At 44.1% G+C, this 115,343-nt stretch carries 86 protein-coding genes (1 of these 86 cut by a window edge); 39 read left to right on the top strand and 47 right to left on the bottom strand.

Annotated elements, in window-relative coordinates; all coding sequences use genetic code 11:
- The 8 genes from ABQ275_RS26065 to ABQ275_RS26030 all read right to left on the bottom strand — a co-directional run.
- Positions 1–2,863, bottom strand: the 5' portion of a protein-coding gene (locus ABQ275_RS26065; RefSeq protein ID WP_349316086.1) for a TonB-dependent receptor. The gene continues 290 nt to the left of window position 1, outside the view; only the first 2,863 of its 3,153 coding nucleotides appear in the window; it begins with the start codon at positions 2,861–2,863; its stop codon lies beyond the left edge, outside the window.
- A 384-nt stretch (positions 2,864–3,247) separates the two neighbouring features.
- Positions 3,248–4,846 (bottom strand): family 20 glycosylhydrolase, encoded by a 1,599-nt coding sequence (locus ABQ275_RS26060; protein ID WP_349316085.1) that lies wholly within the window; start codon positions 4,844–4,846, stop codon positions 3,248–3,250.
- 145 nt (positions 4,847–4,991) lie between these two features.
- Positions 4,992–6,704 (bottom strand): RagB/SusD family nutrient uptake outer membrane protein, encoded by a 1,713-nt coding sequence (locus ABQ275_RS26055; RefSeq protein WP_349316084.1) that lies wholly within the window; start codon positions 6,702–6,704, stop codon positions 4,992–4,994.
- A gap of 53 nt (positions 6,705–6,757) precedes the next feature.
- Positions 6,758–9,814 carry a SusC/RagA family TonB-linked outer membrane protein gene (locus ABQ275_RS26050; protein ID WP_349316083.1) on the bottom strand — a complete coding sequence of 1,019 codons (3,057 nt, stop codon included), beginning with the start codon at positions 9,812–9,814 and terminating at the stop codon, positions 6,758–6,760.
- A gap of 317 nt (positions 9,815–10,131) precedes the next feature.
- Complete coding sequence (locus ABQ275_RS26045; protein WP_349316082.1) at positions 10,132–11,367, bottom strand: MFS transporter; 1,236 nt, start codon at positions 11,365–11,367, stop codon at positions 10,132–10,134.
- Positions 11,368–11,456: 89 nt separating this feature from the next.
- Positions 11,457–12,632, bottom strand: coding sequence for a mandelate racemase/muconate lactonizing enzyme family protein (locus tag ABQ275_RS26040; RefSeq protein WP_349316081.1), 1,176 nt, complete (start codon positions 12,630–12,632; stop codon positions 11,457–11,459).
- Positions 12,633–12,707: 75 nt separating this feature from the next.
- On the bottom strand, positions 12,708–13,460 hold the full coding sequence (locus tag ABQ275_RS26035; protein ID WP_349316080.1) for an SDR family oxidoreductase: 753 nt from the start codon (positions 13,458–13,460) through the stop codon (positions 12,708–12,710).
- A gap of 24 nt (positions 13,461–13,484) precedes the next feature.
- Positions 13,485–16,922 carry a hypothetical protein gene (locus ABQ275_RS26030; RefSeq protein WP_349316079.1) on the bottom strand — a complete coding sequence of 1,146 codons (3,438 nt, stop codon included), beginning with the start codon at positions 16,920–16,922 and terminating at the stop codon, positions 13,485–13,487.
- Positions 16,923–17,417: 495 nt separating this feature from the next.
- Here ABQ275_RS26030 and ABQ275_RS26025 point away from each other — a divergent pair, with 495 nt between their 5' ends.
- Entirely contained in the window at positions 17,418–18,293 is an 876-nt protein-coding gene (locus ABQ275_RS26025) for an AraC family transcriptional regulator (RefSeq protein ID WP_349316078.1), read from the top strand.
- Positions 18,294–18,448: 155 nt separating this feature from the next.
- Here the strand turns inward: ABQ275_RS26025 and ABQ275_RS26020 are convergent, their stop codons facing one another.
- From ABQ275_RS26020 to ABQ275_RS25995, 6 genes are all read right to left on the bottom strand, one after another.
- Positions 18,449–19,330 carry a metallophosphoesterase gene (locus tag ABQ275_RS26020; protein ID WP_349316077.1) on the bottom strand — a complete coding sequence of 294 codons (882 nt, stop codon included), beginning with the start codon at positions 19,328–19,330 and terminating at the stop codon, positions 18,449–18,451.
- 122 nt (positions 19,331–19,452) lie between these two features.
- A complete protein-coding gene (locus tag ABQ275_RS26015) occupies positions 19,453–20,919 on the bottom strand; it encodes a RagB/SusD family nutrient uptake outer membrane protein (RefSeq protein WP_349316076.1) in 1,467 nt (488 codons plus the stop codon).
- Positions 20,920–20,997: 78 nt separating this feature from the next.
- A complete protein-coding gene (locus ABQ275_RS26010; protein ID WP_349316075.1) occupies positions 20,998–24,300 on the bottom strand; it encodes a TonB-dependent receptor in 3,303 nt (1,100 codons plus the stop codon).
- Between the two features lie 142 nt (positions 24,301–24,442).
- On the bottom strand, positions 24,443–25,630 hold the full coding sequence (locus ABQ275_RS26005) for a FecR domain-containing protein (RefSeq protein WP_349316074.1): 1,188 nt from the start codon (positions 25,628–25,630) through the stop codon (positions 24,443–24,445).
- Between the two features lie 103 nt (positions 25,631–25,733).
- Positions 25,734–26,393, bottom strand: a complete 660-nt coding sequence (locus ABQ275_RS26000) for a sigma-70 family RNA polymerase sigma factor (protein WP_349316073.1) — start codon at positions 26,391–26,393, stop codon at positions 25,734–25,736.
- 103 nt (positions 26,394–26,496) lie between these two features.
- Positions 26,497–27,510, bottom strand: a complete 1,014-nt coding sequence (locus ABQ275_RS25995; protein ID WP_349316072.1) for a LacI family DNA-binding transcriptional regulator — start codon at positions 27,508–27,510, stop codon at positions 26,497–26,499.
- 156 nt (positions 27,511–27,666) lie between these two features.
- Between ABQ275_RS25995 and ABQ275_RS25990 the strand changes: the two genes are divergently transcribed.
- Together ABQ275_RS25990 and ABQ275_RS25985 are read left to right on the top strand one after the other, a co-directional pair.
- Entirely contained in the window at positions 27,667–28,557 is an 891-nt protein-coding gene (locus tag ABQ275_RS25990) for an inositol oxygenase family protein (protein WP_349316071.1), read from the top strand.
- Positions 28,558–28,683: 126 nt separating this feature from the next.
- The gene (locus ABQ275_RS25985; RefSeq protein ID WP_349316070.1) at positions 28,684–30,315 is read left to right on the top strand and encodes a sodium/sugar symporter; all 1,632 of its coding nucleotides are present in this window, start codon (positions 28,684–28,686) and stop codon (positions 30,313–30,315) included.
- 147 nt (positions 30,316–30,462) lie between these two features.
- Here the strand turns inward: ABQ275_RS25985 and ABQ275_RS25980 are convergent, their stop codons facing one another.
- From ABQ275_RS25980 to ABQ275_RS25965, 4 genes are all read right to left on the bottom strand, one after another.
- Positions 30,463–30,915 (bottom strand): SRPBCC domain-containing protein, encoded by a 453-nt coding sequence (locus tag ABQ275_RS25980; RefSeq protein WP_349316069.1) that lies wholly within the window; start codon positions 30,913–30,915, stop codon positions 30,463–30,465.
- An 86-nt stretch (positions 30,916–31,001) separates the two neighbouring features.
- Positions 31,002–31,904: an AraC family transcriptional regulator gene (locus ABQ275_RS25975; RefSeq protein ID WP_349316068.1), complete on the bottom strand. Its 903-nt coding sequence runs from the start codon at positions 31,902–31,904 to the stop codon at positions 31,002–31,004.
- 65 nt (positions 31,905–31,969) lie between these two features.
- Positions 31,970–32,659 (bottom strand): LuxR C-terminal-related transcriptional regulator, encoded by a 690-nt coding sequence (locus tag ABQ275_RS25970; protein WP_349316067.1) that lies wholly within the window; start codon positions 32,657–32,659, stop codon positions 31,970–31,972.
- A gap of 388 nt (positions 32,660–33,047) precedes the next feature.
- On the bottom strand, positions 33,048–34,214 hold the full coding sequence (locus tag ABQ275_RS25965; protein ID WP_349316066.1) for a glycosidase: 1,167 nt from the start codon (positions 34,212–34,214) through the stop codon (positions 33,048–33,050).
- A gap of 795 nt (positions 34,215–35,009) precedes the next feature.
- On the opposite strand from ABQ275_RS25965, the gene ABQ275_RS25960 reads away from it, so the two are divergent.
- Both ABQ275_RS25960 and ABQ275_RS25955 read left to right on the top strand, forming a co-directional pair.
- Positions 35,010–35,894, top strand: a complete 885-nt coding sequence (locus tag ABQ275_RS25960) for an AraC family transcriptional regulator (protein ID WP_349316065.1) — start codon at positions 35,010–35,012, stop codon at positions 35,892–35,894.
- Positions 35,895–35,909: 15 nt separating this feature from the next.
- Positions 35,910–37,196 carry a serine hydrolase domain-containing protein gene (locus ABQ275_RS25955; protein WP_349316064.1) on the top strand — a complete coding sequence of 429 codons (1,287 nt, stop codon included), beginning with the start codon at positions 35,910–35,912 and terminating at the stop codon, positions 37,194–37,196.
- Here the strand turns inward: ABQ275_RS25955 and ABQ275_RS25950 are convergent, their stop codons facing one another.
- Complete coding sequence (locus ABQ275_RS25950; RefSeq protein WP_349316063.1) at positions 37,197–37,814, bottom strand: redoxin domain-containing protein; 618 nt, start codon at positions 37,812–37,814, stop codon at positions 37,197–37,199.
- Positions 37,815–38,049: 235 nt separating this feature from the next.
- On the opposite strand from ABQ275_RS25950, the gene ABQ275_RS25945 reads away from it, so the two are divergent.
- Genes ABQ275_RS25945 through ABQ275_RS25930 form a run of 4 tightly spaced genes read left to right on the top strand, consistent with a single transcriptional unit; the run spans position 38,050 to position 44,431 of the window.
- Complete coding sequence (locus ABQ275_RS25945) at positions 38,050–38,958, top strand: bestrophin family ion channel (RefSeq protein ID WP_349316062.1); 909 nt, start codon at positions 38,050–38,052, stop codon at positions 38,956–38,958.
- 40 nt (positions 38,959–38,998) lie between these two features.
- Positions 38,999–40,462 carry a DUF3375 domain-containing protein gene (locus ABQ275_RS25940; protein WP_349316061.1) on the top strand — a complete coding sequence of 488 codons (1,464 nt, stop codon included), beginning with the start codon at positions 38,999–39,001 and terminating at the stop codon, positions 40,460–40,462.
- A gap of 8 nt (positions 40,463–40,470) precedes the next feature.
- The gene (locus ABQ275_RS25935; protein WP_349316060.1) at positions 40,471–41,064 is read left to right on the top strand and encodes a DUF4194 domain-containing protein; all 594 of its coding nucleotides are present in this window, start codon (positions 40,471–40,473) and stop codon (positions 41,062–41,064) included.
- Positions 41,042–44,431 (top strand): SbcC/MukB-like Walker B domain-containing protein, encoded by a 3,390-nt coding sequence (locus tag ABQ275_RS25930; RefSeq protein WP_349316059.1) that lies wholly within the window; start codon positions 41,042–41,044, stop codon positions 44,429–44,431. Before ABQ275_RS25935 ends, ABQ275_RS25930 begins: the two co-directional genes overlap by 23 nt.
- Before the next feature lie 17 nt (positions 44,432–44,448).
- Here ABQ275_RS25930 and ABQ275_RS25925 read toward each other — a convergent pair whose 3' ends face one another.
- A complete protein-coding gene (locus ABQ275_RS25925; RefSeq protein ID WP_349316058.1) occupies positions 44,449–44,820 on the bottom strand; it encodes a helix-turn-helix domain-containing protein in 372 nt (123 codons plus the stop codon).
- Between the two features lie 119 nt (positions 44,821–44,939).
- Here ABQ275_RS25925 and ABQ275_RS25920 point away from each other — a divergent pair, with 119 nt between their 5' ends.
- From ABQ275_RS25920 to ABQ275_RS25900, 5 genes are all read left to right on the top strand, one after another.
- Entirely contained in the window at positions 44,940–45,950 is a 1,011-nt protein-coding gene (locus ABQ275_RS25920) for an NAD(P)-dependent alcohol dehydrogenase (protein ID WP_349316057.1), read from the top strand.
- 214 nt (positions 45,951–46,164) lie between these two features.
- A complete protein-coding gene (locus tag ABQ275_RS25915) occupies positions 46,165–47,544 on the top strand; it encodes a cytochrome ubiquinol oxidase subunit I (RefSeq protein WP_349316056.1) in 1,380 nt (459 codons plus the stop codon).
- An 11-nt stretch (positions 47,545–47,555) separates the two neighbouring features.
- Positions 47,556–48,590 carry a cytochrome d ubiquinol oxidase subunit II gene (cydB, locus tag ABQ275_RS25910; protein ID WP_349316055.1) on the top strand — a complete coding sequence of 345 codons (1,035 nt, stop codon included), beginning with the start codon at positions 47,556–47,558 and terminating at the stop codon, positions 48,588–48,590.
- A gap of 382 nt (positions 48,591–48,972) precedes the next feature.
- Positions 48,973–49,935, top strand: coding sequence for a YafY family protein (locus ABQ275_RS25905; RefSeq protein ID WP_349316054.1), 963 nt, complete (start codon positions 48,973–48,975; stop codon positions 49,933–49,935).
- Positions 49,936–50,144: 209 nt separating this feature from the next.
- On the top strand, positions 50,145–50,747 hold the full coding sequence (locus tag ABQ275_RS25900; RefSeq protein ID WP_349316053.1) for a GyrI-like domain-containing protein: 603 nt from the start codon (positions 50,145–50,147) through the stop codon (positions 50,745–50,747).
- A gap of 86 nt (positions 50,748–50,833) precedes the next feature.
- On the opposite strand, the gene rnc is transcribed toward ABQ275_RS25900, so the two are convergent.
- From rnc to ABQ275_RS25885, 3 genes are all read right to left on the bottom strand, one after another.
- A complete protein-coding gene (gene rnc / locus ABQ275_RS25895; protein ID WP_349316052.1) occupies positions 50,834–51,493 on the bottom strand; it encodes a ribonuclease III in 660 nt (219 codons plus the stop codon).
- Between the two features lie 73 nt (positions 51,494–51,566).
- Complete coding sequence (fabF, locus tag ABQ275_RS25890) at positions 51,567–52,820, bottom strand: beta-ketoacyl-ACP synthase II (RefSeq protein ID WP_349316051.1); 1,254 nt, start codon at positions 52,818–52,820, stop codon at positions 51,567–51,569.
- A gap of 23 nt (positions 52,821–52,843) precedes the next feature.
- The gene (locus ABQ275_RS25885; protein ID WP_012788038.1) at positions 52,844–53,080 is read right to left on the bottom strand and encodes an acyl carrier protein; all 237 of its coding nucleotides are present in this window, start codon (positions 53,078–53,080) and stop codon (positions 52,844–52,846) included.
- Positions 53,081–53,595: 515 nt separating this feature from the next.
- Between ABQ275_RS25885 and ABQ275_RS25880 the strand changes: the two genes are divergently transcribed.
- The 3 genes from ABQ275_RS25880 to ABQ275_RS25870 all read left to right on the top strand — a co-directional run bounded on the left by ABQ275_RS25880 (position 53,596) and on the right by ABQ275_RS25870 (position 59,271).
- Complete coding sequence (locus tag ABQ275_RS25880) at positions 53,596–54,684, top strand: efflux RND transporter periplasmic adaptor subunit (protein ID WP_349316050.1); 1,089 nt, start codon at positions 53,596–53,598, stop codon at positions 54,682–54,684.
- A 54-nt stretch (positions 54,685–54,738) separates the two neighbouring features.
- On the top strand, positions 54,739–57,870 hold the full coding sequence (locus tag ABQ275_RS25875) for an efflux RND transporter permease subunit (protein ID WP_349316049.1): 3,132 nt from the start codon (positions 54,739–54,741) through the stop codon (positions 57,868–57,870).
- A gap of 66 nt (positions 57,871–57,936) precedes the next feature.
- Positions 57,937–59,271, top strand: coding sequence for a TolC family protein (locus ABQ275_RS25870; protein ID WP_349316048.1), 1,335 nt, complete (start codon positions 57,937–57,939; stop codon positions 59,269–59,271).
- Between the two features lie 52 nt (positions 59,272–59,323).
- Here the strand turns inward: ABQ275_RS25870 and ABQ275_RS25865 are convergent, their stop codons facing one another.
- Positions 59,324–60,196, bottom strand: a complete 873-nt coding sequence (locus tag ABQ275_RS25865) for an AraC family transcriptional regulator (protein ID WP_349316047.1) — start codon at positions 60,194–60,196, stop codon at positions 59,324–59,326.
- A gap of 910 nt (positions 60,197–61,106) precedes the next feature.
- On the opposite strand from ABQ275_RS25865, the gene ABQ275_RS25860 reads away from it, so the two are divergent.
- The 10 genes from ABQ275_RS25860 (at position 61,107) to ABQ275_RS25815 (ending at position 75,299) form a co-directional block, all read left to right on the top strand.
- A complete protein-coding gene (locus tag ABQ275_RS25860) occupies positions 61,107–64,097 on the top strand; it encodes a TonB-dependent receptor (protein WP_349316046.1) in 2,991 nt (996 codons plus the stop codon).
- 17 nt (positions 64,098–64,114) lie between these two features.
- On the top strand, positions 64,115–65,557 hold the full coding sequence (locus ABQ275_RS25855) for a RagB/SusD family nutrient uptake outer membrane protein (protein ID WP_349316045.1): 1,443 nt from the start codon (positions 64,115–64,117) through the stop codon (positions 65,555–65,557).
- Between the two features lie 109 nt (positions 65,558–65,666).
- Complete coding sequence (locus tag ABQ275_RS25850) at positions 65,667–67,427, top strand: sialidase family protein (RefSeq protein WP_349316044.1); 1,761 nt, start codon at positions 65,667–65,669, stop codon at positions 67,425–67,427.
- Between the two features lie 33 nt (positions 67,428–67,460).
- The gene (locus ABQ275_RS25845) at positions 67,461–69,236 is read left to right on the top strand and encodes a sialidase family protein (protein ID WP_349316043.1); all 1,776 of its coding nucleotides are present in this window, start codon (positions 67,461–67,463) and stop codon (positions 69,234–69,236) included.
- A 74-nt stretch (positions 69,237–69,310) separates the two neighbouring features.
- The gene (locus ABQ275_RS25840; RefSeq protein WP_349316042.1) at positions 69,311–70,021 is read left to right on the top strand and encodes a D-lyxose/D-mannose family sugar isomerase; all 711 of its coding nucleotides are present in this window, start codon (positions 69,311–69,313) and stop codon (positions 70,019–70,021) included.
- Between the two features lie 58 nt (positions 70,022–70,079).
- Positions 70,080–71,417, top strand: a complete 1,338-nt coding sequence (locus ABQ275_RS25835; protein ID WP_349316041.1) for a bile acid:sodium symporter family protein — start codon at positions 70,080–70,082, stop codon at positions 71,415–71,417.
- Positions 71,418–71,524: 107 nt separating this feature from the next.
- Entirely contained in the window at positions 71,525–72,478 is a 954-nt protein-coding gene (locus ABQ275_RS25830) for an NAD(P)-dependent oxidoreductase (protein WP_349316040.1), read from the top strand.
- Entirely contained in the window at positions 72,478–73,629 is a 1,152-nt protein-coding gene (dgoD, locus tag ABQ275_RS25825) for a galactonate dehydratase (protein ID WP_349316039.1), read from the top strand. Before ABQ275_RS25830 ends, dgoD begins: the two co-directional genes overlap by 1 nt.
- Positions 73,630–73,647: 18 nt before the next feature.
- The gene (locus ABQ275_RS25820; RefSeq protein WP_349316038.1) at positions 73,648–74,607 is read left to right on the top strand and encodes a 2-dehydro-3-deoxygalactonokinase; all 960 of its coding nucleotides are present in this window, start codon (positions 73,648–73,650) and stop codon (positions 74,605–74,607) included.
- A gap of 41 nt (positions 74,608–74,648) precedes the next feature.
- Complete coding sequence (locus ABQ275_RS25815) at positions 74,649–75,299, top strand: bifunctional 4-hydroxy-2-oxoglutarate aldolase/2-dehydro-3-deoxy-phosphogluconate aldolase (protein WP_349316037.1); 651 nt, start codon at positions 74,649–74,651, stop codon at positions 75,297–75,299.
- 56 nt (positions 75,300–75,355) lie between these two features.
- Here ABQ275_RS25815 and ABQ275_RS25810 read toward each other — a convergent pair whose 3' ends face one another.
- Positions 75,356–76,102, bottom strand: a complete 747-nt coding sequence (locus tag ABQ275_RS25810) for a carboxypeptidase-like regulatory domain-containing protein (RefSeq protein WP_349316036.1) — start codon at positions 76,100–76,102, stop codon at positions 75,356–75,358.
- A 139-nt stretch (positions 76,103–76,241) separates the two neighbouring features.
- Between ABQ275_RS25810 and prs the strand changes: the two genes are divergently transcribed.
- The 4 genes from prs to ABQ275_RS25790 all read left to right on the top strand — a co-directional run bounded on the left by prs (position 76,242) and on the right by ABQ275_RS25790 (position 82,936).
- Positions 76,242–77,177, top strand: coding sequence for a ribose-phosphate diphosphokinase (prs, locus tag ABQ275_RS25805; RefSeq protein WP_349316035.1), 936 nt, complete (start codon positions 76,242–76,244; stop codon positions 77,175–77,177).
- Between the two features lie 161 nt (positions 77,178–77,338).
- Positions 77,339–77,788, top strand: a complete 450-nt coding sequence (locus ABQ275_RS25800; RefSeq protein ID WP_349316034.1) for a GNAT family N-acetyltransferase — start codon at positions 77,339–77,341, stop codon at positions 77,786–77,788.
- A gap of 133 nt (positions 77,789–77,921) precedes the next feature.
- A complete protein-coding gene (locus ABQ275_RS25795; RefSeq protein ID WP_349316033.1) occupies positions 77,922–81,437 on the top strand; it encodes a SusC/RagA family TonB-linked outer membrane protein in 3,516 nt (1,171 codons plus the stop codon).
- Positions 81,438–81,448: 11 nt separating this feature from the next.
- On the top strand, positions 81,449–82,936 hold the full coding sequence (locus tag ABQ275_RS25790; RefSeq protein WP_349316032.1) for a SusD/RagB family nutrient-binding outer membrane lipoprotein: 1,488 nt from the start codon (positions 81,449–81,451) through the stop codon (positions 82,934–82,936).
- Positions 82,937–83,057: 121 nt separating this feature from the next.
- Here ABQ275_RS25790 and ABQ275_RS25785 read toward each other — a convergent pair whose 3' ends face one another.
- The 3 genes from ABQ275_RS25785 to ABQ275_RS25775 form a co-directional block, all read right to left on the bottom strand.
- Positions 83,058–83,534: a YcxB family protein gene (locus ABQ275_RS25785; RefSeq protein WP_349316031.1), complete on the bottom strand. Its 477-nt coding sequence runs from the start codon at positions 83,532–83,534 to the stop codon at positions 83,058–83,060.
- 20 nt (positions 83,535–83,554) lie between these two features.
- On the bottom strand, positions 83,555–84,055 hold the full coding sequence (locus ABQ275_RS25780; protein ID WP_349316030.1) for a hypothetical protein: 501 nt from the start codon (positions 84,053–84,055) through the stop codon (positions 83,555–83,557).
- A 619-nt stretch (positions 84,056–84,674) separates the two neighbouring features.
- Positions 84,675–87,998, bottom strand: coding sequence for a vitamin B12-dependent ribonucleotide reductase (locus ABQ275_RS25775; protein WP_349316029.1), 3,324 nt, complete (start codon positions 87,996–87,998; stop codon positions 84,675–84,677).
- Positions 87,999–88,332: 334 nt separating this feature from the next.
- Here ABQ275_RS25775 and ABQ275_RS25770 point away from each other — a divergent pair, with 334 nt between their 5' ends.
- Positions 88,333–89,088: a geranylgeranylglyceryl/heptaprenylglyceryl phosphate synthase gene (locus ABQ275_RS25770; protein ID WP_349316028.1), complete on the top strand. Its 756-nt coding sequence runs from the start codon at positions 88,333–88,335 to the stop codon at positions 89,086–89,088.
- Between the two features lie 120 nt (positions 89,089–89,208).
- On the opposite strand, the gene ABQ275_RS25765 is transcribed toward ABQ275_RS25770, so the two are convergent.
- Together ABQ275_RS25765 and ABQ275_RS25760 are read right to left on the bottom strand one after the other, a co-directional pair.
- The gene (locus ABQ275_RS25765) at positions 89,209–89,937 is read right to left on the bottom strand and encodes a response regulator (protein ID WP_349316027.1); all 729 of its coding nucleotides are present in this window, start codon (positions 89,935–89,937) and stop codon (positions 89,209–89,211) included.
- A gap of 97 nt (positions 89,938–90,034) precedes the next feature.
- Complete coding sequence (locus ABQ275_RS25760) at positions 90,035–91,066, bottom strand: histidine kinase (protein ID WP_349316026.1); 1,032 nt, start codon at positions 91,064–91,066, stop codon at positions 90,035–90,037.
- A gap of 274 nt (positions 91,067–91,340) precedes the next feature.
- On the opposite strand from ABQ275_RS25760, the gene dxs reads away from it, so the two are divergent.
- From dxs to ABQ275_RS25745, 3 genes are all read left to right on the top strand, one after another.
- Entirely contained in the window at positions 91,341–93,215 is a 1,875-nt protein-coding gene (gene dxs, locus ABQ275_RS25755) for a 1-deoxy-D-xylulose-5-phosphate synthase (RefSeq protein WP_349316025.1), read from the top strand.
- Positions 93,216–93,351: 136 nt separating this feature from the next.
- Positions 93,352–94,398 carry an iron-sulfur cluster-binding domain-containing protein gene (locus tag ABQ275_RS25750; protein WP_349316024.1) on the top strand — a complete coding sequence of 349 codons (1,047 nt, stop codon included), beginning with the start codon at positions 93,352–93,354 and terminating at the stop codon, positions 94,396–94,398.
- Between the two features lie 319 nt (positions 94,399–94,717).
- A complete protein-coding gene (locus ABQ275_RS25745; protein ID WP_349316023.1) occupies positions 94,718–95,638 on the top strand; it encodes a PAS domain-containing protein in 921 nt (306 codons plus the stop codon).
- Position 95,639: 1 nt separating this feature from the next.
- On the opposite strand, the gene ABQ275_RS25740 is transcribed toward ABQ275_RS25745, so the two are convergent.
- The 13 genes from ABQ275_RS25740 to ABQ275_RS25680 form a co-directional block, all read right to left on the bottom strand.
- Positions 95,640–96,017, bottom strand: a complete 378-nt coding sequence (locus ABQ275_RS25740) for a hypothetical protein (RefSeq protein ID WP_349316022.1) — start codon at positions 96,015–96,017, stop codon at positions 95,640–95,642.
- Between the two features lie 163 nt (positions 96,018–96,180).
- A complete protein-coding gene (locus ABQ275_RS25735) occupies positions 96,181–96,894 on the bottom strand; it encodes an HAD-IIB family hydrolase (protein WP_349316021.1) in 714 nt (237 codons plus the stop codon).
- The gene (locus ABQ275_RS25730; RefSeq protein ID WP_349316020.1) at positions 96,894–97,967 is read right to left on the bottom strand and encodes a mechanosensitive ion channel family protein; all 1,074 of its coding nucleotides are present in this window, start codon (positions 97,965–97,967) and stop codon (positions 96,894–96,896) included. Before ABQ275_RS25730 ends, ABQ275_RS25735 begins: the two co-directional genes overlap by 1 nt.
- A gap of 105 nt (positions 97,968–98,072) precedes the next feature.
- Positions 98,073–98,786: a pirin family protein gene (locus tag ABQ275_RS25725; protein ID WP_349316019.1), complete on the bottom strand. Its 714-nt coding sequence runs from the start codon at positions 98,784–98,786 to the stop codon at positions 98,073–98,075.
- 219 nt (positions 98,787–99,005) lie between these two features.
- Positions 99,006–99,416: an OsmC family protein gene (locus tag ABQ275_RS25720; RefSeq protein ID WP_349316018.1), complete on the bottom strand. Its 411-nt coding sequence runs from the start codon at positions 99,414–99,416 to the stop codon at positions 99,006–99,008.
- Positions 99,417–99,627: 211 nt separating this feature from the next.
- Positions 99,628–100,257 (bottom strand): NAD(P)H-dependent oxidoreductase, encoded by a 630-nt coding sequence (locus ABQ275_RS25715; protein ID WP_349316017.1) that lies wholly within the window; start codon positions 100,255–100,257, stop codon positions 99,628–99,630.
- 2 nt (positions 100,258–100,259) lie between these two features.
- A complete protein-coding gene (locus ABQ275_RS25710) occupies positions 100,260–100,784 on the bottom strand; it encodes a YceI family protein (protein ID WP_349316016.1) in 525 nt (174 codons plus the stop codon).
- A gap of 29 nt (positions 100,785–100,813) precedes the next feature.
- A complete protein-coding gene (locus ABQ275_RS25705; RefSeq protein ID WP_349316015.1) occupies positions 100,814–101,686 on the bottom strand; it encodes a pirin family protein in 873 nt (290 codons plus the stop codon).
- Between the two features lie 103 nt (positions 101,687–101,789).
- Complete coding sequence (locus ABQ275_RS25700) at positions 101,790–102,695, bottom strand: helix-turn-helix domain-containing protein (RefSeq protein WP_349316014.1); 906 nt, start codon at positions 102,693–102,695, stop codon at positions 101,790–101,792.
- A complete protein-coding gene (locus ABQ275_RS25695; protein WP_349316013.1) occupies positions 102,688–103,479 on the bottom strand; it encodes a segregation/condensation protein A in 792 nt (263 codons plus the stop codon). The genes ABQ275_RS25700 and ABQ275_RS25695 overlap by 8 nt, the downstream gene beginning before the upstream one ends.
- Positions 103,480–103,563: 84 nt before the next feature.
- Positions 103,564–104,508: a DUF3078 domain-containing protein gene (locus ABQ275_RS25690; RefSeq protein WP_349316012.1), complete on the bottom strand. Its 945-nt coding sequence runs from the start codon at positions 104,506–104,508 to the stop codon at positions 103,564–103,566.
- Positions 104,509–104,595: 87 nt separating this feature from the next.
- Positions 104,596–105,027 carry a large conductance mechanosensitive channel protein MscL gene (gene mscL / locus ABQ275_RS25685; protein WP_349316011.1) on the bottom strand — a complete coding sequence of 144 codons (432 nt, stop codon included), beginning with the start codon at positions 105,025–105,027 and terminating at the stop codon, positions 104,596–104,598.
- Positions 105,028–105,102: 75 nt separating this feature from the next.
- Positions 105,103–105,849, bottom strand: coding sequence for a PPK2 family polyphosphate kinase (locus tag ABQ275_RS25680; RefSeq protein ID WP_349316010.1), 747 nt, complete (start codon positions 105,847–105,849; stop codon positions 105,103–105,105).
- A gap of 121 nt (positions 105,850–105,970) precedes the next feature.
- Here ABQ275_RS25680 and ABQ275_RS25675 point away from each other — a divergent pair, with 121 nt between their 5' ends.
- On the top strand, positions 105,971–106,846 hold the full coding sequence (locus ABQ275_RS25675; protein WP_349316009.1) for a DMT family transporter: 876 nt from the start codon (positions 105,971–105,973) through the stop codon (positions 106,844–106,846).
- 72 nt (positions 106,847–106,918) lie between these two features.
- On the opposite strand, the gene frr is transcribed toward ABQ275_RS25675, so the two are convergent.
- Positions 106,919–107,482, bottom strand: a complete 564-nt coding sequence (gene frr, locus ABQ275_RS25670) for a ribosome recycling factor (RefSeq protein WP_349316008.1) — start codon at positions 107,480–107,482, stop codon at positions 106,919–106,921.
- 136 nt (positions 107,483–107,618) lie between these two features.
- A complete protein-coding gene (locus ABQ275_RS25665; protein ID WP_349316007.1) occupies positions 107,619–108,758 on the bottom strand; it encodes an MraY family glycosyltransferase in 1,140 nt (379 codons plus the stop codon).
- A gap of 160 nt (positions 108,759–108,918) precedes the next feature.
- On the opposite strand from ABQ275_RS25665, the gene ABQ275_RS25660 reads away from it, so the two are divergent.
- A complete protein-coding gene (locus ABQ275_RS25660) occupies positions 108,919–109,755 on the top strand; it encodes a transketolase (protein ID WP_349316006.1) in 837 nt (278 codons plus the stop codon).
- Positions 109,756–109,867: 112 nt separating this feature from the next.
- Here the strand turns inward: ABQ275_RS25660 and ABQ275_RS25655 are convergent, their stop codons facing one another.
- Both ABQ275_RS25655 and rbfA read right to left on the bottom strand, forming a co-directional pair.
- Positions 109,868–111,094 carry an FtsX-like permease family protein gene (locus ABQ275_RS25655; protein ID WP_349316005.1) on the bottom strand — a complete coding sequence of 409 codons (1,227 nt, stop codon included), beginning with the start codon at positions 111,092–111,094 and terminating at the stop codon, positions 109,868–109,870.
- A 20-nt stretch (positions 111,095–111,114) separates the two neighbouring features.
- The gene (rbfA, locus tag ABQ275_RS25650; protein ID WP_349316004.1) at positions 111,115–111,498 is read right to left on the bottom strand and encodes a 30S ribosome-binding factor RbfA; all 384 of its coding nucleotides are present in this window, start codon (positions 111,496–111,498) and stop codon (positions 111,115–111,117) included.
- Positions 111,499–111,709: 211 nt separating this feature from the next.
- On the opposite strand from rbfA, the gene ABQ275_RS25645 reads away from it, so the two are divergent.
- Positions 111,710–113,542, top strand: a complete 1,833-nt coding sequence (locus ABQ275_RS25645; RefSeq protein ID WP_349316003.1) for an ABC transporter ATP-binding protein — start codon at positions 111,710–111,712, stop codon at positions 113,540–113,542.
- A gap of 227 nt (positions 113,543–113,769) precedes the next feature.
- The gene (locus ABQ275_RS25640; protein WP_349316002.1) at positions 113,770–115,281 is read left to right on the top strand and encodes an HAD-IB family phosphatase; all 1,512 of its coding nucleotides are present in this window, start codon (positions 113,770–113,772) and stop codon (positions 115,279–115,281) included.
- Positions 115,282–115,343: the final 62 nt, after the last annotated feature.

Raw genomic sequence — 115,343 nt, 5'->3', positions numbered from 1 at the left:
CGCGCCAGTAAGCATCGTTCCTGTCAAAAGCCCTTGGCTTGTCCGCATCTATATTATCCGGAGTCCATCTTCCTTCTGCATCGTAGGCAAAGTAGTTGCCCGCAAATCCCTGCAGATCAAAGTACATTCTTCTCATGGCATTACCGGCTCCCTGTACCAGTCCGCTCAGACTAAAATTCTTATAGGTAACGTTAAAAGAGAAGCCATAGGTGATCTCCGGATTGGTCGTTTTAGGATACAATATTCTATCGTCCGTGGTAATCTCTCCATCATTGTCATAGTCCTCAATAATGATATCACCTGGGCGCGCTCCTGACACATGCGGTGTGGCGTCAACCTGTGCCTGATCGCGGAATATGCCGATAGCTTTATACAGCAATGCCGTGCCTTGTGGATGGCCGGTGCGTACCTGCCAGGGCACTTTGCGGGCTGGTTCATCAAATTCAACTACTGAGTTACGGGCAAAGGCAACGTTACCATTAACGGAGTAAGAAAAGTCGCCCGCATGATCCGTATATCCCAGCGCCAGTTCAAAGCCTTTATTATCTACGATCCCGAAGTTTTCATCCGGCAACTGAATCCCCGTAAAATCCGGTACAGACGCATTCCGCTTTACCAGGATATTATTGCGCCGCTGGAAGAAAAAGTCAAGGTCAAATCTCATTTTGCTATTGAACAACATCGACTCTATACCAGCATTATACACATTGGCCACTTCCCAGGTAATAGCAGGGTTAGAGGCGCCGGCCTGACTAAGCCCTGTATAGTATGATCTATCCCCACCTATTACGTAACCATTGCTGAGAGAATAAGTAGACAGGTATTGGAAAGGCTGTACAAGGTCGTTTCCTAACTGTCCCCAGGATGCTTTCAGTTTCAGGAAATCGACAAACTTCACATTATCTTTCCAGAAATTTTCATTAGATACCTTCCAACCCATCAGCACACTGGGAAAATTACCCCAGCGGCCACTTTCTTTGGAAAAACGAAGAGAACCATCGCGGCGGTAGGAGAACTGGAACAGGTATGTTTCTTTATAATCGTAACTTAATCTTCCAAAATAATTTTTCCTGGCATCTATGGAAACCCATTCGTTATTATTCTTCTCTTCATCTCCACCTGCAAACAAATAAGGCAGCTGATCACTGATAAAATAACGACGGTATGCTTCGAAGCCTTTTCCTTCGTACTCGGAAGTTTCATAGGCAACAAACAGGTTCAGGTTATGCTGATCAAAACTCCGTGTATACTCTGTTTTGATGTTAAACGTTTTTGTAGCAGCATTGTCACTAAAGTTCCGGAGCCAGGGTTCAGATGTGCCTTTCACGATTCCTGTCAGGAAGTCTGAGCCATCTTCAACACCTGTATTACCGGCAGACAGATAAGCAGATTCGTCAAGCTGATAGAGCGTCCACGGCTTCTGAAAAAGTTTACGCTGGCCTAAATTGAGATCATATGCATAGTAACTGGATACGGTGAGTCCTTTCACCCCGGGGATCTTTACGGTAGCGGTGAACATAGTATTTGCCTGATACCGTTTGGTATTGTCAAATCCAGTGAGGTTGCCGGAAGTAACCACCGGGTTCTGACCATATCCCAGATCCGGTCCTGGTGAACCATTGGGATATAAAGCAGGCGTTGTAGGCAAGCTTTTCACCACGCCTTCAAAGTTAAAATCAGCACTTACAGAAGGATATTCTTTATTTTCCTGTACCCCGTTAATGTCGAGGCCCAGTGTAATAAATTCGTTGACCTTAGCATCCACCCTTGCTTTCATATTATACCTTTCATATGCGGTAGCAGAATTTTTGAATATGCCATCGTCTTTCTGTGTACCAAAGGAAACATAATAGTTTACCGCTTCATTTCCGCCATTGAGGGCTACATTATGATTGCGTGTACCAGTATTTTTTGCCAAAGCGGCGTCAAACCAATTGGTGTTGGGATGTGTCCAGGGGAAATTACCTGAGCGGAATTTCTCCACATCTTCTTTGGAATATTTCATATTTGATTCATCCACATTTGCATATGACTGGGCTTCCCGGAGCATTTGTGCATAGGTAGCCGCATCCGCCATTTTAGGCAAACGGGTAGGAGAAAGGGATCCCTGAAAGAAGCTGTAATTCACTGACAGCGGCATCTTTTTACCGCTTTTGGTGGTTACCAGGATAACGCCGTTAGCAGCCCTGGAGCCATAAATGGCGGCGGCTGCATCCTTCAGGATATTGATACTTTCAACATCCTGGGGGTTGATGGAGTTGAGACTTCTACCGGGTATTCCATCCACTACTACCAGTGGTGTATTGTTTCCCAGTGTTGCTTGTCCTCTGATGAGGATGGCTGCACCATCATTTCCAGGCTCTCCGTTCGATTGCTGTACAACCGCACCAGGCAAGCGTCCGGCAATGGCGTTTGAGATATTAGCCACGGGAGCAGCTGTAAGGTCCTTACTATTGATAGTAGCTACAGAACCGATTACATTCACCCGTTTCTGTGAGCCATAGCCCACCACCACCACATCGCCCAACGTTCTGCTTTCCTGCTGCAGAATAACGTTGATCTGATCCCTGCCATTAACCGGCTCCTCGCGGGTGGTATAACCCAGGAAGGAAAAGATCAGCACACTGTTACCCGCGGCCTGTAGTGAAAATTTTCCACTTACATCCGAAGCAGTACCAGTAGTAGTTCCTTGTACTTTAATGTTCACGCCAGGTAATTGTCTCCCCTCGGCATCTGTAACCACGCCTTTAATGCTCCCAGGAGACGCATTCTGCGCCGTACTCTGTAACCATAAAGCGGAAGGCAGCATCAGCAGGAAAGCATATTTCAGCATCATGCCGGTAAAATTAAATGTGCATTTCATAACGGTAGATTATCGGGCATTACTAAAAATACTGTTGGTTGATTTCAACATTAAAACTACCGAAGATTGAAAAACGAAGAGTCCACTTATCCAGTTAATAAGTATACTTTTTTGACATGACCGTCTTAATGCTTTCCAGAAGCCCTGTTTCGTGGTAATAAGCCGTTCACACTAAGTCTCCTTGGTTGACTAAAAGCGTTTTACTGATAAATTAAAAATGAGGGAAATGATGATAACTATTAAAAACTATCATCTTAATGGAATACAAAAAAGGGGTATTTTCCGGGTAAACTGATCTGTGTCGGATAAAATTTTGGGGTTAACAAACATGGTATTCATTTACAGACTACAATCAGGTGCTGCATCCATATAAAAAACGTATCGCTATTTTAATAATTGAATCAATTCCGCAGGACTGCTGCTTAACTTATTCGAGTATTTGGAGGCTTCAAAGATCGACATCATGAAATCCTTATCGTCCTCAATGTGGCTAACCCCGCTTCTTCTGCCTTTTGCCCAGGCGGTTTCCAGCTTCGATAAAAACGCGCGGTCGGTCTGCGCCACGCCTTGCAAATAAGCCTGGGTTGTTTTAAGATCAAATTCCTTCGCCTTAGCAAAAGTCAACAAGCCATTCTGCCGGTTATAGACGTAATCTAAATAATCAATGGCGAGTATGAAATCGTCGTAATCACTTTGGTTTTTCTTCACCCGATCTTTATATTGAATCATCTTGTTTTTTATCTCGCCAAATGGATTGATAACCGGTGAATTATTCTTTACAATACGTTGAATATCTTCCTTAGCCGACCAAACCAGAAATTTGGATTCGGCGTTGACACTACAAAAACTTTGAGGCGCCTGCTCATAAGCCACGCGGTATATTTCTGCCCAGGTGCTATCCCATTCAGCATCAAAATGATTTTTAACAAAAGCAGGAAGCGGATCCATATAGTTTAAATCGCCCTGATGCTTTATCATTTCAGCTGCAATTGTATAAGTATCCCATTGTGCGCCCTGAAGAACTCTTTGAGGCACCCAATTTGTCATTATGATACCGAGGTTGTTTGGATCCGTTGGTTTCCCGTAAACAGCCGCATATGCGCTAATATTCTCCATTTGCAGAGCGCCGATACGAGGGCCCCATCTGCACCAGTACACCGCAGGACTACCGATTACCTGGAAGCCTTTACTGATCAGTGTATCTGCAATACCTTGTACGGTGGCTTTATTGGCTTCCCAGTAATTCCAATCCATAATCACCACATCCCGCTGAATCAGGTCCAGTACTTCGCGTTCATGGTAAATGGGAACATCTCCCCAGATAATGGTTTTTTTACCCAAATCCTTTACGTATCCATTCAGGGTATTGATGTAATTCGCCCAGATCTGGTGTTTGCTGGTGGTTTTTAATGCGGCTTTCGACAATTCGCTGCCGCCCCAGTTTATTTCATCGCATCCGATATGAAAATAAGAGGAAGTGAAAATGCTTGAAATTTCAGTATACAGATCTTTCATCAAACTAAGCGTGGTGTCGCTTACCGGACAAACAGCATTAAACTCTTTGTTCCCGCCATCACCACCATCACTCAATGATTTATACCGCTCTGTTTCTAAAATGTACGATGCATGCCCAAATGATTCCACTTCAGGAATCAATTCTACCCCTTTGCTATCACTGTATGCCACCAATTGCTTCAACTCCTCCATCGAAAATGCACCATCGGTCATTTTCAATTCCGGATGCGATTTAAAAAGGTAAGCAGATCCATGATCATCCGTTAACCTGAAAACGATGGAATTCAACCCCTGCTGCTGGCAAAAATCTATGAGTTTAAAATAGTAATCAGGCGATTCCACCGTGCGGGGCGCATCGATCATGAATCCGCGGAAGGGCGCTTTTTCTTTCGTATCAGCAACGTGTCCGGCACAACCGGCTACAGAGATAATCGCTAAAAACAATAGTGCCTTTTTAAATAATTTCATATGACTGTTCTTATTTTAATAAGCTGAATTTTTACGGCTCGTTTTTACTGTCAATCAAACAATTAACAGCAGCCATGTAAGACAGGTTTGAAACCAGCACTTAACGGTGGTTTCAAACCTGTCCTGATTATCTTTCCGCCAACCCTTAGTAACCATTATTTTGTTCCATCACCGCCCCAATATTCAAATCAATCTGATTTTGAGGAATAGGATACAAGATATTAAAGTCCTGGATATTAGCGCCCGGGAACATGGGGTTGTTATTATATTTTTTCACTCTTTCCACTAATTTCCCCATCCGGCGTAAAGTAAGTGGTCTCCATTCTTCACAATAAAGTTCTCTTGCACGTTCATCTAAAATGTAATCGAGGTTTACTTCTGCTGGTTTAACCGGTGTTGCTTTTGCCCTGTTTCTTATCTCATTGATATCATCGGCGGCGGCTCCCGGGTTTTCTAACCGGACATATGCTTCCGCTCTCAGGAGCAATGTTTCAGAAAGACGGATGGCATAAATGTCCTTGTGGTTATCTCCTCCACCTGATTCAATAGCATTGGTAAGATGATGAAGCGGATCTGCGGCCTTTATAAAATAAGGATAGATATACTGGCAGGTGTCATTAAGCGCATTCCTGGAGCCGGCAGGATAAAGACTGAAGTCAATCTTTTTCTTATCGTAAATGGAGCCGGGGCTATCGAAATAAAAGTTTCTCTTGATGTTGTGTTCTGCATTCCTCATATCTTTATTCCAATCACCTTTCCAGATATCGTAAGCCAGATAGTTAGTGGGACGCATCCAACCAACCGGACGGCCCAAAGTATCGGAATAACCGGTATAATTTCCGTCCACTAACTCACCCCTGAATGCAGGAAAACCATCCGGTGTGTTACCCATTCTGAAATAGGCAGGACCAAATACCCTCTCACCCTGGTTGTACAAGCCTCCCACAATCAGCGGCTCTACCTGGATAACCCATATCGCTTCATTATTTTCTGTCAGATTCTGATTACCATATCCAAACAGATCGTAATAGGGATCTCCGGAGCCAAATATATCATGGCCTAATTTTGTTCCAAAACGATTTTTCATTAAAGAGTAGTGATAGCCATCAATCACTTTGGAAGCCGCATCCACGGCCAACTGGTATTGTCCATCAGATAGATAAACTTCACTGAGTATGCTCCAGGCAGCGCCTTGTGTGATCCTGCCTGTGGCCTCTTCCTTGCCCTGAACAGGCAAACTTCCGGCAGCAAAAGCAAGATCATCTTCCATAAACTTATAAATCTCTGCTTTAGGGGTTCTTACGAAATCCGTTTTAGCAGTTGTAATCACATCATCTACCAGCGGTACATCTCCGTAATATGACACCAGCAACCGATAAGCAAATGCTCTGAAAAAACGGGCTTCTCCCAGATAGGCGTTCTTTTGGCTTTCATCTGCCCAAATCCCGGCATCCGCTTCATTAATTCCTTTAATAAGAGAATTGACGCGCTGGATCATCTGGAAGTTTACGTTCCAGAAATCAGCAATATAGCTGTTGGAGGGATTGATAAATGTGGAATAGTCGGTTAAAAAACGGGCACTTCCCGGATCTTCGCCATAATAGGCTAAATCTGTTCCCATGCCATATAATTGGGTGGCATGATCATTAACCCCATAGTACCAATTCTGGCGCACGGAGGTGTACAATCCTGCTATTCCCTGCTTGATTCCAGGCAGTGTATTATAGGCATTTTCAGGTGCCAGAAAATCCAGTGGTACTTCATCGAGTACACGCTTGCTACAGGAAGAAAGCAGCAAAGCCGGTGCTACAATCAGTAACAGGCAGGTGCGGTTTAATAAGTATAGATACCTTTTCATTGCATAAAAGTTTTTCTTTTCCGATAAATGAAACCTCAATTAAAAATCTCAGGTTAGAAGGTGAGTCTTGCCCCTGCAGTAATGTTCCTCATAAGTGGTGTATCACCGCTACCTGTTTCCGGATCCCAACCTGACCATTTAGTCCATGTATAGGCATTCTTGCTTGCTATATACACCTGGAGTGCCTGTATTTTCAGCGTCTTCAACAACTGACTGCCAAACTGATATCCGAGGGAAACATCCTGTAACCGGATGAAACTCCTGCTTTGATATACCCCACTCCAGACTGCAGGTGCATAATAAATACCTGCGGCATTCGTAACGCCGTTATCAGGTGTCCAGTAAGGACGGACTGCAGTAACATTTGTTCTTATAATAGAAGCTGATTCATATCCATCAGGAGCAGATGAAGCATTGATAGCGGAAGCATTGTTCGCTAAATAATAACCGTTTCCACCCTGGACTGAATTAAGAAAGAAGGAAAAAGTAAAATTCTTGTATGAAAATGTATTCTTTATGCTGAACCGGTAATTGGGCGTTTTATAACCGATAATATCCCGGTCATTGTTGGCATCAATAACGCCATCTTTATTCTGATCAACATATTTGAACTGACCAGGATACCATTTTTTGAGGATATTACCGCTATAAAGATCATTCTCTGTCCATACACCGCCAGCCATTTTATAATCATATATAGCACTGATAGGTTCTCCTACAAACCATGAGTTACCTAAATCTTTATCATTTGCTCCGCCATACAGTTTTGATATTTTATCTCTGTTCAGCGAAAACATGAAATCACTTCTCCAGGAGAAAGGACCTTCCACGTTAACCGTAGATAAGGTCAGTTCAATTCCTTTATTATCGATTGCACCAATGTTAGTCCAAACGCTCGGATACCCTGCTGCCGGTGGAAGCCCTCTGCTAACCAATACGTTGTTGGTTCTGGCTTTATATACATCCACTGACCCTGTAATCCGCTGTTGCAGAAAACCAAAGTCAACACCAAAATTATAAGAGGCCGTTTCTTCCCAACCCAGATCAGCATTTCCCAAAGTGCTTGGATAGATAGCAACGGAAGAGGTGGAACCGAAAACATAAGCATCGGTTGCCATGCGGGAAAGACTTGAATAACTGCCAATTCCCTGGTTTCCGTTTTTGCCGTAGGAAGCTCTCAGTTTTAAGTATACGCCTTTATCATGAAGAAAAGATTCTTCCGAGGCTACCCAGCCCAGTGAAAGCGATGGGAATGTAGCAAACTTATTAGCCGCCCCGAATCCGGAGAATCCATCTCTTCTGATGGTAGCAGTTAACAAATAGCGGTTTTTAAATGAATAGCTGGCACGCGCCATATAGGAAATACCATTTGATTCACCGGCTGAGGAAGCAACGGTAGCAACGGAACCAAGCGCCATATTATTATAGCCCAGGAATGGGTTGTCAAATCCCTGTGCATTCAGCGTTGAAGTATCTCCGCGGCTGTTCTCACGACTATACAACAGCGTAGCATTGACCTGATGATCTTTGAACGTTTTTCTATAAGAAACGATATTGTTTACAATCCAGCTTCTGGCTTCAGCAGGATTTTTTATAGCCTGTCCTTTATTTATGGAGCCAAGTGGCGTGGTAACAGGATAGAAGGTGTTGTTTTTACTATTGGCGTAAGTGTTGGAATAATTTAATTCATACGTCAATCCTTCTACCCAGGGTACGGAGATTTTGGCACTCCCTACCATAAAGAGATCGTTAGAGATATTCTTATTATCAACATACAAATTATTAAGCGGGTATGGCATATACCCTTCACCGGTCAGGAACATATCATAATTGGCTGAACCTATTTTATTATCCGCCAGTGGGCTGGCGGCTCTTGCATCTGCAAGGCTGGCCGGCAATCCCGAATGATCACGGTAGGAATAGGAGGAAATCAATCCCAGGGTCAGCCAATCCGCTACTTTACTTTCAATGTTGGTGCGCAGCGTCAATCTTTTGTAATTATCATTCTTCTGTATGCCCGCTTCGTCGGTATAAGATCCTGATACATAGTAGCTGGTTCTTCCATTTTTTCCTGACAAGCTCAGGTTATAATTCTGTATGGGCGCGGGTCTGAGTACTTCTTTTACCCAGTCGATTTTATTTCCGGCCATATAGTTGTCCCGCTCTTCCTGTGTGCGCAAACGACCAGCCACTACGGAACGATCATTTACATTAGGATACACCGGTTTACCAGCATCGCTTGTTGGATTGGTTTTGTACCAATTATATAATTCCTGCTGATAGAAATAATCTACTAATCGCAATGCATACTGATCTGCATCCATTACTTTCATCGGGTTGTTAGTCATATCCTGGAAGCCGTAGTACGTGCTGAAGGAGACCACCGGTTTATCTGTTTTCCCTTTTTTTGTGGTGATCAACATTACGCCATTGGCAGACCGCGATCCATAAACAGCGGCAGCACTTGCATCTTTCAGAATATCTACTGATTCAACATCGCTGACATTAATGTCTGAGATGCTTCCATTATAGATAATTCCATCAAGCACAATTAACGGCCGGTCGCTGGCAGATAACGATGTTCTTCCCCTGATAGAAATGCCGGGTTCACCACCGGCGCCGCCAGCCCCTTCAATATTTACGCCGGCCGCACTTCCTGATAAGGCCTGGAAAACGTTGGTGTTTGCCAGTAGTGATTTGTCATCCATCATTACACGCACAACAGCGCCGGTCAGGTCGCTTTTTTTCTGTGTGCCATAGCCCACCACTACTACCTGGTCCAGCGAGGAGGCTGTAGGTTCCATGGTGATGTTCATTTCTTTTTTCGCGCCCACTACTACGGCCATTCTGCTATACCCGATGTAGGTAAACACCAGCGAGTCTGCGGAATATACCGGTGATAGCTGAAAATGACCCTTACCATCTGTTTGCGCATTGCGCAGGGTTCCGCTGATAATCACCGTAACGCCCGGCAATGGCTGATTGTCGGCCGAAGATCTCACGGTCCCCGATATGGACTGTGCAACGGCAATGTTGACAGATAGAAGAAAAAGCAGGCAACTCAATAATAGTGTTCGCCCCTTGTTACGTTGTAAAAACATGCTTACCATAAGTGAAATTTAGAAGTGTAAAAACTACGATACATCCATGCGCTGCGATCTTATATATGTACATCGCCTGTGTATGATGTACTATGATTTTGGTTCCTTAAAAGTGCCGTCAATCGTTATCCATTCAATAGAAAAATCAATTCAACATGCATCCGCGCTATTAAAATGCCCGCTTCATTTGGTTGATCCTGTATCACCGGGTACGTACCCGTAAACTTGGCAAAAAAATAAGCCCGCCATTCCGCGTCTTAGCCTATACGATACCGGGGGCTGTAAAACACGCTCCCGGTACACCTTACAAACAACTAAAAGAATTATTATGCCATCTGTACCCTTCTTCTGGAAGCAATACTTCTTTGATGACAAAATAACCCATATATTATAATCAACAGAAAACAAAAACAAGGAACGAGGTAAGAAATCTGTACGCCAAAGGCATCTGCAATCCCACCCTGAATAGGAGGAAAAACGGCCCCGCCCACAATAGCAATATTAAGCAGTGCAGATCCTTTTTCTGTAAACGCGCCGATTCCTTCGATACCCAAACTAAATATAGTGGGAAAAACCAATGATATGCAAACCCCTAATCCAACCATATAATAAGGATTCCAGGAAGAATGCGTAAGCGCACACAATAGGAGCAGCGTTACCATTCCGGCGCCAAATATGGCCAACAACTTACCGGGTGAAAAGAATTTAAAAAGATAGATGCTCAACAAGCCAACCACAGAGGCAACAATATAATAATAGGTAAGAAATTCCGCCGCCTTACCTGCAGTGAAGCCCGATACATTGCTATCTTTTAAATAGTTGATAAAAAAACCTGCCGTGCATGCTTCTGCACCCATATAAAAAAACATAACAACCGCTCCCCACACCAATTGAGGATATCTTTTCGCCTCTTTTAAAATTCTCAGCAAAGAAAAACCCTGCGTCATTGCAGGTTTAAATGCAGGCAGCAACGAGAAAAAGATAATTACTGCGATCAGCAAGGTACCTATCCCCAGAGTCATATAAGGTCTGTAAAAAGAAATACCTCCACCTTCGCCATAAATTAACCTGGTACCCAAAATCGGCGTGAGCGAAAATCCTATACGGGAAAATACCTGCACAAAATTTATTCTCACAAATGCACCCTCCGGTGTTCCCAACATGGCAGCCAAAGGATTGGCCGCCACATTGATCAACGTTACACCAATGGAAACCATAAACAAAGCGATCAACACCAGTGCATAAGAAGAAATAAGATAAGCCGGTATAAAAAGACTGCACCCCAAACTACATATAGCCATTGCCGTTATCAACCCGACTTTATACCCGTACCTGGAAATAAAAAATGCAATAGGAATCGGAAAAATCAGGTAGACCAGGTAAAAAGACTGTTGAATGGAAGTAGCCTGCACATAAGTAAGATGAAACAAATCCTTTAGTGATGGCAGTAAAATATCATTCATACAAATGATGGACCCGGCAAATAAAAATACGCTAGCGACCAGGAATAACGATTTCCATTGATGCTTCATCGGCTTATTTTTCAAATTTTCTATTTCCATTCATTTTAATTAGTACTACTATCAAAATCCTACAGAGAAGTGTTCCTATTTATAACCCGCTCATTCATCTACCTATAAAATAAATATTATTAAAGTGCAGGCGTGTTATAAACCAGTTTATTATTTACTTTAATTTCAACATCTACCAGGTATTTTTTTAATGCTTCGGTATTCACGGTAATCCCTAACCCTGGCTTTTCAGGAACATGTATGTATCCATCACTATCCGGTGTAATTACTTCCTGGCTTATTTCCTGCGCTAATGATTTTAATTCGACAGGATATTCACTGATATTATCTTTTTCCAAACCTGCATATGGTTGCAAAGAAGCACTCAATGCCAGGTGCGACGTGAAGGTATGGTTTACATATACCACATTATTGCTTTGCGCCAGATCTGCGACCCGTTTCGCCGTGGTAATTCCACCAATCCTGCCCGCATCAATCTGAATATATCCCAGTCCTCCATAACGGATCATATTCTGCGCCTGCACATAATTATTACATCCTTCACCACCGGCCATCGGAATTTTCGGTGTGGATTCCGACAGTGCTCTGTATAAATCCAGCTCTCCGTTAGCGAAAGGTTCTTCCAGCCAATAGGCCCTCACTTGTTTAAGTGCTTTTAATCTCTCCTGCGCCTTTGACAGATCATCGTTCCATATGGTACCAGCATCAATCATTAAATGCGCACTTTCGCCCATACCTTCCCGGGCAGCCGTCAGATGCGCCGCATCGGTTTCCAGGCTGCCTTTACCAAACGGACCCCATCCAAACTTTACAGCCTTGTAACCGGCTGCTTGTGTTTTCTTTGCCTTTTCAAAAGTTTCTTCGGCGGTTGCCCCAAACAGTTGTGAAGCATAAGGCAATTTGGGATATGCTTTCTTATAACCCAGCAATTGATAGACAGGCGTACTTAACTGTTTACCCAAAATATCCCATAAGGCGATATCAATACCTGAGAGGGTATGACTGGCCTGCAACAGATCCAATGAATTTTCACGTACTGAATTAGTGATCGTATAAATATCTTCTACACTGTCAATATTCATTCCTTCCAAAGCATGTTTCAATGGCTTACACGCACTATGCGACATAGGACACACATAACTCGCTATGCTGGTCAGCGGTGAAGCTTCACACTCGCCCCAGCCTTCAAATGCACCAGCCCTTATCCTTACCAGTAAAGCATCCTGACTGCCATCTCCAATATCCAATACCTCCGGCATACTCAAATAGAAAAAATCAACCGAATCAATTTTCATTCATAATAGTTTTAAAAATGTCTGGAATTTTAAAATGATTTATTTGCTTTTTCCCGGGATCACCCAGGCGCTATTTTAAAAGGTAATTGTCAGACCGCCATCAACAGTGATGACCTGCCCGGTAATATAAGAAGCATCCTTTCCTGCTAGAAAAAATGCAACCCCTGCTATCTCATCAGGGTTGGCGGCCCTTCTCAATGGTAAATGATCACCTTGTACATAGTTATCTTTAAACCACTGACTATCCAATTCATTCTGACCATCCACTACAGACATGCCCGTATTGACAAAGCCAGGGGCTATCGCATTCACCAGGATATTTTTATCTGCCAGTTCCAGCGCCATAGACCGGCAATACTGATTGATAGCCGCTTTAGCCATTGAATAACTGCTGGCCTGTCTTTCAGCTCTTGTGCCGTGTATAGAAGAAACGTGTACGATTCTCCCGCCATTGGTCATGAATTTTTCAGCCAATTGCGTTATCAACAGACATCCATTGATCATGCAGTCAAAAATATTTCTCCACTGGCCAATCTCCATGGTTATGGGATTTGTTTTTTCAAACAGCCCCGCACAATTGATCAGCACATCCAGGCTACCCCAGTTCTCCCTTATTATTCTTTCTCCTTCTTTCACTGTTTCCTGCTCCGCATAGCTTCCGCAAAGCGATAGATGATTCCCTGGCGGAAGTTCATGCAACAATAAAGACAACTTTTCTTTCTGAATATCATTTATACAAACATCATATCCTTCGCTGGCAAACCTCAGCGCCGCGGCCTTTCCGATACCGGATGCAGCGCCTGTGATTAAAGCTCTTTTTCTATTCATGATGTTATCCATTATTTTCCTGTATTAATATGTTACCGTCACATGCACCTTTTTGGATTGCTGTGGAATAAGAATAGTGGCTTTTTCAGCATCCCATTCCTTCCAGTCGCTCCCGTTTATTTTAACGGACTTCATCGGCTTATCGAAAGGAGCGCGAACAAAAAGTAAAACCTTGGAAGATTTCTTTTCTGGCAACTCGATGTCAGCTTCCATAGTTCCCGGTACTTTTCCAGCATGCAATGAATAACTTACTTTTCCGAATTCTGTATTTGCATTAAAAAGTTCTACCCGTTGTCCTGCTTCCAGCCAACGTTCTGGTATGCCATTCCCGAGCCAGAGTTCCCCGTCCTTATCCATTACCAGCAGATCACAAATCTGACTGATAACACGGGCCTCATCAGGTATTTTATAAAAAGGTCCGCTGCCATGTCCCCACATTCTGTACTCTTCACTTTGCATATTCACATCCGGATATAAGCAGGAAACAAAGCTGTTATACAAATTACGTATAGCCGGTTTGGATTCCTGTCGATCCAGGTAAACGCTTACCGGGTTTTGCAGATTAGCCTGAAAAGCCATTCCACCGCGGCTAAACCAATATTCATCATCTACCCATCCGTGCGTATTCAGGTTGAGCGAAGTAGAAAGGGTTAAGTTATCTTCCCAGTCATTGAGTATCCAGTCGGCCATTTGTTCCTTGGGATCCACAAGCCCGGTTTTAATTAAAACGATAGGGCCGTATAATGCTTCCCGTGTGGCCGATAGCCGCAGATTGGGATATATCCCTTTATTATAGCGATCATAATACGCCGATTTCTTTGAACCAAAATACCTGAACCGCTGGTGAGGACGTATGGGTACGTACGGCACATAGGTATTATTTCTTAAACGAACTACCGGGCTCAATGCGCTGGCCTTTTCAATACTATTTCTAATGTCCTTCTGATAGGCAACCGCTTCCTGCTGATAATAATCTGCTTGTGGCAAACCAGCCTCCTTAAAAGCCCTGGCCATTGTTTGCATGCCCAGATAAGCGTATGCATCTGTAGCGTACCAGAAACGCCAATCCCACGGGTCTTCCAGCAACCCTGCCGGCAATAACCCGTAATGAAGTACGGTATCACCATTTGGGGATATTTTCTTGGTATGATTACGTTGCTCAATGATCCAGTTCGCAGCCTTCACCATATGCGGAGCTGCTTTCAATAACCACTCCCGGTCTTTCGAATACAGGTAGTGATGCGCCAGTCCCCACAAAGTGGTGCCATGATGCATATTGTACCCGTTAAAGGTCAGATCATAAAGGCTATCTATTTTAACACCATAAAAAACCTCTTTTTGATCGCCCGAAAAAGTACCAGGTAGTTTACGGCTGCCTTGCAGTTCCAGGAAAGTATTCAAATAATCAGCCGCCGTGGTAAAATCTCCCAACCGGTCTAACAGTACTGTTTGAAAAACAGTTTCATTAGCATAAACCCCATATGACATCGCTGCAGCCGGTACCATATAAAGGCCCACTTTAGGGTCCTTGGTAGCACTTATCCTGATATGAGGGATCACTGCCTTGGCCATTTCATTAAATTTCCGTTCTGGAACGTTAAAAACAACCTGTTGCGCCACCAGATCTCTCCAGTAAGCGACGATACGTTCCCTTTCCTTTTCATAACTGAGTGCAGCTATTTCAGGTCCTGTAGCTGCTGTAAGATCGCCAACAAAAGGAAAATAAACGTAGATAGTTTTTGATGAATTGGCTGCAATCTGTATCTGCTGATTTATGGTCCTGTAAGCGCCTTTGCTGTCTTGTTGTATCTCAATGCGATCGTCCTTTGATCCTGGTTTTATATAACAACGGATAAAGGCTTTGTCTCCAACCTGGTCAAATACCAGGTTATTATTTGCCGTCAGCTTATTCAGCGCATCATTTCCTGACAACCTGATATCCGCTTTTTCTGCCTGCAAAGAAGGATTAGAGATGGTTAATTTGAGCATTAAAATAGCCGGTGTTTGCTCATCCCGGGTAGGATCGGTTGGTGATAAGGGACCGCGCAAAAGCGTGGTAAACGTTTCCTGTTCATACACCAGGCCATCCTGTCTCCACCTGGCATTTACAACAGGCAAATAATCATTCAGGACAGACATCTGACAATTTTCCTGTGTCCGGTCATAAACAGGATTCTTGCCGGTTCCAAAAGCCCAATAAAGACCATCACCATTCCAGTTACAACGCAATAGTTCCTTACCCTTCAATTTAGTCACTCCTTTATGCATGAAGATATTCCCGCCCCACTGAACAGCAAATTTCTGCCAGCTTGCATCGGCGGCCAACGGAAGATAAATTCTACCCCCATACTGATCCTTTACAGGATCTAAATGCGGGATTTCCTTCCTGGCGCGGTCATAAGTCTGTTCAGGTTCTGCTGCTATTCTTTCCCGGATAGTTTTACCCTCAACAGGCGTTCTGGCTGCAAAGGAAACACGGTCGCTTGATTTCGTGATATAGGTATTAAAGGCCGGCACATAAATGGGGCCTTTCTTCAGGTCATTGGGAGAAAAGGAAAAAGTACCCCTGGACGACTTTAATGTCACCACGGTTTCCTCATTTGATCCGGGAAGTGTTTCTTCTGTAGAATAGGCATACAGAATAATACCCTTTTCTTTCTTGTTCAGATTTATTTCCCATGCATCTTTTCCGGTTTTCTTATCACCACTTCCCCAGTTCCACCCGGATATATTTTCTAAACGGCCGTTGAAGATCTCTACGCTGCCTTTGAATTTCTGCTGGTCATTTTCTCCTGCAAGAAACTGTATGCGGATGGAGTCTCTTTTTTCCTTGGCCATGGAAAATACATTGACTGCCTGGATTTGCTGTGGTTTCTGAGAAAATAATAAGCGTACTTTAAGTGCCCTGCGATAAGTAACCGCTTCAGGCAAGCGCGCTGCATATTCATTCTCTTTTACATACATCGGTTTGAATGTGTAGATTGCCACATTCCCTTTTACACTAACATTTACCGCAGCAGTTAGCCATGTTCCCTGCCACGGGTCATCATCATCGTCTTCTTTTACCGGCATTACCGGAGGTGTTTCCGGCCATGTATGATGCCAGTATTGAAGAGTTGCTAACCTGGCCGCACTTTCATCTATCTTTCCGTTAAATACAACTTCCACCCTTTGTATATCCTGTGCATTCCACCAGAAAACACCAATATTGGATGAGTCAGCGCCTGCATGGCCGTTAAATTCACTATAACTGATAGCCTTGCCCAAAGGGCCCTCCAACAGGTCAGCAGATGTGCCCCAGGTCTTTACAGTTCCAAAAGCGGTAACATTCAGATTTGCGGATTCCCCATGCGTACGCTGGGTTTCCTGCTTTTTTGTCTGAGCTGTAATGGAAACAGAAGCAAGCACGCAAAGCATTAATAGCCCCAGCTTAATTTTCTTATGCCGTATTGTATCATTCATAATATCTGGTGTTTAAATAACCTTATCTTTCTGAAAATATTTTATAAATGCGTACCCGATTTTGGTCAGTTGTCATAGGGAATGCTATTCAAAATAAAAAACAAGCTATCAGATTAAAATAATGTATCGCGGAATATAACGTAATGCCACAGTGTTACAATTAAACGGATCAATAAATACACAACTGAAATTGCCACATGATAAATAACAAAATAAAGGGAAATAAGTGTACCGTTTATATGATTTTCAGCTCAAATACTATACTTTCTTGACATTATCGTTCATCTCTCTGTTATTATTAAAAATAGTTACCAGCACTTGAAACCCGTAACCCCAAACGCTTTACTATGGCTATTTTACAAAAACATCATATTAAAATACAGAAAATATAGCGCATCTTCAGAGATATTTTAAGCTAGGATATTTGATTACAGGCATAATTATCTATACTTTGTTATCATTTATCCTTTTAATTAATTTCAGTACCCGTCACTTATGCTTCCTCAATTACATAAGCTACCCCTGTCTGCCGATATGTCTTTCATCTACCAGACTTTAGAATGTAACTATTTTGATAAGCCCTGGCATTTTCATAAGGAATACGAACTTGTTTTAATTGACCGAAGCGAAGGAACCCGCTTCATCGGAGATAATGTCAGTCAATTTAAAGATGGAGATCTCACCTTAATCGGATCTAATATTCCTCACTTATTTAGAAATGATGAAGAGTTTTATAAAGAGAACCCATTCTTAATATCGAAGTCTATATTTATTCACTTTACGGATGGTTTTATGGGGCCCGACTTCTTTCATGTGCCGGAAATGCGGTCCGTATTGAATTTGCTTAGTAAGTCCTCTTTAGCACTCGAAATTCAGGGGAAGACTAAAAAGAATGTTGTGAACATACTCTATGAAATGAAAGATGCAAATCCACCGAAAAGATTATTAAAGTTATTTGAAATCCTGATCTGCATTTCTGAAAGTAAAGAAACCAGGCAGTTGTTATCTGTTGGATTTAATAACAACAATAATATTAAAGATGCCGACAAAATAAATTTCGCCTTTCAGTTTATCATCAAAAATTATAAAAACAAAATCTATATAGATGATATTGCGTCATCATTAAACATGAGTATCACAGCGTTCTCCCGGTATTTCAAACACCATACCCGCAAAACATTTACAGAATATGTGACCGAAATCCGCATTGGAAATGCATGCCGGCTGTTAATGGAGAATAATCACACTATTTCTGAAATCTGCAACATGTGTGGTTTCGACAATGAATCAAATTTTTACAGGCACTTTAAGAAAAACATCGGCGTTGTACCAAAAGAATACAGGAAAAGATTTCTGAAAGGAGCTGAGTGAGGAAGTTATCAGACATAAATGTTGTTTAACAAAAAAGGGACAGACTTTCGTCTATCCCTTTTTGTAATCCCTTACAGCTAAGTATTCCATTATATAAACACAGTAAGTAAAAATAGTTTCGTATACTCATACCACCATGCGCTGTAAGCTCTTCTCTAACGGCCTACATCAACTCTTTGGGGAATGGAATCAAGGCTGTAATACTGATGTGCAATTTTATCTTTTCCTACCGTTATGATCCGGAATCCTGATGGATCTTTTCCCAGTGGCTCTCCTATGGCGCTGGTGGTTACCATTTCCATATCACCATATTTACCATAGCCATTCCGGTGATAATGTCCGGCAAAAACAGCGGTAACGCCATATTTTTTAAACAGCTCCAGGTATTTGTTGCGGGTTGCCATATCGATATTAAAATATTCTACCGGCTCATCAGGCTTACTGATGAAGAAGGAATGATGGCAGAAAATAATGATATGGTCTGCCTGCTTATTCGCCGCCAGTTCCTTTTCCAGCCAGATATACTGTTCCTGTTCCAGAACCGGTGTATTTGCTTTGATCAGGTTGGAGTTAATGCCGATAAACCTGCTGTTCTTATGATTAAAAGAAAATTTATCATATCCATAGATGGCATTATAAAAATCAACATCTGCCTTTGCCGGTGTATTGCCAACATCGTGGTTTCCCGGGGTATAATAAACCGGTATTTTAGCGTTGATCATAGCAGTGATCCGCTTGAATTCCGCCAGCTGATGCTGATCTCTTGGCTTGTTTACGAGATCACCCGTAATCACCACAAAATCAGGTTTCAGCCTGTTGACTTCAGCCACCCCTCTTTCATACAATGCAATTTCTTTCTGAATACTATCAGGATAAAATCCCAATTGCGGATCAGAGAGCTGGATAAAAAAGAATGGCTTTGTACTACCTGCATTTTTTTGTGATGCACATCCCGACAGGATGGAGACAAATAAAATACCGGTCAACAGAAATCGGAAAGCATGCATAAGCCTGGTAGTCCTGAATTTAATCATCATATTTTTCATATTATTAATTGGATGGTCCGTAAATGCCAGGGGCCAATTTAATTATTTAATTTTTCACGTTTTACAAAAGATCAAATAATAAGCGCCCGGAAATTTATCATTGATCCGCTGCCTTAATATCCGGGATTCTGATCTGCAACCGGGTCTAATGCCTTATTATAATTTATTTCCGCATTAGGAATCGGCCAAAGCAGCATTACATCAGCCATGGTTTTTCCTTTGGAAGCTTTGATATAATCTTTTGCAATACCCAGTCGTTTTAACTCCATCCATCTTTTGCCTTCAAACAGGGTTTCGTATCCTCTTTCTTTAACAATAAGCGTCAGGAAGGAACTTTCGTTATAGTCTGCAACTTTAAAATCTACCGGAGATGCCGTATTTGCAGGATAACCATAGGCGCGGCGGTGTACCTTATTCAGCGCCTCTACTGCTGCTGTTGTAGGACCATGATTCGCAGCATTGGCCGCTTCTGCATAGGTCATGAGTACATCTGCATAACGATACCACGGATAATCGTTTCCACCGGTACCACCGGGAAGTGCCTGTTTATCCTGAAACTTCCTCACCAGGTAGGTGCTATCGCCTCTACCAAATTGCCATGGATACAGATCATACTGTTTCCGCAAATCATTGGCGTCCCAGTTTTTCACCACTGCAATTTTAGTAGGATCCGTGTATAATGAAAAGTAGCCGGCTCCATTGGCATAAGGCGTATTGGGATGGGCTTCGTATAAGGTTAATTGAAATCCCTGCCCGTTTTGCCGGGTGAATTTTAAATAAAAGATTTCTTCTGATGAGGTAATTACATCCGGACCATACAGGTTTAGAAAATCGTCCGGCTGTGTTACAGGCACCAGTGAAAACTGACCTGACTGAATTACTTCATTTGCTCTGTCCTGTGCGTCGGTATATCTTTTTAACTGAAGATAAGTATCCGCAAGCACTGCTTTCGCCGACCATTTATTGGGTCGTCCTGATTGGGCCGCTTTAGTAGGAAGATTTTCACCGGCAAATTTCAGATCGTCTTCAATCAGCTGGTATACTGCCTCTACAGATCCACGTTGAAGATCAGGAATATCCATATTGGCTTCCGTACGTATCGGTACGCCGCCCCAGTTCCTGACCAGTTGAAAATACATCAGGGCACGCATGAATCTTGCTTCAGCGATATATACTGCCTTATCTGCATCACTGATATCTGTTCCATTCGGCGTGTTTTTTATGACCAGGTTGGCATTACGGATAGACAGATAAAAGCTCTTCCAGAAAGCTTCTGTACGGCCATAATTGGTATTATCAAGTCCTGTATAATCCTCCAATGGTATCCAACTTCCGTTGGGGATAAAAAAATCGGAAAGGGCATCATGAAATACCTCATAAAATGCACTCATCGAACCACCGGTACGCAGGGGAGAATAGATGGCGTAAGTGGCTGCCTCTACTTCCGATTTTGTGTTATAAAACCCTTCTGCCGACAAGGATTTCGGACTTTCTTCCAATGCTTTTGTACAGGATGTGATATATAAAAGAAGTAACGGCAATATGAAATATGAAAAGCGGAATATCGTGCTGTGTTTCATTATTTGAATGTTTTAATAAGTTCAGGCACTTATGCACGTGCCAAAATCAAGTAACGGACCCTGGAAAATGTGTACCGGCTATAATCCTATCCGGACGCCGATGGTCACACTTTTTGCAGTGGGATAACCAAACTGGTCTATTCCCAGGTTGACAGAATTGTCGCTTATATGCGTACTTACTTCCGGATCAAACCAGGAATATTTAGTCCAGGTGAGGAGGTTTTGTCCGCTTACATATACCTGACCACTTCTCAACCATTTCACGCCTGTTTTATTCATTGGAATATTATAGGCCAACTGGATATTTTTCAGGCGCAGGTAAGAGCCATCTTCTACATAGCGGTCGGACACGGCCACGTTCAGAGAACGGGTTACTGCCGGATACTTCGCATGTGGATCAGGATTGGCTGCAGTCCAATGATGCAGGAACTGATCCTCCAACAGGTTCATTCCCTGGTTCAGGTCAACAGATTGGGTTGCACTAAAGTTGAAAATATCATTTCCACGGGAACCCTGGAAGAAAAGGCTCAATTCAAATCCTTTAAAGGCCATTGCTGAATTGAGGCCATATGTATATTTTGCATTGGGGTTGCCGATATAAGTTTTATCCGCAGTCGTAATTTTACCATCCCCGGTTAAATCTTTGTAAGTAATATTTCCTTTGCTGTCATAGCCGTTTTCCAGGTATCCGTAAAAGATACCGAGTGGCTGTCCTTCACGGAGAAGGTTTACAAAATCACCTACAACACCTGTGTAATAAGATGTTCCGTAGATGTCCTGTCCGCCGTATAGTTTTACTATTTTATTCCGGTTAAAGGAAATGTTACCGGCAAGATTCCACTGGAAAGCAGCAGTAGCAGGTAATACACTTACATCCAGTCCCAGTTCTACTCCTTTGTTCTGCATTTCTCCTACGTTCTGTATTGTGTAGTCATATCCCAGTGAAGCGGGCAATTGCACGCTGTTTAACAGATCCCTGGTATTCTTTACATAATAATCAGCAGTAAAATGAATGCGGTTATTAAGTACTGAAACATCTATGCCAAAATCAGACTGATAGGTTGTTTCCCACTTCAGGTTATTCGGCAGGCGTGTTCCTGGTGCATACGTTGTAAAAAGTCCGTCATCAAAAACTGTTTTCCCGGAAACCAGCTGGTTCATAGTAGCATAGGGCGCGATGGCCTGGCTGCCGGTAGCTCCGAATCCAGCCCTGAGTTTCAGATCGGAAATAAAGGAAACATCTTTCATAAATTCCTCCTGGGAAACCCGCCAGGCTACAGCGCCCGAAGGGAAGTAACCCCATTTGTTTCCTGTGCCATAACGTGATGATCCATCAGCCCTGAAACTGGCTGTGAGCATGTATTTATCTTTAAACCCGTAATTAATCCTGCTGAGATAAGATATCAAAACAGATTTGGCATATCCTGATGAAGAAGGATTATTGACCGTAGCAGCGCCGAGGTCGTTCGTTCCCTGGATATCACTCACAAATCCGGAACCACTGGCGCCTGCATTCGTGCTTAAAAAGTTCTGGTAAGTAAACCCGCCTAACGCCGTCAGATGATGATCTCCAAAAGCTTTGGTATAGGTGATCGTATTCTCGTTTAACAGGCTGGTGTATTGTGAACTGTTGACAGCCGCAGCGCCATTGGAGTTGACAAATTTATGCGTAGTATAAGTATCATTGCGCAAATCAAAATTTTCAATACCTCCTGAAACCCGGATCACCAGTTCCGGCGTGGGCTTGTAGGTAACTGCCGCATTACCCAGCACCCGGTTTTCTTTTCCCAGATATGACTCCGCATAAACATAATTCAGCGGATTAATCATCGCGTTGGAGATAAAGGAATAACTCAGTATAGGCACCCTGAAAGAACCGTCATCATTATAAGGGGTCAGGGAAGGTGGCACTGAAATCATCCCGCTGTATAAGCTGTTACCCCTGCCGCTGCTATTGCCGCCGCCGGTTTTATCACTTGATTCCGTGCGTGTTAAATTGATACCGTACTGCATGCTGAACTTGTCGCTGATATCGTGGTTCAAGTTGGCCCTTAAAGCATACCGGTTATAATAACTGTTGATAACAATCCCGTCCTGTTTCAGCATACTTCCGCTGGCGGAGAATTGCGTTTTGGCATTGCCACCGCTTACATTCACGGTATGATTCTGCATAGGCGCCTTTTGCATAACAAGGTCCTGCCAGTCTGTACCAGCTCCCATTGCTTTGAATTCATCCAGTTGCTGCGGTGTAAAATAAGCGGGTACCCCGTCATTTTTTGCCTGTTCATTATAAAACTCCCCATACTGGATAGGGCTCATTAACTTCAGTTTTTTACGGATAGTCTGAACGGAATAACTTCCTTCGTAGTCTACCCTGGTAGCACCTTGTTTCCCTTTTTTGGTGGTGATAAGCACCACGCCGTTGGCGCCGCGGGAGCCATAAATGGCGGTGGCCGAAGCATCTTTCAATACGTTCACGCTTTCTATATCCGCGTTATTCAGCATCGTAGGATTACCGGAAACAGGGAACCCATCTATCACATACAGGGGCTCATTGCTTCCCTGGATGGAGTTTGTACCGCGGATTCTTACGCTGATGGGTGAACCCGGAGCGCCGCTGTTTTGAATAACCTGTACCCCCGTAGCCCGGCCGGAAAGGGCTTGCACCACATTCGTGGTGGGAAACGCGGTCAGGTCTTTACTTTTAATCTGCGACAGGGAGCCTGTCAGGTCGCTTTTTTTCTGTATGCCATAACCTACTACTACCACATCATTTAAAGCGGTAACGGCTTCGCTGAGTGTTACCATGATGTTGGCGTTGCCGGTAATGGCTATTTCTTTAGGCTGATAGCCCAGCATGCTGACTACCAGAATAGCCTTTTCATTTACTACAATAGAGAAGCTTCCGTTGCCATCCGACAACACTCCTTTTTGCGTACCCTTCACATGTACGGCGGCTCCGGGCAAAGGTTCCCCTTTAGCATTTGTAATAGTGCCCGTGATGGTAAAAACAATATCCGCCGGTGGTGGTGGCGGTGCTGTTGCCGGCCGGATTGCAGCTGGCTTTTGCTCGATGATAATAGCATCGGCTTCAATGGTGTACTGAAGATTCCGTCCTTTCAGGCACAGTTGCATCACCTGCGCTACCGGCATGTTTTTAATGTCCAGTGTAACATGATCAGCTCCTTCCAGTAAGGCCGCATCCACAAATATATTGAGCCCTGTTTGTTGTTGAATGGCCTTAAAAAGAGTCTTTAACGGCGCATTTTTCAGCTTAATATTTACTTGTTGTCCGCTGCTCCTGGCAGATAACTGCATAAACCCTATCAATAAAAAAATAAATGTGAGTTTCATCGCATGCAGTGGTATGGATAATTGCATATATTTGGTTGTTATTTGGTTGCTGATGTAGGTTTCGTAGCCTTTGTTCATTAATTGGATAACGCCAGCTCCTGTTCGCGCAGGAGCTTTTGTTTTGTATGTATTTTATATTTCAGGACATGGGTCCGGTTTAATTATATTTTTAGCCTGATTGAACAAACAGTTTTTTTCCTTCAATCCGGAATTTTATATCATTTGCCTCCAGTAATTTCAGCACCCCGGTAAGGGATGTACTTCTCCTGATCACACCAAAGAATTTCCTGTCTTTCACAGGACTGGTGTACACTACGTCAACATCATACCAGCGGGCAAATTGCCGGAGGATAACAGATAATGCGGTGTTATCAAAATAAAAATTACCATCCTTCCAGGCAGTGATCTCCTCGAGGTTGACACCTTCCCTGATATTTAATGCGCCTGCTGTATTCATGGTGAGCTGTTCGCCGGGATGCAGTACCATTTTCTTGTTTTCACTATTTACCTGTACTGATCCTGATACAAGCGTGGCCGCCATTACGGCTTCATCTGCGTAGCTGTTTATATTAAATTCGGTGCCCAGTACTTTGACGGTCATGCCGTTTACAGTTACAACAAAAGGCCGCTCTGCATTTTGTGTTACGTCAAAATAGGCTTCTCCCTGCAGGCTTATCTTTCTTTCCTTACCGCTGAAAACAGCCGGATAACGCAGTGATGACGCTGCATTCAGCCATACTTTGGTGCCGTCCTGTAAGATCACTTTAAACTGTCCGCTGCGGGGAGTGGTAAGGGTATTGAAACTGTTGGCCGCTGTGGTGTTGCCATTCGCAGCATATTGCAAGCGGCTGCCCTGTTGCTTGATAGCGGCAGCTCCTTGTCCGATTACCCGGTCCCCGGTGCTATCCAGCTGTATGGTGGAACCATCGGCCAGTGTTAATACGGCTTTGTCGCTACCAGGCGCTACATCAACCCGTGCGGACTGAATAGCCACTGCCGGCTCGTTCTTTTTATTTATGCGGGTGATACTGTATAAGGCTGCACTTCCCACGATGAGGACCAATACGGCAGCAGCGGCCATCCGCCAGCGCCTGCGCGGCATCGGTGCGATCACAGCCTCGGTGGCAGGAACTCCCTGACGGCTGGCAGCCAAAACCTTATCCCACAACACCTGTTTGGTGGCGGGTGTCCAGGTTTCGTGGATACCAAAACTGTCAAATAACCGGGCCATTTCTTCCTCCAGCGCCTCATCATGTTCTCCCGTGGAAAACACCTGCTGTAATTCTTCCCATTGCTCCTCCGTAAGGCTACCGGCTTTGTATAACCGGATTAATGTGGCAAAGCGTTCATTAGTCATAACATAGACATGTATATATAGTTATAGCAGACACGTACAGTTATAAAGACCGCCGTAAAAAGCAAACGGCGTAACGGGAATTAAAAAAAATATTTAATAATGCTTAAAACAGCTGCAGCAGGTGTTTGGTATGAATGTTCCTGAAAAACAGGATCGCAGGGGAAAGGGTAGCGAGAGAAAGGACCAGCAATAGTAAGGGTGTGTAGCCCTGGAGATGATTATTGATATGGTTTCTTACAAATTTACGCGCCAGCTCCAGGTGTTTCTTGACTGTAAGTCTCGATAAGCCCATTTGTGTGGCTATTTCTTCATTGCTGAAGTCCTGGCGGTCTGCCAGCAGGTATACCTGCTTTTGTTGTGGCGGAAGTTGTCTGATGGCGTTTTCCAGCAGTTGGTTATATTCTTTTTCCCTGACCCGGTGATCTGTATTATTCACCACCGTTGTCAGGTTATCTTTTACGTTGTTGACCAGCCTGGCATTTTTGGAAAGCCTGTTAAAGTGATTGAATACGGCATTGCGGGCGGAGATAAAAAAATAATCGCGTAGACTTCGCACACCCGCAAGGGTGGCCCTTCTTTCCCAGAACTTTACAAATATCTGTTGCAGGATCTCTTCTGCTTCCAGCTTATCTTTTACATAAGTCATGACTGTATTAAATACAGTGCCGCTATAAAAATTATATATGTAATTAAAAGCACGCTCATCTCCGGCCGCGATACGTCGCAACAGATCCGGTTCATTATCAGGCAGGTGCTCTGGCAAGGTCAGGTAAAAGTTTGTTCATGGGTGAAAATAGGGAAAATACTATTCACTTTCCCTTCACCTTATTTTGCTATTAATAAATTAATATATGGATAGCTACCCGTTATTGTTTACTAGACCCCCTCACGATCAGTGCCGACGGAATAACGATGCGCGTCTTTTCAGGCGTTCCTTTCTTCTTTTCCAGTAATTGTAAAAGAACACCTGCCGCTGCATGGCCCATTTCAAAAGCCGGTTGCGTAATCGTTGTCAGGGAAGGATGCAGGATTGTTGCTATTTCAAGATTGGAGAAACAAACCACCTTTACTGCTTGTGGAATAGTGAGGGCCAGGGCCTGACAAACCTGGTACACAGTGGTTGTTAACTTCTCTACAGAAGCAACAATACCATCCGGTCTTTTCTTTTGCTGCAACAGTTTTTTAACGGCTTTATAGTTATAGTCCTGATCGGTGGTACATAAAATAATATCACTACCCGGCGATTTCAATCCATGATCTTTCAACGCTTTTTTATATCCTTCCATCCGGTTGTTGCTGATGGATAAACTTTTTGAGATGCCCAGGTAAGCAATGCGTTTACTGCCGTTATCAATCAGGTGTTTCGTGGCATTGTATCCGCTTTCGAAATCATCGGTCACAATTTTTGCAGCAGCCACTTCTTCGAGTACCCGGTCAAAAAATACGACAGGCACCTCTCTGGCGATGAGTTCATTGATATGCTCCCCGGTGGTGGTTTCTCTTGAAACAGAGATCAGCACACCATCTACCCGGCCACTCTGAAATTCCTTTAAAATAGCCTGTTCACGGATAAAACTCTCATGCGTGAGGTAGATGAGTACATGATAGCCTTTCTCCTTCACCGCCGCCTCAATGCCATTAATAGCAATCGAAAAAAAACTGTCTGCCACCTCCGGTATGATGACCGCAATATTTTTACTCTTCCTGCCACGCAAACTACTGGCATAAGCATTGGGCGTATAATTCAGCCTGGCAGCCAGTTCCTGTACCCGCTGCTTGGTTTCCCTGCTGATTTCATGACTGTCACGCAACGCCTTTGATACCGTGGAAAGAGATAGTTCCAGTTCCTGCGCCAGTGCTTTTATATTTACCTTCTTCATGGGTCGGCTAATCTGTATCCGTCATTTTTTTAAAGAGATGTTTTCCGATTGCTAATCTGCCTGTTTACGAAACCGGTTTCGTAAATAAATCGCTGCCAATATGCAAAAAATCCTTCAAAATAGCCGAAATTTAAGTCAACTACTAAATAGCTTGCCATGGGTACTGTTCCAAATACATTTACGGATAAAGAAGTAAATCCGTTAACAAGTCTCGATGAGTGGGAAGACGCCGTACTACAGCGTTATCCAACACCTGAAAGTATTGCTACATCCAAAGCTACCGACGAATACCGGAATTATGATAACCCGGAAAGAGATACTGTCCGCGAGTTTTACCGGCTGAACCATACCTACCAGACATACGATTTTGTACAACAAAAGAGAGCCGAATTCCTGTCGTTCAACAGGAAAGAAATGCCGGTATGGGAGGCTTTTAATTTCCTCAATCAGCTGGTAGATGATTCCGATCCCGATACAGACCTGGATCAATTCCAACACCTGTTACAAACAGCCGAAGCTATCCGCGCAGACGGACATCCCGACTGGATGGTGCTCACCGGTCTGATGCATGACATGGGCAAGGTACTGTGCTTGTTCGGAGAAGCCCAATGGGCGGTGGTGGGCGACACTTTCCCCGTGGGATGCCCCTATTCAGATAAAATTGTATATCCAGAATATTTCAAAAACAATCCCGACTATAACAATCCAGCCTATCAAACAGGTACCGGTATCTACAAACCCAATTGCGGTTTGCGGAATGTAAACCTTTCCTGGGGACACGATGAATACGTGTACCAGATGATGAAAGACCATTTACCGGAATCAGGACTCTACATGCTGCGGTATCACTCTTTTTATGCCTGGCACCGCGAAGGAGCTTACGATTACCTGCTGGATGACCACGACCGGGACATGTTGAAATGGGTAAAACTATTTAACCCATACGATCTGTACTCAAAAAATCCGGAACCACCGGATTGGACCAAACTGCGTCCTTATTACGAAGACCTTGTTGCCAAATATTTGCCTGGTACCTTAAAGTTCTAACTATCCGGAAGCCATATTTTTATTGCTGATGAACAGATCCGTATAAGCCCCCCTTGGGGGGCCACGGAAAAAAGTGTACCTTATAGATACGAATATCAACCACGTTATCCAACTTACATCCACCACATGAATAAGCTGCAATTAGCTGATTACATCGTCTTTTTCATCTATTTTATCGCCATTGCTGCCTACGGATATTATGTTTACCATAAAAAGAAATCAGCAGCTGCCAGTTCAAAAGATTTCTTCCTGGCAGAAGGTTCGCTCACGTGGTGGGCCATTGGCGCTTCACTGATTGCTTCCAATATTTCTGCAGAACACTTTATAGGAATGTCCGGCTCCGGCTTTGCTTTGGGGCTCGCCATCTCCACCTATGAATGGATGGCGGCAGCTACCTTGATTATCGTTGCCATATTTTTTATCCCGGTATACCTGAAAAACAAGATCTATACCATGCCGCAGTTCCTGGCGAAAAGGTATAACGACAAGGTTAGTACCGTAATGGCGGTGTTCTGGCTGCTGGTATATGTTTTTGTAAATCTTACTTCTATTATTTACCTGGGCGCCCTGGCCATTGCATCTATTTCCACCATTCCTTTTGAATGGTGTATTGTGGGACTGTGCGTATTCTCCGTAGTGGTAACACTGGGAGGCATGAAGGTAATCGGTTATACAGACGTGGTACAGGTGCTGGTGCTCATCATCGGCGGACTCGTCACCACTTATCTCGCCCTGTCATTATTATCAGAAAAATTCGGGTATGATGGCAATATCCTGAAAGGATTATCCGTGTTGCGGAAAGAAGCGCCCAGTCACTTCCATATGATCTTTGACAAAAGCAATCCTTATTATAAAGACCTGCCCGGACTATCCGTGCTGATAGGAGGTATGTGGATCAATAACCTGGCTTACTGGGGATGCAACCAATATATCACACAACGGGCGCTGGGAGCCGATCTCAAAACAGCACGCCGGGGTATCCTGTTTGCCGCCTTCCTGAAGTTGCTGGTTCCTGTAATAGCAGTATTACCCGGTATCGTGATGTATGTGTTGCACAACAACGGCATGTTCCAACAGGAAATGACAGATGCTTCGGGTGTGATCAAACCCGATCATGCCTATCCCACCCTGATGAACCTGCTGCCTGCCGGCTTAAAAGGAGTGGCATTTGCAGCACTCACCGCTGCTATCGTGGCATCGCTGGCTGGAAAGGCCAATAGCATCTCCACGATCTTCTCACTCGATATCTACCGGAAATTTTTTAATAAAGACGCATCAGAACAGCAGCTGGTCCACGTGGGGAGATGGGCCGTTATTGTTTCCATGCTTTTGGCAGCCATCGTAACGCCTTCACTGCGATCACTCGACCAGGCTTACCAGTTCATCCAGGAGTATGTGGGCTTTATCTCTCCGGGGGTACTGGCTATCTTCCTGCTGGGATTCTTCTGGAAACGCACCACAGCCGCCGCCGCACTCACAGGTGCCTTACTTACCATTCCTCTTTCAACGATCCTGAAATTCCTGCCTGTATGGACCAATGGCGCCTTCCCGGACTATCCTTTCCTCGACAGGATGTCCATCACCTTTGTGCTGATCGTAATAATAATGATCATTATGAGCTTAAGCAAACCATTCAAAAAAGATGATGACCATATTATAGAAGTAGATACTTCCATGTTCCGTACAAACCCTGGGTTTGTAGTGGGGTCTATTATTATCATTGGTATATTAACGGCGTTGTATACTGTATTCTGGTAAGACCAGGATTAGATAGATTAGCGGGATTTGCAGGATGGGTGCACAAGATTGAAGCGAAGAAGATTGAAACGAATGACATTACATTATCCGCTCAGTTCATCTTCGCTTCAATCTTGTGCACCCATCCTGCAAATCCCGCTAATCTATCTAATCCTGGTCTACCAATGCTTTAATCTTCACCAGTATCGGGTCCCAGCCACCGCCATCAACGGCTTCCCGGTACCTTTTTTCTCCTTCCGCAACGCGGGTATAGTCGCCCTGGCTGACATTTAAAATAGTGTGCCCGTTCTCCTCCGATAAATCATAGGTTACGTGCAGGTAGTTTTCAGAAGTGTCGTCAATAGCCGAATTGGGATCGATGGTGGTATATACCAACAGCTTGTTTGGTGTGATTGCTTCGATGGTGCCTTTTACGGCTACCAGTTCCTTCCCTTCATGCATCAGTTTCCAGAGCAGGGTGCTGCCCTTTTTCCAGTCAGATACGGTTTCGCATCCGAACATATACTTCTTTGTCTGTTCCGGATTTACCAAAGCATCCCAGACTTTAGAAGCCGGTGCATGAATAGTGATACTGCTTTTTACAAATAACGGGGTGCTCATTTTTTGATATTTTAAGTAAGATAGATGTCTTCCCTTACCGGGTTACGGCACAAAAATAGGTGATGCGGCATCAACCGGATTGCGCTTTACGGATTATTTCTAACAGAAAAGGGTGTGAAACCGAATTTCTTCTTAAACGCATTATTGAAATGCTGCGGCGTGGCATAGCCCAGCTCAAAGGATATTTCGGCGGCCGTTTTTTCTGTATCGCGCAGGTACTGGTGCGCCAGTTGTAACCGCTGGTCTGTGAGATAACCAAAAACAGTGTTATTGAATTTCTCTTTAAATCCGCGTTTAAGTTTATACTCATTCAGACCTACGGTCCTGGCAATTTCAGAGAGGCTGGGAGGGCAGTCCAATCTTTCGTTCAGCAGATCCCTGACAGCCATGATCTTTTCCTTATCCGTTTTATTCTTCAGGAAATGATCTTCCTTACTGGCTGCTGCCTGACAGGATTCTGCTGATATGACCAGCAGTTCTATACTTTTGGAAAGCAGGAATAATTTCTTGAAATCACCGGCATATTTGCAATGGATGATCTGCAAAATTACCTGGTGGATGGCCGTGTCCACGGCGCCCCATTTTTCAGAAAGGATAGCGGGCGTGTCGTTGATAATATGCTCGGAGAACCGCTTCAGCTGATCGTTGGCGTTTTGCGTGAAGTTGATAAAAAGTGCTTTCGGAAACTGGATACCGAACGTTTCCACTTCCAGCGTTTTATTCTCGATCACAATATCAAACCCATTCGAGTACATGATGTTGTGATGTCCGCCAATAAGATCAAATGACCGGTTAAGCTGCTTATACGTAAAAATATAATCTCCCTTTAATCCAAAGTGCAGCCGGACAACGTCTGTAGGACTGCTGGCCGGGAAACTAAACAATTCGTTGAACCTGGATATAGCGTGTCCTATCTTGATATCATCACAATACCAGACGGAAGAATCCATTGTTCCATTATGATATACCAGGCTTTTATGTTCATCCATTTTATACCACTTTTCAGTTGGTATAAAGATACATGCGTATGCTGATAAAACAGCACAAGGGGGCATCAAATCAGGTCGAATGCCTGTGCAAAACTGGTGAGATCGTAACCCGACTGCGCGCCGATTTTACTTTTGATATTACGACGGTGTGTTACCGCTGTTTTTTCGGAGATGTGTACCTCTTCTGCAATTTCACTGGCGCTTAATCCGAGTGCCATCAACCGTAAAATTTCCTTCTCCCTTTTGGTAAGGGAAGCAAAAATATGCTGGTTGCGGCGAAGGAAATTATTCTCTTCCAACAGCCTGTTTACCTTACTGGTAACGTGGTGCAGAGGATCTATGGGAACAGCACAGGTAATAACATGGGTAGGAATCCCCGCGTCATTACGCATAAATACCCGGGTGGTACCCAGGTGCCAAACCCAATCGCGCTCAGGTGATAACCTCACCTGTTGAAAAAAAGTAACGATGACTTCTTTATCAATGGGAGATCCCAGCATCGCAGTTATTTTGGGCAGATAGTCTGCCACATCATGCGGATTGAAATAAGTATCGTAATAACCGTGTCCCATTGCCTTCAGGGCGTCCAGGGAAATATTAAGCTGCTCAAGGCCCCGTGGTGACATATACTCAACAAAATCCTTCTCCACATTCATTACAATCACAACTGCCGGTAACTCTCCGTCTATTGCTTGCAGGGCCTTTAATTTGCCCTCCAGCCCAACGGGATCTGATAATAGGGAATACATGCTCATGTCCTGCTATAAAAATGTATAGGAAATAATCTGAATAGTGGCTGATATTAATGCGCTCGAAGAACAAATGTATACAAAAAACAGGAAGGGTCCCATTCCTGATGAATGAGACCCTTTTTTGGGGGTAAAAAAAATGTTGGTCTACGGAACAGTATTAAAAATACCGGGTGGACAAATGCTATATAAAATGAAATAGTATCGGATTATTGTAAATCAGGGAACAAAGATAAATGAATGCAGTATTCCTTCATATACCTATTAGTGAGTATTTTTAGCGGGAAAGTGGCTTAAACAGGGCGGTTCGTGTATAGTGTACATACTATAACAGACCGTTAATGAGCGTAAAAAAATGTCAAAAGGATTGGTTTGAACCAATCCTTTTTCGGGTTCACAACGTGTTATTATTTCCTATAATCCTGTTAATCTCCTGTACGGATGTAGCAGAACGCCCACCATCAGGGGCGGTGTTAATAATATAGTCAACCAGGCGGTCTATTGTAGTCGTAGCAACATGCATGCGTGTATCTGAAGAAGCATAGTAAATAAACACCCGCCCGTCTTCATCAGCAATCCAGCCATTGCTGAAAAGCACATTGGATACATCGCCTACCCGTTCATCTCCTTCCGGCGCCATAAAATAGCCCGCGGGTTTATAAATTACTTTAGTGATATCATGCAGGTCGGTCATAAACAGGTACAGCACGTAACGCAGGCCGGCAGCGGTGTTGCGCACACCATGCGCCAGATGCAACCAACCTTTGGCTGTTTTAACAGGCGCAGGTCCCAGGCCATTCTTGGCTTCATACACGGTATGATATACTTTGCCATCGATTACATTTTCCGTTTTTACTACGGCTGCTTCCATGGAATCGGCCAGTCCAAACCCAATGCCGCCGCCGCTGCCGGTGTTGATAAAACCATCTTGGGGACGGGTATAAAAAGCGTACTTGCCGTTTACAAACTCAGGATGCAATACCACATTACGCTGCTGTGCGGAAGGTGTTTGCAGGTCCGGCAGGCGTTCCCACTTTACCAGGTCGCGGGTGCGGGCGATGCCGCATTGCGCCACAGCGGCCGACTGGTCTGCCGCGCTGGCCGCAGGGTCCCGCCGTTCAGTGCAAAACAATCCATAGATCCAGCCATCTTCATGCTGTACCACCCGCATATCATAAATGTTGGTATCCGGGTCCGCCGTTTCCGGCATGGTAACAGGCCGTTCATGAAAACGGAAATTGTCGATTCCATTTTCACTCTCCGCCACCGCAAAAAACGATTTCCGGTCGGCCCCTTCCACCCGCGCTACCAGCATATATTTGCCATTGAGCCGGATAGCGCCCGCATTAAATATGCCGTTGATACCGAAACGCTCCATCAGGAAAGGATTATGCTGCTGCCTGAAATCATACCGCCAGCATAAGGGTGTATGCGCTGCCGTTAGTACAGGATAAGTATACCTGTCGTAAATACCATTGCCCGGTGTTTCCATTAAATTAAGCCGTTCTGCCAGCTCTTCGTGTGCCTGCTGCAATACCTTTTTTCTCTTTTCGAAGTTCATATAACTACTGTTCAATATCATTATCTATATAAGTGTGCAGCAAACACTTCTTTTCCAAACCAGGCATGATCCAGTTTGGTAGCCTGTTTGTCGCAAGGCATTTCCCCCCTGCGCACAAACAGATAAGCTACCGGCAAAAAGTAATAAAACGGATAAGTGGAATGAAAAAACGCAAACGGTCCATCTCTGGCAAAAATTAAAATAATCCGGTCACGATAGTATTTACAGAAGAAAAATCCAGCTCTTACACCTGCCGGCACTGTTACTTAGGTATCGTAACAGTGGAAGCAATAGTCTGCGCATCCAAACCACTGCGCCCACCTGTACAAGATGTAAAACGCTTTTCCGACGCTTGTCATCTTTTACAAGTTGCTGATTCCGTTGTCCTGCGACGACAGATGTAAGCTGGTAAATAAGTCAAAGAAATGATACGCATCCATGACGATGGACACTGATGCATAACGTGGGCTTATTCTATACAAAAGTGCCCTTTATTTAAACAAGTATGTAATACTTTATTATCTATTGATTATACTTTGATAATCAAAAAAAATACAACCGATATATAAATGCGGGAGAACACAACGCATGAACCCTTATAGAACAAGCATTACAAGCCTTTTGAACTACCCTTACATTATTATGCCGGTAGTTTAAATTTATAATGTTATTTTAGCCCTTATAAGGGTTTAAAGAACTGATAATTTAGCCTAATCCGCTATTTTACAAGTGATTAAGACAAGAAGGATAGACCCACCATAAAATAATTCCGCGTTATATTACAAACCACGTTACATGGAGAGCAAGTTATTAAGAGAGATCACACCACTTACACAAAGTGATTGCTTCACCTTATTTTCAAGAGAGAAAACGGAGTTTGATTTCCCCCTGCACTATCACGAAGAATTTGAGTTGAACTTCATCCAGCATGCCAAAGGTGCGAAGCGTATTATAGGTGATCATATGGAAGATATTGAGGCGCTGGAGCTGGTACTGGTAGGCCCCAATCTGCAACACGGCTGGTTTACCAACAAACATGACGGCGGCATCATCAAAGAGATCACTATTCAGTTTCACCGCGACCTGTTTGATGAAAAGTTCCTGCAACGCAATCAGATGCATTTCATTAAAAACATGTTTGAACGTTCCCTGCGCGGCATTCTTTTTTCAAAGGAAACCACACAGCAAATCCTTCCACGACTCGTACAACTACCGCATAAACAAGGCTTCGATTCTGTACTGGAGCTGATGTCTATCCTGCATGACTTGTCTATCAGCCGCAACCTGCGCATCCTTTCCGATTCCACTTTCCGCAACCTGGAAACCATCTCCTACAACAGCCGCCGCGTGGAAAAGATCATGACCTATCTCAATGCCAATTTCGATAAAAACATTTCGCTGAATGAAGCCGCTAAACTGGCCGCCATGACAGATGTGGCTTTCAGTCGTTTCTTTAAAGCCAAGATCGGCAAAACATTTGTAGACACCCTGATAGAAATCAGGCTGGGACACGCTTCCCGTTTGCTCATAGAAACAACCAACACCGTAAATGAAATCGCCTATAAATGCGGCTTCAATAATATTTCCAATTTCAATCGTATCTTCAAAAAGAAAAAAGATTGCACCCCTAAAGAGTTTCGTTTAGCGTATACTTCTTCAGGAACAAGAACATTTATTTAATGACGAATCACGTATATGAAAAAACTGCTCTTCTCCCTATTCCTGCTCTCCACCATAATAGCGGATGCACAGGTGCTACGCACTGCTACGCCAGCAGAAGCGGGCATGTCTGCTGAAAGACTAAACCGTATAGATACCGTTGTACAGCAATACATCGACAAAGGCTATGTCAATGGTGTAACGGCCATGATTATACGCGATGGAAAAATTGTGTACAACAAGGCATTCGGATATGATGACATTACCAAAAAAACAGTGGAGAAAACGGATAACATCTTTCGCATTGCCTCCCAAACAAAGGCGATTACCAGCCTGGCCGTGATGATGCTGTATGAAGAAGGTAAGTTCCTGCTGGATGATCCGATCTCTGCATACATTCCCGAATTTGCACATCCCCGGGTACTAAAAACATTCAATCTTAAGGACACTACCTATACTTCCGAACCCGCTTCCCGCGAAATCACAATCCGCGATCTGCTCACGCATACTTCCGGGCTGGGCTATGCACAGATAGGCAGTCCCCAGGCGGTGGCTGTGTACGGAAAAGCGGGTATAGTAGCTGGTGTCGGGCTCAATAATCTTTTACTGGGAGATAAAATAAAAATACTGGGCGGATTACCATTGATGCATAATCCCGGCGAAAAATGGACTTATGGCCTGAATACCGATGTATTGGGTTACCTGGTAGAAGTATTGTCCGGCAAGCCCCTTGACCAGTTCCTGAAAGAGCGCATCTTTGATCCATTGGGGATGAAAGACACTTATTTTTATCTTCCAAAAGAAAAACAATCGCGTTTAGCCACGCTGTATACCGAGGATCAAAAAACGCATAAGATCTCGAAGATGCCGTCCACTATTGAGTTGCAGGGGCAAACATTTTATACAAACTATCCGGAAAGTAAGGGTACTTATTTTTCAGGTGGGGGCGGGCTTTCGTCTACGATGTATGATTATGCAATCTTCTTACAGATGATGCTGAATGGCGGTACCTACAACAATGTAAGAATACTAAGCCGCAATACGGTTCGGATAATGACCCTGAACCAAACCGGCGACCTCTCTACCGGCTGGAATACGAAAGATAATTTCGGGCTGGGCTTCAGTGTGGTGAATGATAAAAGCAGCGGTGCCACACCAGCACCAACAGGTGTTTTCGGTTGGGGAGGAATGTTCTCCACTACTTACTGGGCTGATCCAAAAGAAAAGATCATTGGCCTGATCTATAAAAATATCTGGCCCACTTCACATGGAGAACTGAACGATAAATATAAAGTGCTTGTTTACCAGGCGATCAATGATTGATCAGGCACTGATGGCGAGTTTCTTTTCTATTGCTGCCAGCAAGGCTTCAGGAGAAAATGCCTGTTGCATGAACTGGTCTGTAAAACTATAAGTAATTTCCAGCGAAGGCGTAACAAGAAATACTGCCGGTGTAGGAACATCCGCATTAACACCGGAAACACGGCCCCAAAGCGGGTCTGTTTCCTTATAGATGCCTGCCTTCCGCGCAATGAGATGCTGTGCATCCCAGGCTACGTCAAACGGCAACGGATGGGGATTGAAAGCAGTAAAATGTTTTTTCTTCTCACTGGATAACACCAGCAAACGTGCGCCTGCCGCTTCTATCGCGGCATGACTGTCGTACAGTTGTTCCAGCAACCTGTCGCCATAACCATTCCAGTTGACGGAATAAAAAGCAACCACCAGGGGTTGTGCTGTTAAGCGATGCAGGGAGATGCCTTGTTTTACATGACCTAATAAAGCCGCGCCATTAATAATGCATTCTTCTTCTACAAAAAACTCAGGAAAAAAATGACCCGTAGCCAAAGGATTAATTCTTTCCCTGTTTCTGACAGGGCTGGGGAAGCTTTCTGGTATCGGCTGCGTGAGGTAATCCGCATATCTGTAAAGTGTAGACATCTCTGCTAATTTTTAATGGCTGCTAAAAAAGCCCCTCGCAAGGGGTTGGTTTATCTGCTATTCAGTATCACGCAACAAATATACAGCAAAAAATATAATATCCTACTAATTCTATAGACTAAATGTTTTTATAAAGATAACAGGCTGATTTTAAGGGAGATAATATTCCGGATTTTTTTATTTAAATTGAAAATAAGACGATCCTCAATCATGTTGAAATGGTAAAAACTAATCCATGCTCCTGAAACACCGGCTCTCCATCGCCCAGATCTTTTCCTTCACCTGGAAAGTTGACTTCATGCTCCTCATTTGCTGCACCCTCGTATACCTGGTAGATACCTTCTGGCTATCTGCACACATATCGATCCCGGTGACTGTATCGGCTGTATTGGGTACGGCTATTGCATTTTTTATCGGTTTTAATAACAACCAGGCATATGACCGCTGGTGGGAGGCCCGTATCATCTGGGGAGCACTGGTAAATGATTCCCGCTCCTGGGCACGCTGTCTGCTTCACTATACCAACACCAGTGATCATACCGAAGCCAGGGCGCTGGTGCGTCATATGATCTACCGCCACCTGGCTTTCATATATTCCCTGAAAGCAAGTCTGCGCCGCATCCCCGATGAATATTATACCCGCTTCCTCACCAAAGAGGAAATCACTTTTCTCCGGGATCAAAGCAATATCCCCAATGCCCTGCTTAATATGCAAACAGAAAACCTGCAGCAACTCCGCCTTTCAGGCATCATTGACGGCTTCAGCTTCATAGAGCTGAACCAGCTGCTGGTAAAGCATTGCGACGGAATGGGAAAATCCGAACGTATCAAAAACACCGTATTCCCACCCAGCTATGTATACTTCACCCACCTGTTCATCTGGTTTTATGTGATCATGAACACACTCATGATGACGGAAGCCATCGGCGTGTGGGCCATTATCTTTGGCTGGATGTTCGGCTTTGTATTCCACGTTACGCATCTCAATGGTATCACCCTCATGAACCCCTTTGAATATCATCCCCTGGGCACACCGCTGGACAGTATCGCCCGCACCATAGAAATCAATGTGATAGAACTCCTCGGTGATGTACCCGTGCCACAACCGGTGAAAGCCAAAGCAGAAGGGTTGTTTATTATGTAAGGAGCATCCTGCTGAGTCAGAAATTGCTTATTTTTACCGCATGACTTATGACCAATTATGTAATCTATATGCCCAGTCGGTAACGCTGAAGATACTCCGGGCACGTAGCGCGCCAATGATGCTGTCATTTTTTCATCAGACATTCAAGGAAAAAAACCATACCACCGTTTCCAATGTGGAACTGGTGACCCGCCTGTCGGACTACCTCGGTATTACCGGCTACAAGGCTGCTGACGACGAAATAGACGCTACCAGCCTCCTGGAGCATGAAGACGAGAAAGCCAGAAAATACATTGAACAATGGAGCAATAAAGGTTTCCTGCGCAAGTATCCCGATGATGACGGCAACGACATCCATGAACTAAGCAGCGATATGGAAAAAGTGATGCACTGGGTATCCACTTTACAGAAACGGGAGTTTGTGGGCACAGAAAGCCGCTTTAAAGACATTTTTTCCAAACTGAAAGAACTGATAGACCAAAGCAACAAAGACCCGGAGCAAAGGATCCAGGAACTGGAGAAAAAGAAATTTGAAATAGAACAGGAGATAAAAGCCATCACCATCACCGGCAGAGTACAGGTATTTGACGATACCCAGATCAAAGAAAGATGCTATGACGTAAACCGGATGTCGCGCGAACTCCTGAGCGATTTTAAAGAAGTAGAACAGAACTTCGAACAGATCACCCAGGAAATCTACCGCAAACAAAGCGAAAGGGATATCGCCAAAGGTGTACTCCTGGCCTATACACTGGACTCCTTCGAAGCCCTCCGGCAAAAAGACCAGGGCAAAAGCTTCTATTCTTTCTGGCAATTCCTGATGGATGAAAACAAACAGGAAGAAATGCGGGAGCTGATAGAAAAATTGTACACCCTGCTGGAAGAACGCAACATCGAATACAAAAATGACCGCTTCCTCAAAAAACTGAAACAGTTTCTCCATGCATCCGGCAAAAAAGTAATCGACGCCAATAAAAAACTGAGCGATAAACTCAGCCGCGTACTCAGTGAAAAAAACCTGACCGATCACCGGAAAGCAGTAGAGCTGATCAATGAAATCCGCCAGCTCGCATTTCAATCCCTGGAAAATATACCCGGTGAAGAATTTTTTATAGAGATAGAAAGCGATCCCGAAACAGATCTGCTGGACCGCTGGGAAATGGCGGAAGAAAAGAAAGTCATCCAGGATGTAGCATTCCCGGAAGGCATTGGTGGCACCGATTTCGGAGATACCGACTTCAACTCATTATTCAATCATTTTAACATAGACCGCACCTTATTGGAAGACCGTATCAATACCCAACTGCAAAACAAAAAACAGATCAGTTTGAAGGAACTGGTAGAAATTTACGGCACAGAAAAAGGACTCACAGAACTGATCACCTATTTCTCCATCGCCAGCCAGTCATCCAGCCACATCATACTGGAAACACCCGATCCTGTATTGCTGGGCAACCGCACCATTAATATGCCCATGGTGCTGTTTACAAATTCTCAAAACTAAAGATCATCATGGCCGATAATAATATATCTCCCTTCGCACACGTGTTTATAAAACTCATGCAGGGACCTGTATACGAAGAAGATAAAACTTACTGGAAAGACCTCCTGGGATGGCAAACGGAACTCAGCAAATATCTCCAGCAGGTAGGACTACAGCTGGTGATCAACGAATCCGATGGCTTCGCCCGCATCATGCAACCCGATGCCGACGATACCGCCGAGAAACCACTCCCGCGCCTGATGCGCAAAACAAGGCTCACCTACGAAGCTACCCTGCTTTGCATCGTACTACGTGAAGCACTGGACGAATTTGACATCAACGGCAACGGCACCAGGCTGTTTCTCACACAAAAAGAAATCAAGGAAAGACTCACCTTATTCTTCAAAGAACGTAACAATAAATCCAAACTGCTCAAAGATCTCAACAAACCAATCAATAGCCTGTTAAACATAGGCATTCTGAAAGCTACCCGGGAAGACGCTGCCAACAAGGAACTGCACCAATACGAGGTAAAAAGGATCATCAAAGCACTGGTCAATAACGAAAAACTGGAAGAAATAAAATCAAAATTAAAACTGCATGTCAACCCTGTTCAACAATGACTCAACAGAAAGTGGATTCCGGTTACATTATCTCGAAATATACAACTGGGGAACTTTTCATAATAAAATATATCGTTTAAATACCAACGGCAACACCTCTCTGCTCACAGGCGCTAACGGCAGCGGCAAAACCACGCTGATAGATGCCCTCCTGACATTACTCGTTCCGGCAGGCAAACGTTTTTATAACCAGTCGTCAGGCACCGAACAACGAAAGGATCGTGGAGAAGAATCTTATTTCTGGGGCTACTACGGCAAAACATTTTCCGAAGAATCACTGCAGTCAAAAACAGAACAACTGCGGCACAAGGAAAACAACCCGTATTCCGTATTGCTCGCCTACTTCTATAATGCCGCTACCATGCACCAGATCACACTGGCGCAGGTAAGATGGTATTCCGGTGAACTAAAACGTCAATACATCGTATCGCCACACAAGCTCAATATAAACGACCACTTCGGCAACGGTAAATTTGACCTGAAAGGTGACTGGAAAAAGAAGCTGCGCGCAGAATTTCCAAAAACAGAAATCACCGACAGCTTCAAAGAATATGCAGCATTATTCAGCAACATCTTCGGCCTGAGAAGTGAAAAAGCATTGTCGCTTTTCAATCAAACCGTTGGAATCAAAGTACTGGGCGACCTCAATACTTTTATCCGGGGTCAGATGCTGGAAGAAACCGATGCGGAAAGCGAATTCCTGAAGTTGCGGGAAAACTACGACAGCCTGCTATCCAGCCACCGCGCCATCCGCAAAGATGAAACGCAGCTGCAAATGCTCGATCCTATTATTCAGAATAGGAAAAAATGGCAGGAACTACAGGATAAAAACAGGGAGCTGCAAACACTCCAGGACGTGCTGCCCAACTGGTTTAACAAACAGGAAAAAGATCTCCTGGAAAAAGAATTGCAGGTACTCCAACAGGAACAGGAAGTAACCACCAGCACCCTGGCAACCGTGAATGGTAACCTGAAATCACTACACCTACGCAAAGAAGAGCTCATTGCGCAAAAGGCCAACAACAGTGTAGATGAACAACTGCGCTCCATACAAAAAACCATTCATTACGAACAGCAATCGCTGGAAACAAAACGTAATAAAATGGAGGAGTACAACATGCTGGCAGAAAAACTGGAACTAGCGCCCAACCCCGATGAGCAACAGTTTCATGATAATATCGCCGCCGCTGAACAGCTAAAAACAGCACACGACAAACAACTGGAAACTTTACAGGAAGAAATTTTCCATCATAAAAGCAGCCTGACCGCTGAAAGCAGTCAGGCTACCCGCCTGGAAGAAGAAATTGATTCCTTCCTCCACCGCAAAAATAATATTCCGTATGAACTGATCCGCATCCGGCAACAGCTGGCGGATATGCTGGATGTGGCCGAAGAAGACCTGCCCTTTGCCGGTGAACTGATCAAAGTAAAAGACAAAGAAAGTCATTGGGAGAACGCCATAGAAAAAGTGCTGCACAACTTCGCCCTGCGACTGCTGGTACCGGAAGGATATATTACGGAGATCAACAAGTATATCAATACAAACAACCTGCAAACAAGGTTGGTATATCATAAGATAGAAGATGAAACCTACACCATGCTCCGCATGCCTTCAGAAAAAGATAGTTTATTACAGAAGATAGACATCAAGCCAGGCACGGAGTTCAAGGAGTGGTTACAAAAACAGCTGCTGGACCAGTTTGATTATGTTTGTACCGATGACATGAGCGTATTTAACCGCGCACGAAAAGCAGTCACGGCAAACGGACTAACGCGGCAGGCTACACGCCATGAAAAGGATGACCGCCCTAACCGTTCCCAGCAAAATAATTATGTACTGGGATGGAATAATAAAAATAAACTCCGCCTGTTAAAAGAAGAACAGGACGAGTGCAACCGGATTATTGACACGCTGCAACACAGCATCTCCCAGCTGGAAAATTCCCGCAAGGGCATTGCCGGTATCCACGCTTTACTGAGTGGCTTCCTGTTGCTCCGCAACTACAGCGAAATCAGCTGGCAGTCGCACGCAGAAGTGATTGAACGGTTTTCCAGGGAAAAAGCACAACTGCTGCAGACCAGCGATAAATACCAGGTGATCTGTGATCAGCTGGACGAAGCCACCGCACTGATCAGCGCCAGGGAAAAAGAAAAAGATAAGATCCTCCAGGAGAAAGGCCGGCTGGATGATAAAGCCGCCGAAAAACAACGCTACTTCAAGCAATTGAAAGCCGGTGACCTGGACCACAGCTCATTACAACGGGCCATGGAATACCTGTCGGAACTGGCTATCACCGAGCCCGCCGAAACGGCTTTACAACTGGCTGCACACCGCAAAAAAGCGGATGAAAGCCTGAAAACGGCCATGCATGAGGCGATGCGCCTGGCGGCCGAAAAAGAATCCGAAATCACGCGGCAGCTGGCTACGTTTGTCATGCCATCGAAAGCCATTCACGATACCTACCCCGACTGGCTGGGCGATGTAAACGATCTGCAACCGCATGTAAAATACCTGGATGAGTTTACATCTCTCTACGAAAATATCAAATACCAACGCCTCATTGAGCATAAAGACCGCTTCCGTAAATACATGGACACCAGCATGCTCAATGCCATTACCAACTACCGGGCATGGATATACGGACAGGAAGACCTGATCCGCGAAGTAATGGACGACCTGAACGAACCACTCCGTAACATTACCTTCAACAAAAACCCGGACACTTATCTGCAACTGGAATGCAGGCATGTACGCGATGTGGAGATCAGGAATTTTAAAGAGAAACTTAGCAACGCCGTTCCGGACACGCTGAAATATCACCTGGAAAAAGATGATACCTACGGCGAACAGCTGTTTGAAAACATCAAGGTACTGATCACAGAGCTACAACAAAATGAAGCATGGCGCCGCAAAGTAACGGATGTCCGCAACTGGCTCGACTTTGGCGCCAAAGAATTTTACATTGCGGATAACAAGGCTTTCAAATATTACGAGGATACCGCCAGTCTTTCCGGTGGCGAAAAAGCGCAGTTTACCTACACCATCCTGGGTGCGGCCATCGCTTACCAGTTTGGTATCAACGAAGCAAACCGCCAGCACCGCAGCTTACGCTTCATCACCGTAGATGAGGCATTCAGCAAACTGGATCCGGAAAAAAGTCATTACCTGATGGAATATTGCGGGCAGCTGAACCTTCAGCTCCTGGTAGTAACGCCGCTGGATAAACTGAATATCGCAGAACCATATATTCATGCCTGTCATTTTGTAGCGAACAAGAACAAGCGCGATTCAGTAGTATATAATTTTACGATGGAAGAGTATCGCGACAAAAAGAAAGAATTTGAGGCAATGGCGATCATGTCTTAACGGTATAAACGCCCGGCTTATAGCTGGGCGTTTACCAATGCCGGCTCGCAAAGCGGTTCCATTCCCATTTGCTTACGGCCCCATTGACTCAGCAATAAAATAAACGGTAGCAACTCCCTGCCGGTATCAGTAAGCCGGTACTCCACGCGGGGAGGCACTTCCAGGTACACATGACGGGTTACCAGCCCATCGGCCTCCATTTCACGCAGCACCTGGGTAAGCATTTTTGCGGTAATGCCCGGAAGGCATCTGCGCAGTTCCCCATATCTTTTTATACCATCTCTCAGGTTGTAAATAACACGCCCCTTGTATTTACCTCCAATCCGCTGAAAAGCGTAATCAACTGCGCAAACCGTTTCAACATGGATATTTTTTTCAGCTTTCTTCATTTTTTTAACATTGATTATCAACAACAGTACCCATTTGGTAACTACATTCCCAAAAGGTGCATACTTGTCTGATATGAAGTTAGTGCTCAATTTTGTGGCAGAAAAAAATTTTTATTCTTATGAAAGCAATCCAACAAATAGCCTTCGGACTGGAAAGTTTACAACTCACGGAGTTACCAACGCCAACACCGGCGCCACACGAAGTACTTGTAAAAATAGAAGCAGCAGCACTCAATTACCTGGATGTAGCACTCGCCACCGGTACCTATAGCCGTCAATTGCCTTTACCTCGTATCCCCACTTCTGATGGTGCAGGTGTAGTGGCAGCAATAGGAGAAAACGTAGCCCAATGGAAAGTGGGCGACCGGGTAATGATCCAATACAACCAGCTGTGGCAAAACGGACAGGCTACTGCCGATACCAATCATGTACGGACCGGCGCCAGTACGCCCGGCCTGCTGGCAGAATATGTGGTGATCCCAGCCTATGCGCTGGTGCGCACACCTGCCAATTTAACCAGCGTGGAAGCAGCTACTTTACCGGTAGCCGGCGTTACTGCATGGACAGGACTTATCGGCTATGCCGGTATCAAAGCCGGGCAAACCATTCTTACACAAGGCACCGGCGGCGTTTCGCTCTTTGCCTTACAGATCGCGCTGGCGGCAGGTGCTAAAGTAATTGCTACCAGCAGCAGTCCGGAGAAACTGAAAAAATTAAAACAACTGGGCGCACATGAAGTGATTGACTACAAAAAATATCCGGAATGGCATGAAGAAGTAAAACGGCTCACCAATGGAAACGGGGTACATGCCACGATTGATATAGCGGGTGCGGATACGATTGTTAATTCCGTAAAATCTGTTGGTTATAACGGTTTTGTAGGACTGGTAGGCTTTATCACCGGTGCGCAATTGCCCCTGGATCTTTTTAGCGTAGTAGGAAATTACATCCGGCTACAGGGATATTCTGTAGGCAGTTTGCAACATTTCCGGGAACTGGCAGCCGCCATTGAAATCAATAATATACACCCGGTAATAGACACCGTATTCCCTGTAAGCCAAGCGCAGGAAGCATTTAAATATATGGGAAGCGGGAGTCAGTTTGGAAAAATAGTGATTGAAATGAACTAAAGGAGGCAAAATATAAACGTCCTGCACGAAGACAGGACGTATATCAAGTAAACCAATACAATAAAATTATTGTTCTGAAGGTAGTAAAATCCTGGCGATTGGCTGGTTATCTCCTTGTTAATGGGCTGATAATATTATACTTTTATATATAGATGATAAACATCAGCTTGACAGATATCATCGCCAGCTACCTTTGCATCAATAATTAAATATTATGCCTTCCGTAGAAATACTATCCAGGATACAGTTTGCTTTTACGATTTCGTTTCATTACATCTATCCCCCGCTGAGTATAGGTTTAGGGCTATGTCTTGTTATTATGGAAGGGCTTTACCTGAAAACAGGAAAGCTCCTCTATAAAGAGATTACGAAATTCTGGATCAAGATCTTCGCCCTCATTTTTGGTATTGGGGTGGCTACAGGTATTGTGATGGAATTTGAATTCGGTACCAACTGGGCTACCTATTCACATTATGTGGGTGATATTTTCGGTAGTGCGCTCGCGGCAGAAGGAATCTTCGCCTTTGCCATGGAATCTGCCTTCCTGGGCGTTTTGCTCTTCGGATGGGACAGGGTCCATAAAGGGGTACATTACTTTTCTACGATCATGGTAGCCCTGGGTTCTATCTTCTCTGCATTATGGATAGTGATTGCCAACTCCTGGCAGCAAACACCTGCGGGCTACCGGATAGAAGGACACGATCTGGGCGCCCGTGCCGTGGTAACCGATTTCTGGGCCATGATCTTCAACCCCTCCAGTGTAGACCGTTTCTCCCATGTGGTGATAGGCTCTTTCCTTGCCGGGTCTTTCCTGGTGATGAGCGTAGGGGCTTTTTATATCCTGAAGAAACGTTTTATACCGCATGCGCAGGCCATGTTTAAAGTGGGTCTTACGGTAGCTGTGGTGGCTGCGTTGATGCAACTCTTCACCGGTCACCGCTCCGCACATTATGTAAGCAAATACCAACCGGCCAAACTCGCCGCTATGGAAGGCCACTATGATAGCCTGTCTGTAGCAGATATGTACATCATCGGCTGGGTAAACAATAAAACACAAACAACAACTGGTATCAGGATCCCCGGCGGGCTTTCCTTTCTTACACATGGCAGCTTTACAGCTCCTGTGGAAGGCTTGCGCGCTACGCCTGAAAATGAACGTCCCGGCGCCGTCAACTTTGTATTCCAGACCTATCATATCATGATCAGTATCGGCATGGCGCTGATAGGGCTTAGCCTGTTGGCGCTTGTTTTACTATGGCGCAAAAAGCTGTTCAATCAGCGGTGGCTCATGCTCATATTTGCATGGGCGGTACTGCTACCGCAAATAGCTAACCAGGTAGGCTGGTATGCCGCCGAAGTAGGTCGGCAACCCTGGGTGGTATACAAACTGCTTCGTACCTCAGACGCCCTCTCCAAAAAGGTGACGGCAGACCAGGTAATGTTTTCCCTGATATTGTTTACGCTGGTATATATGTTACTGTTTGCCTTGTTCCTTTATTTGCTGAACCGTAAAATACAGCATGGACCGGATGTGAAGGATACAGATGATCATGATCAATATTACCCTAACAATCTTGTTGACCTTCCTTCTTAAAATATAGCTGCATGGAAACAATACTCGGACTGGATCTTCCCACCTGGTGGTTTTTAGTGATCGGCGGACTGATCACCGGTTACGGCGTGCTCGATGGTTTTGACCTCGGCGCCGGATCCCTACATTTATTTTTTAATAAAGAAGAAAGCCGCCGCCTGGTACTCAACGCTATCGGCCCGGTGTGGGATGGAAATGAAGTGTGGCTGGTAATAGCCGGTGGCGCCCTGTTTGCAGGTTTCCCACTGGTATACGGCGTGCTCCTTTCTACCTTTTATATTCCTTTTATGCTGTTCCTGGTAGCCCTTATTTTCCGGGCGATCTCGATAGAATTCCGCAGTAAAGAAGCGTGGCCATGGTGGCGCAAAATGTGGGATATCAGCTATACCGTATCCAGCACGGCTATTACACTACTGCTTGGTCTGGTACTCGGCAATCTCATACATGGACTGCCCATGAATAAAGAACATGAATTTACCGGCACACTGCTCACGTTCTTTAATCCTTATGCAATCCTCATCTCTTTCACTACTTTGTCCCTGTTCATGTTACACGGGGCCATTTACCTGGTGATGAAAACGGAGAACAGACTCTATGCAAAACTCACTATCCTGGTAAACAACTGCAGCAAGTTTTTTATCCTGTGTTTCATACTAACGTCAATGGCTACACTCATTTATGTGCCACATATGACCCATCAGTTCAAAAATCATCCGGAGCTGTTCGTACTGCCGCTGCTGGCCGTTCTCATACTACTCAATATCAAACGTAATATCGATGCACGGAAATATTTCACAGCCTTTTTCTATTCCTGTATCATCATGTCGTGCCTCCTGATCCTGTTTGCCGTTGGACTCTATCCCAACATCATCATTTCTACCATAGATCCAGCAAACAGTATCAGTATCTACCAGGCTGCCTCTTCCACCAAATCACTAAAGATCATGTTGCTCATTGCAGCCATCGGAACACCACTGGTAATTGGCTACAGCATATTTGTATTCTGGACCTTCCGGGGCAAGGTAAAACTGGGGGATATGAGTTATTAAATATTTAGGGATTTTTTGATTTACGAATTTAGGGATTTGAAATGCAGCGGAGATGATCGGTTTGAAAATACGTAGAGATTTACGCGAAGATCTTCGCTGCATTTCAAATCCCTAAATTCGTAAATCAAAAAATCCCTAAATAAAAACGGGCCCCCGCAAAAAATTGCAGGGGCTTACCATTTAACCTATATTCTGTACTGTAGCATCGTGTTAGTATCTCCCGGAAATCACTGTTATCTCGTATGCTTGTTATCCTGACTTTTACCGGGAAATTGCTTGTATAATAGAGACAGTCTATTTTAATGAAAGTTTAAACAACGATAAAAAAAAGTGGAAAATAATTTTCTGCATCCGAAATTAGCGTCCAGAACCAGTAACCGATATGAACCGTATAGACAGACTTACCGCTATTCTCGTCCAGTTACAAGGCAAAAAGATTGTTAAAGCGGCAGAGATATCTGACCGTTTTAATATCAGCCTGAGAACGGTGTACAGGGATGTAAAAGCCTTGCAGGAAGCGGGAGTACCTATCGGCGCAGAAGCTGGTACGGGCTATTACATAGTGGATGGTTATCACCTGCCACCCGTGATGTTTTCAAAAGAAGAAGCTGCTGCGCTGCTCACCGGCGAAAAGCTGATGGAACAGTTCAGCGATCATTCCAATCAGAAGCAGTTCAGCTTTGCCATGCAAAAGATCCGGTCGGTATTGAGAGGCGCCGAAAAGGATTACCTGGAATCACTGGATGATAACATTGCGGTGCTGCGGTTGCGACCGCGGGAAACAGAAGAAGAGAACTTCCCCAACCGCTTCCTGACAGACATACAACAGGCGCTGGGACTTCACCAGGTACTTGATATGGAATACTTTTCTTTCCAGGAAGAGGTAGCCACCCGCCGGGAAGTGGAGCCGATAGGGATCTTCTATATCAGCAGCAGCTGGCACCTGATCGCCTGGTGCAGGCTCCGGCAGGGGTACCGCGATTTCCGGGTGGATCGTATCCGCAAGCTGAACCTCACAGCCGCCAGCTACAAAAAAGATAAACATCTCTCCTTACAGGAATACCTGGAACAACAAAAGAAAAGAGGCCCCGAGCCAACACAGCTCATCAAAATAATCATTGATACCGGTATGATGCGGTTCATGCGTGACCAGAAATATTACTTTGGCCTGATGGAAGAAACTGCGAAAGGCGATAAAACCGAGATGACCTTCCTCCAATCCTCCCTGGAACATATGGCCCGCTGGCTGGTGATGTTCGGTAACAAGGTGGAGATCATTGAGCCCGAAGCCATGAAAGACGCCATGCGGAACCTTATCACAGAGCTGAACACACATTATTTATAAATCCCGAAACCCTCCTGACATAAGGTTGTCACCCCCCGGTTGTTGCTTTGTATTGTCGATAAAAAATAAGACAATATGAAAACGATCCGTACCACGCAACCCTTTTATTTCCTTTCCGATCAAACCCTGGCTATATGAAAACGTATAGCTTCCTGGGCTGGGTACTGTTACTCGCGTTCATTTTAGATCAGGATCTAAAACTAACAGATATGACTAAACTTGATTTAACCCAGGTGTACAAGAGCTATTACAGCGCCACACTGGCACCCCAGCTCGTGACCATTGAAAAAGGGCTGTTCATCACTATTACAGGGCAGGGCGACCCTTCCGGCGAAGGCTTCAGCGAAGCGGTTGGCGCCCTTTACACAGTGGCCTATGGCATCAAGGCTGGCAGCAAGCAAGCCGGCAGGGACTTTACGGTAAGTAAGCTGGAAGGTTTCTGGTGGGTACTGGACAGCAGTGTAAACCCTTTACTGGTACCGCGTGAACAGTGGCATTATGAACTGGCTATCCGGTTACCGGATGATGTTACCCAGCAGCAATTTGCGTCGGCAGTTATTACAGTTGAAAAAAAGAAGAAATCATCCCTGTTCAGACAGGTGGATTATAAGGAGATAGCAGAGGGGAGATGTATACAGATCCTGCACGTGGGGCCTTACAGCGAAGAACCGGTGTCCCTCCGGAAAATGGATACCCTCATGCAGCGGGAAAGGCTGACCATGAACGGGCGCCATCATGAGATTTATTTATCTGATTTCAGGAAAACTGCGCCGGAGAAACTAAAGACGATATTAAGGCATCCGGTTAAGTAAGTACATCATACACGCTTTATACACGCTTTATACACGCTTTATACACGCTTTATACACGCTTTAAACACGGCGTTAACAGGGACGGGTTATACATCACCCAGTCCCAGTTGTTGAATCGCCAGCTGGGCGGCAATCTGGCTGGCGTCCTTTTTATTGAAGGCTTTACCGGTACAGATGAGTTCTCCGTCAACGACTGCACCTACTGTGAAAATGCGCCGACCGTTGTCCATTTGTTCTTCGAGCAGTTCAAACTCCAGGATTTTGCCGTTTTTGTTGGCCCAGCCATACAGTTTGTTCTTGTGGTTCATTTCCACGCTTTCCAGCAGCTCCATGTCTATGTAAGGCATCAGGATCCGTTTGTGTACAAACTGTTGGGTTTTTGTATAACCACGGTCCAGGTAAACGGCGCCAACGAGGGCTTCGAGGGTATTACCGAAGATCTGGCTGATTTTGAGGAAGCTGTTGTATTTGTCGTAGATCGTTAGTTTGCGCAGGCCCATTTTGATAGCGATATCATTGAGTTGCTGGCGGTTAACGATTTTGGAGCGCATTTCTGTCAGGTATCCTTCGGTTTTGTAGGGATATTTTTTAAAGAGATAATCACCTACAATAGCGCCGAGGATGGCATCACCAAGGTATTCCAGCCGTTCGTTGCTTTCGAGAAACTTCTCTTTGCTGGAACGGTGGCTCAGGGCTATCTCATACAGGGCAAAATTACCTGGAGGAAAGCCCAGCAGGCTATGCAACTCTTTGTATAAGTGCCTTTTTTTGGATACTAGTCGATATAAGAAACCTGGCAGTAAATTCACACAATCAAGATCAAGGAACAAATTTTTTGAAAATAACAGAGGCATTATGTCCCCCAAACCCGAAGGTATTGGATAATGCGGCTCTCACTTCTCTATGTTGTGCGGTGTTAAAGGTAAAATTCAGTTTCGGGTCCAGCTGTGGGTCGTCAGTAAAATGGTTAATGGTAGGAGGAACAATGCCATTGATGATAGACATTATTGCGGCGATCGATTCAACGGCACCTGCGGCGCCCAGTAAGTGGCCGGTCATGGATTTGGTAGAGCTGATGTTCAGATCATAAGCATGATCGCCAAATACCTTCTGAATGGCCTTTACTTCGGCAACATCTCCCAATGGTGTGGAAGTGCCGTGCACATTGATGTAATCAATATCATTAGCCTGTAATCCGGAATCAGCAAGGGCTTGCCGCATTACGTTCATGGCACCGAGTCCTTCCGGGTGTGGCGCAGTGATGTGGTGAGCATCTGCTGTGGCACCTCCGCCAGCTAACTCTGCATAAATTTTAGCGCCTCTTTCCAACGCATGATCCAATGATTCCAGTACCAGCGCACCGGCGCCTTCTCCCATTACAAAACCATCACGGTCAAGGTCAAAGGGACGGGAAGCGGTTTTGGGATCATCATTTCTTTCTGATAAAGCCTTCATGGCGTTAAAACCGCCAACACAAGGCTCATTGATCACATTTTCTGATCCACCGGTAACGGCAATATCCATCTTTCCATAACGGATACCGTACATCGCCTCAATGATAGCATTGGTAGCTGATGCACAAGCAGATACAACAGAAAAGTTAGGCCCCCTGAAACCGTGACGGATAGAAATATACCCGGCAGCAATATCAAGAATAAGCCTGGTGATCAAAAAAGGACTGAAACGGGGTGTCCCGTCTCCGGTATGGAAATCCTTCAGCTCCTGACTGAAGTTGATCATACCACCTACACCTGTTCCCCATATCACACCGGCACGATCAGCATTGATCGTGTCTTTATTGATATTGGCGTCCAGTATCGCCTGATCTGCGGCTATAACCGCTGTTTGTGTAAAGGGGTCCATTTTACGGGCCTCCTTTTTGTCCAGGTAGTTTGTAGGATCGAAATTCTTCAGTTCACAAGCAAAACGGGTTTTGAACTTGGAAGCGTCAAATTGACGGATGAAATCCGCGCCGGATACACCGTTCGTCAATCCGTGCCAAAAATCAGCCACGGAATTGCCGAGCGGTGTAAGAGCGCCTAAACCTGTAACGACAACTCGTCTTGGTTGCATTAAAACAATTCTGATTAGTAGGATTATTTTACATGTTCTTCCAGGTAAGCAACTGCCTGGCCAACAGTAGTAATAGTTTCAGCTTGTTCGTCAGGAATGGAGATGTTGAATTCTTTTTCGAATTCCATAATCAGTTCTACCGTATCCAAAGAGTCAGCGCCTAAGTCATTGGTGAAGCTGGCTTCAGGAGTTACCTCAGCTTCGTCAACGCCCAATTTGTCAATGATGATCTTTTTAACTCTTGATGCAATGTCTGACATAATTTTAAGTGTTTTTGGTTTAAAACTTGACTGCAAAAATATAATTTTTATTGAATTGCCAACAGATACCCCGAATTTTAAAACACCTTCCCGACGGGCAATCTCCCGAAACCCAATACAGTAAACATATTCATCACTTTGTTAATAAAAGATTTTATCTCTATCCGGGCGCCTTCCCACGCCATATTCCGGATTTTGATCAGAAAACCAGCCTTTTTTATCCCCTCTTCTCCCCATCTCCGGATATCAAAATCCTATAATATCAAAATCCGGTAATATTCCACTCAACCGTCTTTTTCACCACTTATCTAAAGCCTTAACGCTAATTAACAGTTGCGACGCGCATTCACCCCCTCCATTCATTAAATTTGTCCTGCCTATGAGAATACCCGTAGGCTGCTGGCGTCTGACTGTAAGCAAGAAACATAAATTTTCAGTCGAATGTTCAAATAGACCGGTACCATTCAACACGTTATTTCCAAAAGCTAACCGCTAAAAGGCAAAAGCTCAGTAATATGTCCAATAACAAAAAAACCGTCCGCTCCATAATATTATTGGTTGCTGCTGGGATCGTAATTTTCTTCGTTTACAAAAAGATAGCTGGCAAAAAGGCGGCTGAAGGCCCTGTGGCCGGAGCTTCCGGCGCTAAAGGCGCTCCCGCAAGAGCACTCCTCACCGACGCCTGGATCGTAAAAACCAGCGACCTGGGACAGTCCATTGAAGCGAGCGGTACCCTTCAGAGTAATGAAGAAGTAGATGTAAAACCGGAAATTAATGGCAGAATTACCCACCTCTATTTTAAAGAAGGTACCAATGTGAGCAAAGGCGCCCTCCTCGTAAAAATATACGACGAAGACCTCCGCGCTCAGTTACAAAAACTTAAATTACAACAGCAACTGGCTAAAACCACCCTGGAACGCCAGGAAAACCTGCTGAAAATAAATGGTATCAGCCAACAGGATGTGGATGTTACCCGCAACCAGGTAAGCGCCTATGGCGCCGATATGGAGTTTACACAAACCCAGTTGCAGAAAACCGAACTGCGGGCTCCCTTCAGCGGTAAACTGGGCCTCCGCAACGTCAGCGAAGGCGCTATCGTGTCTTCCGCCACTATTATCACCACCCTGCAACAGATAGATCCGCTCAAAATGGACTTCTCCGTTGCGGAAAAATACCGCAACGCCATCAAAACAGGCGACAAAGTTAATTTTTACGTGTCCGGCGACATCAAGGAATATCAAGGCAGCATTTATGCCATCGATCCTAAAATAGACCTCTCCACCCGTACGGTAAGACTCCGCGCCTTAGTACCCAATAACAACGGCGCCCTGTTTCCCGGCTCTTTTGCCAAGGTGAAGATTTTATTAAAGGACCTTCCCGACGCCATCATGATCCCTTCACAAGCCGTTATTCCAGGTACCCGCGACAAAAGAGTAATTGTAGCAGACAATGGTAAAGCGAAATTTGTAGTAGTAGAAACAGGTATTCGTACAGAAAGTAATGTTCAGATCACCAATGGATTACAACCGGGAGACACGGTGATCACCACCGGTATCCTCCAACTGAAACCGGGAATGGAACTGAACTATAATAAAGTACAATAAAGAATTAAAGACGATGCTGCAACTGTTTTGTAAGCATCGTCAAAAATATTAAACATGAGTTTACCTTCTTTATCTCTCAAACGCCCCGTGCTGGCAATTGTGATGAATATCATTATTGTGATATTCGGTCTTGTGGGCTTTACCTTCCTGGGAGTGAGAGACTTCCCGGCAATTGACCCGCCCATCGTCAATGTGCGTACCTCATATGCAGGTGCCAACTCAGATATCATCGAAACACAGATCACCGAACCACTGGAGAAATCTATCAATGGTATCGCCGGTATCAAAAATATATCTTCCAGCAGCAGCCAGGGAAGCAGCAACATTACGGTAGAATTTGAACTGGGCCAGGACCTGGAAGGCGCTACCAATGATGTGCGTGATAAAGTATCCCAGGCACTGCGCAGCCTTCCACCGGATATTGATGCACCGCCGGTAGTATCCAAGCAGGATGCCAACTCAGATGCCATCATCTCCATGACCGTACAGAGCAACACCCGCAACCAGCTGGAAATAACCGAATATGGTACCAACGTGTTACTGGAAAAGCTCCAGACCATTCCCGGCGTAAGCGGCATTCAGATATGGGGAGAAAGACGTTACGCTATGCGTATCTGGATGGACCCCGCAAAATTATCTTCTTACAGTCTTACCCCCCTCGATATTCAGACCGCCCTTCAGCGGGAAAACGTAGAGTTGCCCTCCGGCAAAATAGCCGGTAACGCCACCGACTTCACAGTACGTACCTTCGGCCGCCTGGTATCAGAAGATGACTTCAATAACCTGATCATTAAAAATATCAATGGCAGCGAAATCCGTATCCGCGATGTAGGGCAGGCCATACTGGGTCCTGAAAATGAGGAAACCATGCTCAAAGAATCCGGTATCCCCATGATTGCACTGGCGCTCATTCCGCAGCCCGGCTCCAATTACGTGGCCATTGCCGATGAATTCTATAAAAGATATGACCAGCTGAAAAAAGATATCCCGGAAGATCTCTCGGTGAACATTGCCATGGATAACACCCGGTTCATCAAAAAATCTATTGAAGAAGTAGAGGAAACCCTTCTCATAGCCTTATCGCTGGTAATATTAATTGTATACCTCTTCTTCCGCGACTGGCTCATGGCGCTCCGGCCGCTGGTAGATATCCCGGTATCACTCATCGGGGCATTCTTTATTATGTATGCCTGCGGCTTTACCATCAACATCCTTACCCTGCTGGCCATTGTACTGGCTACCGGCCTCGTGGTGGATGATGGTATTGTGGTAACAGAAAATATTTATAAGAAGATAGAAGCCGGTATCCCGCGAATGCGGGCGGCGCGCGAAGGATCTGAAGAGATCTTCTTTGCGGTAATAGCCACCTCCATCACACTGGCGTTTGTATTTCTTCCTATCATCTTCCTCCAGGGCTTCGTAGGGCAACTGTTCCGCGAATTCGGTATCGTGGTGGCCGGTGCGGTGCTGATCTCCGCATTTGTATCGTTAACATTAACGCCGGTACTGAACGTAAAGCTGGGTCGTAAAAAACATACCCATTCCTGGTTCTACACTAAAACAGAACCTTTCTTCCGCTGGATGGAAGACGGCTATAAAAATTCCCTGCAAGCGTTTATGCGTTTCCGTTGGGTAGCAGGATTGATCATTACGGGTTGTGTTGTGATGATCTACTTCCTTTTCAAAACGCTGCCGGCCGAACTGGCACCACTGGAAGACAGAGGCCAGTTCCGCTTATCCATCACCACACCGGAAGGTACTTCTTTCGACTACATGGATAACTATGTAGACAAGCTCACGCAGTTCATGAAGGATTCCATTCCCGAGAAGAAAATCATCCTCAGTGTAACCGCACCCGGTTTCAGTGGCGGCGGCGCCGTTAATTCGGCTTTCGCCAACGTCATGCTCACGGAACCCCATGAACGTACCCGTTCACAAAAGGATATTGTGAATATGGTAAACCGCAACATGAGCCACTATCCACAGGGTAAAGTATTTGCCATTGAAACACAAACGATCCAGGTAGGCCGCAGAAGCGGATTGCCGGTATCCTTTGTACTCGAACATATCAACTTCGATTCCTTAACAGCCGTGTTGCCAAAATTCATGGAAGAAGTAGGTAACAGCACCGTCTTCCAGGGTACAGACGTGGATCTGAAATTCAATAAACCTGAGTTGCGGATTCATATCAACCGTGATAAAGCCACGCAGCTGGGTGTATCCGTACAAGACATCTCCCAAACTTTACAACTCGCATTAAGTAACCTCCGCTATGGTTACTTCATTAGAAATGGTAAACAATACCAGGTAATGGGGCAGGTGTTCCGTGCCGACCGTGATGATCCGATGGACCTTCAGAACCTGTACGTGCGCAACTCCCGCGGAGAAGCCATTCAGCTGGATAACGTAGTGACCATAGAAGAAGAAACCAGTCCGCCGATCATCTATCACTTTAACAGGTATAAGTCCGCCACCATTTCCGCAGGACTTGCACCCGGTAAAACAATCGGTGACGGTATCACAGAAATGTACCGCATCTACAATAAGCTCCAGGATGAAAAAATACTGGACGATTCCTATTCCACCGCTTTGTCCGGCTCTTCCCGCGATTACGCGGAAAGCGGCTCCAATACTATGTTTGCGCTAGGTCTTGCCCTGGTGTTAATTTACCTGGTACTGGCTGCACAGTTTGAGAGCTGGATAGATCCGCTCACCATCATGCTCACGGTGCCACTGGCCTTTGCCGGTGCGTTGTTGTCGCTATGGTTGTTTAAGCAAACCTGGAATATCTTTTCGCAGATCGGTGTAATCATGTTGATAGGGCTGGTAACGAAGAACGGGATCCTGATCGTGGAATTTGCCAACCAGCAGCGGGATGCCGGCATGGCAAAAGCAGAAGCGGTTATCCACGCTTCCTCAATGCGGCTACGTCCTATCCTGATGACCAGTCTTGCCATGGCACTGGGTGCATTACCGATTGCGCTTTCACTGGGTGCAGCGGCCACCAGCCGTATACCGCTGGGTATTGTGATCGTAGGTGGTATCGTTTTTTCACTGGTACTCACATTATTTGTTATTCCGGCGATGTATACCTTCCTCTCCCGCAGAGGCAGACACCAGGAAGAAAGTGATGAAGAAGACAGACTGGAAGGCAAAGAAGAAGATGTGGCAGCAGCACACGCATAACAAGGGTTAAACGGATCTGAACGATTCGCCGGATTTTTAAGTGATGATTATTAAGGAATATATTTTATGAAGAGATATATAATAAAGAGCTGTTTATTCATCGTAATACTGTTGGTTAGTACCATTGCTGTGCAGGCACAGCAAAAGGTACTAACGCTGGAACAGGCGATAGATGTAGCACTCAAAAATAATTTTGACATCCGGCTGGCAAGAAATACAGCAGAACTGTCGGCTAACGATTACGCCTATGCGAACTTCGCGTTTGCCCCACGGCTAAATAGTAACGTCGGTACCACCTGGAACCGTACTGCTACCAAACAGGAATTTGCCAACGGCACCAAACGCGATACCAGCGGCATCAAAGGCAACAACATCAATGCAAACGTAACACTCAGCTGGACATTGTTTGACGGTATGAGGATGTTTGCTACCCGTGATAAACTAAGCGCCATCCGCGACCTCGGCGAACTCGCAACCAAAGACCAGGTACAAAATTCTATCGCCACCATCATTGGCGGCTACTACAATATTGTACAGGAAAAACAACAGCTGATAGCCATCATGGAGCAGATGTCTATTTCTGAAGAAAGAGTAAAGCTCTCCGATGCCAAATTCACCACCGGGCTGGGTCCTAAAACAGACCTGCTGCAATCCAAGGTAGACCTGAATGCACAAAAGGCATTGCACCTCCGGCAGCTCACTATCATAGAACAAAGCAAGGCGCTGCTCAACCAGCTGATGGCTGTTCCTCCCGGTGCTACCGGTTATGACGTGCAGGACTCCATACCATTAAATAAAAATTTGTCCTTTGCTGCATTGCAGGATAACATCGTTCATAATAACGCTACGATCAAAGTACAGCAACAAAATGTAGCGGTATCCGCCCTGGCAATTAAAGAACGTCGTGCTGATTACTTCCCGGTAATATCTTTTAATTCTGCATACAACTATACCCGTAATACTTCTAATGCGGCATCGAATAATTTCAGTCCGCGCTTCAGCCGCAACGGAGTAGTAAACTACGGCCTCACCGCTGCCATCCCCATTTTCAACGGGTTCAATGTAAAGCGGCAGGTACAAAATGCCAGGATTGATTTTGACTATCAGAACATCACACTGGACAACGTAAAATCACAGGTAGATCTTTCCCTCAACAATGCTTTTAAAGATTATGAATACTATAAAAAAGCATTGGAACTGGAAGAAGAAAACAATGAGCTGGCAAAAGAAAATATGATGGTAGCACTGGAGCGTTTCAAACAGGGCGTGTCTACTACTATCGAAGTAAAAGAAGCGCAACAAAGCCTTGAAGAATCCAACTACAGACTGATTCAGGCAAGATATAATACCAAGCTCGCAGAAACGGAACTGGGAAGATTGAATGGGGGATTGGTGCAGTAGTTTCACTACTGCCTGAAAAATTAAAAATAGAGATACCAGCACCAGATAAAATCTATATTCTTTCCTTTGCGAATTGAGCTAATACTTCTCTGGGCGTTTTTTTCATAATCTTCATAAACTGTTTATTAAAGTTGGAGATATTTTCAAATCCACTTTCGTAAGCAGCTTCTGAAATATTGTAAGACTCTGTATATAATAATTTACAGGCATAACCTATCCTTATCCCGTTTACGTATTGTACAAAGGATTTATTAGTCCGCTTCTTAAAAAACCTGCAAAATGCGGATTTTGTCAGGCACATTTCGGAAGCTAACTGGTCTATTCTAATAGGCTCTTTAAAATGCGCCATTACATACTTATATATAGTGTTCATCTTCTGGTCCTTCCCTTCATCAATGGAATCGATAAAGCTTTGGCTGGAAAGGCATTCCTGTTGGGAAGATGTTGCCATCATTTCTAAAATGGAAAACAGCAGGCTAATTCGTTCTATACCGGTTGCCTGGAATATTTTAGTCATTTTCTCCTTCACTTTCTTCTGCACACTTTTGTTATTTATTTTTATTCCCCGCTTAGATCTTTCCAATATTTCATGAATAATTTTAGCTTCCGGTATTTTATAAAAATCGTTGCCTGGAAAATCATTTTTGAAATGAATAGCAGTACTCCTGGAAAAAAAATCGGGTGTTTCTATGATACTACTTCTCCATTCATGGGGAAGGTTTGGGCCGATCATGATTAAATCATTTTTTTCATAAGCGGTTACTTTATCCCCTATAAATAATATTCCTTTGCCTTCTTCAATAGCATGTATTTCACATTCAGGATGGTAATGCCATGGGTTGTGCAGGTATGGATTTGCATTGTTCCAGATCTTAAATGATTCATTGGTTGCTTCTACATGACGCATGAGTATTGGCTTCATCATCGCTTAATTTATTAATGAAAAAATGACCTTAAATGAAGGGATTTAGCGGTTATGTAAAAGAAGATATAGTTTTTATATAGTATACTAAATTACAAAAAATACAAAAATTTCCTGTCCGGTAAAAATAAATTGTACCCCAAATTACCACTTAAGGATAACTGTTGCAGGAATATTTCCATTATAAATTATTGCCATAAGAAGCATGAGCGGAGAGCCCATCGGTTTAATTTTACAAAATCAGCAGACAGGGGCAATTTAGCACTACATTTTGGTCGTTTTTGATTAGAATAGGAACCCGACATGAGATAGTTTTATGATTCACTTTAACTAAAACCAGTTATCATGAAAGATATAATATCTCCCGGTAAATCGTTCACAGACTATGGTTAAGGAACATAATTACCCTGTTCACTTAAATACATTTTTCAAAAAAAATTACCAGCAAATCAACCGATTAAATTAACAACCAGGATCCGGATAATTAGATACTCAACACGTTTTGATACCAAAATAATGAAAAAAGCATGGAACGTTGCGCAACCAATTTATAGTCAATTATCTAAGAATCAATACCAGAATCACCCATGCACCACTTTATGAATACACTACCAAAAAATTTCACTGTTATGCAAAGAAATAGTTCCATAACGATACCGTAAATATCCGGGATATCACTTCCCTGTAGCGCCCCAATAAATGACTGTCATGCATTGTCAAGGTCCTGTTGTAGCAGGGTCCGGACATCTGTTGCCATTCAAACCGGTATATAAATTCCACAACACCATCAATATTCAGTAAACAATTTTAGCATTCAATTAAACCAATAGTTATGAAAAAAAACATGTGCATAAGATCTATTAAACGGTTGCCTGTAAGTATCAGGTGCTTTTTAGTAGCTGGCATAATTCTTTTGGGAATATTACCAACACAATTATCTGCACAATCCGTCAGGGTAAAGGGGAAAGTATCAGACGCCAATGGAGCCATAGCCGGCGTTTCAGTGCGTATAGAAGGAACTAATATAGGCACAACCACTGATTTGGAAGGTAATTATGCGCTGGAGACAGCAGGGAATGCCAAACTAATTTTTTCCTATATCGGTTATGATGCTCAAAATATTAACGTTAATAACCGGAATGTGATCAACGTACTCCTGGTGGCTGGATACAGCGCATTAGATCAGGTAGTGGTGGTAGGTTATGGCACCCAGAAGAAAAGGGACCTGACAGGCTCTATCAGTCAGGTAAAACCGGAAGAGTTTAAAAATCTACCGGTTGCGAATGTAGCATCTTTACTAAACGGACGAGCTGCCGGTGTGCAGGTGATTACTAACTCAGGTACGCCTGGTGGAGGAGTTACCGTAAATATAAGAGGGAATACTTCATTGAATTCCGGTAATGATCCATTATACGTAGTAGATGGAATTCCGACCTCAAATATCACCTCTTTCAATCCCAATGACATAGCATCGCTGGAAGTACTCAAAGATGCGTCTGCATCCGCTATTTACGGTGCCAGGGCTGCAAACGGCGTTGTCATTATTACCACCAAGAGAGGTACCGGTGGCAAGCCTGTATATGAAGCCAGTGCTTATTACGGCGTTCAGGAAGTGGCACATAGAATACCGATGATGAACTCAGAACAATACTATGAGTACATTCAAAAAGGTATTAAGAATTACAACCGGGTAAACACTGCGACGAACTTCATCAGGCCAATTGACTCACTGGATTACCTGGCGGGGTATCAAACAAACTGGCAGGATGAAATTTTCAGAACCGCTGCTGTTCAGAACGCGGATCTTTCCATCCGTGGCGGTCAGAAAGATCTGAAATTTGCTTTTGCACTCAATCATTTCAATCAGGATGGTGTCATCATCAATTCAGGATACAAACGATTAAATGCCTCCTTCAATTTTGATTTAAAAGCATCCAAAAAAACAAGGATCGGCGCTTCCATTATGGGTAGCAGGCAAAACTGGAAAGCACTTTCTGAAGGAGATGATGCGAACTCCGTACTGGGAAATGCCATGCGTAGAAAACCAATAGAACCGGTGTACAACCCGGATGGAACCTATTCTGTCCGTGAAAGATCCAACCCGGTAGGACAGGCACTGGAAGCTACCAATACCAGTTATGGCACAAAGGTGATGGGAAGTACGTATTTAGAATACGACATTATCAAAAACCTTACATTCAAAACAAACCTGGCGATTGATTACTATTCGCAGAACGGAGAAAAATTCACGCCTTCTTTCCTGTTGGGCGGCACAAACAGACCTGCATCTGCCACCGTATCGGAAAATTCGACCTGGTTGAATGAAAATACACTTACCTACACGAATGTTTTTAATGAAATCCATAATCTCACAGCACTTATCGGCTATAGTGCACAGGAAAGTAAAACCTACAATATCAGCGAAGCCGGAAGCCTCGGATCTACTGATATCATCACTACGCTGAATGCCAGTGCACAAAAAGATCAGGTATACAGCTATAAAACCGCCTGGGGTATTTCATCGCTCTTTGGACGTATTAATTATGTCTTAAAAGATAAATACCTGGCCAGTTTCAATATGCGGAGAGATGGGTCTTCCCGCTTTGGTACCAACAATAAATACGCTGTATTCCCCGCTGCGTCTGTGGGATGGCGGATTTCTGAAGAACCGTTCTTTCAGAATATAGCTTTCGTTCAAAGCCTGAAGCTACGCGCCAGTGCCGGTAAAACCGGAAACCAGAGCATCGGGGATTACCTGTGGCAGGGAACTTATATTACCGGTGCCAATTATGGTGGCGATCCGGGCATCAGGTCAGGAAGTATTCCTGTTAACAACCTCACGTGGGAAACTACCAGCCAATACAATGTAGGACTGGACCTGGAAGTACTTAAAAGCAGGCTACGACTCACCGCGGATGTCTATAAAAAACATACTTCCGGACTCCTCTTTAATGTTCCGCTACCTTCTACCACAGGATTCAGCAGTACTACGCAGAACCTGGGCCAGATCGACAACAAGGGAATTGAACTCGGCATCAGCAGCGATATCATCGCCGCCAAAGATTTCAGCTGGACCAGTAGCTTTAATATTTCGTTCAATCGCAATAACGTCGTAGAACTGCCGAAACATACACCACTGATCAATGCATATAGTAACGGAGAGTATTTCGCTCCCAACAGTAGCTTCATTACCCAGGAAGGCAACCCTATCGGGATGTTCTATGGCTACAAATGGACCGGCGAAATTTACGCCTCCGATGAAATAGCCCAAAAAGATGTAACAACTATACAGGGAATAAAACCACTCGGCGGCACTTTCAGATATGAAGATTATTCCGGCCCCAAGGGCGTACCAGATGGCAAAATTGATTCCTACGACAGGCAAATGATCGGTAGTCCATTCCCTGATTTCACCGGAGGTTTTAACAACCAGCTTACCTATAAGAATTTTGATCTGAATGTATTCCTTCAGTTTGTACATGGTAATACCATTTTTAACCAAACAAGGTTTGCTTCTGACAGAGGATTCATTTACAATGCACCTACTACTGATATGCTGGATGCATGGGGAGAACCTGGTCAGATAACCAAGACACATAAAGCCTGGGCAATATCAGATCAGATGGATAATCAGTTCTCCAGCGCCTGGCTTGAAGATGGCAGCTACTTACGTATCAAAGATGTTTCATTAGGATATAATTTCCCCGCTCAACTTATGTCTAAACTTAAGTTGTCAGGTGTGCGCTTATACTTCACCTCTCATAACCTGTTAACATTTACAAAGTATAAAGGATTTGACCCTGAAGTAAACCTGAAATCCGGCAATGTGAGAACAATGGGTGTAGATATGGGCACTTACCCACAGGTACGTTCCTTCTTATTTGGTATTAATGTAAAATTCTAATTTAAACATCGTCAACCATGAAAATAAAAAATATAATACTGGTCACTATTTCCATTGCAGGTTTATATTCCTGCAGCAAGGTTACAGAACAGGTGCCTTTAAGCGATCTCACAAAATCCAATTTCTGGAATACCCAGGCAGATGCGGAGGCGGGCGTAACCGCTGTATATAACCAACTGCAAAGTTTAGCTGGTGCTACGCTCTTCAATTTAACCCTGCGGGCCGATGAAGTAATTACACCGGATCAATATGGTTATAATTCAGTGAGCCCCGGATTTCTTCAGATCCAGCAGAACCAGATTTCTCCTACAGATGGAATTGCGGGCTGGTCGGGATTTTATGGTGGCATTTCAAGGGCCAATAATGTATTAGCGTATGTTCCGCCAATGACAATTGCAGAAGCCGATAAAAACAGGATATTGGGAGAAGCTTATTTTTTAAGAGCTTATTTTTATTTTATTCTCACACAAAACTGGGGGAATGTTCCCATCATAACAAAACCATATACTATTGTCAGTGATTCCATGAACGTTTCCAGGAACCCCACCGAACAAGTATATGCGCAAATTATCGACGATTTAAAAAATGCAGAAAGCCTGCTGCCACTCCAACAGGCAACGTCCATCAAAACACGTATCCGCGCTACGAAAGGGGCAGCACAGGCATTACTGAGCAATGTATACCTCACACGTGGATACCAGTCTTTTGCCGCAGCAACCGATTTTGAAAATGCCGCTGCAAAAGCACAGGAAGTGATCAACAACCCAAACTATGCATTGGTAAACGGGCCTGATTACGGCACTTTATACACACAAAAAGATGCTAAGGAAATTATCATGGCCATGAGCTATGATTATACAAAAGGAGAAACAAATGGTCTTACTGTAAACTTCCTTCCCAGGGGCTACAACAAGGTCCGCGCATTTGCCGGCGACGGAAATGTAATGCCCACCAAATTAATCACAAACAATTACGAAACGGGAGATATCCGTGCGAGTGTCAGTTTCCTGCGTGTTCCTGATCCTACCGCATATTTTGATAATGAGTTTATCGGGCAATATTATGTTGCCAAATACCAGGGTACTGTAGTACAGGTAGGCACAACACGTTACAGTGATTCCAACTGGCTGTTGTATCGCCTCGCGGATGTTATTCTCATGCGCGCAGAAGCTTTGGTAAAGCTGGATAAGGCAAATGAAGCGATCCCTTTGGTGAATCAAATCCGGAAAAGAGCCGGTTTATCCGACCTCACCGTTACTGCTCCCGCAGATGTTGCTAAAGCCATTCAAAAAGAAAGGCTCTACGAACTTTGTTTTGAAGGTAAGAGATGGTATGATCTCCTCAGAACGGGAATGATAAATGAAGTACGGCCTACTTACATCGGAAAACTACTACTGCCTGTGCCACAGTCAGACGTTGATCAGGACCCCAATTTATTACCACAGAATCCCGGGTACTAGTAATGATGTAGATACCTTCCTTTTATCACAGGGATTGTTGTAAATATCATCCATTAAATGAATGTTCCTGATTGGAATGGATGATAAGCAGCATTCAAAAATATAAGTAATGAAGAAATATTTCGTACTAGCATTTTGTATTCCTGCGCTGGTTTCAATTTTTAATACACGAACGCAGGCCCAGTCTTCGGACATAAGAAACATTGCGAATGGCTATTCAATCTATGAAAATGGTTATATCGATCAACCCTATATGGTCGTGTTGAACGATGGCCGGTGGCTTTGTGCTTTTACAACAGGCGCCGGCAAAGAAAGTGCAGTGGGGCAGCATATTGTTTCTATGGTAAGTGCTGATCAGGGGAAATCCTGGTCAGTACCCGTACCCATCGAATCCAGTAAGGGGCCTTCTGCTTCCTGGGCGATTCCTTATCTGACACAGTTTGGGAGAGTGTATGTTTTTTATGACTACAATGGAGATAAGGTGAATACAATGAACGGCAAACCAATCAGTCATAATTCTGAATTAGGCTGGTATTGTTATAAATATACAGATGACAACGGACAAACCTGGTCAGACCGATACCGCCTACCAATGCCCAAAGCACCTGTAGATTTTAACAATGATTTTAAAGGAGACGTACAGCTTTTCTGGGGTATCGATAAGCCGAACAATGTGGGCAACGATATGATATTTGCATTTACACGGCTGGGAAAGTACGTTCAAGAAGTGGGCGAAGGATGGTTCTATAAATCCAGTAATATTCAAACCGAAAAAGATGCCCGGAAGCTACAATGGGATTTACTTCCTTCGGGAGATACCGGCATCCGTAATCCGGACTATGGGTCCGTTCAGGAGGAGTTTAATGCAGTACCGCTTAACAATGGAGGCCTTTACTGCATGAACCGTACATCATTAGGATTTGCGGCCCATTCCTATAGTCATGACGGGGGCAAAAGCTGGACAATGCCCGTTGCCGCCACTTATACGCCTGGCGGGTCACAGCTGCTGAAAAACCCACGGGCATGTCCAATGGTTTTTAAATGCAGCAATGGTAAATATCTTTTCTGGTTTCATAATAATGGCAGTACCTCCTACAAGAATAGAAACCCGGTATGGATAAGTGGCGGAGTCGAAAAAAATGGCTTGATCTATTGGTCGCAACCCGAAATACTCCTCTACAATGATGATTTAAGCGTTAATGGAATGAGTTATCCGGACATGGTGGAACAGGATGGAAAATTCTGGATGAGCGAAACGCAAAAAACAAAAGCCCGCGTACATCCCGTTAATAACGCCTTATTGGATGGCATGTGGAATCAGGCCAATGCTAAAGCAGCCATTAAAGACGGAATTATTTTCCAACAATCAAATATCAGGAAACCCCAAAAATATGCCTTACCGGATTTACCCGATCTACGGAATGGCGGGATCACTATCGACCTCTGGATCACCTTTAAAGATTTAAACCCCGGTCAGATAGTTTTTGATAGCCGAGAAAATGGGAAAGGTATGTCTATAACGGTAACGGACAAACGTACATTGAACCTTCAGATAAGCGATGGAACACATACTCAAAACTGGGATACTGATCCCGGGTTACTGGTCAAGGATAAATTACACCACGTGGCATTTGTGGTGGATGGATCACCGGATATAATAACAGTGGCAGTAGATGGAAAGTTGTGTGATGGCGGGAAAGACAGGGAATTTGGCTGGACAAGATTCAGTAACCAGTTAGTAGATATCAATAGCGGAAAAAAAGTGGCACTCGCTTCAGTATTCAATGGAAAAATTAAGAAGTTAAGTATTTACAACCGCTATCTCACTACCTCCGAATGTATTAGTAACTACCAGTCAGGTAAAAGGTAAGGTCAATTCAATTCTCAAGAAAACTTATTGAAAATGATGAGAACAATAAAACTTTTAATGATCCCGGCAATTTTTCTTGCCATCAGCTTTTCAGGCGTGGATCAGTTGCTCGCTCAATCGGCGGATTGGAGAAATGTAAAAAATGGTCATTCAATTTCAACAAATGGTTATTGCGATCAACCCTATGCAGTGGTGCTTAAAAACGGAAAATGGTTATGCGTTTTCACAACCGGCGCAACCGCCGAGGGTACAGGTGGCCAGCACATTGTCAGCACAGTTACGGAAGATCAGGGTAAAACATGGACAAAAACAGTGGCAATAGAAAATCCCGGGAGCGAATCCGCTTCATGGGCTATGCCTTACCTCACCAGGTATGGCCGGGTATATGTATTCTACGATTACAACGGCGATAAAATTCATGAGCTGAATGGTCAGAAAAATATCCGGGAAGATATGCTGGGCTGGTATTGCTACAAATACTCAGATGATGAAGGTAAAACCTGGTCGAAACGGTATCGCTTAAATATTCCGAAAACAAAACTGGATCTTAATAATGACTGGAAGGGCGAAGTGCAGATCCTGTGGGGTATCGGAAAACCGGTAGACGTTGATGGAGGAATGATGTTCGCGTTTACAAGAATGGGTAAATACTTAATTGATAATTGCGAAGGTTGGTTTTTCAGGTGCGATAACATCAATACAGAAAGAAATCCGGATAAATTAAAATGGTCATTACTCCCCGGAAATGAACAAGGGTTAAAGAACGAGAAGTTGGGACCTGTTAACGAAGAGCAAAATATATTTCAATTGAATAATGGTACGCTTTATTGTATGGAACGTACTATATCTGGCCACCCTGCTGAATCCTATTCACACGATGGAGGTAAGACATGGACTTTACCACAAGTGCCGCAATATTTAAATGGTATTGAACTTAAAAACCCCAGAGCATGTCCCAGGATCTGGAAATGTAAAAATGGGAAATACCTGTTCTGGTACCACAATAATGGAAGTTGGAATTTTACCTCCCGGAACCCGGCGTGGGTGAGTGGCGGGATAGAAAAAAATGGTAAAATTATCTGGAGTCAGCCCGAAATACTTTTTTATGAAGATGAGGTCGAAAAGCGAATGAGCTATCCGGATCTGATTGAACAGGGAGGAAAATACTGGATTACTGAAACAAACAAAGAAGAAGCAAGAAGCCACGAAGTTCCGGTAGATTTTTTAAACAAGCTTTGGTCGCAATTCCAAATCAATACAGTTGCTTCCAAAAATTTAATACAGGAATGGAAACAAGCAGACCTGGCCTCCAAAAGCACCGTAACAGTTCCGGAGAGCAATTACCAGCCCGGGTTCACGCTCGATTTCAGGTTGAGACTGGGAGATCTGCAACCAGGTCAAACTATCTTTTCTTCTAAAAACAATGGAAAATCTGTAGAAGTTAAAACCGCTGAATATGGGTCAGTTGAAATTATACTGAAAGATGGCACTGATTCCAGTAAATGGAATTCCGACCCAGGTCTTATTCCTGCATACGGTGAACATGGCGTTACGATAATCGTTGATAACGGACCAAAAATCATCCAGTTTGTGGTAGATGGTACTGTTTGTAATGGAAGAGATTTCAGGCAATATGGTTGGGGGCGATACACAGTAAAAATGGATGATTTCCGTTTCCTTAACATTGAAACCGGTCAGCTGGCGAAAGGACAACTTCAGCCTCAGGGCCAGGTAACGATGCTCAGGGTGTACAACAGACCGTTGATGAATACCGAAGCAATTGGCAATCAGAAAAACTATATGAAATAAATTTTTCCTGCTGATAAGAACGAAAAGTTATTATCAGCAGGAATCAATAATTAATGGATAATAAGAAAGATACTATGCAGTTTAAACGATCTATCATAAATAGCAGCATCGATACCGCAAAAGAAGTGATTAAACACTTTGGTGTTAGTATGCCGGATTTTGCAGCCTGGAAACCTGAAGAATGGAGCCATATAAAAAGAGAAGCCTACGCCGAAATAAAGGATTGCATGTTGGGATGGGATGTTACAGACTTCGGCAGTAATGACTTTAAAAATATTGGCAGGGTATTATTCACTTTACGGAATGGAAATAAAAATCATGCTAATTACCCAAAAGAATACGCCGAAAAATTATTAATTGATCCTGAAGGACAGCGCGCGCCAGCACATTTCCATCGCAATAAGCGGGAAGATATTATATGCCGGGCAGGCGGCAATATCCTCGTACAGCTTACCAAAGCCGACAAGGATGGAAATCCATCACCGGAACTGTTCACGATACAGGTAGATGGTTGTACTGTAAAACAAACACCGGGAGGAATTATCAGGTTAAAACCCGGTATGAGCTTATGTATACCACCGGGAACTATCCATCAATTCTGGGGAGAAGAAGGTACCGGTTATAAAATAGACGGGATCGGCTATACCTTAAGTGTTGAAGTGTCCAGCGTTTGCGATGATCTTTATGATAATGTATTTCTGGGAAACTATGGAACACGGTATCCTGAAATTGTAGAAGATGAACCAAAAAGATATTTACTCTGCAATGAATACCCGGAAGTCTAGTAAAAATAAATAATAGTCAATTCATACTCCTTAGGAATTCAACAAAAAGTAATATTACATGGATAGTAAGAAAATATTTAGCGGATTATTATTGTTTGCGGGCTTGATTTTATTAGGCGCAACTTTACTTTATTTCATAGGTAATATACTGTCAGGTTCTTTATTCATAACCGCACTGACACTCACTGCGATTGGTTTTTTGGGGTTCCCGCAGCTAAAAGGGTTTTCTTACACCATCTGGATATTAGTGGCGGTTGTTTGTGCCTTATTTTATCCATCGGCATTTATTACGGTAGGTGGTTTTGAACTGAAGAAAGTGATCGTTCCTTTTGTGCAGCTGACCATGTTTGGAATGGGGGCCCATATGAGTTTTGATGACTTCAAAGGAGTGGCCAGAATGCCTAAAGGAGTATTGATAGCTATATGTTGTCATTATACAGTGATGCCATTGATTGGATTTTTATTATCCAGGATGTTTAATTTTCCACCCGAGGTGGCTGGTGGTATTATCCTCATAGGCTGTGTACCCAGTGCTATGGCTTCCAATGTAATGTCATATCTGGCAAAAGCAAATCTTCCCCTGGCGGTTACAATAGGCGCCTGCTCCACCATACTGGCTCCTTTTATAACACCTTTTTTAATGAAATTTTTTGGTGGGCAGTATGTAGAGGTAAATGTTGCTCACATGATGATTGATATTACGAATATGATCATCATACCAGTAGTAGCAGGTTTTATATTTAACATGTTTTACTTTTCGAATGAAGATAAAAAAACAAAGATTATACAACTAAGTGCTTTTGCAGGCATCATTTTATTTACCAATCTCATCATGATGTGGGTACTGAATGAATCGGTAACTGAATTACTGATTTCTTTTGCAACATCCATGTGGTGGTTCTACTTCTTACCGATGGCAACAGCCATGCTTTTAAAACGCGCCCGTCATATCAGCAGGTCAGTGATAGAACAAGGGCTTTCTTTTGTTGCGATGGTTGGTATTGTGATAAATACCCTGGTTATTACTGCTGCCGGCAGAGATAATCTCTTGCAGATCGGCGGCCTGTTAATTATTACCTGCCTGATACATAATGTTTCGGGTTTTGGTATCGGATATTTTACAGCCAAAATATTCGGCTTACCCGAAAAAGATCGTCGCACCCTTGCATTTGAGGTAGGAATGCAGAATGGCGGCGTAGCCACAGGTATCGCATTAAAAATGGGAAAGGTAGCTACGCTTGGCCTTGCCTCTGCTATATTTGGTCCCTTGCAGAACCTCACCGGTTCTTCGCTCGCTAATTGGTTCCGCAAACAACCCGTATCCGATCAAAACGAAAATGATCATGCCTTATCCATCAACCAGGAAGCTGAATTCAAAAACGATCTTGTTGGCTGATTAAATTTCACTGTAGTAAAAATGGCTATAAACGCGCCTGTAGTCTATGGTCTCACCGTAACCCGATCAAAAATACGGATACTAAAATGATCAATTAATCTTTACAAATGAAAACAAAAGTTTTAATAACGGGTAACATCCCCCGGGAATGGGTTAGTGCATTAGAACCTGTTTCAGCAATAACCATCTGGCCTGGAAATGGAAGTTTTACAATGCCCCGGAATGATCTCCTCGCTGAAATAGGAAACTATCATGGGATAGTGAATTTTGCCGAGGTGAAAGCAGACCAGGAGCTTATACAACACGCCCATAACCTGAAGGTGATCGCAAACGCTTCTATTGGTTACGACAATCTAAATTTACCATTGCTAACCACCCATAATATCTGGGCTAGTAATGCGCCGGGGTTTTTCAACTATCCGGTGGCAGAATATGTTTTTGCAGGAATGATGACCATCTCCAGGCGACTGCTGGAATCAGATGATTTTATCAGACAAGGGAAATGGCACTCATTTGAACCAGGCCGCTGGGATGGCATAAGTTTAAAAGAGAAAACAGTAGGGATTATTGGGTTAGGGTCAATTGGAAAACATCTCAGGCTCATGTTGAAGGCAATAGGCGCCAATGTCATTTATAATACCCCCTCGCCTAAAGAAGAAGAAGGCTGGGTATCCTTCGAAGAATTAATCAGTACTTCAGATATTATTTCTATACATATACCACTTACTTCCAAAACCCGTAATTTAATAGATAGTAACGCCATCGCAAAAATCAGGGAAGGGGCAATTGTAATCAATACCTCCAGGGGATTGATTATGGACGAAGCAGCATTGATCCGGGCATTACAGTCCGGTAAATTGGCGGGCGCCGTACTCGATGTGTTTGAAAATGAACCACATGTGCCAGCGGAACTGAAGAATATGAGGAACGTTCTTTTAACCCCTCATATGGCGGGTGGTACTAAATCAGCAAGAGCAGCCTGTCTCAAAAGGGCTATTAGCAATGTGGCGGCGGTATTACAAGGCAACAAACCAATGAACGCACTTAACCAATTATCATAATGATTATAGAGAAAATTGAACTGTTTGAAGTCCCACCCCGGTGGCTGTTTTTAAAAATAACTACCCGGTCCGGTATTACCGGCTGGGGAGAACCTATTGTAGAAGGAAAAGCCGCCAGCGTTGCTGCTGTTGTCAAAGAATTACAACCATACCTTATTGGCAGAAACGCACACCAGATAGAAGACATTTTCCAGGTGCTGGCAAAAGGTGGATTTTACAGAGGCGGGATTATACAAATGAGTGCTATATCAGGTATAGAACAGGCCTTGTGGGATATAAAAGGGAAAGCACTGGGAGTCCCTGTTTATGAATTAATGGGAGGCGCAGTACGCGACAAAATGAGGATCTATTCCTGGATAGGTGGAGATACCCACGAAAAATTACACGAGCAGGCAACAGCACGCATAACAGCCGGTTATTCAGCTGTTAAATTAAATATTGCAGGTCAGTTGGAAGTACATCTGAACATTAAAAAGATAAAAGAGATAAAGAAAAATATCCAACTGGTAAGAGAAACCATTGGAGAGGAAAATGATTTGGCGATTGATTTTCATGGCCGGGTTCATAAAAATATGGCCAAAAGATTGATGCAGGAACTGGAGGAGTTTTCTCCCATGTTTTATGAAGAAGTACTGCTTCCTGAACATAGCCAGGGTTTTGGTCAGTTAATGAATATGACCTCGATTCCACTCGCTGCCGGCGAAAGACTTGCAGGCAGGGAAGCATTTAAGGATATCATATATCATGGTCACCTCGATATTCTTCAGCCTGATATAAGCCATGTAGGTGGAATTATGGAAGCCAAAAAAATCGCTGCCTGGGCAGAAGCTTCGGATATCATGATGGCTTTGCATTGTCCATTAGGGCCGATTGCTTTTTCCGCTGCACTACAATTTGATTTCTGTACACCAAACGCGTTGATTCAGGAAACAAGTATGGGTATTCATTACAACAAGGGAAATATCGATCTGCTTTCCTATGTTGTAAACAAAGAAGATTTCGCTGTTGAAAATGGCTTTATTAAAAAGAATAATAAACCCGGTTTGGGAATTGAAGTAGATGAATATGCGGTAAGGGAGATGGCTAAAGTAGGCCACAACTGGAGCAACCCGATCTGGAGAAATATGGATGGGTCATTCTGCGAATGGTAAATAATTACGAATAGAAAGATGAACAACACTTTTTTTATAAGCGTTGATTGGGGAACATCCAACTTTCGGCTCCGGCTGGTAGAAAAATCAACCTTACAGGTAATCGAAGAAATAATTACAGCGGATGGGGCTCAATCGATATTTTCAATCTGGCAGGAAAAGGGGGGCGATCGTGAATTTATCTTTCTTGATTTTTTGAAGAAGAAAATTAATCAGCTAAAAACACAGCTTTCAAAAGAAATAGAAATTGTCATTTCAGGGATGGCTTCTTCCAGTATCGGTATCCGTGAATTACCATATGCCCACCTCCCTTTTCAAATTAACGGAAAAGGATTGCACGTAGCCACTATCAGACATCCTTTATTTCCAAACGGAATTAAAGTAATTTCCGGCGTTTGCGGCGACTCCGATATCATGCGGGGCGAAGAGGTACAATTAGTAGGCCTGGCAAACGAAACAGGTCGGCACGGTAAACTCATTTACACCTTCCCGGGTACACATTGTAAACACATCCTGTGTGAAAACGGCACTATAACCGGCTTTAATACTTTTATGACGGGAGAGGTCTTTAATATGCTGTGTAAGCATACCATCCTCAAAGATTCAATTGATACATCAGCTGCCAGTGTGATGGACCTCAACAGTTTCGATCAGGGGGTACTAAGAAGTCAGACCACCTCATCCCTCCTGGAAGAGTTATTTAAGATCCGCGCATGGGATATTCTTGGGCACAAATCTGCTAAGGAAAACTATTTCTACCTTAGCGGATTACTGATTGGTGAAGAAATATCTACGTTGAAATCTAAATCTTTTGATCAGATTTTTTTGTGCGCAGGTAGTAACTTATACGAATTTTATAAACGTGCTATCCAGCTTTCAGGACTTGCTGATAAAACAACCTACCTATTGAAGGAAATCGTCGAAACCGCCGTTATCAGGGGACAGATAAAGACGATTGAGCAAATGGACGAATACTGATTTGTGCAGGATACTGATTAAAATTGTAAATAATTCAGGGTATGAAAATGAACAATAAATTTTCCTGGGAAACTTTTAACGCAATGCCGGTCGTAGGTATTATGCGGAATTTTCCTGCCGATATCGTTGCGGAAATTATTCCATTCTATCAAAAAGCAGGTTTCACTACTTTGGAAATAACAATGAATTCCGATGGAGCTGCGGATATTATAAGTGAATTAGTAGATGCTTATCCGGATTTAAATATAGGCGCCGGTACGGTTTGCGAAGTAGATGAGTTACAAATTGCACTCAAAGCGGGTGCATCGTTTATTGTTACACCCATTCTGAATGAAGCCGTAATAACCCATTGCGTGGAAAAAGGAATCCCTGTTTTCCCCGGTGCACTAACGCCAACAGAAATATACAGATCCTGGAAGCTGGGAGCCGATGTGGTAAAAATTTTTCCGGCAACACAATTTGGTCCGGCTTATTTGAAAGAGCTAAAAGGTCCGTTAAATAAAATCAAATTGCTGCCCACAGGAGGTGTTTCTCTTGATAATATAGCAGCATTTTTCAAAGCTGGCGCCACCGGTGTTGGAATGGGAAGTACATTGTTTGATAAACAAATGATGGCGAAAAAAGATTATGCAGCGATGTCCCAACATTTTAAAAATATCGCCGATAGGGTAAAACAATCAGTCGGCAGTTGACCATATTATTATTAAAGAGCTCATGGGGAAATAGTGGGTTTATCTAAAACACCTTCTCAATTCCCCACCGGTTCTTCTTTCCGTTGCACACCTTTTGTCTTCTGATATTCTTCAAACGACTGCTTGATATACAACAACAGGTCATACTCCGATGCCGTGTTCAGGAACTGGTAGCCGGGGCGGTATTTATACATAAAAGAGTCCAGTTCCGGGCTTTGCAGTTTGGTCATTTTACCTACTACTTCAGGGGAATATCTGTAGTCAATAAATTTTTCTTTCTCCCAGTAAAGCAGTTGTTCATGGAACTGTTCTTTACGTTTACGTGCTTTGCTGGGTACCAGGTAAGATAAAGCGGTAATAGGATTTGCCGGCAGTGTTTTCAGCACATCCATAGCGCCGGGTTTACGGTAGTTGAAATACCGGTCGTATTCATCGCGCATGGCGAGGGAATCTTTGCGGTGATTGCTTCCCATCACATTCACACTCTGCAGCTCAAACAAACGTCTTTGCAGATATACGTCCTGTGTAGCTGACATCCCTGGCGTAACGATCTGTTTCTGTGCATAGCTGAGCATAGAAAATTCCAATGTATCACCAGGCATTGCCTCGATATAAAAACGTCCGCTCTCACTACTGAGCGTTCCTGTTAAAGTTCTCTTGTTAACGATAGAAACAAAAGGTAATCCTGTTCTGGTATCCTGATCTGCTACCATACCGGACATGCGCACCTGGGCTAATGTATCCTGTAGGCTTATGAAAAAGAAAAAAAACAGTGCTCCGATATATGCTGTAATACGAATCATGAATTAAGTAATCCTCCAAATTTAATGTTCCCCTCGCAAATGAAAAGTTAAAAAAGCGTGCATAATCGCCTGTTGGGAGGCAAAATTATTAATAACCAGGCTAATAAATAGCTTATTTTTACCTCAATTCACTATTATCATGCCACATAGGATTGTTTTCGCTACACAGCATTATCAGTATCTGAAAGATCGCATTTTATCACTTTGTGGTGATCAGTGCGAAAACGGGAAACTGGAGATCCGGGATTTCCCGGATGGGGAACACTATCACCGCATATTGAGTAATGTAGGCAACAAAGAAGTAGTACTTATAGGTGGTACTATCGACGATCAGGAAACACTGGAACTTTATGATCTGGCCAGTGGTGCAATCCAATTGGGAGCGTTATCGCTTACAATTGTTATCCCTTTCTTTGGTTATTCTACTATGGAGCGGGCAGTAAAATATGGGGAGATAGTAAAAGCCAAAACACGCGCGGTGTTGTTCTCTTCTCTCCCGAATACTTCGCGGGGCAACAGGATTGTAATGATAGATCTGCATGTGGATGGGATCACCTGGTATTTCGAAAGCGGTATCCGCCCCATGCACCTGTACGCTAAAGATTTTGTAAAGGAAGCTGCCCTGGAAATGGCCGCAGGAAGGCCTTTCGTGCTGGCTAGTACTGATGCCGGCCGCGCCAAATGGGTAGAATCCCTGGCAAATGACCTGCATGTTCCGGCTGCCTTCGTTTTCAAACGCCGTATCTCCGGCGATGAAACAGCCATCACTGCCATCAGCGCAGATGTAAAAGATAAAATAGTTATTATTTATGATGATATGATCCGTACCGGTGGCTCTCTCATTCATGCGGCGGAATCTTACCGGGATGCCGGTGCAGCAGAAATCTGTGTAATCACCACCCACGGCATCTTTGCGGGTAATGGTTTTCAGAAAATAAAAAACAGCGGTATCATCAAACGTATCATTTGTACAGATACACATCCCAACGCACTGCTGATTAAAGATGATATGTTGCAGGTGAAATCTGTTGCCCAACTCATCGTGGATGCATTAGCTCTGGAAACATTCAGCTGATAGTATGCATCAAAAAACAATGGCATCGCTACCTGCTGTTGGCAAGCTATTTGTTTCACAGGTTTTGTGGGCCTGTAAAGCGAACTACTGTGCAAACCCCGCTCAAACACTGCATTGACAAGACATATTTACCTTTGCAGTAGGCTAAACTTATAATACAGATGCTGGATTTTCGTATAATCGAATACGGTAGTTGCGACTATCAGAATATGATCTCACTGAGAAATGAAGTACTACGTAAGCCGCTAGGGCTCACGTTTTCACAGGAATACCTTCAACAGGAAATAAATGATGTACTGATTGGTGCTTTCGGAAAAACAGCTGATGACACTTCCTTTTTAGCAGGTTGCTGTATCCTCACACCAACAAACGGAAACACCGTACAGCTGCGGCAAATGGCGGTTTCGCCAACATGGCAGGGCAAAGGAATCGGCAGCGATATTATCACTTATGCAGAACAATATGCTGTTGAAAACGGCTTTCATATACTGAGCATGCATGCCCGCAAAGAGGCCACTGGCTTCTATCACAAACTGGGCTACGAAACTTGTGGAGAAGAATTTACAGAGGTGGGCATTCCACACTACGAAATGAGGAAAAACCTGAAATAATATTTTTTTTGCCGCTGCAACCCATTGTAGAAGGCGTTTTGATTGTATTGTTATATTGATGGGTATTGTCAATAGAACAATAGACAGCAAAAAACTGTCAGAAAAAATTTTGTAACCTAATCCGAATAAAACGATGAGAAGCCATGTACTAGCCTGGACGGGGCTGTGCTATGCCCTTTTCTGCTATACCTCCAGCAGCGCATACACAAAACCCGAAAGGTATCTAAGAGCCCAGCAACAACCCGCGGATACTTCTGTTCCCGTAGTAGTGATTAAACCCGCTGCCGCCGACTCTTCCATAAAGCAAAAGGAGAAACAGGACACCACCGCGAAACCCGCACAGGATACAACGGCGAAACCTGCAACGGACACTACTAAGCCAGCCACTGATACTTCAAAGGCTGAAAAGCCCGCGCAGGACACAGGTTTGATCCTTCCTCCTGATGAAGCTACCGCTAAAAAAGACGTTGGAAAATTCACGCTCAACGGTTTGGTAAAAGATGATAAAGGCACGCCCATTCCAGGCGCCATCATCAAAAACAAATCAGCCGGACTGAATGCACAATCCGACCCTACCGGTAAATTCACCATCAAGGCGGGTATCAATGATACCATTCTCGTTACTTCACCAACCTTTGCAGACCAGACCATTCCTATCGACAAAAGGGAACCACTGGCCGTTACATTGTCGCCTGTCAGCGCCAATAAAAAAGTATTGGGAGAAGTAGTGGTAACAGCCCTCGGCATTAAAAAGAATCCACGCTCTGTTGGTTACGCCATACAGGAAGTAAGTGGTAATGCTGTACAGGAAGCCAAAGAAGTAAACTTCGTGAATGCGCTCACCGGTAAAGTTCCCGGCGTTCAGATCAGTAGCAATACCGGCTCCATGGGTGGTGCCACTAAAATTACCATCCGCGGTGTCAAATCTATTCTCGGGGATAACAATGCCTTCTTTGTACTCGATGGCGTACCCATGATGAATGATGTTACCAACGATCCCGGCCAGCAGAACGGTGGCGGTGGATATGACTATGGTAGCCCGATGCAGGACATCAACCCGGAAGATATCGAAAATATATCCGTACTGAAAGGTGCTGCTGCAACTGCTTTATATGGTAGCCGCGGTGCTAACGGTGTATTACTGATCAGCACTAAGAAACGCCCCGATAGTGAAAAAGGGATCGGCGTTACTTATAGCATGAATGCACAAATTGATCAGGTAGCTGTACTGCCAAAATACCAGAACCAATATGGCGGTGGTAACGCAGGAAAATTTGATACGCTTTATTATAATGAACATCCGGAAGGATTTCTGAATGAACAAAGTGCTACCTACGATGATAATAATGGGAGAGGTCGTTACGATCTTATGCCACAGTACGCCGTAGATGAATCATGGGGACCTAAACTGAATGGCCAGGTAATACGCCCTTATTGGTCATGGGATAAAGAAAAAAATAATCCTTTCTTCGGCAAAACAGATACCTGGACTCCGCATCCAAATAATGTAAAAGATTTTTACAGAACCGGCTTCACACTCACCAACAATATTGCCATGGCAGGCAGTAACGATAAAGGCAGTTTCCGCTTGTCTTACGGCAATATGGACCAGAGCTTTGTTCTTCCAAATGCTACAAACAAAAGAAATAATCTCTCTTTCAATGGTAGCTATGAATTGGCAAAAGGTGTGAGAGCACTGGCCTCTGTAAACTATACTTCATTACGTGTAAAAGGACGTCCCAGCACAGGATTCAGCGGACCAAATCCAACTTTGCAGTTCACCATGTACGGCCAGCGTCAGCTGGACCTGGATATGGAAAAAAGATATGCTTATGAAGACGGCTCCCAGATCACCTGGAACCGCAGGGCCTGGGACGATGCAGGTCCTTCTTCCAGTAACGGCCCCTACTGGAACCGTTATAAGGACTATGAAACAGATAGCCGCAACAGGATCTACGGATCTGCAGGACTGGATGTAGATGCCACCAAATGGCTCTCTTTCAGCGGCCGCGTATTCATGGACAGCTATAACACACTGGAAGAAGAAAGAACAGCAAAAGATTACCTCGCCGGCGGTTATGTTAAACGCGTACGCAACACCCGGGAAATGAACTACCAGTTAACAGCTAATATTAAAAAGGATTTCGGAAAAGACTTCCAGTTGAATGCTGCCTTAGGAGGCAATGTGATGCATCGTGAATGGACCGTTACAGGTGGAAGAACTTCACCGGACGGCCTCATCATCAAAGATGTATATAACCTGCTCAACTCTGTACAACCCGCAACAGTGATTGATCAGTACTTCGAAAAACAGATCAACTCTGCTTTTGCTACTGCCAACCTGGGATACAAAAATCTACTGTTCCTGGATCTCACAGGCCGTAGTGATTGGTCTTCCACACTGGTAGAAGGTAATAACCAATATTTCTATCCATCTACATCCCTTTCATTCGTCTTCTCGGATCTTCTGAAAGACTGGAAGTGGTTGTCATTCGGTAAAATCAGGGGTAGCCTCGCAGCAGTAGGTAATGATGCCGATCCTTATCGCATCTATAATACCTACGACTTTATACCTCCTTTCGGTAGTAATCCGATTGCCCAGTTTTCGCCTGTTTTATTCAACCAGGACCTGAAACCAGAGCGTACCACAGAAATAGAAACAGGTGCAGAATTAAAATTCCTGGACAATCGTATCGGTCTTGATGTTACTTATTACAGACGCGTTACCAAAGACCAGATCATCACGCTGGCATTACCAACAGCTACCGGCTTTACCGGCGCTTATGTAAATGGTGGTAGTGTAGAAAACAAAGGAATTGAAGTAGGCTTAAACCTGAATCCGATACGCCTGAAAGGTGGCTTCCGTTGGGACATCAACGCTAATATAGCCCGCAACCGTAACAAGGTACTGAACCTGGATATTGCACAGTATAATACCTCACTGGATTTCTTAACAATCGGTACCGACCGCCGTACACAAAAAGTATCTGTGGTAGGACAGGTAGGAGAGCCGCTGGGAACTATCCGTGGTACAGATTACACTTACCTCAACGGTGAGAAAGTTGTAGACGCCAATGGCCGTTATGTTCCAAGTGAAATTAAACCTATCGGTAACGCCTATCCGGATTATGTAGGTGGTGTTACAAATACTTTCACTTATAAAGGATTCTATCTGTCTGCATTGGTTGACTTCCAGCATGGTGGTGATTTCTTTTCTTACACCAACCTGTATGGTAACAAATCCGGCTTACTGGAATCCACCATAGAAAATGGTATTCGTGAAAATGGCATCGTTGTTCCGGGCGTTACAGAAGATGGTCATCCTAATACAACAAATATAAGTGCACAGGATCATTTCAATTACAATGGCGGAAATGTAATCAGCAAGGCCAATCTCTATGATGCAAGTTATATCTACCTGAGAGAAGCCAAATTTGGTTATAACCTGCCGGAGTCATGGTACAAAAAGATTGGTGCACAACAAGCCCGCATCTCTCTTTATGGCCGTAACCTGTGGTTGATAAAATCCAATGCACCCAATGTGGATCCGTCCAATATCCTCAATTCCGCTTCCAATGTGCAGGGAATTGAAGGCGGTGCATTACCGTCACTCCGTTCCTATGGCATAAACCTGAATGTATCATTCTAAATTTTGTGAAGATGACTAAAACGATTTTAAAATATAGTGGTGCACTGATTCTTTTGGCTTCGCTGGCTATTACCGGCTGTAAAAAGCTGGATGATATGAACCGTGATCCAACCAAGCCAACGGTTACGGAACCACAGTACCTGCTCACCGGTGCACAAAAGAGCACCATGGATATGCTGTATAATGGATTGCAAAACGGGTACATCGCGATGAGCTATGCGCAATTCTGGACAGGTACCTCCCGGACCAATGACAGCCAGTATACATTGGATGAAGGTAACAACGCCGCTTTCTGGAATACGTTGTACAGGGTGTCATTACACAACCTCGATGACCTGGTGAAGCAGAACAATGAGAAGTTAAGCGAACCGGGTGTGGCGAATCAAAATGCAATCGCCAAAATCACCAGTGCCTGGATCTTCCAGATCCTGGCTGATACATATGGCAACGTTCCGTATACAGCCGCTTTTCAGAATGCGACCAACATCACGCCTAAATACGATGATGCACAAACCATTTATAGTTCACTCATCGATACGCTGACAGCACAGATCGGTATCCTTGATTCTGCACAAACCAGTTTCACTTCCGGTGATGTCATCTACAACGGTGATGTGATGCAATGGAAAAAGCTCGCCAGCTCCCTGTTGCTGAGAATGGCTATCCGTATGGCTGATGCCGATCCGGCAAAAGCAAAACAGGTAATTGAGGCGAATTATCAAAATGCGTTGAGTAGCAATGCAGATAATGCACAGTTCCAATACCTGGATGGGGCGCCCAATCAATATCCGCAAAACGAAGCGCAACGCCCTGTCATTGACTTTGCAGTGAGCGCCACGCTAGTGGATTATATGAAAAGTGTGAATGATCCACGCCTGGAAATTTACGCCCGCCCTTCTCATGCTGATGATACCATTAAAGGGATGTTGTATGGCTGGGCTGCTTCAGATTCTAACCGGCTGGCACTGGATCATTATTCCTATCCGGGGCCGCAGGTGTATAGCGCCACGATGCCGGGTATACTGATGAGTTATTCAGAAGTAGAGTTCATCCTGGCAGAAGCTGCAGCCCGCGGCATGAATGTAGGGGATGCCGCTACCCATTATAACAATGGCGTTACAGCATCTATCAGCTACTGGCGCTCACTGACCAATAATACAGATATTACCGATGCCACTATCCAGGCATACCTGGATAAGGTACCTTATGTAGCTGCCGACTGGAGAAATGTGATAGGTACCCAGAAATGGCTATCGCTTTATCCACAAGGTTTCCAGGCCTGGTTTGAAAGAACCAGGTTGCATTTCAGCAAGCCAGGTGGCGAGCCGCTGTTTATTGCACCATATTCCAAATCGCTGGATCTTTCCGCACCGTTTGTGCCTTACCGTTTAACCTATCCACAGTCTGAACAAACACAAAACAAAGCCAGTTACGATGCGGCCGTTTCTGCTATTGGTGCAGATACTAAAGGCAATAAACTCTGGTTTAATAAATTCTGATACAACACTCAACTATAACTAAACCAACTAAAAAAGCGCCTGCATATAGCAGGCGCTTTTTTTATCCGGTAATATCATACAACACCCATCCCGCTAATCCAGGCTATCCTGCCAATCCTGGTCAGATTTTGGCTTTAAGCATCTGTGCAAACGCATCATATGCCTCACTTGTTTTAAAGGCACTGGTGGGGATAAGAAAGAAAGTTTTTTTATCTCTGTAGAGGAAGATGAATTTTTTGGTTTCCACCACGCGTGAAAAATTATTCCAGCTGATAGCACGTTGATGTTCACTGGCACGGGTGGAGATAAGTAATCCTTCATCGGAATACATCAGGTGAATATCATCTTTAAATGTAGCGGCTTTGTTATAAATGGAAACGGGAAGCAGGTACCAGAATACCCAACCCAGTAGCAATATCATGAAAGAGATACCGGTAAGTGCGTTGGTGGTCACCATATTAAAGGCATATCCCGCTATGGTGGCTAGTAAGAGGATAATAAGCGTGTTACGAAATACTTTTATTTCGCCCCGCTGCATAAAATGATAGCGCAATGCATCCAACACCTCTCTCTTATTATAGCTAAACTCTAAATGCATCAGCGCCTGGCAAAACGATTTTATCTGTTAACGGAAATCGACATAGGATTATCCATTTCATCACGCACAGTAACAGGTGCGTCTTTCTTCCGGTTGCGTTTTACGGTAGACAGATCGTCCTCGCTGAAGCCCGGAAAATTTTTCTTGATGAAAAGGAAATATTGTTGCAAGGTTTTTGGATCCACTTTAAAAGGGAAAGCAAGTTCCTTACCACCTCCTTTCAGGAAGTCGTTGGTGTTTATTTTAGTTTCGTTTTGTAAATACCACTTATACAGGTCCACAATAGCTTTTTCCAACTCTGCTTCATCTACTTTCTCTACAGTTTCTACCCTTGGAAATAATAAAACAAACTCTTCTACCCTTACAGGCTTTGGCTTATCGTTGTTTTTGGCATTATTACGGTTATCGTTGTTGTCCCCGTTTTTATCCCCATTATTATCTCCATACTTGAAACCAGTGTTGGCTTTCGCTGATGCGGCTGCGGCCAAAACTACCAACAGCATGAACAACAGCTTTTTCATAAGGCGTCAAATTTTCGAGTCTAAAAATACAATTATATTTTGAAATTCTTCAGGTTTTAACTATTCCCTTTCAGCTTTTAACAAAAAATACGAAAAGTACCAGCAGTCTCTATAGCATTTAGGGGAATATATGATGATATTATACAAATGAGGGAAAAAACAAAAGCAATGGCGAACCATTGCTTTCGAGAGTCATTTACAGTGCATGATGAATCACGCGGCGTAGGAATAATTGGTTTTTCATAGGACAGTAACCATAATAAAAATTAATACAATAACAAATATAATAAAATTATATAATGACGATAGCAATTGCCTTAAAATTAAATAAATACGAATATTCGAATGATTAATTTGAAAAAGAAGAAAATAATTGATTTTTTTTAGACAGAAATCAACAACCTCTCACCCGATGGAATACAGGGAGAAAAGAAAGGATAGAAAAGAGAGGTTTTAAAAAGCGGGTTTTAGCTAAAAAGTAAGGGTGCCTAGAAAGGCACCCTCAATTTGTTACTATCCTATGAAAACCCTATTTGAATACAAAGGTAAGGGCATGTTATTTTTCTTTGAAATTTTAAGGGCACAATAACATATCATTAACAACAGTTATAACATGCAATCAGCTGCAACCCATGCTGGTGCCACAATTCAAACATTTGTAACAAGTGCCCGATCGTACGGTAATATGTCCGCAAGTGCTGCAAGCAGGTGCATCGCTCTGCATACTCCTCATATAGTCCTGTGTTCCATGCTCCTGGTTATGTGCTGCTACAGCTTGCTGTTTTGCAGCCCTGGGGGCCTCACCCGCATTATTATTCCCTTTATAGGTGACCCGCACACTGGACAACGGCGGAATGACCGATTCCTGGTCATGATCTTCTTCGCCCGTATTTCCCGGCGCATCCAGGATATGTACCAGGTCCGTACGGCCCAGATATTCATACCCCAACACACGGAAAATGTAGTCTACCAACGAAGTTGCCGATTTAATATTCGGATGATCTACCATACCTGCCGGCTCAAAACGGGTAAACACAAACTTATCCACGAACTCTTCCAGCGGTACTCCATACTGCAATCCCACAGAAACAGCAATGGCAAAACAGTTCATCAAACTCCGCAGCGTAGAGCCTTCCTTGGCAAGATCTATGAATATTTCACCTAACGTACCATCATTATATTCTCCCGTACGCAGGAAAATAGCCTGTCCGCCTACTTTGGCCTTTTGCGTAAAGCCCGTACGCCTGGAAGGTAAAGTCTGCCTTTCCACAATACGGGAAAGCTGACGTTTCAGGGTCGTATCCTTACTGGCCAGCATGCGTTTATTCACTTCTTCCAGCAACTCATCTATCGTTAACTGATCCAGATCCACGATCTGCGCCTGCGTAGCAGCCGCTGCCACGGTATCTGTTTGCTTCTTTTTGTCACTCTTATTGCTCAAAGGCTGGCTTAACTTACTGCCATCCCGGTAAAGGGCACAGGCTTTCAGTCCCAGCTCCCAACTCATCAGATAAGCATCTGCAATCTCATGCACAGCTGCTTCATTGGGAAGATTAATAGTTTTGGAGATAGCACCCGATATAAATGGCTGCGCCGCCGCCATCATCCTGATATGACCATGAGGATGGATATACCTTTCTCCATGCTTCCCACACCTGTTAGCACAGTCAAATACCGGCAAATGCGCGTCCTGCAGATAAGGAGCCCCTTCTACCGTCATGGTACCACAGATATAGTCATTGGCCGCCTCTATTTGTTCATCATTGAAGCCAAGGGCATGCAGTAAACTGAACTCCAGGTTGAAATACTGCTCCGGCGTGAATCCCAGCCGTTGCAAACAGGCTTCTCCCATGGTGTATACATTAAATACAAAGGAAACATCAAAAGAAGATGCCACCGCTGTATCCAGCTTCTTCAGCTCTTCGGCAATAAACCCTTTTTCACTCAGCGACTGGTGATTAATATAAGGCGCGCCCGCAAAATTGCCGGTACCTTTGGCATAATCCACAATAGCTTTTATTTCATTGGTCTTGTATCCCAGGTTCTTTAATGCGGTTGGAATAGACTGGTTAATGATCTTAAAATAACCGCCTCCAGACAGCTTCTTGAATTTCACCAGCGCAAAATCCGGTTCCACACCCGTGGTATCGCAATCCATCACCAGCCCGATAGTCCCTGTAGGCGCAATAACCGTTGCCTGCGCATTCCGGTATCCATACTTTTCACCATATTGTACAGCCTCATCCCAGGCCCTGGTAGCTGCTTTCAGCAGGTAATCCGGGCAATATTTTGCATGAATTCCCCTGGGAGCTATTTCCAGCCCCTCATAGGCATCGGTGGCATCATAGGCCGCTGCCCGGTGATTCCGCATCACCCGGAGCATATCGGTCTTATTCTCTTCATACCGGGGGAAAGTACCCAGGTGGGCAGCCATTTCCGCTGATGTTTTATAGGCTACGCCCGTCATGATAGCGGTGATAGCTCCTGTAATACCCCGCGCGGCATCGCTGTCATAAGGAATCCCGCTCACCATCAGCATGGAGCCCAGGTTGGCATATCCCAACCCCAGGGTGCGGTATTCATAACTCAGCTGTGCCACCTCTTTGGATGGGAACTGGGCCATCAGTACGGAAATTTCCAGTACTACCGTCCACAGCCGCACTGTGTATTCGAAGCCGGCCACATCAAAAAGGTTCTTTTCCTCGTCAAAAAAGCGGCGGAGATTGACAGATGCCAGGTTACAGGCAGTATTATCCAGGAACATATACTCTGAACAGGGATTAGAGGCATTAATACGCCCTCCCTGTGGACAGGTATGCCACTCGTTGATAGTAGTATCAAACTGGGTTCCGGGGTCAGCACAGCGCCAGGCAGCATAGGCTATCTGCTCCCAAAGTTCCTTTGCCTTCACCGTTTTCATCGTCTTGCCATTGGTACGCCCTTTTAATTCCCACTCACCGTCTGCTGCCAGCTTGTGAAAGAAACTATTGGGGATACGAACGGAGTTATTTGAATTTTGTCCGGATACGGTTCTGTACGCTTCTCCTTCATAGTCGGCAGAATAGCCCGCAGCAATAAGTGCCGCCACTTTCTTTTCCTCCTCCACCTTCCAGTTGATGAACTCCATGATTTCAGGATGGTCCAGGTCCAGGCAAACCATTTTGGCCGCCCGGCGGGTAGTACCACCCGATTTAATGGCCGCCGCGGCCCGGTCCCCGATCCGCAGGAAACTCATGAGCCCGCTGGAAGTACCGCCGCCACTCAGCTTTTCACCATCTCCCCGGATATGGGAGAAATTGGTACCCACGCCTGAGCCGTATTTAAAGATGCGCGCTTCCCGCATCCACAGATCCATGATACCGCCATCATTCACCAGGTCGTCATTCACACTCAGAATAAAGCAGGCATGTGGTTGGGGACGCTCATAGGCTGAAGTGGATTTCTCCAGCTTGCCGGTATTTTGTTCTACATAGTAATGTCCCTGTGGTTTTCCTTTGATGCCATAGCTTTCAAATAACCCGGAATTAAACCACTGCGGCGAATTTGGTACACAGCCCTGGTTAAGCATACAATAGCTCAACTCCTCATAAAAAACCTGTGCATCTTTCTCGGAAGCAAAGTAACCATACCGCTCTCCCCAGGCACGCCAGCAATTAGCCATACGGTGTACCACCTGTTTTACAGACGTTTCCCGGCCCAGGCTGCCATCTCCCTGTGGCACCCCCGCCTTGCGGAAATACTTCTGCGCCAGGATATCCGTGGCTATTTGCGACCATCCCTCCGGTACTTCCACATTATTCATCTCAAATACAATATCTCCACCCGGATTACGGATCACTGAAGAACGCAGATCATATACAAACTGCTCATACGGACGCACATCTTCCTTGGTAAAATGACGGGAAAACGCGAGCCCACTTTTATTATTGACTGGATTTTTCATGCCCATGAATTTTTTCTTAGGATTAGATTAATGACTCTTAACGGGTGTCTTCTAAATTAATTTTTATACGCGGAGAAATGGTGTTTTATTATGCACAGATTGTGGATAATTGCACAAACAGTTTGCCACCGTATTTGTTATAAACCAAACTGATACAAATAAATCCGGCTCAAAATTTGCCTTTAACAAAGCTTTAACCGTAAGTGTTACTTATAAGGCAATAAGTATCATGAAGTTCATGAATAGAAAATGGATTGCATGCATATTTATTTAGCAATGTGGGTTATTAATAAAAATATTATACATTTGCGACAACCGGAACAATGCGCTATTGATGTACAATAAAATATACACTTCGTTCATCGAAAGAAAGGCCAGGAAAGAAAAAGCATTCGCGGTTTTGATTGATCCGGATAAGGTTACCCCTGCCGGGATCATTGAGCTTGCTGCGAAATGTATCGCCGCCAAAGTAGACTATATCTTCCTTGGAGGCAGCCTGGTAATTACCGATCATCTTGATGAATGTGTGCAGCAGCTGAAAGCCAGCTGCAATATACCCGTAGTTTTATTTCCGGGGAGTCCTTCTCAGGTCTCCCGGTATGCTGATGCATTGCTTTATCTTTCCATGATCTCCGGTAGAAACCCCGAGTTATTGATAGGTCAGCATGTAGTATCTGCTGCGGCCGTAAAGAAAAGTCAGCTGGAAGTTATCTCCACCGGTTATATGGTGATAGATGGTGGTGCCCCCACTACCGTATCCTATATCAGTAATGCAACTCCCATTCCATCAGATAAGGCAGATATTGCCATGTGTACAGCAATGGCAGGCGAGATGCTGGGCATGAAAGTGATTTATATGGATGCCGGCAGCGGTGCCCGTATCCCGATCACGGAAACGATGATCAGCCGGGTAGCCAGCCAGGTAGATGTACCCATTATTGTAGGTGGTGGTATCCGGGATGCCGAAAAAGCATACCTCAACTGCAAAGCAGGCGCCGACATTATTGTAGTTGGAAACGCCATCGAAAACGACCTCTCACTCATCAAAGAACTGGCGGACGCCGTACATTCCGTTCCAGTAAAAGCATAAAAATATTTTGGGATTTTTTGATTTACGAATTTAGGGAATTGAAATGCAGCAGAGGTTATCTAGTAGATCTTCGCTGCATTTCAATTCCCTAAATTCGTAAATCAAAAAATCCCAAAATATTTAGAGGCTCATCATCTCTTTAAACTTCACCGCCTGTCTGCGGCTCACTTCAATTTTTTCACCGCCACGCATTTCCAATAACAGACCGCCATTGAAGTAGGTGTCGATTTTTTCGATCATCCGCAGATTAACAATATGTTTTCTGTTGGCACGGAAAAATACCCGTTCGTCCAGTCTTTCTTCCAGTGCATTAAGCGACTTCAGAATGAGTGGCTTATTGGTTTCAAAATATACCCGGGCATAGTTGCCTACGCTTTCAAAGAGGCGAATTTCCTGCAATTTCACAAACCAGCAACGGTCTCCGTCTTTCACAAATACCTGGTCGTTTTCAGACAACAGGGTACGGATACCGCCGGCAGCAGCCAGCTGATCTTTTTCATCCTGCTGATGCAATTTGTGAATAGCATCGGCCAAACGCTTAGGTTCTACCGGCTTTAACAGGTAGTCCAGCGCATTGTACTCAAATGCTTTCAGCGCATATTCATCATATGCGGTTGTAAAAATTACCTGTGGCGTTTTTTCCAGTTCTGCCAACAGATCAAATCCGGTTTTATCCGGCATCTGAATGTCCAGGAACAGGAGGTCAGGATGCAGTGTTTCTATCTTTTCTATACCATCCTTCGCGTTCACAGCTTCTCCTACCACCACAATTTCCGGGTGATCTGCCAGCAATTTTTTCAGTTCACTCCTGGCTAGGCGTTCATCATCTATTATCAATGCTTTTTTCATTGGCAATATGAAGTTTGGTTGAGGATTAAATTTATTAATAAATAATAATGCCGTAATCGGCTACTTACCCATTACAGCCGTTCCGTATAACAAGTGATCAAAGCAACGGCATTACCACCCTGGCTTCAACCGTTTTCTCATCTTTGTTTCTGATATCAAAGGTAGCTCTGTTTCCAAATAGCAGACTCAACCTTTGTCTGGTACTCTGTAAGCCAAATCCATGCCCGTTTATGTTATTTTCTACTATCTGACCGGTATTTTCAATGGTAATTTCGTGTTGCATGCCGATAAGCCTGGAGGTAATAAATACCGTACCGCCACTGATCATCCTGGAAATACCATGTTTAATCGCATTTTCCACAAGTGTTTGCAGCATCATCGGAGGTACCGGCATTTCCAGTGTATCCGGATCAATCTCATATTGCACACTCAGCCGTTCCTCAAAACGGATGTGTTCCAATGCAAGGTAATCCTTTACAATGTTCAATTCGTTTTCCAGGCTCACCGTTTCGGCTTTTTCAGTGGCCATAGAACTACGTAGGATATTGGAAAGCTCTGTGATGGCTGTTCTTGCCCGTTGGGGGTTTTCATCCACCAGTGCCCGGATACTGTTCAGCGCATTAAAGATAAAATGGGGATTCAGCTGCGCCTTGATAGTTTTCAATTCCAGCTCCTTTACGGTCGTTTCCAGTTGTAGCTGTCCTACCTGCGAACTTCTGTTCCGCTCAATATAATGCCAGATAAAATAAATGAGCCACCAGATAGCAGTAATAATGAAGGAAGATGCAATTCCCACGAAAACAGGTGCAAACATTGCCTTCCCTTTCCACACAAAGCTCAGCACAAAATAATATCCCAGGTAGAGTAAGATGCCGGTGCCGGTAAGCATGGCGAAAAATAACAGGAGCTGCTTTTCAAAACTATAGTTTACCCAGTTAAACCGGTGAATAATATTGCGGAAAAGATGCGTGGAAATTAAACCAAAAGCCATAAATACCAGTACATTCACATAGTGAAATATGCCGGGAACTTTATTGGAGAAGGTAATGGCAAAAAATGTGTTAACTGAGAAATATGCCGTCCACCCCAGCATCTGACACCACCAGTATTTAGATATCTGTTTAAACATCAATTCAAATTAGTAAACTTCCCCTGTATTTCAAAAGTACCGTATGCACTACCCTACGGATACCTAATTGTTATAAATGGTGAATCATTATTGGTAAATGGCGAATGGTACCCGCTGAATGGTCAAATATCAGCAAACTGTCTCATTTTCCCTGCTTATCCGCACTATATAACCCATATTTTTTAGTATTTTTGTCACTTATTATAAACCCTGAGCCATTAATATGAACATCACGGCCGGTCAACTGTTAAGCCAGATAAAATATCCTGCTGACTTGCGAAAGTTGAATAAAGAACAACTCCACCAGGTGTGTGACGAATTGCGTCAGTACATTATTGATGTTGTAAGTGTGCATGGCGGCCATTTTGCGGCCAGCCTTGGCGTAGTAGAGCTTACTGTGGCGCTACATTATGTATATAACACGCCTTATGACCAGCTGGTATGGGACGTAGGTCACCAGGCCTATGGCCATAAAATCCTCACCGGCCGGCGGGAAGAATTTCCGACCAACAGGAAATATAAAGGGCTCAGCGGGTTTCCTAAAAGAGATGAAAGCGAATACGATACATTCGGTGTAGGGCATTCTTCTACCTCTATCTCTGCTGCATTGGGTATGGCCATGGCCTCTCACTATAAGGGAGAATTTGACCGTCAGCATATTGCCGTCATCGGTGATGGCGCCATGACAGCAGGTATGGCTTTTGAAGCACTGAACCACGCCGGCGTGGCCAATGCCAACGTGCTCATTATCCTCAACGATAACTGCATGTCCATCGACCCTAACGTGGGTGCACTCAAAGAATACCTGACAGATATTACCACTTCACCTACCTACAACAAGCTCCGCGACGATGTATGGCATCTGCTCGGAAAACTGCCTGTAGGCAAGCGTTTCACCCGCGATATGGCCTCCAAGCTGGAAGCCAGTCTCAAAGGCGTGGTATCAAAATCCAGCAACCTGTTCGAGTCACTGAAGATGCGCTATTTCGGCCCTATCGACGGTCACAATATCACCAAACTAGCCGATACCCTCCAGGACCTGAAAGATATTCCCGGCCCTAAACTGCTTCATATCGTTACCACAAAAGGTAAAGGATATGCACTGGCAGAAAAAGATCAGACCACCTGGCACGCGCCCGGTCTGTTCGACAAAATCACCGGAGAAATTTTCAAGAAACAGGTAACAAGACCTCAACCACCTAAATACCAGGATGTTTTTGGTCATACCATGATAGAACTCGCTGAACAGAACGATAAAATCATCGGCATCACGCCAGCCATGCCTTCTGGTTCCTCCCTCAAATTCATGATGGAGAAAATGCCGGAACGCGCTTTTGATGTAGGTATCTGCGAACAACATGCAGTGACCCTCTCTGCCGGTATGGCCACCCAGGGCATGCGCGTATTCTGCAACGTTTACTCTTCCTTCTTCCAGCGCGCCTTTGATCAGGCGGTACATGATGTAGCCATTCAGAAACTGCCGGTTATCTTTTGCCTCGACAGGGCAGGACTGGTAGGCGAAGACGGACCTACACACCATGGCGCCTACGATATTGCCTACATGCGCAGTATCCCGAATATGATCATCAGCGCCCCCATGAATGAAGAAGAACTGCGTAACCTGATGTATAGCGCACAACTTCCTGAAAATAAAAACCCTTACGTGATCCGTTACCCGCGCGGACAAGGCGTGATGCCGGAATGGCGTACACCCTTCAAAGCCATCAAACCAGGTACCGGCCGCAAGATCCGTGATGGAAAAGATATCGCTATCCTCTCGCTGGGCCACACCGGAAACTTTGTTACCGAAGCCTGCAAAGAACTGATAGCCGACGGCTTACAACCCGCACATTATGATATGCGCTTTGTAAAACCACTCGACGAAGCCATGCTGCACAACATCTTCCAGTCATTTGATAAAGTGATCACTGTAGAAGATGGCGCCATACTGGGCGGATTTGGCAGCGCCATACTGGAATTCATGGCTGCACATCAATACAAAGCAGCTATTAAAATAATGGGCATCCCTGACAGGATCATTGAACACGGCAAACCGGAAGAACTCTACCGCGAATGCGGATTCGATGCTGCCGGTATTGCACACACTACCAGGGAAATGCTGAAGGAAAAAATTACGGTAACCATTTGACCAGGATTAAATTTGACCAGGATTAAATTGATTATAAGGATTTATAGGATTTAACCGGAAGATTTAAACGGAGATATCCGCGTAGTTCTTCCAGTTAAATCCTATAAATCCTTATAATCAATTTAATCCTGGTCAAATGTATCTACAATTAAGAATAACCGACATCATACGCGAAACACCGGGCACCTATTCCTACCTCCTGGAAAATACGGCGCCTGAACCAGTCAGTTATCTCGCAGGACAATTTCTCACTTTCATTATCTCCTTAAATAACAAGGAATATCGTCGTTCCTATTCTTTCAGCTCCACACCAGGAGTAGATCCATATCTTTCTGTAACCATCCGCGAAAAGGAAAACGGGGAAATCTCCCGGCACATCCTGCGCACCTGGAAAAAAGATGATATCGTGACGGCTGTAGAACCTTCCGGCCGCTTTACTTTTGAACAAGCTTCCACTACGCCGCGGGACATCATGCTGTTGGCCGCAGGCAGCGGTATAACCCCTGTATTTTCGCTTTTAAAACAGATCCTGAAGGATGAGCCTTCTGCAAAGGTGACACTGATTTATAGCAACACTACGCCCGGCAATGCGATCTTCTATCAACAACTACAGGTGCTGCAAACAAAATACAGTCAGCAGCTGCATTGCCTCTTCCTTTTCAGCAATGATCCCGACAGTCACCACGCCTACCGCCGGCTGAACAATATACTGCTGGAACGGATCATCCAGGAACAGTTACATTTTAATCAATCCGATGCACAATTTTTCGTGTGTGGCCCACCGGATTATATGCGCATGGTTCTGCTTACGCTCCGCTTTATGGGCTTTAGCGAAGAACAGCTACACAAGGAGAACTTTGTGGTAAATACGGATACAAAACTCGCCAAAATGCCGCTACCAGAGGATACCAGCACCCGGGAGGTGACTATCCATCTTCGTAATGTGGCGTATCAATTGTCTGTACCCGCTAATCAAACGATACTGAGCTATGCGCTGGAACATGATGTGGCGTTGCCTTACAGCTGTAAAGGAGGTGTATGCGGCTCCTGTACCGCACAGTGTATCAGCGGTAAAGTATGGATGCCCGTAAATGAAGTACTCACTGATAAAGAACTGGCAGAAGGGTTGGTACTCACCTGTGTAGGGTATCCGGCAAGTGACCAGGTGATCCTTGAATTATAAAGTATATTAATGGAAAAAATATTCTCAATCAGCTCATTGCGGTATTATTTTTCCGTTGCGGTTATTTTTGTTACTTTCTCATGAAATTCAGACAATGCGGACTTCCCTTTCTAAGGTTGCTTCTTTCTGTCTATTATTTATTATCATAGCCATCAATGCATACCTCATTCAAGGAAGTGAAAATGCGTTACAAAAAAAATGGCTGATCACAGCTGAAATAATATCCTGTTGTGCTTTGCTACTGTTTGTCATTGGCACTCTCCGAAAAAATTATCATTCCCTTCAATATCAGCGGCTTTTTGATGAACATCCCGTTCCCATGTGGATATATGAAAAAAAGACGCTCCGGTTCCTCTCTGTAAACCAAGCTGCCGTTGAAAAATATGGATTCAGTAAATCAGAATTTGCACAATTGACTTTAGCAGATATCCGTGAGCCGGAAGAAGTGCCGCAGCTGATGGAAAATATCAAAGAACGTGGCGACAATATATCATACCGCGGAATCTGGCAACATCGTAAAAAAGACGGGACTACTTTCTTTGTAGAATTATACGCGCATGCTGCTGTTTATTACGGAAAAAAAGCGCGCTTCATTATGGCGAAAGATGTGGATGAACAGGTTAAAGCCGCCAGGGAAGCGCACCAGCAGGGGATACGGTATCAATTGCTGGCACAGGCGATCAATGATGCTGTATATGACAGGAATCTGCTCACCAATGAAGTCAGCTGGAATCATGGAATGGCAAACCTCTTCCGGCATGCGCCCCCAGCAGAAGACGGCATTTTTGAATGGTGGAAAAGCAACCTGCATCCCGACGACCGGGAGCAGATCATTTCTTCTCTGGATAAATGCCTGGCTACCGGCAGCCATCACTGGTCAGCAGAATACCGTTTCCAGTGTGCTGACGGAAGTTATAAATATGTAGTGGATCGTTCTTATATCATCTACGAAAAGAATATTCCTGTGCGCATGATTGGTATTATGCAGGACATGGATAAGCACGTAAAACAAGCCATGAAACTGGAAGAACAAAATAAAACGCTCCGGGAAATTGCATGGATCAATTCACATGAAATACGTCGCCCGGTAGTTTCCATTCTCAGTATCACGGGGATGTTTGACAAAAGCAATAAGGACATTCATCTCAATTCCCGTCTGATGGACTGGTTATATCAATCCACACAGCAATTGGACGATATCATCCATAAAATAGAAGACAAAGCAAAAGATATCCAGTGATCTAAATATCGTTAGTCATAAAATGATTGAAATCATCTTTCAACTCTGCAAATAATTTCTGGAATATTTCCATGCGATGCTGCATGGTATTGTAATCGCAAACCGGGCGATCATCATGAACAACCTTTAAAGGCTCATCCAATATACTTTTCGCGCATTGTTTCACATCGTGAAACATTTCATCGGCGACTTCGCGCTGGCGAAGAAAACGGTTTTCAAAATGCTCTACTTTCGTCATTACCTCACGGGGAGCTTTACTCAGCGCGATCTGTTCCAACCTTTCGCGCATCATTTTCACATCATTTCTTACATCGTTCACGGCTTCCTTCCATGAGTTGATCTGCTGGTGCAGATCGGTAGGCTGTGTTGTAATTTCCATGGTGTATTGATTTATCAGTTTAAAAGATGATAAAACAGGTATCCATCATTACCAAACGCTGGTAGCCAATATCCATTTAACAGTTTACCTCAGACCCATTCAATAGCAAAGACCTTATTCTAAGTTACAATCTTTTTCAATGCGGCCATAATAACTTTCCGGCTTACAGGTAGATGCCAAACTCAGGGAAAAATTCCATGGCTTCGAGGATTCCTCCGGCGCCGCTACGCTGTGCCCGCAATACATTGGGCATCCCCTTGGTACGGACTAACAGCTCCGGTTCGGCTTCTCCCACTACAACGCCTTTGAAGCCCATTTCATACATGGAATAATCATTCATGGAATCACCGGCCACCAATACCTGTTCATGTGGTAATGCCAGCACGCCCAACAGTTGTTGTAACGTATTTCCTTTATTCACTCCTTTTGGCAATATGTCCAGGTATTTCCCCGCAGACAGGATCAGGTCACAATGCAGTGAAGTAGCCACTGATCTGGCGGTATCGATATCTGTAGCATCATCATAATAGTAGGAACAACGGTATTGCTGATGCGCTTCCTGGTGAAGTAATCCTTTCACGCTTTTCAGTGTTTCCCGGACATGCCCTCCCGGCCAACGCGCTGCAATACCGGCCTGTACTGGTTCTACAGGCGCCATGGAGGCCAGGTGTGTTACGGTGGCACCCACATCACAAATGATATACTCCGGTTTTGGTATCGCAGGGTTTTCCAGTAATGCCAGTACACTACGTATACCCCTTCCCGTTACAAACACCAGTTGAATATCTTCCCTGTTATTCAATAAACTGTATAATTCTTCTTTATCTGCTGCTGTACCACCTAAGAAGGTACCGTCAAGATCTGTCGCTAATAACATTATAATTTCTCCGTTGTTTCAGTTGCCCGTTGGTTAAGAAATAAATTTTGTGTAGGAATGCCAAATTTAATCCCTTCTTTTTCAAATGCTTCAAATAATTGCAGGTTAATGGCCTGCTGTATATCCATATACAGGTTATAATCTCCTGACTGCACAATAAAAACATTCTCATACACGATACAGAAGTCGCCAAAATTCAACAGGTGTGATCTGTCGAAAAATGCATTCCCTGCATCAGCCACCGCCTTTTTTACCATGCCAGGAATCAATGCCAGCTTATCTCTCGGCGTATCTAAAGCAACATTGAATTTAAATACGATACGCCGCGTTGCCATCCGCTTGTAATTATGCACGCGCGAATTGGTCAGATCAGTATTTGAAAATACCAGCTGTTCACCACTGAGACTGCGCAAACGTGTAGTTTTAATACCGATATATTCTACCGTGCCGAGTTTATCCTGCACAATAATAAAATCACCTATTTCAAATGGCTTGTCGAAGAAGATAACAAAGTAACTGAATAAATCACCCAGGATCGTTTGCGCAGCCAGTGCAATGGCAATACCACCAATACCCAGACCGGCCACAAAGGTAGTCACATTAAAGCCCCAGTTACTCAGCAACACCAATATGCCAATACCCCATATCAATGCGGATACCACCACCATGATACCTTTCACCTGCTTGGTTTTCTCTTCGCCTCTTTCCTGTCCGGAGAGATAACTTACAAACATGAATTGCAGTAAAGTCGTGACCGCACGTACAACAAAAAAGGTAACGCAGATAGAAAAGAAGATGCCTGTCCACTTATCAACTTTAGGTGCTAGTGTGAGCTGCTGCAGTGCAATGTATATGCCTCCGATATATAATAAAGGAACAACTGTGCGTTCAAAACCTCTTACAAAGAAATCATCAAACTTACGTTCCGTTCCGGAAGCCCAGTTTTTTATTCTTTTTAGTATAATTTTTTTTAAGATCAGAATGAGCAAAACAATGACGATGAAAGTGCCAAGTGCTATGCAATAATCTTGTACCGTGTTGTGCCAATACTGTTGTGCCAGGAATGATTGCATTGAAAAAAGTTTTATAACTGCTATGAAAATAATAAAAAGAAGAGACCAGCCTTACGGCTGATCTCTTCCTGAATATAACGGGTTAATATATAACGAAGTGTATGATTAGTTCAGCATCGGTATATCTATCAGCAAAAACTCTGCCGGTTTCAGTATATCAACTGTTATTTTGTTGTAATCAGACAAGCCGATAGCATCACGTGTATGCAGTATTTCATCTGCAACTTTTATTTCTCCGCTGATCAAAAACAGGTAGCTGCCTATACCGGGAACTTTTGATGAAATATCAATTTGCTGACCGGCATCAAACTTTCCTAATGAAAACCATGCGTCCTGGTTCAGGTGCAGTGCATCATCCGCGGCATCCGGTGAAATCACTACCTGTAGCGCGTTTTCACGTGCAGTCGGATCAAATGTCCGTTGATCATATCTTGGTGTTACATTCCGTTCTTTAGGAAATACCCAGATCTGTAACATATTCGCATCTTCCGTTTTGGAAGCATTAAATTCTGAATGCATGATACCGGTACCTGCACTCATTACCTGTACATCGTTTCTGCGTATCACTGCCTGTCTGCCGGTATTATCACGATGTTCCATCCCACCATCCAGGATGATAGATACAATTTCCATATTATCGTGTGGATGCGCGCCAAAGCCCATTCCACCCTTTATAAAATCATCATTCAGTACACGCAATGCACCAAAATGAATCCTGTTGGGATCGTAATAATTTGCGAAACTAAATGAGTGATGGCTCTTTAACCAATCATGATTGGCATAACCTCTGCTATCTGCACGATGAATAATCTTTTCCATAAAAAATCTCCTTATTTATACCATACAAAGATCGGTATAAACGTTGTGGATTGGAATGGATGATATGTTGAAAAAAGTGGACAGAATATTTATGGATTTACGAATTTTTTGATTTACGAATTTTGTTATTTAAAAAATGCAGCGGAAATTACCCAAAGGTGATCTCCGCTGCATTTTTAAATAACTAAATCAAAAAAATCGTAAATCCGTAAATACTGGTTATACCAGTACGGCATCCATGGTAATATCGGTATTCAGCAGTTTGCTGATAGGGCAGTTCGCTTTAGCGTCTGCGGCCATTTCAGCAAATTTTGCTGCATCCAGACCAGGAACGCTGGCTTTTACTTCGAGGTGGCTGGAAGTAATAGCGCCATTATCGAGGGTTATGGTGCATTTAGTATCGATGTTACCGGGAGTGAGACCAGCGCCGGTAATCACGAAGCTCAGTTTCATGGTGAAACAGCCGGCGTGAGCAGCAGCAATTAGCTCTTCGGGGTTAGTGCCGATACCGTCTTCAAAACGGCTGCTGAAGGAGTACTGTGTGTTATTCAGTACAGTGGATTGTGAACTCACGGTTCCTTTACCTTCTTTACCAGTGCCTTGCCAGTTGGCAGATGCAAATCTTTTCATGTTAGAAATTTTTTATTATTTGAGGTGATAAATCTGTGTGGAGGTCCAAATTACAAAATTAATTACTAATAGGACCAGGATTTGATGGATTTAAAAAGATCACCCTGATTGATCAGGTAGATATAAAAGCGCCATTATAGCTGGTCTTTCCTCTTATCTACGTGATCAATCAGGGTGATCTTTTTAAATCCATCAAATCCTGGTCCTGTCTTTAAATCATCTCTACCAATTCATCCATTGGCTTACGTACCTTTTTAGCATGTTGCATCACATCATCATCCGCTCTGAAACCAATTGCAGCTATTACTACAGTAGCAAGTCCTTTATCTTTGAGTCCTAAAATTTCATCATACTGTGCAGCATCAAAGCCTTCCATCGGGCAGGCATCAATGTCTTCAGCAGCTGCTGCGGTGAGCAGTGTACCCAGTGCCAGGTAAGCCTGTTTGGAAGTCCACACTGCTGCATCCTTTGCGTCCAACCGGTTTACGGTTCCCTTCATAACACCGGCAAAACCTGCCAGATCTTCGGGGTTGATATTACGGGTAGCCGCGATATTTTTCGTATAGTCATCTACGTGAGACGCCTGTAAATCGTTATACCTGGCAAACACTACCAGATGCGAGGCATCTGTAATCTGCGTCTGATTCCATGAAGCTTTTCTCAGTTGTTCTCTTACTGCCGGATTCTCTACCACCAGGATCTTATACGGCTGTAAGCCATAAGAGGAGGCGGAAAGCCTTGTAGCGGCAATAATACGGTCCAGCTGTGCAGCACTCAACTTTCTGGCTGCATCAAACTTTTTCACGGCATAACGCCATTCGAGCTTCTGTAAAATATCCATTTTTATTGCTTTACCATTTGCACGTTCGCTAACAATTTCACTTCATCACTCAGCATAATACCACCTGTTTCTGTAGTAGCATTAAAAGTAAGTCCAAAGTCCTTGCGGTTAATTTTACCACTCAGTTCAAAACCAGCTTTGGTTTGACCGTATGGGTCCACTACTTCACCGCCAAATTCCACTTTCAGTTCAACCGGGCGTGTATTATCACGGATGGTTAAATCACCGATCAGTTTATAATTTTCGTCGTCTACTTTCTTCACTTCTTTAGATACAAATTTCAGCTTTGGATATTTTTCTGCTTCGAAAAAATCGCTTGCCAGCAAATGCTGATCACGCTGTGCGTTCTGTGTAGTAACGCTATTGATATCTGCTTCAAAAGAAATATTTGCAGAGCTGAAATCACTATCAGTTGTTTGCATGGTAGCATCAAATGTTCCGAACTGACCGGTAACGGTCGTGATCATCAGGTGCTTTACTTTAAATTGTACATCACTATGTGAAGGGTCAATTTTCCAGGTTGTCATATAATTATTGTTTTAAAATCGTTATTGAATTAGTTTAAAAAGCCCATTTTTCCGGCGTTGTAATCGTTGATTGCTTCTTTGATCTCATCTTCTGTATTCATTACAAAAGGACCATAAGCGAAAATGGGTTCATCAATCGGCTCTCCGCTCAAAATCAGCATAGCTGTATCTTCCAGCGCAGTAACCGTAATATCTGTACCATCATGTTCAAACAAAACGGTTTCTACTCCTTTGGCTGCGTTGCCGTTAAAATCAGCTTCGCCGCGCATCATCACCACGGCAGTATTAAAATGCTGTGGAAAAGTAACATCGAGTTTATCGCCTTTTTTCAACTGCACATCAAGTACGTTAACAGGTGAAAAAGTTTTAGCAGCGCCCTTGGTACCGTTGAACTCACCGGCAATCACTCTCACAAAGCTGCCTTCTCCCAGATCAATCACCGGGATCTCTGCTTTTGTCAGGTTCTGATAACCAGGTTTGTTGTTTTTATAAGCTTTGGGAAGATTTACCCATAGCTGGGCCATTTCTACCTTGCCGCCACGTTTACTAAATTCCGTTTCATGTTTTTCTTCATGCACGATTCCTGCAGCCGCAGTCATCCACTGTACATCACCAGGAGCTAGTTTTCCCTGGCTGCCGGTAGAATCACGGTGTTCCAGTTCGCCCTGGTATACAACCGTTACGGTTTCAAATCCTTTATGCGGATGCTGATCCACCCCACGTGGTTTGTTGGTAGGGGGGAAGTAGGATGGCGCGCCATAGTCCATCAGTATAAAGGGGCTGATCTTATTGTTCAGCGAGCGTGTGCCACCAGGCAAAACACTCTGTACCCTGAATCCGTCGCCCACCAGGTGGGGGGCCGGCGCTATTAAAATCTGACTTACATGTTTTGTTGTTTTCATATTGTTTGCCTCCTTAAGACAACACAAAAGTACATGTTACAACACCTGTTGAGAATGGATAAAACTTCTTCTGTGATGGACTTTTTTTATAAAAAGGGGCAAATTAAGGTTGGTGGCTGATTATGCGGGAAGCCTCCTTGAATTCAGAAGGGCTTTGGGTGGTATATTTCTTAAAAAAGCGGCTAAAATAGTGTGGATCGTCAAAACCGAGCTTGTAGGCTATTTCTTTGGCAGTAAGGTCTGTATTATACAAATACCTTTGTGCCTCCAGGATCACGCGGTTACGGATATGCTCTCCGGCTGTAATACCGGATAGTTGCTTGCTGATCTCATTCAGCAACACCGGTTTGATATGCAGGATAGCCGCATAATCAGATACCGTTTTTAATTCCTGGTATTTTTCTTCAATCAGGTTTTTAAATTTCAGGAAGATAGAACTGTTATGCACTGCATGTTGTTCGGGGGAGATAGCCAGGTTTTCACCCTTGATACGGGAAGCCAGCACCAGGAAGTAACGTAGCAGGCCATGCAGCGCCGTTTCATATTCCGGCTCACGCATGGTCAGTTCTTTCTGCATCAGGCGCACAATGGCTTCTATATCCATGGCCTGTTCTGCATTAGGCGTAATGATACTGCTAAACTGGTTATTGAAAAAGAGGCCGGAGTTAATGCCCGAAATCTGTGTCTGGTCTTTCAAACACATGAACGCATCCTGAAAAGCGATCATATAACCATCCACTCTTTCGCTCATTTGCAGGTTGTGTACCTGGCCGGGAGCCAGGAAAAACAGGGTATTTTTCTTTACTTCATGTATTACGGTATCAATGGTATGCAACAGCTTACCTTTCTTGATCCAATAAATGGTGTAAAAGTCGTGCCGGTGGGGTACGCCTACCTGGCTAAAAAAGGTGTTGCCCAGTTCACATAGGCCAGACACCACAAAAGTAGGATCAATATTGGCGTATGCCGGTAATGAAACTATCCCGATATTTTCACGTTTCTCAGCCATCTATTAAAGTCCCCGCAGGTTCTTCCTCCCTATCGGCAGGATCTATGTATTCAATGATGAAATTGTTCCGTCCTTCTCCCACCATAATGCCCATGTGCTTCATTTGTACCAGTTCCAGCATGCTGAGAAACAGGAAAATGGCGTGCACCCGGTCTTTACAGTGATCAAATATCTTTTCAAAGGCCAGGGTTCTTTCTGCGCGGGCCAGTTCTTCCATATACATCCTGGAACCTTCCATGGTGTAATCGTACTTGTACACCACATGTTGGGGTTTATTATCACGTTCCTTCACGCGCAGCATTACCTTTTCAAAGGTTTTAGCCAGTTTAAACAGCGTGAGGGTCTGTACCTCCGTACCTTCACTGGTCACTTCACCGATTTCAGCCAGCTCCTTTGCAATGTTGCCGCGCTTGATATGCAGCATACGGTCTGCTTCCAGTTCTGCCAGCTCTGCTGCTGCCAGCTTGTAGCGTTTATACTCAAGGATCTTGTCGATGAGTTCCATACGCGGATCAATCTCATTACCCTGTTCATCCACTTCTTTACGTGGTATCAGCATCTTTGCCTTAATACGCATCAGGGTGGATACAAACAGGATGAACTCGCTGGCGAGTTCAATATTCAATGTTTCTATATGGTGTACATAATCCAGGAACTCATTCGTAATGGTCGTAATGGGAATATTATAAATATCCAGCTCATCCCGTTCTATGAAGAACAGCAACAGATCAAAAGGACCTTCAAATTGCGGTAATTTGATTTTATAGGTGACTTGCTCGCTCACTTGCTAATATTTTAAAATTCCTGGTGCCGGGCCGCTGCAGTTCGCAGCGGCGCCAGCTATCAAAAATAACAAAATTCCGGCTAATCAGAACTTAGCAGTGAAACCTATGCCTATGACCTGTTTGATCTGCAATCGCGCCCCTTTCACCCCTGTTTTCTTGTTTTCAAACACTTTTACATCATCATCATAGATCATATCACATGACAGTAAAGCAGAAATCCATTTATTTACTTTCAGCTCCAGCGCATTGGTAAAGAAAACATCGATGTTTTGTGGATTATGACGATAGTCTGAAAATAAATCCAGGCGACCCTTATAAGTTATATTTTTCCCGATGGTTTTAATATAGTTGGCAGATAGATACGCGCCCAGTTCATATTTAAAATGCGTGCCTGTATCTACGCCATAGGCGCCCTGTTGGGAAAGCGCATCATCCATTACCAGCACAAACCGTGAAGTAACGGGGGACAGAAATAAAGAAAATTCCGGTACCGGCTTATAATCAAAACCCGGTGACACTAAAACATACGCCGGTGCAAAGAACCTGGAAGATAGCTGTGGCGTGGTATCTGACGGATAAAGAAAACCATCCGTAAACTGGGTCCGGAGATTCACTAACCCACTGGCATACCAGTTATGACCAATTTCATAACCATATTTTGAGGTCAGGTCTATACGGTCATCGCTTTTACGGCCACCGAGACTGGTAGTATTGATATAGCCATATGCCAGATCAGCTACGTTGTCCCAGGAATGCTTTCCTTTTTTGTAGAATGCCCATGCATATACATTGGAACCCAGGGAGAAAGAAAAGTTATCTCCACCCGCGGCCCAATTGGTCAATGATCCCTGGTTAATGTTTACATTGATATTCAATCCCTTTTTCCATAATTTGGGGATTGTATCTGCTGCGTCCTTTTTGATCTTCGTCGAAGCCTCTTCACGAGATGTCTTCATCCAGTCATTTTGTGCCTGTGTGCTCATGTAACACAGTAAGCTACAGGCAATGGATAAAGTAAGTTTTTTCATCAATAAAATTTTTAAGATTAGCGTATATACATAGCATTCAGATTCCTTCTGTAAGAAAGAATCTGAATGCAGGGGGTATGCAGAAAATTATCTTGGTTTCTTTAATTCGTCGCGTATTTCCATCAGCAGTTTTTCCTGAGCAGTAGGTTCGGCAGGAGCAGGAGCCGCTTCCTGTTTCTTCGTCAGGCTATTCATAAATTTCACCAGGAGGAAGATACAGAAGGCAATGATCAGGAAATCAATTACGCTCTGAATAAATGCGCCATAAGCAAATACCGGTGCGCCCGCTGTTTTTGCTGTTGCAAGGCTGTCGAAATGCGTCCCCTTGCTTTCATTCAATAATATGAATTTGTCTGTAAAGTTTACACCGCCTGTAAAAATACCGATCACTGGCATCAGGATATTATCTACCAGTGACGTAACAATTTTACCAAAAGCACCTCCAATGATCACACCCACAGCCAGATCCATCACATTTCCTTTGGTAGCAAACTCTTTAAATTCTTTAATGAATGACATAATGCAAGGTTTTTATTGGTGAAAAAAGTAAGCGAAATTAGTGCTTAAACATGGAAGTGTTTAATTATTAGTATATTATTTCTTCAATCTTGGATATTTCATTTTCAGTGATTTGAGTGTATCCCTTAACGTTAGTGCAATCACGTACTCTTTATACCAGTTGTGATCTGCCGGTACAATGATCCATGGAATGTCATTACAATGGTTGAAGGCATCTTCATATACATCCATATATTTATCCCACAGCTTTGCTTCGGCTAAATCATTTTCATTATACTTCCACATCTTACGGGGATCTTCTGTACGCTCCACCAGGCGCTGCTGCTGGGCTTCAGGAGAAACATGCAAATAAAATTTAAGGATCCGGGTTTCGTTATGAACGGATAATAACTTTTCAAAATCGTTGATGGCACGCATCCTTTTGAAAGCGATCTTATCATCTATCCACTTATGTACCCGCTGGATAAGAATGTCTTCATAATGCGACCTGTTAAAAACCTGGATCATTCCTTTTCCCGGCGCATGCATATGTATACGCCATAAAAAATCATGCTCCGCTTCTTCTGTGGATGGTGCTTTAAAAGAACGTACGGTACAGCCCTGCGGATTCAGCGTACCCGTTACATTCTTAATAACACCGTCCTTACCACTGGCATCCATACCCTGAATAACCATTAACACACTGTATTTATGCTGTGCGTATAAAAGGTTTTGCAGTTCGTCCAGTTCTATTAATATTTCCCGGGTTTCCGCCTTTATCTTTTCTTTATCAAGCTTCTTTGGGGCGGTAGTGCTGATGGTTGACAACCTGATCTTACTCATGTATTTACATTCTTATAACTAAATTTAACAAAATCAGGTCAGAAGTGTTGCGTAGATCCCAATTTATATTTTGCTTGAATACAGTTATATCCTGACCTTTGTAGTCCTAAAAAATGCCATATTGAACCATCGCTTTGCCCATTGGGGTGTTTTTCTCTTGCTATCGCTCACGTGGGGTAGCTCATTTATTTTAATGAAAATAGGATTGGAGTCGTTCACGGCTTATCAGGTTGCCAGTCTCCGGTTGGTAGCTGCCGGCCTTGCCCTGCTTCCTTTTCTTCCGAAGGCGATCAGGCAAATACCTGTAAAGAAACTTCCGTTGATCTTTCTCTCCGGAGTTTTGGGTAATGGTATCCCTGCATTTCTGTTTTGCGTGGCTGAAACAGAAATAGACAGTTCACTGGCAGGCATCCTGAACTCATTAACGCCACTGATGGCCCTCCTGGCAGGATTAGTCCTGTTTAAAAGTCCCATAAAGAAAGCGCAGCTTATAGGTGTGTTCATCGGGCTGCTCGGCGTAGTGTTATTGTTTACTTCCAAGGGCATCAATACAAACGGACATTGGTTTTACAGCCTGCTGGTGATCCTGGCAACTATCAGCTATGGTATCAATATCAGCCTGGTGCATCATTACCTGAAAAATTTCGGCTCCTTACAACTGGGGGCTATTGCTATGTTTTTGTGTGGGCTGGTTACTTTCCCCATTTTGTTGTACAGTAATTTCTTCCCGCAATTTACCACAGCAGATGCTCCATGGCGCTCACTTTCAGCGGGTATTGTGTTAGGTGTGATGGGTACGGGTGTTGCCGCTGTATTATTTTACCAGCTTATCAAAAGTACGGGGTCCATGTTTGCCTCCATGATCGCTTATGCGTTACCGGTAGTAGCTATCGGATGGGGGTTACTGGCTAAAGAATCCATTAGCTGGATACAGGTGTTGTGTATGGGTATTATTCTTTTAGGCGTATACCTGGTAAACAGGGCAAAAGATAAGTAAGCAGGCCGGCCTTTAATAAGGAAGGCTGACGCATATGCATCAGCCTTTCTTATATATTTTAGTTGCCCGATACTAGATGGACATAATTTCTTTCTCTTTTGCTTCGCAGTGTTTTTCTACCAGCGTGATGTTCTTGTCAGTTACCTGTTGGATATCAGCTTCTGCATCCTTAGCGGTATCTTCACTCAAACCATCTTTCTGTAATTTCTTGATCGCTTCAATGGCATCTCTCCGGATATTCCGGATGGCTACTTTCGCCTGTTCGCCTTCATTATTCACTCTTTTCACAAATTCTTTTCTTCTTTCTTCTGTGAGTGGTGGCAGGAAAAGGCGGATAATAACCCCGTCATTTTGTGGGTTAATGCCGATGTTGGCCGCTATAATAGCCCTTTCAATAGGCTGAAGCATATTTTTTTCCCATGGTTGTACGGTAAGGGTACGTGCATCCGCAACACTTACGTTGGCTACCTGGTTGAGTGCCGTAGGTGCGCCATAGTAGTCTACATTAATACCATCCAGTATCTGAGGATTGGCTTTACCAGCCCTAACTTTTGTCAGTTCCAGTTCCAGGTGCCCGATAGCTTTCTTCATCGAGTCCGCTGCATCATCCATGATAAGCGTTAGATCATCTTGCATAACATAAATAGTTAAGTGCGTGCAAACCTACAGGTTTTCTTTTAATCATCAAAGAACGGGCACAAGAATAGCCGCAACAACAACTGTTTCAGGCCTGGATACCGCGTAAAACAGCTATATTTTTTTTCTGACTGCGTTATTTATCCTGTAATACTCCGCCGGTGGTAACACGAAGAACTTTGGGTGCTGCAACGCCCTGAACTGCAGGCTGTGTAATAGTAGGTGCGGCCGGTTTAACAGCCAGTTTCCTCTTACGTGCCATGTATAGCATTCCGGTACAAATGGTTGCTGCTCCCACCACTGCTGTCATCAGCCAGGTGGTGCCCAGCCCTTGCAGAAAAAATGCGGCCACAATGAAGAGCGCATTGATGCCTACAGATACAAGGGTGGTTTGTGTATGATTCAGTTTTAAATCAAGCAGATAATGATGGATATGATTCCTGTCGGCAGAGAACGGAGATCTTCCCTGTAGCATACGCACGGAAAATACGCGCAATGTATCAAACAACGGCACAATCAGAATAGCGACCGCCACCGCAGGTGCAGCATTTATCGGCATTTTCCCGGCTGGATTTCCGGCCACGTCAATAAATTTCATTACGAGCACTGCGTTGACCAATCCTATCAGTAAGGACCCCGTATCACCCATAAAAATGCGGGCAGGAGAGATATTGAAGATTAAAAAGCTGGCCAGACCACCTGCCAATGCAAACCCCAGCACGGCATAAGTGATTTCTCCTACATGCAGGAAATAAGCGCCCATGATGGCACTTACCAGCAAACCAATACTTCCGGCATGCCCGTCTACCCCGTCAATCAGGTTAAAAGCATTGATTACTACGATAAAGGTGAAATAAGTCAGCATCAGGCTGATATTGGGAGGTAAAGCGTAGATGCCCATGAAACCGTACATGCTGGTAATCTGTAAGTTACCTAAGTAAATGATGGCAAAAGAAGCCATCAACTGCCCGATCAGTTTCTTTAAAGGAGACAGCCCAACGAGGTCATCCTTCATTCCCACCATGAAAATAATGAAGAAGGCCGCCATCATGTATTGAAACGGCGAATTCTGCAATGCGGGTACACATATTGCAGCAGCGATAATAAACCCTGAGAAAAATCCGATTCCTCCCAGTGCTGGTATACGCAGTTTATGCGTTTTCCTTTCGTCCGGTTCGTCGTATAAATGCTTTAATTCCGCCACCTTAATAAGGATAGGAATGGAAAAATAGGTCACAACAAAACTTAGGACGGTAGCAATTAATACATTCTCCATTAGTGGGGCTTATTTTGCAAAGATATTAATTTCAATGAAATATGTAAAGAATCGTTAAAAAAATCAGGATTTTTAATAATTTGAGATCGCAAAAAAATCGTTCAAAGCCACAAACTCAACAAATTCAATTAGTTTTGCGGCACAAAAAAGATCAAGTATCATGCCACAGCTCAAAGATATTGCTACCCAGGTAAGAAGAGACATCGTAAGAATGGTACATGGCGTTCAAAGCGGCCACCCAGGAGGCTCTTTAGGTTGCGCAGACTTTCTTACTGCATTGTATTTCAAGGTTTTACAACATACGCCACAACCATTTGATATGGATGGACGTAACCAGGACCTCTTTTTCCTGTCAAACGGCCATATTTCCCCTGTATTCTATAGCGCACTGGCCCGTTCCGGGTACTTTCCTATACAGGAACTGAGCACTTTCCGCAAATTGGACTCCCGTCTTCAGGGACATCCTACCACCCACGAACATCTCCCGGGCATCCGTATTGCTTCTGGTTCCCTTGGACAAGGCATGAGCGTAGCTATTGGTGCTGCCCTCTCTAAAAAGCTCAACAACGATAAAAACCTCGTGTTCTCTCTACATGGCGACGGCGAATTGGAAGAAGGTCAGATCTGGGAATCTGTGATGTTTGCTCCCCATCATAAAGTAGACAACCTGATTATCACAGTGGACCTTAACGGTCAGCAGATCGATGGTACTACTGACGATGTAGCCGGACTGGGCGACGTAGGCGCTAAATTCGAAGCTTTCGGATGGCTCGTTATGCACATGAACGGTAATGATATGGATGACGTAGTTGCTACCCTGGAAAAAGCTAAAAGCCTTACCGGTCAGGGTAAACCTATTGCCATCATCATGAAAACAGTAATGGGACAGGGTGTTGACTTCATGGAAGGCCACCACGAATGGCATGGTATCGCTCCAAACGACGAGCAACTTGCCAAAGCACTGGCTCAACTGCCCGAAACACTTGGTGACTACTAGAATAGAAGCCTTTCAATAATATTCAGGGATTTTTTTATTTACGAATTTAGGGATTTGAAATGCAGCGGATATCTACACAATAATATCTGCTGCATTTCAAATCCCTAAATATTTATGTGGCTTTCAGTGTAATAACCGCTACAGCGGCTCTCTTGGCTGGGTACCAACTGGCAGCCACCCCTATTACGATAATGGTCACAAATACCAGTAAAAAGTCCTGCGGGTGCATGCTTACCGGGTAAGCATCTACCAGGAAGGAAGTACCCTCCAGTTTAATGATCCCGAAATGCTGCTGTAGCAGGCAAAAGGCAGTACCTAACACAAATCCCAGCAGTGTACCAATACCTGCAATTATTAACCCTTCCGCTAAAAAGATCCGCATTATCAATGATTTACGCGCACCCATCGCCTTCAGGATCGTAATATCTTTTTGTTTCTCAATAACCAGCATATATAAAGAGCCGATCATGTTAAACGCCGCTATGATCATGATAAAGCTAAGGATCACATATACCGCCCATTTCTCGGTTTGCATAATGGCATAGAGAGATTGGTTCTGCTCATAACGGGTTTGTACTTTATAACCGGCGCCCAGCAGCTGTTGCAGCTTGATTTTCAGCTGATTTTCGTCTACTCCGGGGCTGGCGGCTATTTCCAGGGCCGACATTTCATTATCACTCAATTCCAGCAACTTACGCAGGAAATCGATGTTTGTGATCACATACTTGCTGTTAAACTCCTGCTGGATAGCAAAGGTACCTGCCGGATACAAGATTCCATTGTTCAGGGCATCCTCCGGTGTCACGAAGGCATTTACCTTGCGGCGGGGCACATACACCGTAACGGGAGCCAGGCTATGTACAACATCTACCCCCAGCGCACCCTCCAGTTCCAGCCCCAAAACAGCCCGGTAAGCCTCTTTGTCGCCGGTATCAAACCGGCCACGGACAATATTGTTCTTAACGTCTGTGACATTGTTGTAATTGCTATCCACTCCCTTCAGGATAGCGATCGTAGGCTCGTCACCGTAGCGGAGTACTGCCTTTTCTTCCACCACCTCTGAGTAGTGGGCAATGCCGGGAGTTTTGGCAATCTGCTGTAATTGGGCAGGGGTCAGCAAAATAGTTTTACCGCTGGCAGGCGCCACCCTGATAGCCGGATAAAAAGAAGAATACAGGGATTTTACAAGTCCCTCGAAACCATTGAATACACTCAGAATCACGATGAGGGCGCCTACCCCTACTGCAATCGCGGCTACACTTACCCATGCAATAATATTAATTGCATTGGTGGATTTTTTCGCGCGGAAGTAACGGGATGCAAACTGCCAGACCATCATTTTTCTGTCGTTCTTAAATGCTATTTATTATCGCCTTCTTTAATATTCGCGTCGTCTTCTTTGATCTTTTTAAACAATTCTTCCATTTTAAATACGTAGTCGAGCGTATCATCCAGGAAAAAACTAAGTTCGGGCATACGGCGCAATTGCTTGCCTACACGTAATCCCAGGGCTTTCTTTATTTCCCCCATTCTTTCTTTCATCCGTTCCAGCATTCCGGTAGGGGACTTTATCTGAAACATGCTCAGGTAAACCTTTGCCTCCAGCAGGTCAGGCGTCATTTTCACAGCAGCTATGGAAATCATACCTCCATCTACCACATTAAATCCCATCCGCTGAAATACACCGCTCAGCTCTTCCTGTACTAATTGTCCTATTTGCTTTTGCCTTTTAGTTTCCTGCATCTCATTCAATTTTAATCGTTAGTAAAAAATGGCCTGCTGTACGATAATAATATAATTACTGCACAGCGCCAAAACAGGAACCTGCCGCCAACAGCCCTATTGAATGCGAAATTAACCATTTCCCCGAAAGATTGACCTAATTACGGGTAAGGCATCACTTAATTATACTATTTTTGCCTCCTAATAAAAATCAGGCGTTAAAGCACCAGGAATGAAGACTTTCAAGCGATTACTCGGGTATGCCACTCCTTTGCATCATTATATTCCGGAATATGTTATCTATACAATCATAGGTATCGTCTTTGGTATGGTCAATTTTGCCATGCTGATCCCATTGCTTACTGTCATTTTCAACCAGGTAGAGGATATCCCCAAAACGCTGACCCATCCTTCGTTTTCACTTACCATCGGCTACTTCATTGACCTGTTTAACTATTACTTTTATAATTTTATAAAAGCCAGTGGTACCAAGCAAAGCGCCCTGTATTTTGTATGTGCCGTGATCGGTGTATGTATTACCATTGCCAATCTCGGACGCTATATGAGTACCCGCGTGATTGTAAGGCTGAAGATGACCATGATCTCCAGGTTACGCACAGGGCTGTATAAAAAATTCACGGAACAGTCGCTAGGCTTCTACAGTGAAAAACAGAAAGGTGATCTTTTATCTACCATGACGAATGATGTACAGGAGATAGAAGGTTCTGTGGTAAATTCCATCCAGATTCTGCTGCGCGATCCTTTCATTATCATTGGCTACTTTGCAGCCCTGTTTTACATCTCCCCAAAACTTACCTTATTCACCATTATATTCTTTCCCTTCTCCGGCGTTATCATTTCCTATATCTCTAAAAAATTAAAACAGAAAGGATGGTATAGCCAGGAACTGCTGGGCAAGATCCTCAATGTAACGGAGGAAACCCTCGGTGGCATCCGCATCATACAGTCGTTTACCGCCGGGCGCTTTATGCAAAAGAAATTCGGTGAAGTGAATCATCGTTTTATAACCGTGAGTAAAGCCATGTTCAACCAGCGAGAGCTGGCATCTCCGGTGTCTGAAATTATGGGCGTGATTGTCGTAATTGTGCTGGTGATTTATGGTGGTACACTGGTGCTGAATGGCAGCGATCTGCTTACCGGCGCTACCTTCATGACCTACCTGGTATTCTATTCACAGATTATGCAGCCGGCTAAAAATATTTCTACTGCCATCACTACCATACAAAGGGGAATGGTGGCCAGCGAGCGGATCTTTAATATACTGGACAGCCCGGTGACCATCACCGAAAAGCCCGATGCCAAAGCCATTACCACTTTCAATAGTCAGATACAATATGACCATGTGTCTTTCAAATATGAACAGCAATATGTACTGAAGCAGATTGATCTTACCATACAGAAAGGACAGATGATTGCCCTGGTAGGCCGCAGCGGCGCCGGCAAATCTACCATGGCGGACGTATTACCGCGCTTTTATGATGTAAACGAAGGCACTATTCGTATAGACGGTACCGATATACGCGATGTGAAACTGGATGACCTGCGCGGCCTGATAGGCGTAGTGTCGCAGGAGGCTATTTTATTTAATGATTCTGTTTTCAGCAATATTGCATTCGGGTATCCCGAAGCAGACAGGAACGCTGTGATACAGGCGGCAAAAATTGCCAACGCACATGAATTTATTGAACAGCTGGAAAACGGATACGATACTTTCATCGGTGACCGTGGGCTGAAACTCAGCGGGGGCCAGCGTCAGCGTCTTACTATCGCGAGGGCCATCTTTAAAAATCCGCCTATCCTGATCCTCGATGAAGCTACCTCCGCATTGGACACCGAATCAGAAAAGCTGGTACAGGGAGCACTCGACAAACTCATGCAAAACCGCACTACTATTGTAATTGCACACCGCTTAAGCACCATCCGCCACGCAGATGAAATTATAGTGATGGACCAGGGAGAAATAAAAGAACGCGGTACCCACGAACAACTGCTGGCACAACAAGGCACCTATTATAAGCTGGTGGAAATGCAGGAATTTAAATAATCAGTATTCATCTGTTTCTGATTAACTATTTCTCTTATAACAACAAATAAACAACAAAAGTCAAATCAGGTTAATCTGTTGGAATCAGGCTAATCCTGGTCCCAAACTCAATACCGGCGCGCGTCTCCCTGATATTTGGTACCGTTTTTGTGATAAGGCCACGTACAAATGCCAACCAGCTCTTTGCAGCACTTATATTCTTTAACCTTTTAACATAGCGAACTCCTATGATATCTATCGTAATTCCTGTATTAAACGAAGGGTCCACTATACGCCAGGTGATCAAAACTGTGAAAAAGACAACGCGTAAAATTGAGATTATTGTAGTGGACGACAATTCGAACGATAATACTGTTGACGAAGCCATGAAGGAGAAAGTACGGGTCATCACCAGTAGCCAGCGCGGGAAAGGAATTTCCATGCGGGAGGGCATGATGGCTGCCAAGTATGATATTATAGCTTACGTAGATGGTGATATTCTTACTTACCCTGACAATATTATAGACTTACTAACTGGTCCTATCGAGCGAGACGAAGCTGATTTCGTCAAATCCTACTTTGAACGGCAGGCAGGCAGGGTCACGCAATTAGTGGCCAAGCCGCTGCTGAGTATCCTGTATCCGGACCTTGCCCATTTCCAGCAACCCCTCAGTGGTATGATAGCCGGGCGCAAATCATTACTGTCAAAAGTGCAGTTTGAAAATGATTATGGCGTAGACATAGGTCTGCTGATAGACATGCACTTACAGGGCGCACGTATTGTGGAAGCCAATATCGGCAAGGTGGAAAACGCCATGCAAACCTGGGAACAGCTCAGCAAAATGTCGCGCGAAGTATCCCGCACCATTTTACGCAAAGCAGAAAATATTCCGCAGGAAAACCTGGAAACACTGGGTAATATCAACATCATACGGGAACAGATGGAATATTCTATTCTTGAGTCCATTGACAAACTACAGAAAATGGTCATCTTCAATCTTGACCATGCTGTGTTCACCCAAAACTATATGCAATGGGCTGCTATTGCTTTTGATCATGAGGATGAATTACAAAGAATTAATAGTGAAGAAACAGATGCTATTGCCAGGATGGAACGCACCGCAGCATTATTTCAGGGCCGTAATATAGCAGAGATCCTGGAAGTAGCAGATGCAATTCCATTGGTACCAGACATCCGCGAAGTAGTGCGGGAACTGAAGAAAAGAGGTTATGCCTGTGGTCTTATCACAGACGGATTCGGTACAGTAGCCCGCCACATCAAAAATAAACTGGGAATGGATTTCGTGTTTGCCAACAAGCTGCATCTTGTTAATAGTGTGGCTACAGGTGAACTCAGCATTGCAGAATATTTTATGAAAGAAAATGAATATTGTAAGAGTAATGTACTTCCTTATGTAGCGCAGCAATATCAGATCAATGCACAGAATATTATTTATGTGGGAGATGGAAAAAATGATATGAAGTTACTAACGGAAGCGGGTATAGGTGTTGCTTTTTGTCCACAGTATCAGCGTGCATATGTAGAAAAGGTTGCCGACAAAATCATTAGTGGTTTATCATTGGCGCCCTTGCTGGATATTGCGCAGGCGAGTCCGGCGAAGTTTAAAATCAGGCTCCCTAACATCAGTAAAAAGCAGGCGAGAAATATTGGGTTAGGGAGTTTGGTAGGATTGGCTGGTGCGGGCTTGTTATATTTTGCGGTGAAACAAATGCGTAAAAAAACGGCGCCCGTTTGTTGAATATTTTGAGATTTAGTCAAAAAAAATTGGGATTTAGTTACAGGAGATTTAAAATCTCTACA

Source organism: Chitinophaga sp. MM2321, from assembly GCF_964033635.1.
Lineage (GTDB): Bacteria > Bacteroidota > Bacteroidia > Chitinophagales > Chitinophagaceae > Chitinophaga.
The sequence above is the reverse complement of the archived record's forward strand: the minus strand, read 5'-3'. Positions and strand labels throughout refer to the sequence as shown.

Coding starts and splice junctions, on each gene's coding strand:
- ABQ275_RS26060 (WP_349316085.1), bottom strand. CDS start 4,846: ATGAAATTATTTAAAAAGGCACTATTGTTTTTAGCGATTATCTCTGTA.
- ABQ275_RS26055 (WP_349316084.1), bottom strand. CDS start 6,704: ATGAAAAGGTATCTATACTTATTAAACCGCACCTGCCTGTTACTGATT.
- ABQ275_RS26050 (WP_349316083.1), bottom strand. CDS start 9,814: ATGGTAAGCATGTTTTTACAACGTAACAAGGGGCGAACACTATTATTG.
- ABQ275_RS26045 (WP_349316082.1), bottom strand. CDS start 11,367: ATGGAAATAGAAAATTTGAAAAATAAGCCGATGAAGCATCAATGGAAA.
- ABQ275_RS26040 (WP_349316081.1), bottom strand. CDS start 12,632: ATGAAAATTGATTCGGTTGATTTTTTCTATTTGAGTATGCCGGAGGTA.
- ABQ275_RS26035 (WP_349316080.1), bottom strand. CDS start 13,460: ATGAATAGAAAAAGAGCTTTAATCACAGGCGCTGCATCCGGTATCGGA.
- ABQ275_RS26030 (WP_349316079.1), bottom strand. CDS start 16,922: ATGAATGATACAATACGGCATAAGAAAATTAAGCTGGGGCTATTAATG.
- ABQ275_RS26025 (WP_349316078.1), top strand. CDS start 17,418: ATGCTTCCTCAATTACATAAGCTACCCCTGTCTGCCGATATGTCTTTC.
- ABQ275_RS26020 (WP_349316077.1), bottom strand. CDS start 19,330: ATGATGATTAAATTCAGGACTACCAGGCTTATGCATGCTTTCCGATTT.
- ABQ275_RS26015 (WP_349316076.1), bottom strand. CDS start 20,919: ATGAAACACAGCACGATATTCCGCTTTTCATATTTCATATTGCCGTTA.
- ABQ275_RS26010 (WP_349316075.1), bottom strand. CDS start 24,300: ATGCAATTATCCATACCACTGCATGCGATGAAACTCACATTTATTTTT.
- ABQ275_RS26005 (WP_349316074.1), bottom strand. CDS start 25,630: ATGACTAATGAACGCTTTGCCACATTAATCCGGTTATACAAAGCCGGT.
- ABQ275_RS25995 (WP_349316072.1), bottom strand. CDS start 27,510: ATGAAGAAGGTAAATATAAAAGCACTGGCGCAGGAACTGGAACTATCT.
- ABQ275_RS25990 (WP_349316071.1), top strand. CDS start 27,667: ATGGGTACTGTTCCAAATACATTTACGGATAAAGAAGTAAATCCGTTA.
- ABQ275_RS25985 (WP_349316070.1), top strand. CDS start 28,684: ATGAATAAGCTGCAATTAGCTGATTACATCGTCTTTTTCATCTATTTT.
- ABQ275_RS25980 (WP_349316069.1), bottom strand. CDS start 30,915: ATGAGCACCCCGTTATTTGTAAAAAGCAGTATCACTATTCATGCACCG.
- ABQ275_RS25975 (WP_349316068.1), bottom strand. CDS start 31,904: ATGGATGAACATAAAAGCCTGGTATATCATAATGGAACAATGGATTCT.
- ABQ275_RS25970 (WP_349316067.1), bottom strand. CDS start 32,659: ATGAGCATGTATTCCCTATTATCAGATCCCGTTGGGCTGGAGGGCAAA.
- ABQ275_RS25965 (WP_349316066.1), bottom strand. CDS start 34,214: ATGAACTTCGAAAAGAGAAAAAAGGTATTGCAGCAGGCACACGAAGAG.
- ABQ275_RS25960 (WP_349316065.1), top strand. CDS start 35,010: ATGGAGAGCAAGTTATTAAGAGAGATCACACCACTTACACAAAGTGAT.
- ABQ275_RS25955 (WP_349316064.1), top strand. CDS start 35,910: ATGAAAAAACTGCTCTTCTCCCTATTCCTGCTCTCCACCATAATAGCG.
- ABQ275_RS25950 (WP_349316063.1), bottom strand. CDS start 37,814: ATGTCTACACTTTACAGATATGCGGATTACCTCACGCAGCCGATACCA.
- ABQ275_RS25945 (WP_349316062.1), top strand. CDS start 38,050: ATGCTCCTGAAACACCGGCTCTCCATCGCCCAGATCTTTTCCTTCACC.
- ABQ275_RS25940 (WP_349316061.1), top strand. CDS start 38,999: ATGACTTATGACCAATTATGTAATCTATATGCCCAGTCGGTAACGCTG.
- ABQ275_RS25935 (WP_349316060.1), top strand. CDS start 40,471: ATGGCCGATAATAATATATCTCCCTTCGCACACGTGTTTATAAAACTC.
- ABQ275_RS25930 (WP_349316059.1), top strand. CDS start 41,042: ATGTCAACCCTGTTCAACAATGACTCAACAGAAAGTGGATTCCGGTTA.
- ABQ275_RS25925 (WP_349316058.1), bottom strand. CDS start 44,820: ATGAAGAAAGCTGAAAAAAATATCCATGTTGAAACGGTTTGCGCAGTT.
- ABQ275_RS25920 (WP_349316057.1), top strand. CDS start 44,940: ATGAAAGCAATCCAACAAATAGCCTTCGGACTGGAAAGTTTACAACTC.
- ABQ275_RS25915 (WP_349316056.1), top strand. CDS start 46,165: ATGCCTTCCGTAGAAATACTATCCAGGATACAGTTTGCTTTTACGATT.
- cydB (WP_349316055.1), top strand. CDS start 47,556: ATGGAAACAATACTCGGACTGGATCTTCCCACCTGGTGGTTTTTAGTG.
- ABQ275_RS25905 (WP_349316054.1), top strand. CDS start 48,973: ATGAACCGTATAGACAGACTTACCGCTATTCTCGTCCAGTTACAAGGC.
- ABQ275_RS25900 (WP_349316053.1), top strand. CDS start 50,145: ATGACTAAACTTGATTTAACCCAGGTGTACAAGAGCTATTACAGCGCC.
- fabF (WP_349316051.1), bottom strand. CDS start 52,820: ATGCAACCAAGACGAGTTGTCGTTACAGGTTTAGGCGCTCTTACACCG.
- ABQ275_RS25885 (WP_012788038.1), bottom strand. CDS start 53,080: ATGTCAGACATTGCATCAAGAGTTAAAAAGATCATCATTGACAAATTG.
- ABQ275_RS25880 (WP_349316050.1), top strand. CDS start 53,596: ATGTCCAATAACAAAAAAACCGTCCGCTCCATAATATTATTGGTTGCT.
- ABQ275_RS25875 (WP_349316049.1), top strand. CDS start 54,739: ATGAGTTTACCTTCTTTATCTCTCAAACGCCCCGTGCTGGCAATTGTG.
- ABQ275_RS25870 (WP_349316048.1), top strand. CDS start 57,937: ATGAAGAGATATATAATAAAGAGCTGTTTATTCATCGTAATACTGTTG.
- ABQ275_RS25865 (WP_349316047.1), bottom strand. CDS start 60,196: ATGATGAAGCCAATACTCATGCGTCATGTAGAAGCAACCAATGAATCA.
- ABQ275_RS25855 (WP_349316045.1), top strand. CDS start 64,115: ATGAAAATAAAAAATATAATACTGGTCACTATTTCCATTGCAGGTTTA.
- ABQ275_RS25850 (WP_349316044.1), top strand. CDS start 65,667: ATGAAGAAATATTTCGTACTAGCATTTTGTATTCCTGCGCTGGTTTCA.
- ABQ275_RS25845 (WP_349316043.1), top strand. CDS start 67,461: ATGATGAGAACAATAAAACTTTTAATGATCCCGGCAATTTTTCTTGCC.
- ABQ275_RS25840 (WP_349316042.1), top strand. CDS start 69,311: ATGCAGTTTAAACGATCTATCATAAATAGCAGCATCGATACCGCAAAA.
- ABQ275_RS25835 (WP_349316041.1), top strand. CDS start 70,080: ATGGATAGTAAGAAAATATTTAGCGGATTATTATTGTTTGCGGGCTTG.
- ABQ275_RS25830 (WP_349316040.1), top strand. CDS start 71,525: ATGAAAACAAAAGTTTTAATAACGGGTAACATCCCCCGGGAATGGGTT.
- dgoD (WP_349316039.1), top strand. CDS start 72,478: ATGATTATAGAGAAAATTGAACTGTTTGAAGTCCCACCCCGGTGGCTG.
- ABQ275_RS25820 (WP_349316038.1), top strand. CDS start 73,648: ATGAACAACACTTTTTTTATAAGCGTTGATTGGGGAACATCCAACTTT.
- ABQ275_RS25815 (WP_349316037.1), top strand. CDS start 74,649: ATGAAAATGAACAATAAATTTTCCTGGGAAACTTTTAACGCAATGCCG.
- ABQ275_RS25810 (WP_349316036.1), bottom strand. CDS start 76,102: ATGATTCGTATTACAGCATATATCGGAGCACTGTTTTTTTTCTTTTTC.
- prs (WP_349316035.1), top strand. CDS start 76,242: ATGCCACATAGGATTGTTTTCGCTACACAGCATTATCAGTATCTGAAA.
- ABQ275_RS25800 (WP_349316034.1), top strand. CDS start 77,339: ATGCTGGATTTTCGTATAATCGAATACGGTAGTTGCGACTATCAGAAT.
- ABQ275_RS25795 (WP_349316033.1), top strand. CDS start 77,922: ATGAGAAGCCATGTACTAGCCTGGACGGGGCTGTGCTATGCCCTTTTC.
- ABQ275_RS25790 (WP_349316032.1), top strand. CDS start 81,449: ATGACTAAAACGATTTTAAAATATAGTGGTGCACTGATTCTTTTGGCT.
- ABQ275_RS25785 (WP_349316031.1), bottom strand. CDS start 83,534: ATGCATTTAGAGTTTAGCTATAATAAGAGAGAGGTGTTGGATGCATTG.
- ABQ275_RS25780 (WP_349316030.1), bottom strand. CDS start 84,055: ATGAAAAAGCTGTTGTTCATGCTGTTGGTAGTTTTGGCCGCAGCCGCA.
- ABQ275_RS25775 (WP_349316029.1), bottom strand. CDS start 87,998: ATGAAAAATCCAGTCAATAATAAAAGTGGGCTCGCGTTTTCCCGTCAT.
- ABQ275_RS25770 (WP_349316028.1), top strand. CDS start 88,333: ATGTACAATAAAATATACACTTCGTTCATCGAAAGAAAGGCCAGGAAA.
- ABQ275_RS25765 (WP_349316027.1), bottom strand. CDS start 89,937: ATGAAAAAAGCATTGATAATAGATGATGAACGCCTAGCCAGGAGTGAA.
- ABQ275_RS25760 (WP_349316026.1), bottom strand. CDS start 91,066: ATGTTTAAACAGATATCTAAATACTGGTGGTGTCAGATGCTGGGGTGG.
- ABQ275_RS25750 (WP_349316024.1), top strand. CDS start 93,352: ATGTATCTACAATTAAGAATAACCGACATCATACGCGAAACACCGGGC.
- ABQ275_RS25745 (WP_349316023.1), top strand. CDS start 94,718: ATGTGGATATATGAAAAAAAGACGCTCCGGTTCCTCTCTGTAAACCAA.
- ABQ275_RS25740 (WP_349316022.1), bottom strand. CDS start 96,017: ATGGAAATTACAACACAGCCTACCGATCTGCACCAGCAGATCAACTCA.
- ABQ275_RS25735 (WP_349316021.1), bottom strand. CDS start 96,894: ATGTTATTAGCGACAGATCTTGACGGTACCTTCTTAGGTGGTACAGCA.
- ABQ275_RS25730 (WP_349316020.1), bottom strand. CDS start 97,967: ATGCAATCATTCCTGGCACAACAGTATTGGCACAACACGGTACAAGAT.
- ABQ275_RS25725 (WP_349316019.1), bottom strand. CDS start 98,786: ATGGAAAAGATTATTCATCGTGCAGATAGCAGAGGTTATGCCAATCAT.
- ABQ275_RS25720 (WP_349316018.1), bottom strand. CDS start 99,416: ATGAAAAGATTTGCATCTGCCAACTGGCAAGGCACTGGTAAAGAAGGT.
- ABQ275_RS25715 (WP_349316017.1), bottom strand. CDS start 100,257: ATGGATATTTTACAGAAGCTCGAATGGCGTTATGCCGTGAAAAAGTTT.
- ABQ275_RS25710 (WP_349316016.1), bottom strand. CDS start 100,784: ATGACAACCTGGAAAATTGACCCTTCACATAGTGATGTACAATTTAAA.
- ABQ275_RS25705 (WP_349316015.1), bottom strand. CDS start 101,686: ATGAAAACAACAAAACATGTAAGTCAGATTTTAATAGCGCCGGCCCCC.
- ABQ275_RS25700 (WP_349316014.1), bottom strand. CDS start 102,695: ATGGCTGAGAAACGTGAAAATATCGGGATAGTTTCATTACCGGCATAC.
- ABQ275_RS25690 (WP_349316012.1), bottom strand. CDS start 104,508: ATGAAAAAACTTACTTTATCCATTGCCTGTAGCTTACTGTGTTACATG.
- mscL (WP_349316011.1), bottom strand. CDS start 105,027: ATGTCATTCATTAAAGAATTTAAAGAGTTTGCTACCAAAGGAAATGTG.
- ABQ275_RS25680 (WP_349316010.1), bottom strand. CDS start 105,849: ATGAGTAAGATCAGGTTGTCAACCATCAGCACTACCGCCCCAAAGAAG.
- frr (WP_349316008.1), bottom strand. CDS start 107,482: ATGCAAGATGATCTAACGCTTATCATGGATGATGCAGCGGACTCGATG.
- ABQ275_RS25665 (WP_349316007.1), bottom strand. CDS start 108,758: ATGGAGAATGTATTAATTGCTACCGTCCTAAGTTTTGTTGTGACCTAT.
- ABQ275_RS25660 (WP_349316006.1), top strand. CDS start 108,919: ATGCCACAGCTCAAAGATATTGCTACCCAGGTAAGAAGAGACATCGTA.
- ABQ275_RS25655 (WP_349316005.1), bottom strand. CDS start 111,094: ATGATGGTCTGGCAGTTTGCATCCCGTTACTTCCGCGCGAAAAAATCC.
- rbfA (WP_349316004.1), bottom strand. CDS start 111,498: ATGCAGGAAACTAAAAGGCAAAAGCAAATAGGACAATTAGTACAGGAA.
- ABQ275_RS25645 (WP_349316003.1), top strand. CDS start 111,710: ATGAAGACTTTCAAGCGATTACTCGGGTATGCCACTCCTTTGCATCAT.
- ABQ275_RS25640 (WP_349316002.1), top strand. CDS start 113,770: ATGATATCTATCGTAATTCCTGTATTAAACGAAGGGTCCACTATACGC.